Source organism: Polynucleobacter sp. (assembly GCF_030693775.1).
Taxonomy (GTDB): domain Bacteria; phylum Pseudomonadota; class Gammaproteobacteria; order Burkholderiales; family Burkholderiaceae; genus Polynucleobacter.
The window spans coordinates 452,144-562,769 of sequence record NZ_JAUXZY010000004.1; the positions used below are offsets into that span (position 1 = coordinate 452,144).

Annotated in this window: 126 protein-coding genes, 1 other RNA gene and 1 pseudogene (2 of these 128 cut by a window edge); 75 read left to right on the plus strand and 53 right to left on the minus strand. The window is 49.5% G+C overall.

Annotated features, from left to right (window positions below):
- Window positions 1-732, minus strand: the 5' portion of a protein-coding gene (locus Q8M75_RS05020; RefSeq protein WP_305486921.1) for a MalY/PatB family protein. 417 nt of this gene lie to the left of the window's left edge; the window shows 732 of its 1,149 coding nt (coding positions 1-732); the start codon lies at window positions 730-732; the stop codon falls past the left edge of the window.
- Between the two features lie 288 nt (window positions 733-1,020).
- Here Q8M75_RS05020 and Q8M75_RS05025 point away from each other — a divergent pair, with 288 nt between their 5' ends.
- Window positions 1,021-1,152 (plus strand): hypothetical protein, encoded by a 132-nt coding sequence (locus Q8M75_RS05025; protein WP_305486924.1) that lies wholly within the window; start codon window positions 1,021-1,023, stop codon window positions 1,150-1,152.
- A gap of 34 nt (window positions 1,153-1,186) precedes the next feature.
- Here Q8M75_RS05025 and Q8M75_RS05030 read toward each other — a convergent pair whose 3' ends face one another.
- Entirely contained in the window at window positions 1,187-1,336 is a 150-nt protein-coding gene (locus Q8M75_RS05030; RefSeq protein WP_305486926.1) for a hypothetical protein, read from the minus strand.
- Between the two features lie 54 nt (window positions 1,337-1,390).
- Between Q8M75_RS05030 and Q8M75_RS05035 the strand changes: the two genes are divergently transcribed.
- The 3 genes from Q8M75_RS05035 (at window position 1,391) to Q8M75_RS05045 (ending at window position 4,229) form a co-directional block, all read left to right on the plus strand.
- Complete coding sequence (locus Q8M75_RS05035) at window positions 1,391-2,389, plus strand: NAD(P)-dependent oxidoreductase (RefSeq protein WP_305486928.1); 999 nt, start codon at window positions 1,391-1,393, stop codon at window positions 2,387-2,389.
- A 76-nt stretch (window positions 2,390-2,465) separates the two neighbouring features.
- The gene (locus tag Q8M75_RS05040; protein ID WP_108469544.1) at window positions 2,466-2,894 is read left to right on the plus strand and encodes a DUF2452 domain-containing protein; all 429 of its coding nucleotides are present in this window, start codon (window positions 2,466-2,468) and stop codon (window positions 2,892-2,894) included.
- A gap of 30 nt (window positions 2,895-2,924) precedes the next feature.
- A complete protein-coding gene (locus tag Q8M75_RS05045; protein ID WP_305486932.1) occupies window positions 2,925-4,229 on the plus strand; it encodes a DASH family cryptochrome in 1,305 nt (434 codons plus the stop codon).
- On the opposite strand, the gene Q8M75_RS05050 is transcribed toward Q8M75_RS05045, so the two are convergent.
- Together Q8M75_RS05050 and Q8M75_RS05055 are read right to left on the minus strand one after the other, a co-directional pair.
- A complete protein-coding gene (locus tag Q8M75_RS05050) occupies window positions 4,202-5,056 on the minus strand; it encodes a histone deacetylase (protein WP_305488183.1) in 855 nt (284 codons plus the stop codon). The two genes, Q8M75_RS05045 and Q8M75_RS05050, sit on opposite strands and share 28 nt — an antisense overlap.
- 72 nt (window positions 5,057-5,128) lie before the next feature.
- Complete coding sequence (locus tag Q8M75_RS05055; protein ID WP_305486935.1) at window positions 5,129-6,133, minus strand: NAD(P)/FAD-dependent oxidoreductase; 1,005 nt, start codon at window positions 6,131-6,133, stop codon at window positions 5,129-5,131.
- Window positions 6,134-6,160: 27 nt separating this feature from the next.
- Between Q8M75_RS05055 and Q8M75_RS05060 the strand changes: the two genes are divergently transcribed.
- Window positions 6,161-6,361 carry a hypothetical protein gene (locus tag Q8M75_RS05060; RefSeq protein ID WP_305486937.1) on the plus strand — a complete coding sequence of 67 codons (201 nt, stop codon included), beginning with the start codon at window positions 6,161-6,163 and terminating at the stop codon, window positions 6,359-6,361.
- On the opposite strand, the gene Q8M75_RS05065 is transcribed toward Q8M75_RS05060, so the two are convergent.
- The 8 genes from Q8M75_RS05065 to Q8M75_RS05100 form a co-directional block, all read right to left on the minus strand.
- A complete protein-coding gene (locus Q8M75_RS05065) occupies window positions 6,358-6,702 on the minus strand; it encodes a hypothetical protein (RefSeq protein WP_305486939.1) in 345 nt (114 codons plus the stop codon). The genes Q8M75_RS05060 and Q8M75_RS05065 overlap by 4 nt on opposite strands.
- Before the next feature lie 282 nt (window positions 6,703-6,984).
- The gene (locus Q8M75_RS05070) at window positions 6,985-7,470 is read right to left on the minus strand and encodes a glutathione peroxidase (protein WP_305486941.1); all 486 of its coding nucleotides are present in this window, start codon (window positions 7,468-7,470) and stop codon (window positions 6,985-6,987) included.
- Window positions 7,454-8,353: an oxygenase MpaB family protein gene (locus Q8M75_RS05075; RefSeq protein ID WP_305486942.1), complete on the minus strand. Its 900-nt coding sequence runs from the start codon at window positions 8,351-8,353 to the stop codon at window positions 7,454-7,456. The genes Q8M75_RS05070 and Q8M75_RS05075 overlap by 17 nt, the downstream gene beginning before the upstream one ends.
- A 32-nt stretch (window positions 8,354-8,385) precedes the next feature.
- Window positions 8,386-9,033, minus strand: a complete 648-nt coding sequence (locus Q8M75_RS05080) for an LON peptidase substrate-binding domain-containing protein (RefSeq protein ID WP_305486944.1) — start codon at window positions 9,031-9,033, stop codon at window positions 8,386-8,388.
- 53 nt (window positions 9,034-9,086) lie between these two features.
- The gene (locus tag Q8M75_RS05085) at window positions 9,087-10,064 is read right to left on the minus strand and encodes a twin-arginine translocation signal domain-containing protein (protein WP_305486947.1); all 978 of its coding nucleotides are present in this window, start codon (window positions 10,062-10,064) and stop codon (window positions 9,087-9,089) included.
- A 66-nt stretch (window positions 10,065-10,130) separates the two neighbouring features.
- Entirely contained in the window at window positions 10,131-10,394 is a 264-nt protein-coding gene (locus Q8M75_RS05090) for a hypothetical protein (protein WP_305486949.1), read from the minus strand.
- A gap of 44 nt (window positions 10,395-10,438) precedes the next feature.
- Complete coding sequence (locus Q8M75_RS05095; RefSeq protein ID WP_305486950.1) at window positions 10,439-10,777, minus strand: c-type cytochrome; 339 nt, start codon at window positions 10,775-10,777, stop codon at window positions 10,439-10,441.
- 65 nt (window positions 10,778-10,842) lie between these two features.
- Window positions 10,843-11,913, minus strand: coding sequence for an ABC transporter ATP-binding protein (locus Q8M75_RS05100; protein ID WP_371131749.1), 1,071 nt, complete (start codon window positions 11,911-11,913; stop codon window positions 10,843-10,845).
- 71 nt (window positions 11,914-11,984) lie between these two features.
- Here Q8M75_RS05100 and Q8M75_RS05105 point away from each other — a divergent pair, with 71 nt between their 5' ends.
- The 4 genes from Q8M75_RS05105 to cobA all read left to right on the plus strand — a co-directional run bounded on the left by Q8M75_RS05105 (window position 11,985) and on the right by cobA (window position 16,747).
- Window positions 11,985-13,577, plus strand: a complete 1,593-nt coding sequence (locus Q8M75_RS05105; RefSeq protein WP_305486952.1) for an iron ABC transporter permease — start codon at window positions 11,985-11,987, stop codon at window positions 13,575-13,577.
- Window positions 13,578-13,707: 130 nt separating this feature from the next.
- Window positions 13,708-15,396: a nitrite/sulfite reductase gene (locus Q8M75_RS05110; protein WP_305488188.1), complete on the plus strand. Its 1,689-nt coding sequence runs from the start codon at window positions 13,708-13,710 to the stop codon at window positions 15,394-15,396.
- Window positions 15,393-15,935: a DUF934 domain-containing protein gene (locus tag Q8M75_RS05115; protein ID WP_305486953.1), complete on the plus strand. Its 543-nt coding sequence runs from the start codon at window positions 15,393-15,395 to the stop codon at window positions 15,933-15,935. The genes Q8M75_RS05110 and Q8M75_RS05115 overlap by 4 nt, the downstream gene beginning before the upstream one ends.
- A gap of 8 nt (window positions 15,936-15,943) precedes the next feature.
- On the plus strand, window positions 15,944-16,747 hold the full coding sequence (gene cobA, locus Q8M75_RS05120; protein ID WP_305488190.1) for a uroporphyrinogen-III C-methyltransferase: 804 nt from the start codon (window positions 15,944-15,946) through the stop codon (window positions 16,745-16,747).
- Here cobA and Q8M75_RS05125 read toward each other — a convergent pair.
- The gene (locus tag Q8M75_RS05125; RefSeq protein ID WP_305486955.1) at window positions 16,646-17,032 is read right to left on the minus strand and encodes a sirohydrochlorin chelatase; all 387 of its coding nucleotides are present in this window, start codon (window positions 17,030-17,032) and stop codon (window positions 16,646-16,648) included. The two genes, cobA and Q8M75_RS05125, sit on opposite strands and share 102 nt — an antisense overlap.
- Window positions 17,033-17,320: 288 nt before the next feature.
- Between Q8M75_RS05125 and Q8M75_RS05130 the strand changes: the two genes are divergently transcribed.
- On the plus strand, window positions 17,321-18,097 hold the full coding sequence (locus Q8M75_RS05130; protein WP_305486957.1) for a ferredoxin--NADP reductase: 777 nt from the start codon (window positions 17,321-17,323) through the stop codon (window positions 18,095-18,097).
- A 102-nt stretch (window positions 18,098-18,199) separates the two neighbouring features.
- Here Q8M75_RS05130 and Q8M75_RS05135 read toward each other — a convergent pair whose 3' ends face one another.
- The gene (locus tag Q8M75_RS05135; RefSeq protein WP_305486959.1) at window positions 18,200-18,961 is read right to left on the minus strand and encodes an SDR family oxidoreductase; all 762 of its coding nucleotides are present in this window, start codon (window positions 18,959-18,961) and stop codon (window positions 18,200-18,202) included.
- Between the two features lie 100 nt (window positions 18,962-19,061).
- On the opposite strand from Q8M75_RS05135, the gene Q8M75_RS05140 reads away from it, so the two are divergent.
- From Q8M75_RS05140 to Q8M75_RS05195, 12 genes are all read left to right on the plus strand, one after another.
- Entirely contained in the window at window positions 19,062-20,363 is a 1,302-nt protein-coding gene (locus tag Q8M75_RS05140) for a TAXI family TRAP transporter solute-binding subunit (protein WP_305486960.1), read from the plus strand.
- Between the two features lie 32 nt (window positions 20,364-20,395).
- Window positions 20,396-21,142, plus strand: a complete 747-nt coding sequence (locus Q8M75_RS05145) for a 2OG-Fe dioxygenase family protein (RefSeq protein ID WP_305486962.1) — start codon at window positions 20,396-20,398, stop codon at window positions 21,140-21,142.
- Between the two features lie 59 nt (window positions 21,143-21,201).
- Window positions 21,202-22,416: an MFS transporter gene (locus Q8M75_RS05150; protein ID WP_305486964.1), complete on the plus strand. Its 1,215-nt coding sequence runs from the start codon at window positions 21,202-21,204 to the stop codon at window positions 22,414-22,416.
- Window positions 22,376-24,859, plus strand: a complete 2,484-nt coding sequence (locus Q8M75_RS05155) for a heavy metal translocating P-type ATPase (protein ID WP_305486966.1) — start codon at window positions 22,376-22,378, stop codon at window positions 24,857-24,859. Before Q8M75_RS05150 ends, Q8M75_RS05155 begins: the two co-directional genes overlap by 41 nt.
- A 49-nt stretch (window positions 24,860-24,908) precedes the next feature.
- On the plus strand, window positions 24,909-25,109 hold the full coding sequence (ccoS, locus tag Q8M75_RS05160) for a cbb3-type cytochrome oxidase assembly protein CcoS (protein WP_305486967.1): 201 nt from the start codon (window positions 24,909-24,911) through the stop codon (window positions 25,107-25,109).
- Window positions 25,110-25,270: 161 nt separating this feature from the next.
- On the plus strand, window positions 25,271-26,713 hold the full coding sequence (gene ccoN / locus Q8M75_RS05165; RefSeq protein ID WP_305486969.1) for a cytochrome-c oxidase, cbb3-type subunit I: 1,443 nt from the start codon (window positions 25,271-25,273) through the stop codon (window positions 26,711-26,713).
- 14 nt (window positions 26,714-26,727) lie between these two features.
- Entirely contained in the window at window positions 26,728-27,396 is a 669-nt protein-coding gene (gene ccoO, locus Q8M75_RS05170; protein WP_305486971.1) for a cytochrome-c oxidase, cbb3-type subunit II, read from the plus strand.
- Window positions 27,397-27,408: 12 nt separating this feature from the next.
- On the plus strand, window positions 27,409-27,579 hold the full coding sequence (locus Q8M75_RS05175) for a cbb3-type cytochrome oxidase subunit 3 (protein WP_371131750.1): 171 nt from the start codon (window positions 27,409-27,411) through the stop codon (window positions 27,577-27,579).
- Entirely contained in the window at window positions 27,576-28,502 is a 927-nt protein-coding gene (gene ccoP, locus Q8M75_RS05180) for a cytochrome-c oxidase, cbb3-type subunit III (protein WP_305486972.1), read from the plus strand. The genes Q8M75_RS05175 and ccoP overlap by 4 nt, the downstream gene beginning before the upstream one ends.
- Before the next feature lie 26 nt (window positions 28,503-28,528).
- Entirely contained in the window at window positions 28,529-29,962 is a 1,434-nt protein-coding gene (gene ccoG, locus Q8M75_RS05185) for a cytochrome c oxidase accessory protein CcoG (RefSeq protein WP_305486974.1), read from the plus strand.
- Between the two features lie 23 nt (window positions 29,963-29,985).
- Entirely contained in the window at window positions 29,986-30,174 is a 189-nt protein-coding gene (locus Q8M75_RS05190; protein ID WP_305486977.1) for a hypothetical protein, read from the plus strand.
- On the plus strand, window positions 30,171-30,434 hold the full coding sequence (locus Q8M75_RS05195; protein ID WP_305486978.1) for a hypothetical protein: 264 nt from the start codon (window positions 30,171-30,173) through the stop codon (window positions 30,432-30,434). Before Q8M75_RS05190 ends, Q8M75_RS05195 begins: the two co-directional genes overlap by 4 nt.
- Here the strand turns inward: Q8M75_RS05195 and Q8M75_RS05200 are convergent.
- Window positions 30,431-31,186 carry a helix-turn-helix domain-containing protein gene (locus Q8M75_RS05200; protein ID WP_305486980.1) on the minus strand — a complete coding sequence of 252 codons (756 nt, stop codon included), beginning with the start codon at window positions 31,184-31,186 and terminating at the stop codon, window positions 30,431-30,433. The two genes, Q8M75_RS05195 and Q8M75_RS05200, sit on opposite strands and share 4 nt — an antisense overlap.
- A 103-nt stretch (window positions 31,187-31,289) precedes the next feature.
- Between Q8M75_RS05200 and Q8M75_RS05205 the strand changes: the two genes are divergently transcribed.
- Window positions 31,290-31,970 carry a sulfite exporter TauE/SafE family protein gene (locus Q8M75_RS05205; protein WP_305486982.1) on the plus strand — a complete coding sequence of 227 codons (681 nt, stop codon included), beginning with the start codon at window positions 31,290-31,292 and terminating at the stop codon, window positions 31,968-31,970.
- Here Q8M75_RS05205 and Q8M75_RS05210 read toward each other — a convergent pair.
- Together Q8M75_RS05210 and Q8M75_RS05215 are read right to left on the minus strand one after the other, a co-directional pair.
- Window positions 31,944-33,605: a SulP family inorganic anion transporter gene (locus tag Q8M75_RS05210; protein ID WP_305486984.1), complete on the minus strand. Its 1,662-nt coding sequence runs from the start codon at window positions 33,603-33,605 to the stop codon at window positions 31,944-31,946. The two genes, Q8M75_RS05205 and Q8M75_RS05210, sit on opposite strands and share 27 nt — an antisense overlap.
- Window positions 33,606-33,627: 22 nt before the next feature.
- A complete protein-coding gene (locus tag Q8M75_RS05215) occupies window positions 33,628-34,152 on the minus strand; it encodes a DUF2177 family protein (protein WP_371131751.1) in 525 nt (174 codons plus the stop codon).
- Between Q8M75_RS05215 and Q8M75_RS05220 the strand changes: the two genes are divergently transcribed.
- A complete protein-coding gene (locus tag Q8M75_RS05220) occupies window positions 34,141-34,581 on the plus strand; it encodes a universal stress protein (RefSeq protein WP_305486990.1) in 441 nt (146 codons plus the stop codon). The two genes, Q8M75_RS05215 and Q8M75_RS05220, sit on opposite strands and share 12 nt — an antisense overlap.
- Window positions 34,582-34,584: 3 nt before the next feature.
- Here Q8M75_RS05220 and ccmI read toward each other — a convergent pair whose 3' ends face one another.
- The 10 genes from ccmI to Q8M75_RS05270 form a co-directional block, all read right to left on the minus strand.
- Window positions 34,585-35,433: a c-type cytochrome biogenesis protein CcmI gene (gene ccmI / locus Q8M75_RS05225; RefSeq protein WP_305486992.1), complete on the minus strand. Its 849-nt coding sequence runs from the start codon at window positions 35,431-35,433 to the stop codon at window positions 34,585-34,587.
- Window positions 35,430-35,879 carry a cytochrome c-type biogenesis protein gene (locus Q8M75_RS05230; protein WP_305486994.1) on the minus strand — a complete coding sequence of 150 codons (450 nt, stop codon included), beginning with the start codon at window positions 35,877-35,879 and terminating at the stop codon, window positions 35,430-35,432. The genes ccmI and Q8M75_RS05230 overlap by 4 nt, the downstream gene beginning before the upstream one ends.
- An 81-nt stretch (window positions 35,880-35,960) precedes the next feature.
- On the minus strand, window positions 35,961-36,485 hold the full coding sequence (locus Q8M75_RS05235) for a DsbE family thiol:disulfide interchange protein (RefSeq protein ID WP_305486996.1): 525 nt from the start codon (window positions 36,483-36,485) through the stop codon (window positions 35,961-35,963).
- Entirely contained in the window at window positions 36,482-38,416 is a 1,935-nt protein-coding gene (locus tag Q8M75_RS05240; protein ID WP_305486998.1) for a heme lyase CcmF/NrfE family subunit, read from the minus strand. The genes Q8M75_RS05235 and Q8M75_RS05240 overlap by 4 nt, the downstream gene beginning before the upstream one ends.
- Window positions 38,413-38,841: a cytochrome c maturation protein CcmE gene (gene ccmE / locus Q8M75_RS05245; RefSeq protein ID WP_305487000.1), complete on the minus strand. Its 429-nt coding sequence runs from the start codon at window positions 38,839-38,841 to the stop codon at window positions 38,413-38,415. Before ccmE ends, Q8M75_RS05240 begins: the two co-directional genes overlap by 4 nt.
- 15 nt (window positions 38,842-38,856) lie before the next feature.
- The gene (gene ccmD / locus Q8M75_RS05250; RefSeq protein ID WP_305487002.1) at window positions 38,857-39,036 is read right to left on the minus strand and encodes a heme exporter protein CcmD; all 180 of its coding nucleotides are present in this window, start codon (window positions 39,034-39,036) and stop codon (window positions 38,857-38,859) included.
- Entirely contained in the window at window positions 39,033-39,773 is a 741-nt protein-coding gene (gene ccmC / locus Q8M75_RS05255; RefSeq protein ID WP_305487005.1) for a heme ABC transporter permease CcmC, read from the minus strand. Before ccmC ends, ccmD begins: the two co-directional genes overlap by 4 nt.
- A 67-nt stretch (window positions 39,774-39,840) precedes the next feature.
- Complete coding sequence (gene ccmB, locus Q8M75_RS05260; protein WP_305487007.1) at window positions 39,841-40,527, minus strand: heme exporter protein CcmB; 687 nt, start codon at window positions 40,525-40,527, stop codon at window positions 39,841-39,843.
- Window positions 40,524-41,153, minus strand: a complete 630-nt coding sequence (gene ccmA / locus Q8M75_RS05265) for a cytochrome c biogenesis heme-transporting ATPase CcmA (protein ID WP_305487010.1) — start codon at window positions 41,151-41,153, stop codon at window positions 40,524-40,526. The genes ccmB and ccmA overlap by 4 nt, the downstream gene beginning before the upstream one ends.
- 10 nt (window positions 41,154-41,163) lie before the next feature.
- A complete protein-coding gene (locus tag Q8M75_RS05270; RefSeq protein ID WP_305487013.1) occupies window positions 41,164-42,591 on the minus strand; it encodes a M23 family metallopeptidase in 1,428 nt (475 codons plus the stop codon).
- A 134-nt stretch (window positions 42,592-42,725) separates the two neighbouring features.
- Here Q8M75_RS05270 and Q8M75_RS05275 point away from each other — a divergent pair, with 134 nt between their 5' ends.
- Window positions 42,726-43,862 (plus strand): mandelate racemase/muconate lactonizing enzyme family protein, encoded by a 1,137-nt coding sequence (locus tag Q8M75_RS05275; RefSeq protein ID WP_305487015.1) that lies wholly within the window; start codon window positions 42,726-42,728, stop codon window positions 43,860-43,862.
- Between the two features lie 151 nt (window positions 43,863-44,013).
- On the opposite strand, the gene Q8M75_RS05280 is transcribed toward Q8M75_RS05275, so the two are convergent.
- The 6 genes from Q8M75_RS05280 to Q8M75_RS05305 form a co-directional block, all read right to left on the minus strand.
- Window positions 44,014-44,223, minus strand: coding sequence for a BrnA antitoxin family protein (locus Q8M75_RS05280; RefSeq protein ID WP_305487017.1), 210 nt, complete (start codon window positions 44,221-44,223; stop codon window positions 44,014-44,016).
- An 11-nt stretch (window positions 44,224-44,234) separates the two neighbouring features.
- Entirely contained in the window at window positions 44,235-44,513 is a 279-nt protein-coding gene (locus Q8M75_RS05285) for a BrnT family toxin (RefSeq protein WP_305487020.1), read from the minus strand.
- Window positions 44,514-44,628: 115 nt separating this feature from the next.
- Window positions 44,629-46,644 (minus strand): TRAP transporter fused permease subunit, encoded by a 2,016-nt coding sequence (locus Q8M75_RS05290; protein ID WP_305487022.1) that lies wholly within the window; start codon window positions 46,642-46,644, stop codon window positions 44,629-44,631.
- Between the two features lie 52 nt (window positions 46,645-46,696).
- Entirely contained in the window at window positions 46,697-47,647 is a 951-nt protein-coding gene (locus Q8M75_RS05295) for a TAXI family TRAP transporter solute-binding subunit (protein ID WP_305487024.1), read from the minus strand.
- Window positions 47,648-47,726: 79 nt separating this feature from the next.
- Window positions 47,727-48,650: a dihydrodipicolinate synthase family protein gene (locus Q8M75_RS05300; RefSeq protein ID WP_305487026.1), complete on the minus strand. Its 924-nt coding sequence runs from the start codon at window positions 48,648-48,650 to the stop codon at window positions 47,727-47,729.
- A 14-nt stretch (window positions 48,651-48,664) separates the two neighbouring features.
- Window positions 48,665-49,591, minus strand: a complete 927-nt coding sequence (locus Q8M75_RS05305; RefSeq protein WP_305487028.1) for a 2-hydroxyacid dehydrogenase — start codon at window positions 49,589-49,591, stop codon at window positions 48,665-48,667.
- A gap of 88 nt (window positions 49,592-49,679) precedes the next feature.
- On the opposite strand from Q8M75_RS05305, the gene Q8M75_RS05310 reads away from it, so the two are divergent.
- The 3 genes from Q8M75_RS05310 (at window position 49,680) to Q8M75_RS05320 (ending at window position 53,150) form a co-directional block, all read left to right on the plus strand.
- On the plus strand, window positions 49,680-51,455 hold the full coding sequence (locus tag Q8M75_RS05310) for an IlvD/Edd family dehydratase (protein ID WP_305488195.1): 1,776 nt from the start codon (window positions 49,680-49,682) through the stop codon (window positions 51,453-51,455).
- A gap of 1 nt (window position 51,456) precedes the next feature.
- Window positions 51,457-52,398: a 3-hydroxyacyl-CoA dehydrogenase family protein gene (locus tag Q8M75_RS05315; protein ID WP_305487030.1), complete on the plus strand. Its 942-nt coding sequence runs from the start codon at window positions 51,457-51,459 to the stop codon at window positions 52,396-52,398.
- Between the two features lie 62 nt (window positions 52,399-52,460).
- Window positions 52,461-53,150: a cytochrome b/b6 domain-containing protein gene (locus Q8M75_RS05320; protein ID WP_305487032.1), complete on the plus strand. Its 690-nt coding sequence runs from the start codon at window positions 52,461-52,463 to the stop codon at window positions 53,148-53,150.
- On the opposite strand, the gene Q8M75_RS05325 is transcribed toward Q8M75_RS05320, so the two are convergent.
- Entirely contained in the window at window positions 53,137-53,604 is a 468-nt protein-coding gene (locus Q8M75_RS05325) for a cytochrome c (RefSeq protein WP_305487034.1), read from the minus strand. The two genes, Q8M75_RS05320 and Q8M75_RS05325, sit on opposite strands and share 14 nt — an antisense overlap.
- 83 nt (window positions 53,605-53,687) lie before the next feature.
- Window positions 53,688-54,350 carry a site-2 protease family protein gene (locus Q8M75_RS05330; RefSeq protein WP_305487035.1) on the minus strand — a complete coding sequence of 221 codons (663 nt, stop codon included), beginning with the start codon at window positions 54,348-54,350 and terminating at the stop codon, window positions 53,688-53,690.
- Between the two features lie 28 nt (window positions 54,351-54,378).
- Here Q8M75_RS05330 and Q8M75_RS05335 point away from each other — a divergent pair, with 28 nt between their 5' ends.
- From Q8M75_RS05335 to crcB, 4 genes are all read left to right on the plus strand, one after another.
- Window positions 54,379-54,546, plus strand: coding sequence for a hypothetical protein (locus Q8M75_RS05335; RefSeq protein ID WP_305487037.1), 168 nt, complete (start codon window positions 54,379-54,381; stop codon window positions 54,544-54,546).
- Between the two features lie 92 nt (window positions 54,547-54,638).
- Window positions 54,639-54,776, plus strand: coding sequence for a hypothetical protein (locus tag Q8M75_RS05340; RefSeq protein WP_305487038.1), 138 nt, complete (start codon window positions 54,639-54,641; stop codon window positions 54,774-54,776).
- A gap of 64 nt (window positions 54,777-54,840) precedes the next feature.
- Complete coding sequence (gene ygiD, locus Q8M75_RS05345) at window positions 54,841-55,620, plus strand: 4,5-DOPA dioxygenase extradiol (RefSeq protein WP_305487040.1); 780 nt, start codon at window positions 54,841-54,843, stop codon at window positions 55,618-55,620.
- Window positions 55,621-55,633: 13 nt separating this feature from the next.
- Entirely contained in the window at window positions 55,634-56,011 is a 378-nt protein-coding gene (gene crcB, locus Q8M75_RS05350; RefSeq protein WP_305487042.1) for a fluoride efflux transporter CrcB, read from the plus strand.
- 2 nt (window positions 56,012-56,013) lie between these two features.
- Here crcB and Q8M75_RS05355 read toward each other — a convergent pair whose 3' ends face one another.
- Together Q8M75_RS05355 and Q8M75_RS05360 are read right to left on the minus strand one after the other, a co-directional pair.
- Complete coding sequence (locus tag Q8M75_RS05355) at window positions 56,014-56,532, minus strand: chromate transporter (RefSeq protein WP_305487044.1); 519 nt, start codon at window positions 56,530-56,532, stop codon at window positions 56,014-56,016.
- A complete protein-coding gene (locus tag Q8M75_RS05360; protein ID WP_305487047.1) occupies window positions 56,529-57,101 on the minus strand; it encodes a chromate transporter in 573 nt (190 codons plus the stop codon). The genes Q8M75_RS05355 and Q8M75_RS05360 overlap by 4 nt, the downstream gene beginning before the upstream one ends.
- 77 nt (window positions 57,102-57,178) lie before the next feature.
- On the opposite strand from Q8M75_RS05360, the gene Q8M75_RS05365 reads away from it, so the two are divergent.
- Entirely contained in the window at window positions 57,179-57,481 is a 303-nt protein-coding gene (locus Q8M75_RS05365; RefSeq protein ID WP_305487048.1) for an antibiotic biosynthesis monooxygenase, read from the plus strand.
- 13 nt (window positions 57,482-57,494) lie between these two features.
- Here the strand turns inward: Q8M75_RS05365 and Q8M75_RS05370 are convergent, their stop codons facing one another.
- Window positions 57,495-58,259: a sulfurtransferase gene (locus tag Q8M75_RS05370; RefSeq protein WP_305487051.1), complete on the minus strand. Its 765-nt coding sequence runs from the start codon at window positions 58,257-58,259 to the stop codon at window positions 57,495-57,497.
- A 99-nt stretch (window positions 58,260-58,358) separates the two neighbouring features.
- On the opposite strand from Q8M75_RS05370, the gene Q8M75_RS05375 reads away from it, so the two are divergent.
- The 3 genes from Q8M75_RS05375 to Q8M75_RS05385 are packed head-to-tail and all read left to right on the plus strand — an operon-like array spanning window position 58,359 to window position 60,777.
- The gene (locus Q8M75_RS05375; protein ID WP_305487052.1) at window positions 58,359-58,922 is read left to right on the plus strand and encodes a carboxymuconolactone decarboxylase family protein; all 564 of its coding nucleotides are present in this window, start codon (window positions 58,359-58,361) and stop codon (window positions 58,920-58,922) included.
- Window positions 58,923-58,940: 18 nt separating this feature from the next.
- A complete protein-coding gene (locus tag Q8M75_RS05380; RefSeq protein WP_305487055.1) occupies window positions 58,941-59,591 on the plus strand; it encodes a DsbA family oxidoreductase in 651 nt (216 codons plus the stop codon).
- Window positions 59,584-60,777 carry a class I SAM-dependent methyltransferase gene (locus Q8M75_RS05385; protein WP_305487057.1) on the plus strand — a complete coding sequence of 398 codons (1,194 nt, stop codon included), beginning with the start codon at window positions 59,584-59,586 and terminating at the stop codon, window positions 60,775-60,777. Before Q8M75_RS05380 ends, Q8M75_RS05385 begins: the two co-directional genes overlap by 8 nt.
- Here the strand turns inward: Q8M75_RS05385 and Q8M75_RS05390 are convergent.
- The 3 genes from Q8M75_RS05390 to Q8M75_RS05400 all read right to left on the minus strand — a co-directional run bounded on the left by Q8M75_RS05390 (window position 60,746) and on the right by Q8M75_RS05400 (window position 61,598).
- The gene (locus tag Q8M75_RS05390) at window positions 60,746-61,054 is read right to left on the minus strand and encodes a GNAT family N-acetyltransferase (RefSeq protein ID WP_305487060.1); all 309 of its coding nucleotides are present in this window, start codon (window positions 61,052-61,054) and stop codon (window positions 60,746-60,748) included. The genes Q8M75_RS05385 and Q8M75_RS05390 overlap by 32 nt on opposite strands.
- A complete protein-coding gene (locus Q8M75_RS05395; protein ID WP_305487063.1) occupies window positions 61,054-61,368 on the minus strand; it encodes a hypothetical protein in 315 nt (104 codons plus the stop codon). Before Q8M75_RS05395 ends, Q8M75_RS05390 begins: the two co-directional genes overlap by 1 nt.
- Before the next feature lie 83 nt (window positions 61,369-61,451).
- A complete protein-coding gene (locus Q8M75_RS05400; RefSeq protein WP_305487066.1) occupies window positions 61,452-61,598 on the minus strand; it encodes a hypothetical protein in 147 nt (48 codons plus the stop codon).
- Window positions 61,599-61,686: 88 nt separating this feature from the next.
- On the opposite strand from Q8M75_RS05400, the gene Q8M75_RS05405 reads away from it, so the two are divergent.
- From Q8M75_RS05405 to htpX, 9 genes are all read left to right on the plus strand, one after another.
- Entirely contained in the window at window positions 61,687-62,736 is a 1,050-nt protein-coding gene (locus tag Q8M75_RS05405; RefSeq protein WP_371131752.1) for an extracellular solute-binding protein, read from the plus strand.
- Window positions 62,737-62,988: 252 nt separating this feature from the next.
- A complete protein-coding gene (gene hemP / locus Q8M75_RS05410) occupies window positions 62,989-63,168 on the plus strand; it encodes a hemin uptake protein HemP (protein ID WP_305487069.1) in 180 nt (59 codons plus the stop codon).
- A 10-nt stretch (window positions 63,169-63,178) separates the two neighbouring features.
- Entirely contained in the window at window positions 63,179-63,778 is a 600-nt protein-coding gene (locus Q8M75_RS05415; RefSeq protein WP_305487072.1) for an energy transducer TonB, read from the plus strand.
- A gap of 176 nt (window positions 63,779-63,954) precedes the next feature.
- A complete protein-coding gene (locus tag Q8M75_RS05420) occupies window positions 63,955-66,165 on the plus strand; it encodes a TonB-dependent hemoglobin/transferrin/lactoferrin family receptor (protein WP_305487075.1) in 2,211 nt (736 codons plus the stop codon).
- A 9-nt stretch (window positions 66,166-66,174) separates the two neighbouring features.
- Window positions 66,175-67,257 carry a hemin-degrading factor gene (locus tag Q8M75_RS05425; RefSeq protein WP_305487076.1) on the plus strand — a complete coding sequence of 361 codons (1,083 nt, stop codon included), beginning with the start codon at window positions 66,175-66,177 and terminating at the stop codon, window positions 67,255-67,257.
- 1 nt (window position 67,258) lies between these two features.
- The gene (locus Q8M75_RS05430) at window positions 67,259-68,149 is read left to right on the plus strand and encodes a hemin ABC transporter substrate-binding protein (protein ID WP_305487079.1); all 891 of its coding nucleotides are present in this window, start codon (window positions 67,259-67,261) and stop codon (window positions 68,147-68,149) included.
- Between the two features lie 29 nt (window positions 68,150-68,178).
- The gene (locus Q8M75_RS05435; RefSeq protein WP_305487082.1) at window positions 68,179-69,213 is read left to right on the plus strand and encodes an iron ABC transporter permease; all 1,035 of its coding nucleotides are present in this window, start codon (window positions 68,179-68,181) and stop codon (window positions 69,211-69,213) included.
- Window positions 69,213-70,001, plus strand: coding sequence for an ATP-binding cassette domain-containing protein (locus tag Q8M75_RS05440; protein ID WP_305487085.1), 789 nt, complete (start codon window positions 69,213-69,215; stop codon window positions 69,999-70,001). Before Q8M75_RS05435 ends, Q8M75_RS05440 begins: the two co-directional genes overlap by 1 nt.
- A 95-nt stretch (window positions 70,002-70,096) precedes the next feature.
- The gene (htpX, locus tag Q8M75_RS05445) at window positions 70,097-70,981 is read left to right on the plus strand and encodes a protease HtpX (RefSeq protein ID WP_305487087.1); all 885 of its coding nucleotides are present in this window, start codon (window positions 70,097-70,099) and stop codon (window positions 70,979-70,981) included.
- Between the two features lie 42 nt (window positions 70,982-71,023).
- On the opposite strand, the gene Q8M75_RS05450 is transcribed toward htpX, so the two are convergent.
- Window positions 71,024-71,713 (minus strand): 3'-5' exonuclease, encoded by a 690-nt coding sequence (locus tag Q8M75_RS05450; RefSeq protein ID WP_305487090.1) that lies wholly within the window; start codon window positions 71,711-71,713, stop codon window positions 71,024-71,026.
- A 61-nt stretch (window positions 71,714-71,774) separates the two neighbouring features.
- On the opposite strand from Q8M75_RS05450, the gene Q8M75_RS05455 reads away from it, so the two are divergent.
- Window positions 71,775-72,539, plus strand: coding sequence for a metallophosphoesterase (locus Q8M75_RS05455; RefSeq protein ID WP_305487093.1), 765 nt, complete (start codon window positions 71,775-71,777; stop codon window positions 72,537-72,539).
- A gap of 268 nt (window positions 72,540-72,807) precedes the next feature.
- Here the strand turns inward: Q8M75_RS05455 and Q8M75_RS05460 are convergent, their stop codons facing one another.
- The 5 genes from Q8M75_RS05460 to ompA all read right to left on the minus strand — a co-directional run bounded on the left by Q8M75_RS05460 (window position 72,808) and on the right by ompA (window position 76,467).
- The gene (locus tag Q8M75_RS05460; protein ID WP_305487094.1) at window positions 72,808-73,521 is read right to left on the minus strand and encodes an NYN domain-containing protein; all 714 of its coding nucleotides are present in this window, start codon (window positions 73,519-73,521) and stop codon (window positions 72,808-72,810) included.
- A gap of 489 nt (window positions 73,522-74,010) precedes the next feature.
- Window positions 74,011-74,369: a transfer-messenger RNA gene (gene ssrA / locus Q8M75_RS05465) on the minus strand.
- Window positions 74,370-74,425: 56 nt separating this feature from the next.
- Window positions 74,426-75,097 (minus strand): HAD family hydrolase, encoded by a 672-nt coding sequence (locus Q8M75_RS05470; protein WP_305487096.1) that lies wholly within the window; start codon window positions 75,095-75,097, stop codon window positions 74,426-74,428.
- 5 nt (window positions 75,098-75,102) lie between these two features.
- Complete coding sequence (ubiG, locus tag Q8M75_RS05475) at window positions 75,103-75,813, minus strand: bifunctional 2-polyprenyl-6-hydroxyphenol methylase/3-demethylubiquinol 3-O-methyltransferase UbiG (RefSeq protein ID WP_305487097.1); 711 nt, start codon at window positions 75,811-75,813, stop codon at window positions 75,103-75,105.
- 63 nt (window positions 75,814-75,876) lie between these two features.
- Complete coding sequence (ompA, locus tag Q8M75_RS05480; RefSeq protein ID WP_305487099.1) at window positions 75,877-76,467, minus strand: outer membrane protein OmpA; 591 nt, start codon at window positions 76,465-76,467, stop codon at window positions 75,877-75,879.
- 158 nt (window positions 76,468-76,625) lie between these two features.
- Between ompA and gyrA the strand changes: the two genes are divergently transcribed.
- The 15 genes and pseudogenes from gyrA (at window position 76,626) to cysM (ending at window position 94,141) form a co-directional block, all read left to right on the plus strand.
- Entirely contained in the window at window positions 76,626-79,307 is a 2,682-nt protein-coding gene (gene gyrA / locus Q8M75_RS05485) for a DNA gyrase subunit A (RefSeq protein ID WP_305487101.1), read from the plus strand.
- A 35-nt stretch (window positions 79,308-79,342) separates the two neighbouring features.
- Window positions 79,343-80,440, plus strand: coding sequence for a 3-phosphoserine/phosphohydroxythreonine transaminase (gene serC / locus Q8M75_RS05490; RefSeq protein ID WP_305487103.1), 1,098 nt, complete (start codon window positions 79,343-79,345; stop codon window positions 80,438-80,440).
- Window positions 80,440-81,522, plus strand: a complete 1,083-nt coding sequence (gene pheA / locus Q8M75_RS05495; protein WP_305487105.1) for a prephenate dehydratase — start codon at window positions 80,440-80,442, stop codon at window positions 81,520-81,522. Before serC ends, pheA begins: the two co-directional genes overlap by 1 nt.
- A gap of 2 nt (window positions 81,523-81,524) precedes the next feature.
- A complete protein-coding gene (hisC, locus tag Q8M75_RS05500) occupies window positions 81,525-82,649 on the plus strand; it encodes a histidinol-phosphate transaminase (protein WP_305488199.1) in 1,125 nt (374 codons plus the stop codon).
- A gap of 87 nt (window positions 82,650-82,736) precedes the next feature.
- Entirely contained in the window at window positions 82,737-83,618 is an 882-nt protein-coding gene (locus Q8M75_RS05505; RefSeq protein ID WP_305487106.1) for a prephenate dehydrogenase/arogenate dehydrogenase family protein, read from the plus strand.
- Window positions 83,615-84,961, plus strand: coding sequence for a 3-phosphoshikimate 1-carboxyvinyltransferase (gene aroA / locus Q8M75_RS05510; protein WP_305487109.1), 1,347 nt, complete (start codon window positions 83,615-83,617; stop codon window positions 84,959-84,961). Before Q8M75_RS05505 ends, aroA begins: the two co-directional genes overlap by 4 nt.
- Window positions 84,962-84,967: 6 nt before the next feature.
- Entirely contained in the window at window positions 84,968-85,642 is a 675-nt protein-coding gene (cmk, locus tag Q8M75_RS05515) for a (d)CMP kinase (protein WP_305487112.1), read from the plus strand.
- Window positions 85,643-85,773: 131 nt separating this feature from the next.
- Window positions 85,774-87,447: a 30S ribosomal protein S1 gene (gene rpsA / locus Q8M75_RS05520; protein WP_305487114.1), complete on the plus strand. Its 1,674-nt coding sequence runs from the start codon at window positions 85,774-85,776 to the stop codon at window positions 87,445-87,447.
- A 52-nt stretch (window positions 87,448-87,499) separates the two neighbouring features.
- Window positions 87,500-87,796 (plus strand): annotated as a pseudogene (locus tag Q8M75_RS05525) (integration host factor subunit beta); the annotation flags it as partial.
- A 138-nt stretch (window positions 87,797-87,934) separates the two neighbouring features.
- Entirely contained in the window at window positions 87,935-89,146 is a 1,212-nt protein-coding gene (gene lapB / locus Q8M75_RS05530; RefSeq protein WP_305487118.1) for a lipopolysaccharide assembly protein LapB, read from the plus strand.
- Between the two features lie 29 nt (window positions 89,147-89,175).
- Window positions 89,176-90,540 (plus strand): UDP-glucose/GDP-mannose dehydrogenase family protein, encoded by a 1,365-nt coding sequence (locus Q8M75_RS05535; RefSeq protein ID WP_305487120.1) that lies wholly within the window; start codon window positions 89,176-89,178, stop codon window positions 90,538-90,540.
- Window positions 90,541-90,548: 8 nt separating this feature from the next.
- Window positions 90,549-91,484, plus strand: coding sequence for a D-glycero-beta-D-manno-heptose-7-phosphate kinase (gene rfaE1, locus Q8M75_RS05540; protein ID WP_305487123.1), 936 nt, complete (start codon window positions 90,549-90,551; stop codon window positions 91,482-91,484).
- Window positions 91,481-92,503: an ADP-glyceromanno-heptose 6-epimerase gene (gene rfaD / locus Q8M75_RS05545; RefSeq protein WP_305487126.1), complete on the plus strand. Its 1,023-nt coding sequence runs from the start codon at window positions 91,481-91,483 to the stop codon at window positions 92,501-92,503. Before rfaE1 ends, rfaD begins: the two co-directional genes overlap by 4 nt.
- A 171-nt stretch (window positions 92,504-92,674) precedes the next feature.
- Window positions 92,675-93,139, plus strand: a complete 465-nt coding sequence (locus Q8M75_RS05550) for a helix-hairpin-helix domain-containing protein (RefSeq protein WP_305487127.1) — start codon at window positions 92,675-92,677, stop codon at window positions 93,137-93,139.
- Between the two features lie 75 nt (window positions 93,140-93,214).
- Window positions 93,215-94,141: a cysteine synthase CysM gene (gene cysM, locus Q8M75_RS05555; RefSeq protein WP_305487130.1), complete on the plus strand. Its 927-nt coding sequence runs from the start codon at window positions 93,215-93,217 to the stop codon at window positions 94,139-94,141.
- Here the strand turns inward: cysM and Q8M75_RS05560 are convergent.
- On the minus strand, window positions 94,138-95,457 hold the full coding sequence (locus Q8M75_RS05560; RefSeq protein ID WP_305487133.1) for a lytic murein transglycosylase: 1,320 nt from the start codon (window positions 95,455-95,457) through the stop codon (window positions 94,138-94,140). The two genes, cysM and Q8M75_RS05560, sit on opposite strands and share 4 nt — an antisense overlap.
- A 55-nt stretch (window positions 95,458-95,512) precedes the next feature.
- Between Q8M75_RS05560 and Q8M75_RS05565 the strand changes: the two genes are divergently transcribed.
- The 3 genes from Q8M75_RS05565 to Q8M75_RS05575 all read left to right on the plus strand — a co-directional run bounded on the left by Q8M75_RS05565 (window position 95,513) and on the right by Q8M75_RS05575 (window position 98,196).
- The gene (locus Q8M75_RS05565; RefSeq protein WP_305487136.1) at window positions 95,513-96,433 is read left to right on the plus strand and encodes a histone deacetylase family protein; all 921 of its coding nucleotides are present in this window, start codon (window positions 95,513-95,515) and stop codon (window positions 96,431-96,433) included.
- 74 nt (window positions 96,434-96,507) lie between these two features.
- Complete coding sequence (locus Q8M75_RS05570) at window positions 96,508-97,257, plus strand: electron transfer flavoprotein subunit beta/FixA family protein (RefSeq protein ID WP_305487138.1); 750 nt, start codon at window positions 96,508-96,510, stop codon at window positions 97,255-97,257.
- Window positions 97,258-98,196 carry an electron transfer flavoprotein subunit alpha/FixB family protein gene (locus Q8M75_RS05575; RefSeq protein WP_305487140.1) on the plus strand — a complete coding sequence of 313 codons (939 nt, stop codon included), beginning with the start codon at window positions 97,258-97,260 and terminating at the stop codon, window positions 98,194-98,196. It begins immediately after the preceding gene.
- A 37-nt stretch (window positions 98,197-98,233) separates the two neighbouring features.
- On the opposite strand, the gene Q8M75_RS05580 is transcribed toward Q8M75_RS05575, so the two are convergent.
- Window positions 98,234-98,680 (minus strand): hypothetical protein, encoded by a 447-nt coding sequence (locus tag Q8M75_RS05580; protein WP_305487143.1) that lies wholly within the window; start codon window positions 98,678-98,680, stop codon window positions 98,234-98,236.
- An 18-nt stretch (window positions 98,681-98,698) separates the two neighbouring features.
- Entirely contained in the window at window positions 98,699-99,205 is a 507-nt protein-coding gene (locus tag Q8M75_RS05585) for an META domain-containing protein (protein WP_305487145.1), read from the minus strand.
- Between the two features lie 213 nt (window positions 99,206-99,418).
- Here Q8M75_RS05585 and rpsP point away from each other — a divergent pair, with 213 nt between their 5' ends.
- From rpsP to Q8M75_RS05615, 6 genes are all read left to right on the plus strand, one after another.
- A complete protein-coding gene (gene rpsP, locus Q8M75_RS05590; RefSeq protein ID WP_108469468.1) occupies window positions 99,419-99,664 on the plus strand; it encodes a 30S ribosomal protein S16 in 246 nt (81 codons plus the stop codon).
- 65 nt (window positions 99,665-99,729) lie between these two features.
- Entirely contained in the window at window positions 99,730-100,278 is a 549-nt protein-coding gene (gene rimM / locus Q8M75_RS05595) for a ribosome maturation factor RimM (protein ID WP_305487147.1), read from the plus strand.
- A 22-nt stretch (window positions 100,279-100,300) separates the two neighbouring features.
- On the plus strand, window positions 100,301-101,050 hold the full coding sequence (gene trmD / locus Q8M75_RS05600) for a tRNA (guanosine(37)-N1)-methyltransferase TrmD (protein WP_305487150.1): 750 nt from the start codon (window positions 100,301-100,303) through the stop codon (window positions 101,048-101,050).
- A gap of 102 nt (window positions 101,051-101,152) precedes the next feature.
- Complete coding sequence (rplS, locus tag Q8M75_RS05605) at window positions 101,153-101,548, plus strand: 50S ribosomal protein L19 (RefSeq protein ID WP_108469465.1); 396 nt, start codon at window positions 101,153-101,155, stop codon at window positions 101,546-101,548.
- An 84-nt stretch (window positions 101,549-101,632) separates the two neighbouring features.
- A complete protein-coding gene (locus tag Q8M75_RS05610; protein WP_305487152.1) occupies window positions 101,633-102,343 on the plus strand; it encodes a CoA pyrophosphatase in 711 nt (236 codons plus the stop codon).
- On the plus strand, window positions 102,340-103,299 hold the full coding sequence (locus Q8M75_RS05615; RefSeq protein ID WP_305487154.1) for a CobD/CbiB family protein: 960 nt from the start codon (window positions 102,340-102,342) through the stop codon (window positions 103,297-103,299). The genes Q8M75_RS05610 and Q8M75_RS05615 overlap by 4 nt, the downstream gene beginning before the upstream one ends.
- Here the strand turns inward: Q8M75_RS05615 and rsgA are convergent.
- Complete coding sequence (rsgA, locus tag Q8M75_RS05620; protein ID WP_305487156.1) at window positions 103,244-104,242, minus strand: ribosome small subunit-dependent GTPase A; 999 nt, start codon at window positions 104,240-104,242, stop codon at window positions 103,244-103,246. The two genes, Q8M75_RS05615 and rsgA, sit on opposite strands and share 56 nt — an antisense overlap.
- Before the next feature lie 9 nt (window positions 104,243-104,251).
- A complete protein-coding gene (locus Q8M75_RS05625; protein ID WP_305487157.1) occupies window positions 104,252-105,508 on the minus strand; it encodes a M48 family metallopeptidase in 1,257 nt (418 codons plus the stop codon).
- A 111-nt stretch (window positions 105,509-105,619) separates the two neighbouring features.
- On the opposite strand from Q8M75_RS05625, the gene Q8M75_RS05630 reads away from it, so the two are divergent.
- The 3 genes from Q8M75_RS05630 to orn all read left to right on the plus strand — a co-directional run bounded on the left by Q8M75_RS05630 (window position 105,620) and on the right by orn (window position 108,094).
- Complete coding sequence (locus Q8M75_RS05630) at window positions 105,620-105,997, plus strand: nuclear transport factor 2 family protein (protein WP_305487160.1); 378 nt, start codon at window positions 105,620-105,622, stop codon at window positions 105,995-105,997.
- A gap of 11 nt (window positions 105,998-106,008) precedes the next feature.
- A complete protein-coding gene (locus Q8M75_RS05635; protein WP_305487162.1) occupies window positions 106,009-107,427 on the plus strand; it encodes an FAD-binding oxidoreductase in 1,419 nt (472 codons plus the stop codon).
- Window positions 107,428-107,491: 64 nt separating this feature from the next.
- Window positions 107,492-108,094, plus strand: coding sequence for an oligoribonuclease (gene orn, locus Q8M75_RS05640; protein WP_305488200.1), 603 nt, complete (start codon window positions 107,492-107,494; stop codon window positions 108,092-108,094).
- Here orn and mog read toward each other — a convergent pair.
- Window positions 108,091-108,720, minus strand: coding sequence for a molybdopterin adenylyltransferase (gene mog / locus Q8M75_RS05645; RefSeq protein ID WP_305487164.1), 630 nt, complete (start codon window positions 108,718-108,720; stop codon window positions 108,091-108,093). The two genes, orn and mog, sit on opposite strands and share 4 nt — an antisense overlap.
- Window positions 108,721-108,746: 26 nt before the next feature.
- Here mog and pmbA point away from each other — a divergent pair, with 26 nt between their 5' ends.
- Window positions 108,747-110,093 carry a metalloprotease PmbA gene (pmbA, locus tag Q8M75_RS05650; RefSeq protein WP_305487167.1) on the plus strand — a complete coding sequence of 449 codons (1,347 nt, stop codon included), beginning with the start codon at window positions 108,747-108,749 and terminating at the stop codon, window positions 110,091-110,093.
- 49 nt (window positions 110,094-110,142) lie between these two features.
- A protein-coding gene (locus Q8M75_RS05655) for a TRAP transporter substrate-binding protein (protein ID WP_305487170.1) crosses the window boundary here: on the plus strand, window positions 110,143-110,626 show its start. It continues 605 nt past the right edge of the window; only the first 484 of its 1,089 coding nucleotides appear in the window; it begins with the start codon at window positions 110,143-110,145; the stop codon falls past the right edge of the window.

Sequence of the window (110,626 nt, forward strand, 5' to 3'; positions counted from 1 at the left end):
AGCCCATGCCAAACCAATGCCGGGAAAATTAAATACTTTATTGAGTGACATCAGGGTGACGGTGCGCATCGAAATGCGCTGATCAAGGCTAGCAATCGGAACATGGCGGTTTTGCTGATCAAGCACTAGCCCTGCATGAATTTCATCGGAGCAAATGAGGATATCGCGTGCCTCACAAAACTCAGCAAACTGCAGCAGCTCAGATTTGGTGTAAACCGTTCCGCCTGGATTTTGCGGATTGCACAGCAAAGCTAACTTCGTATTGGTTTGGTGAAATTGGTCGAGCGCTTGCCATGGCAAAACCCAGCGATCATGTTCGAGCGCCAAGGGTATCTCGGTGTAGGCCCGTGGACCTTCTACGCAGGCGAGGCGTAAATGGTGATAGACCGGCTGCGGAACTAAAATGTGTTCCGTTGGATTGGTCAGTTGACGCACGGCAGTGTAAAGCCCAGAAACGACGCTGGGCAAAATCACAATCCAGTCGGGATCCACTTCCCAGTGGTAGTGTTCTACTAAGTAACTCGCAATTGAACTGCGCAAGTTATCGGGCGCATGGGTGTAGCCAAAAACACCATCTTGAACACGTTTCGCAAGTGCCTCCATCACGCAAGGCGGTGACTGAAAATCCATGTCGGCGACCCACAAGGGTATGACATCATCACCGGCGTACCGATCCCAGCGAATCGAGTCACTGTGGCTTCGATTGACTGGAGTATCAAAGTTAAAGGTCATCAACGGATTGTACTAAGCGGTCGAATCAGTGATTTTGATGTGAAAAATACAACACGGCAGCAAATCAAGCGATTTAAGGCTACTATTGGCAAATTATTTCAATTGAGAAGGTAGTCTGTGATGGTAAAAGCCCTTAGAATTAAGTTAGCCCGATGGATTTTGGGCGAGCATTGTGCCTGCTACAAGATGGGCTATCACCCTCTTGTGGACTTTCGTCAAAAAAGTGCAGACACAGAAGCGAAGGCAAAAGCACGTCAAGCCTAATGCGGTTAACCATGGGGAAATGCAATGAGCAATAGCAAAGCAATCGAAACAAAAAACAAGCTGGTAACAATTTACGGTGGATTAGCCATTGCATTCATTGCAATCTTCTCGACGATCTCCATTCTGTCTTGGTTCGTCTCGGCACTGAACTTTTAAATCTAGTTTATTGCCGTAAGGCAGGACAGCGATTTCATTCGCTCTTGCCTGTTTTCTTATCTTCCAGCCGTATTCGCTTTTCGCGCTCCTTGCGTAGGTCGCGAAATTGCCACCAAGCAAATACCACCACGCCACCAAAGACGAGAAAAAGCTCGATGATGATGACGGGTGCAAACTCACTCATGACTTGGATTGGTATGCCTCATAGCGGAAATAATACAGCGCGGCTAGCACCCTCGTGAAGATCTTTCTTACTGGTGCAACCGGCTTTATTGGCAGCCACTTTCTCAAGCACTGTCTGGCCGCTGGCCATAGCGTGACCTGTTCAGTACGCTTAGCAAAGCAAGCGGATGCCATCCGCGCATTGGGAGCTTCTGCATGGGAGGGTGACTTACAAAACCACGGCAAGCTAAGTTTGGCCCTAGCTGGAATGGACGTGCTGATTCATGCGGCGGGATGTCGTGATTTAACCGCTCCAGCCAATCTCCTTCTGCAGAGTAATGTCAGATTGACGCAGGCACTGGTAGACGCGGCCGCAACAGCAAAGGTGGCGCAGTTTATTTACATCAGCGCGGCATCAGTCGTGATGAGTAAGCCCGTTGCGCTATTGAATGTAACCGAGTCCGCACCGATTACATCGCAAGCGTATTTGCCCTATACCCGCAGTAAAGCCATTGCCGAGGCATCTGTATTGGCTGCGCAACAAACAGGTATGAGGGTAGTGGTACTGCGCCCGAGTTTTGTTTGGGGCAAGGGCGATAGTATCGACACCGAAATTGGCCCCGCATCGAATCGCGGTCAATTTGGCTGGTTTAGTCAGGGGCATTATCCATTTGCAAGCTGCTCCATTGCCAACCTATGCGATGCATTGCAACGCGCAATGCAACACACTCAGTCGGGCTGTGTATTTAATATCAGTGATCGTGAGCCAGTTGATTTTCGAGTATTTATGACCAGGCGTCTGGAAGTCAGTGGCTTTCAGGTACCAACCTTATCGGTTCCACGAAAGCTGGCTTGGTGGCTCGGCGCTTTTACCGAAACGGGCTGGACGTATTTGCCGATGCCGGGAAAACCGCCGATTGTGCGCGAAATGGTGCGTTTGATGGGATTTCCATTTACGGTCTCGATTGAGCGGGCAAAGCGTGACTTGGGTTATCTGGGACACCATTCGACCGAGGCAGGCATGTCTAATATTGCCTCTTTAATCCAGGCTGGGCAGGGTAGTGCTCAGCAATAATTGCCTGAAATTACTATAATCAGTTCATTGTGAAGGGCGGCATCCGTCCTTTGGTTTACCTCAGCTAGGAATGACGATGCGCATTGAAGATAAGGATCCGGCACGGCATGCGGGAATTGAGTACCCGATGGAAGTGGGCGCTCCTGTTTTTGCGCCCATCAAGGTAACCGAAGAAAAAGACAAGGCAGTCAATGTCGCCCGCCAAAATGCCAAGCAAGAGTATGACCGTATCATGGAGCAGGCCACCGTTCTCATGAAGCAGGCAAAAGCCTTGCAGTCTCGCCTTGACGCTACTGAAATGGTCCATGCCGCTAAATTTGGTTTTAACCCCATCCATGGAAAAACCTATTTTCTGTATTACGATCAGCGCAATCAAACCAATTTGCTGCTGCAAAATGGCCCACACGATTGGACCTGCGGTATCCCGGCAAACTGGAACTACCTGATGACGGTCAAAAAACTAGGCGATAGCACCTGGGAACAAATCGAAGAAACAGTGGAATAGTTTTTTATTTCCACAGCGACCGCAGCCGCAGTGAACACAGCCCTTTATTGGTTTCGGTCCGACCTGCGGCTGATAGATAACCCCAACTTTTTATCTGCATGCAAGGCCTCGGACGCTCTGCTCCCGATCTATGTGCATGCCCCACAAGAATCGCTCATCTGGGGCTTTGAGCGAATCAGCGAACACCGCCAGCAGTTTTTGTGCGATGCCCTGCGCGATTTGCAGCAGCAGCTAGAGCAGCTTGGATCAGATCTACTGGAATTGCAAGTGCCCCAGGCTAGCTCCAGCGGCGCCGTCGATCTCGTCGTCAATCTAGCGCATCACCTTGGTATTCAAACGATCTACTGTGAAGTGATTGAGGCACCCGAGGAAATGCAGGCGCTGACTGCATTAAGGCAGGCCGGACTCACCGTACATGCCGATCTCGAATCAACCATGATTGCCATGCGTGATTTACCATTCGCCCCCGATGCAATGCCAGATCAATTTACGCAGTTTCGGAACAAGATTGAAAAAGCAAAATACCTTTTCGCCGAACCAGTTCTAGCCCCAAGCCATATTCCACCACTGCCAAATGATTTCAAGCGATCGGAGTTGATTTCAGGTGTGCAGACTCCAATTCAACCCACGGGTCATCCACACAGCTCCTTCCCGCATTATCTTGACGCCTACCGTGGCGGTACAAGTACTGCAGTAGCCCATCTAAAGCAGTATCTAGGGCGCGCACTACCGCATTCGTATAAGGCAACCCGGAATCAATTGCATGGTCTTGATTATTCGAGCAAGCTGTCCCCATGGCTTGCCTTGGGTTGTATTTCAGCGCGCAGTATCATGCGGGAGCTAAAGCAGTTTGAGTCAGAGCAGGGCGCCAATGAGGGAAGTTATTGGCTTTGGTTTGAGCTGCTCTGGCGTGATTATTTCCGCCTACTCCATCTGAAATATGGAAAACAGCTGTATTGTGCAAGCGGTTTAAATCAATCGGATAAGCCTATCCACAATGCCCGCGGTTTTGAGCATTGGTGCTCTGGCACGACGGGAGAGTCGATTGTCGATGCGGGAATGCGTGAGCTTAAAGCAACGGGCTATCTATCGAATCGATTACGCCAAGTAGTAGCCAGTTATCTTATTTATGATTTGCATTCGGACTGGCGTGCAGGCGCCGCTTGGTTTGAGGCTCAGTTACTTGATTACGATGTGTATAGCAATCAAGGCAATTGGCTCTACATTGCTGGCAGGGGCACTGATCCGCGGGGTGGGCGACGCTTTAATCCGCAAAAACAAGCCCAAGACCACGATGCCAATGGCAGCTATCGCGCATTGTGGTTAAGCGACTGATCAAGACACAAGGCGGAGAGGATGGTTTGTGCATGGATCTCGACAGTGAGGTTAATGTCTTTACCGTAGCCGCCTGCCATCGCAATGGCCACTGGTAGCGCATTGGCTGCAGCCCAGTTGTAGACCTGTTGATCGCGTTTGCACATTCCTTCCTTGCTCAAGCTAAGCTTACCTAAGCGATCATTTTCATGGGGATCTGCACCGGCAAGGTAGATGATAAATTGGGGGTCAAAATGAACTTTGACCGTATGCAGCGCCTCACTTAAGGCATCTAAGTACACGGCATCGCCGCACCCATCGGGTAGCGCTACATCCAAATTACTTTCCTCTTTTTGAAACGGAAAATTATTTTCACCGTGCAGGGACAAGGTAAAAATACGTTCATCGTTTTTTAGAATAGCGGCAGTGCCATTGCCTTGGTGCACATCCAAATCAACAATGGCAACTCGAAAATCACTGCCTTGGGTCTTTTGCAGCACGCGCGCAGCAATCGCCGCATCATTAAATACGCAAAAGCCAGCACCATGATCGCGGTAGGCGTGGTGGGTGCCGCCAGCCAAATTGACGGCTACCCCATCGATGAGGGCCGCTTGGCAGGCTGCAATGGTAGCGCCCGCTGAGCGCCGAGAGCGCTCGACCATACGCTCGCTCCACGGAAAACCAATGGCACGCTGCTCTTGATCGCTGAGTTCACCGGCAACCACCTTTTGAATGTAGCTTGGTGCATGGGCATAAAGTAATTGGGTATCGTTCGCTGATGGTGCTTCGATCAATTTAATCTGGGAGTGCGTTGCAATGGCTTCTCGCAATAAGCGGTACTTTTGCATGGGAAAGCGATGGCCCTCTGGTAATGGCAGAACAAAGTGGTCGGTGTAAAAAGCCTTCACTGAAGTAGCAGCTTAACGCGCGGCGATAATGGTATTTGCCAATGCGTGGCCACTCAGCCATGCGCCTTCGACTCGGCCGCCATGCAACCAATCGCCGCAATATCCAATGCCGCGTTCTAAATCGCAATGGAAGCGCGGCTGATACGCGGGGTCACTACTGGCATAGCGCCAACGGTGGATCGAATATTCTGCTGGAGCTTTGCCACCAATCGCAATAAACGCTGCAATCATTTGTGGGGCAATGGTCTGCGGGTCGGCGTCAATCTGGTCTTGGCTCCATTGCGATTGACCGTGAATCACCCATACTTCTTCGCCAGTGCGCTGGGGTTTTGCATTATTACGCGCTACCCAACTGAGAATACCCTCATTAATAAAGGCGGCTTCAAACGGCATAATGATCTCTTCATTAAAGCGCAGCATCATGGTCCAGCACCCTTCGGTTTTTGCCTGGCCATGCAAGGCGGCAATAGCAGGATCGATTGCTTGGCTGAGTGCAAGCGCTTGTGGTGCTGGTACCGCCAAAATCACCCAATCGGGTTTGTACTCCAGCAAGCCATGTTCCGCCGTATGCAATAGCCACTGCTGTTGCGCTCGATTGATTTGCGTGATGGTATGACTCTGATGGATGTCAAGGGGCTTTGCCAAATGCTGGGCGGGTGAGGTCATCCACGGTGTACCTACGTAGCGGGGATCGCTGGGTTTACTACTTTGCCAGGCTTGGTTTTCATAAACCCCAATTGGGGTATCCCATTGCGCAGCTATTCCCTGGCGAAGCCAAATTGCCAGTTGATTCTGAAAGGCGGGATCGCGCGCTGTAAAGTAGCGCGCACCATGGTCGCATTGCCAGCCGTCACCCTTGCGCGTACTCATGCGTCCAGCAAGGCCGCGACTCTTTTCAAATACCTTGACCTGCATTCCTGCCTTGGTTAAAGCGCTCGCACAGCTGAGTCCAGCTAGGCCGGCACCGATGATGGCGACCTGACTTTTTTCCTCTATCCTAGGTAGAATCAGTGCCATGGCGTATTTTTATGGGCGGAGTCTGAAATGAGTAATTTAGATAAGCGGTGTTGCGGTTCCGGCGTTTGCATTATCAACGAAGCAGGTGAGTGTTGGTGCGGCCAACGTTGGGATGGAACGAAGATGAGTTTTGTGCCGCTGAATAGCACTTCAGCAACCGAAGCAAACCGTGATGGCCAAGCGGCAACTCCCAATCAATCCAATAATCAGAGTAGCCCGAAGTCCTAGACTTGTAGCTTCGGTTCAGATGGGATGCAGGAGCGGCCGGCTTGCTGCTCCGCCTGCTTTAGCCAAGCTGGCTTTGCCCCTTTTACGTTGGCACCTAGCTCGCGAAATTGCTCTGGGGTTAGGTTCTTTTCTAAAGCGCTCGCAACGCAGCTGCAATACGGAATAAAGTCCGCATCACTCACCTTGTCACTTAGTCGCTGATGAATGGTGCGTTGTTGCTGAACGCACTGTTGCGTATAGCGTTCCTGCGGTTTCAAATTGCCTTGGGCCAGTACTGGGTTAGCGCCGAGTAAGCATGTGATTGCAATGCTGAGGCCCAGGGTTTTCAAGATCGAGTGCATTTAGTATCCAATACGAAAATGGCGGGAATAAACCAAATCGCGGTCGGCAAGCTGGCTACAAGCAATACTAGGGGAACTAGCGAATTCGTGCTGCTTGATAACGCAGGAAGGCTTTTCTACCAGCCAGGAGGGCGCTGAAGATCAATGCGAAGTTGGCAAAAAATGGTTTCATCAGGCTCTTTCTAGTTAAATTAGACGATTTTTAAGGGAAAACCCTTATTTCGACTATACGCCTTTAATTTCCTTTGTGCAGAGCACCATAAGACCATAATCCCAGTAGCCTTATTCTGGGCTTTGCAGCGCCTTTTGAATGTCCTTTGCGATGCTGGCTGGATCTTCTGCCGAGCCATAGCGGCGAACAACTTGGCCCTTCCGATCCACTAAAAACTTGGTGAAATTCCACTTGATTGCTTCTGTTCCCAAAATGCCTGGGGCAGCATGCTTGATAAATTTAAAGAGTGGGTGGGCATTGTCGCCATTGACATCGGTTTTGTTAAACAGCGGGAAAGTAGTCAGATAGCGCGTGCTACAAAATTGCTCGATTTCAGATGCGCTACCCGGTTCCTGCCCACCAAATTGATTGCACGGAAAAGCAAGTACTTCAAATCCGCGATCCTGAAACTGCGTATAGATGTTTTGCAGGCCAGCGTATTGGCTAGTGAAGCCACAGCGACTAGCAACATTGACGATCAGCAGGACTTTGCCGGCGTAGTCGTTCATCTGTTCGGTAGCGCCATTTAATCGTGTAAGGCTAATGTTCGGCAGCATGGGATTTTCCTTTATTGGAATTAAGTCCATAAATACGGCGGTAGGAGTGGGCAGCTACCCCGTTTTGCAGCGCCTTACGAACGGGTTTTGCGATCAGGTTGATAGCGGATTGAACGGCGTTTCGTTCGAAGGCGGAGGGCACTTTACGATCAATCAGAGGATATGCCCAGTCGGGCAAATTGAGGAAACCAGCTTTGCTGACGAGCCGAACAAATGGTCTTGAATGCAGGCTGCTGGGATATTCGTCCAGCAGTGTGACGATTGCACGCGCTCGTTCGCCGTAATGCAGCTCGGGTAGATAGGCGGCAATGGCTTGATCCGTTGCAAGTGCGGTGCTCGGCAAATCAATGGCGCCGAGCCTATTTCCGATACAGCGCATTTCGACAAAGTAGCGATCGATCTCTGCGCTTGCTAAATCGGGATTGCGGTAACGCAGGTATGCGCGCATAAAGCTACTGGTTTCGGTCAGGTGGACCCAGTTTAATAAATGCGGATCACTGGCGCTGTAGGGCTTTCCAAACTCATCGGTGCCTGTGATGTGCCCATGGATGCGATTGACCTTGTCGATCATCTGATTGGCCATGGCGGTCGGACCATAGGTGGTAGCGGCGATAAAAAAAGCAGTGCGACCAAGACGACCCTGCAAGTCGGTACGAAAACTCGAATGATCCCAGACCCCAGCAAGGGCACCGGGATGCAATGCCTGCAAGACTAGCGATGAAATACCGCCGATCATCATGGACATGAAATCAGCATGTACTTCCCATGGCATGGAGTCCGGACCCAGTAAACCAGGATCGCCGGCGGGAGTAAGGAAGGCGGTAGGTGGGCCGCTTCCACCAACGAGTTGACGCACCATTTGCTGAATAAAGAGATCTACCATCACGACCCTTGATCCAAGTTAACTGTAGAAGATCAATGGAGTGTTGAATTTAAATCAACGCCGTCCTCGAGTAGCTCATGAATTAAATCAAGGCGTAATCGCGGATTGTCTTGCATCAACAGGTGATTTTTTTGGGAGACTGAAAGCGGTAGTATCTCCGCCAAGCGATTGGAGACCCAGGCGCAATCTTCGAGGCGATAGGGTTCCTGAAAAGGCAGCTGACTCTCACTCAGGCCTTGCTTTTGGACTGAAGTAATGATTTCTGAAAGGAGGAGGGCGGTGTCACTCAATTCATCCGGAACCGCGATCTCTGGATCGGCGGCAACGCACTGGACTTCACCCATCCATAAGCCGTTTTTTTCGCGCTTAGATTGCAATAGCGAAAATCGCGCATGCCCTACAGAGCGGGTCATATAAAGAGCTGGCTGGATTGGATCAAACTCAATGATTTTGGCGAGGGTACCAAACTCAGACAAGAGGATGTCCGGCTTTGCTGGATCTTGTGTTTCTGCACCTTCTTCGATGCCAACAATCCCAAAGAATTCCTGATTTTTAAAGCATGACTTCATCATATCGAGGTAGCGCACCTCAAATATCTTGAGCGCAATCAGCCCCTCTGGAAATAAAACCGTTTGCAGCGGAAACAAGGGAATCCAAAAAGGTTTTGTGAGATCGGTCATAAGTGCAATGTACAGGATCTAATGCAAATCTGCAGTGGGCCAGCAGACCCCACTTAGGAAACGACCTTCGATAGAATCGCCTCGTGGCGCATGGCCCATGACGGAATGCCGGACTCTTGGTTGTTTAAAACCTGCGCTATAAAGTCAAGACTGAGCTCCTGGGTCGCTTCTTTCACTTGGTGATTTAAAACCGCGCCCCCGGTACGGGTGCGGTCCGTAAACATGCTGTGTGAGCCGCCCTCAAAAACAGCCAAGGCTTTGCGTTCACTCCCAATGGCTTCAAAAATAGCCAAGCGATCGGGATAGCCGCTAAAGTAGCCTGGAATTTGGATATTGTCTTCGGTGGCCGTAATGTGCAGGGTAGGCAAGCGGACCGGCTGCAAGATCGAGTCCACTGCATTTTGGCCATAAAACCGCGGCGCTGAAATCAGGATGGCAGCTTTAATGCGGGGATCGTTCAGATCAATTGGAACGGCATTGCGACTAACGCGCGCGCCAGACGCAAGCAGGGTGGTGTTCGCCCCATAGGAGTGCCCGGCAGCAATAATTTGATTTGGATTGATTGCCTGACCCAGAGAATCACTCAATATTTGTGTCAATGCAAAGCGTAAATCAAATACCCTAGCAAGCGCTTCTTGTTCTTGCGCTGCTTCTTGTAGTCGGGACACTAAATTAAACGGATTGCCAAACCAGATCGAGCGATCACTGCCAACGTGCTGCACATGTAAGCTGGCTAGACCATGGCTTGCCCAGTAACTTCCTAGGTAGCTATAGCCCAAGCGCGATCCACCAATGCCGTGGGAAAAAATAATAAGCGGTACAGGAGCTGCAGAGGATGATGCAATGGGCTGGTAAAGCCGAATGGGCACAGGGCGCTGACGGGCATCATCAAACCAATCGAGATCGTGAGTCTGAAATGTAGACGCCGAGGCCAATCCCTGCAGTGGAAAAAGAGCAAGCGAGGGCGCGGCTACTGCCAGTCCGGCAGCAGGAAGCCGTTTTAGAAATTGCCTTCTAGAAAAATGAACCATGGTGCATTCTATTTTGCTTTTGCAAATCAAGCAGCAGGGCTTCTAACTCAGGAAACTTCGGCCCTATTACTTATTACGTCGACGCTGTGCCAAGAATTGCACCAAACGAAAATGACCATAACCCAAAACGAGTGCAAATACGGCGATTGAGTATTTAATCTCAATTCCAGTCAGGGAGTGCGTAATGGTAGAAAACAGAGCAGACCACAGCATGATGCTGAGGTAAGAAACCACAATCAGGGGCTCTTTAATGCGCGTGCCATCAAATGCTTTGGTGTACGCAACTGCGATGGGTGCGAGAGAGAGGAGTAGGTAGAGGAATATCTTCATGAATAAGGGTAATGGTATTGCATTTGATCGCTTGAATTCGCTGATTACTTATTGCTATCCAAAATCCATTCAGCAAGCTTTTTGGCATCTACCTCGCTTATCTTGGTATTGGCGGGCATCACCACTACACCCCATGCACCGCCACCGCCAAGCCGGATTTTAGTTGCCAGTGTATCGACCATTTGCGCCCGTGGCTGGCTTTGATAGCGCGCAGCAATTGCCTTATAAGATGGACCGACTACTTTGCGATCCATGGCATGGCAACCCATACAGGTATTCTGTTTGGCTAAATCAGGCGATGCATGCGCAGGGATAAACGGGATAGCAAGTAAACCAAATGCTAAACCAGTACTAATGACAGTATTCAATTTGAATGGAATCATAATCAGCACTTTACAGGGTTTTGGCAAGGCAATAACCCCATGTATCAACCCATTATTGGTTGAACTTAGTCTGAAAATGTGACAACGTGATCCGCACCCAAGCGAATCCCAATTTTCTCGCCAATGTGGTGGTCGTGGTGGCTTGGGACGTACGCAAATACCTCTTGGCCTGATGCGAGCTTTAAGGTGTATAAAAAATCAGCACCCCGAAAGGTTTTACGAATTACTTCCGCTAGTAATGGACTTGCATCATCGTGCTGAATATCATCGGCACGCAAGAGCACATCCACTATTCTGCCAATCGGATCGTGGTGATCATTGTCTAATTTGAGTTTGCCGAGTTCAATTTCAACCATGGCATTGTCTTGAATTGCGCCCTTTACAAATACCCCGCGGCCAATAAAGTCGGCTACATAGCGATTGATCGGTTGGTGATACAAATCATAGGGTGTATCCCATTGCACAATATTGCCGTCATTCATGACGCCGATGTGATCAGCAATCGCGAATGCCTCGAATTGATCATGCGTTACTAAAAGTGCCGTTACTCCATTGCTTTTTAAGATCTCACGCATTTCGGAAGCAAGGCGCTCGCGCAAATCGACATCAAGACTGGAGAAGGGTTCGTCCAGCAGAATTAAATCGGGCTCGGGTGCCATTGCCCTTGCCAATGCAACCCGTTGCTGTTGGCCGCCGCTAAGTTCATGTGGATAGGCTTGGCTCTTATTGGCTAGCGAAACCTTCCCGAGCCAATCCATGGCAACCGCGTGACGCTGATTTGCGGGAAGGGCGCCAAGACCAAACATCACATTCTCAATTACCGACAAATGGGGAAACAGGGCGAAATCCTGAAATACCATCCCCACTCGGCGCTGGCTGGGGGCTAGATTCACTGTGGGGGAGCTAACCACCTTGTCGTGCAACTTAATTTGACCGTGTTGTAAGGGCTCAAAGCCACAAATAGCCCTTAAAACGGTTGACTTACCGCAGCCCGATGGCCCTAGCAGGCAGGCAATGCCGCCTGGCTCAAGCTGAAGATTAAGATCATGCACGATGCGCATCAAGCCCTTGCCATCCGGTTTGGGATAGGCAATTTCAACTTCCTCAAGCGAAAGTAGGGGTTGAACTGGATTCATCCCTATAATTTTCGCATTAACCGGTTAAATTCACCGGATTCACTGTTTTAGCCCTTACGATCGCCCCCGAAATGAGCCGAATTGTTGTTCTGATCGCACTATTGCTCTCCTTGCCATTGCTTGGCTTGGGCGTTCCTTTTTTGTTTCCAGAGAGTATTCCGGGCGCTGCCAGCATCGGGGGTCAAGGAACCTTGGCGCACCTATGGGAATTTGTGCTCGGCGACTATTTGATATCCACGGTTATTTTGCTAGTGGGTGTAGCGCTTGGCGTCTTTGTTTTAGGGGTAGGTAATGCATGGTTAGTAGCCAATTACCAGTTCCCGGGTAAGCGTATTTTTGAGTGGGCATTAATTTTGCCCCTCGCAGTGCCCACCTATGTCATGGCCTACTTATTTGTCGATATGCTGGATTTTTCTGGCCCAGTACAAACTGGACTGCGGCAAGTATTTGGGCTGGAGCGTTTGTGGTTTTTCCCGGACCCCAGATCCTTAGGTGGTGCCATTTGGACTTTTTCATTTTGCCTTTTCCCTTATGTCTACTTGATCGCACGCACTGCGTTTTTGGATCGCAGTGGACGCCTTTCTGAGGTCGCTGAAACCCTGGGCTACAGCGGCTTTCAGGCCTTTTACAAACTGGTTCTCCCGATGGCTCGCCCCGCTATTTTTGCGGGCATGGCGCTGGCTTTAATGGAGGTCTTGGCTGATTACGGCGCCGTATCGTATTTCGGCATACAAACATTCGCTACCGGAATTTTTCGTGCTTGGCTATCTTTTGGTGATCGATTGGCTGCGGTGCAGCTCTCACTGGGCTTATTGGCTTTCGTATTCCTTATTTTTTACATTGAACAGCATAATCGGGCGCGGCTTCGTTACGCCACATCAGGCAGTGTGCCGCGTGCAACGATGGCAAAAAAACTAAGCGGCAAAAACGCCTTATTTGCTTTTACGGTTTGTGGTCTTACCGTTTTATGTTCTTTTGTATTGCCCGTATTGGGCTTGCTGCAGTTGCAGTGGGAGCAGGGCATTACGATCGATGCGCGTTACACCACCTGGCTTGGCAACTCCATCTGGTTAGCGAGCGTGACCGCGCTTATTTCAGTTGTTTGCGCACTTTTTCTAGCTTACTTTGCTAGAGCTTCTAAGAGCGCCATGATGCGCACCGTCAATCGCCTGTTAGGCCTGGGCTACGCCTTACCTGGTGCAGTATTGGCCGTCGGTATTCTTTCTTTGCTTGGTCTAATTGACTCGGCATGGATTATGTCGGCAACAGTATGGGTATTAATTTATGCCTACCTGATTCGCTTTTTATCTTCTAGCTTACAAAGTGTCGAGACGGGGCTATCGCGTATTACACCCGCGATGGATGGAACAGCTGCTTTATTAGGGGCGTCGCAATGGCAAACCATGACGCAAATTCATTTGCCTTTGCTTAAGCGCAGTTTGTTGACCGCCGGTCTATTTGTTTTTGTCGACGTGATGAAAGAATTGCCGGCGACCTTACTATTGCGACCATTTAACTTTGATACTTTAGCGGTGGCCACCTACCAATTGGCGGCAGATGAGCGTTTATCAGAGCTCGCTTTGCCGTCCCTTACGATTGTGTTAGCAGGCCTGATTCCAGTGATTGTGTTGTCGCAGGCTATGTCGAAGACTAGGGCTTATTAGTTACAAAATGGCTTTATTTCATCCATACCAAGGTTGAAACAATGATGAAGTGGCTTTATATTCAAATTGATATATTGATATAGCTTTTTATTCGTTTTAGCTATGAAAAAACTCCATAACAATGGAGCTCATGTATAGATATGACCAAAACGATCAAGCACTTATCCAAGAGCGGGTAGCGCAATTTAGAAATCAGGTCGCCCGCCGTGTGCAGGGCACACTGCTTGAGGACGAGTTTAAGCCCCTGCGTTTACAAAACGGCTTATATCTTCAGCGCCACGCCTATATGCTGCGTGTTGCCATTCCCTACGGGATGTTGAGTTCCGATCAATTGCGCACCTTAGCTGACATTGCACTTCGTTATGACCGTGGTTACGGGCACTTTACTACTCGCCAGAATATTCAATTTAACTGGGTTGAGTTAGAGCAGGTACCAGATATTTTGGCTGAGCTGGCGAAAGTAGAGATGCATGCAATACAAACCTCAGGTAATTGCATACGTAATATCACAAGCGATCCTTTTGCTGGAGTGGCAAGTGATGAGGTAGTGGATACAAGGCCAATTTGCGAATTACTGCGGCAGTGGTCAACACTGCATCCTGAATTCGCGTATCTACCCCGTAAATTTAAGATTGCTGTCAATGGAGCAAAGCAGGATAGAACAGTATTGTTGTGTCATGACGTCGGAATCGAGCTTAAGAAAAATATAGACAATCAGTTGGTTGCCAATCTGTATGTGGGCGGCGGTATGGGTAGAACGCCAATTCTTGCGGAATTAATAAGAACCGAATTAGATTGGAAAAATCTTCCATCCTATTTAACGGCCTTAGTGCGGGTATATAACCTTCACGGTCGACGTGACAATATCTATAAAGCGCGCATTAAGATATTGGTTAAATCGTTGGGTATAAATGAATTTGCTCGGCAGGTCGAGGAAGAGTGGAATGAGATTAAGGATACACAACCTGACTTTACTCAAGCAGATTGGGATAATGTCGCGAGGCATTTCTCTAAGCCGGCATATATAAATGCTCCAGTAGTCACCCATCAAGACTTAATTTCCTCCGTAACACCACAGGAGCAGCTAGCTATTGGGCGCTGGTTACAGCGGAATGTGCGCGCTCATCAAGTGCCGGGCTACTCTAGCGTCACTTTGTCGCTGAAACCCCACGGAGTAAATGCACCTGGAGACGTGACGGTTGCTCAAATGCAGGCAATCGCAGATGTGGCAGATCATTTTAGTTTTGGCGAACTCAGAGTTACCCATGAACAAAACCTGGTTCTGGCTGACATAGAAACTGTGCGACTAGTCGATCTTTGGAGGCGTTTAAAAAAATTGGGGTTGGCCTTAAGTAATATTGGACTACTCACGGATATTATCGCTTGCCCCGGAGGAGATTTTTGTTCGCTGGCAAATGCCAAGTCCTTACCGATTACCAAGGCTATTCAAGAGCGCTTTGATGATATTGATTATTTGCATGACCTTGGGGATATCTCTATCAATATCTCGGGATGCATCAATTCCTGCGGGCATCACCATGTTGGCAATATTGGAATATTGGGCGTCGATAAAGATGGAGAGGAATGGTTTCAGGTGAGTTTGGGCGGCACTCAAGGAAATGAGACTGCCATTGGAAAAATAATCGGCCGTGCCTTTTTGGCAGAAGAGATTCCGGAAGTAATAGAGCGACTGCTCAGGGTTTATGTGGAAAAACGCCATGAGGGAGAGCTTTTTTCTCAAACTTATTTACGCCTAGGTCTTGAGCCTTTTAAAGAGGCTGCCTATGCACACAATGCATTTTCGGCGAGGGTTACATGAGTAAGTTAATTCATTACCCCCTTGGCGAGGCTCCACAGATTCTTGAATCTGATTGGCTGCTATGGCAACCAAAAGACACCGCTGCACCAGTTCCATCTGGCAGACAGATCATCCCTTTTAAGTATTGGGTTCACCACAGTCAGGATTCTGAGCTATTAAATCGGGCGCTTGCGGGGGAAATTGGTGTATGGTTTTCTGAAGATGATGATGTTCTGCAGTCTAGCCAACTAATTCATGCAGGAAAAAAATTTTGGCCTTTAGTGGCTATCAATTTTTCGATATTCCGAGATGGACGCGGTTATAGCACCGCTGCTCTATTGCGAGATCGCTTAGCCTGGAATGGACCAATTTGGGCAACTGGAGATGTATTAATCGATCAGCTCAACCAGCTCGCTCGAGTCGGCTTCGACCATTTTGTATTGCGAGCGGACCAAGACAGTAATTTAGCTCTAACTCAATTTAGCCAATATAGCGTTTTTATGCAGAATAGTTGGCGAAGCCCGCGTACGAAAAGTGAGCTCGAGAAGGTTTTAAGCTGATGAGCTCATTGGGGAAGGTATTTCTGGTGGGTGCGGGCCCAGGTGCGGCTGATCTTATTACAGTGCGCGGAGCGGCGCTATTAGCAGCAGCCGATATTGTGCTGCACGATGCGTTGATTGAGCCAGAGATGTTGGCTTTGTGCACAAAAGCCAAGTTAATCCCGGTGGGTAAGCGCTGTGGGAAGCTATCTACGGCACAACGCTTCATTAATAAGATGCTCGTGGATGCGGCACAAAAGTACGCTACGGTAGTGCGCCTTAAAGGTGGCGATCCAATGCTGTTCGGAAGGGCAGATGAGGAATTATCAGCATTGGATGAGGCGGGGATTGCATACGAAATAGTACCAGGCATTACTTCTGCACTTGCGGGCGCTGCTAGTTTAGGGAGATCCTTAACCTTAAGAGGTGTGTCTCGTAGCATTGCGTTTATTACTCATGCCAAGGCTGTAAGCGAGGCCAATCAACCAAAAAAGCTATTTGAAAATCCATCGGCAGATACTTTGATTTATTACATGGGTAGATGCCATGCCAGTGCTATTGCAAAGCAATTACTGGAGCAAGGCAGGGCAGCATCAACGCCAGTGCATATACTCGAAGCCATCAGCACTAAACGTGAACGTAAATGGTCGATGTCTTTATTCGACTTGGCAAGTCTTAATATTGATCATGAACCAGATGAGTCAACCTGGCAGCAAAGCGACGAGCCATTGCTAATACTGATCGGCGAGGCCTTGGCTGAGCGTGCTAGCGCTAAATTGAATAACGGCTTGCAAGACAGCTTTACTCTCACCAACAGCAGGAGAAGAGCTTAAATGCAGATCGGGGAATTGCGCTTTAGCATCCTGCAAAAGCCGAGGAAAATCTTCGCGCAAATGCCCACCTTGACCAAAAAATACAGGAACAATTTGAATGTTCTTGGCTCCTTGATCGCGTAATAAACCAACTGCCATGACTAAGCTAGGCTGCATCAATTCCAAAAACGCTAATTCAACTGGAATATCTGGGAATTGCTCTTGCCACATGCGCTTCAGGCAATCAAACGGTTCGCGCCAGCGTATATCACGTGCTCCATGTCCAAAAAGAATGAGTGCTTTCATTATTTCAATTGTATAGAAAGAGTCGGCAATGCATTTTTATCCTCAAGCTTTATACATTCATTATCCACAAGAAAAAGTGGAGGGTAAGTTATATGAATATCGTTGCCAGTTTTGCAAAAAGTCGACTACAGAAGTGAATGGCAAGCTAGAAAATCATGATGTCAACTGCCAGTATCGTAAGCAGCACACGTATCTTGAGATTGAGGATTAGGTGATGTCTAAAATAGTAACAAAAGAGAGATTATTGGGAATCAATTCCTCGAGCAAATTGCTACGACTCTAAAAATAATGGCTACCTACAATACCGAAACCGTTCTCTCGATTCACCACTGGAACGATACCCTGTTTAGCTTCACGACTACCCGCCATCAAGGCCTGCGCTTTCGCAATGGTCACTTCTTAATGATTGGCCTAGAAGTCGATGGTAGGCCGTTGGCTAGAGCCTATAGCGTGGCTAGCCCCAACTATGCTGAGCACCTCGAGTTTTTAAGCATTAAGGTGCCCGATGGCCCCTTAACCTCGCGTTTGCAGCACATCAAAGTGGGCGATCCCATTTTGGTCAGCGAAAAGTCAGTCGGCACCCTGGTGATTGATGACCTCAATCCCGGCAAACACCTCTACCTCTTTAGTACCGGTACTGGCTTAGCTCCCTTTATGAGCATTATTCGGGATCCCGATACCTATGAGCGCTTTGAGAAGGTGATCCTCATCCATGGGGTACGCCTCGTTAGCGAGCTCGCCTATGGTGAATACATCAAAAACGAATTGACCCAAGATGAATACATTGGCGAGCTCGTACAGAAGCAGTTGATTTATTACCCCACGGTGACCCGGGAGGCATTTAAGCAAACGGGACGTCTGACCACGGCAATTGAGTCGGGTCAACTCTTCAAAGACATTGGATTACCGCCTTTAGACCCCAAAACGGATCGCGGCATGATTTGCGGTAGCCCCGCCATGCTTAAAGAAACCTGCGCCATGTTAGATGCCAGAGGCTTTGTGGTCTCTCCTAGCCTCGGGCAACTCGGGGATTATGTCTTTGAGCGGGCGTTTGTTGAGAAGTAGGTCGGGAGCGGGTGAGTTACGGAAGTTGAGCAGTAAAGCCCAGCTGATTTTGTTGAAATGCAAACGAATGCTTCTATTCATGCTGGCAAGGGAAGGGTGGAATTAGCCCCGACCAACATACGGCATATTAGTGGCCATAATCGTCATGAATTGAATATTGCTTTCCAGTGGAAGCTGAGCCATGTGTAATACGGCCTGCCCAACATGATCAACATCCATGCGTGGCTCGACTTTAATTGAGCCGTCGGCTTGCATAATTCCAGCAGCCATTCGTTCAGTCATCTCAGTAGCAGCGTTGCCAATATCGATCTGGCCGCAGGCGATATTAAATGGGCGACCGTCTAATGAGATTGACTTTGTTAAGCCGGTAATGGCATGCTTTGTTGCAGTGTAAGGCGCCGTCATCGGGCGCGGTGCATGCGCCGAAATCGATCCATTATTGATGATGCGACCACCTTGAGGAGTCTGCGCTTTCATCATACGGATCGCCTCTTGTGAGCATAAAAAAGTGCCGCATAAATTACTGTTGACGGCATTCATCCATTGCTCGTAGCTGAGCTCTTCCATCGGAATAGCTGGGGCACCTGTGCCAGCATTATTAAAGAGAACATCAATTCGTCCCCATTTGGCTTTCAGGGTGCTAAAGAGATTTTTAACATCCTCTGGTTTGCCTACGTCACATGCAACAGCAAGGCAATTACTATCATTGCCACCGATTAACTGGATGGCATTCTGCAGAGCATCAAGCCTGCGTCCGGTGAGGACAACACAGTAGCCACCGCCGAGCAGGGCCTTAGCAGCGGCTCGGCCAATACCGCTACCGGCACCGGTTACGAGGGCTACGCGCAAGGAGGATATATTCATGGACTACTTTCTGATTGGATGGGTTCTTATATTGCTATCTTAGCGTGAAAATAGCAGATGCCCTCAGAGGCAGGGCATAATCCAAAAAACGCCCACGATCATGAACCGCATTCAAGGACTCCGCTACAACCCATATGCCTTATTGGCAATATTGGTGCTACTCATCGTATTTGTATTTGGCCTATTGTGGACGCTCATTCCGGCCCCGCCCAAGTCGATTGTGATTGCTACTGGATTTCAGGATGGCCTGTATTACCGCTTCGGCGAACGGATGCAATCCTCTTTGAAAAAAGAAGGGGTTGAACTTCAGGTTTTGAAGACGGGGGGCACGCAAGACAATCTGGCTTTATTGGCAGATCCCAAATCGGGCGTAGATCTAGCAATGATTCAGGGCGGCGTTGCGGATGTGTCGCAATATCCGCATTTCGTATCGATCGCCGGGATGTTTTATGAGCCGGTATGGGTTTTTTATCGCGAGTCTAGTTTTAAGGGGGTTCCAGATGGACTGACCCTCCTTACCCAGCTAAAGGGGAAGCGAGTCTCGATTGGCAATGCAGGAAGCGGTACTAATTCGATAGCAAAACTCCTGCTCGATACCAGCGGAATCAAGCCAACGGATCTTGAAATACAGACCCTGACTCCGCAGGAAGGAGCTGCAAAATTAGCCGCTGGAAATCTGGATGCCGTTTTTGTGGTGGCTGCAGCCGAAGCGCCGCTGCTCAAAAGCTTTATCAACTTGCCCGGTGTGCAGCTGATGAATTTTGTGCAGGCGGACGCCTATACTCGCGCTCTCCCATTTTTAACCAAAGTGGATTTAGCTCGCGGTCTACTGAGTATCGAAAATGATTTTCCTAGGCTCAACCGGCAGATGATTGCAGCAACTGCAACCTTGGTCAGTCGTGAGACGATCAGTCCAGCCATCGTCAGTCTACTCCTAGAAAATGCGCAAGCTATTTTGAAATCCTATTCGCGCTTACAAAAGCAGGGTGAATTTCCATCGATCAATGGCCTTGATTTTCCATTGCAAATGGATTCGGAGATTTATTTAAAAGACGGCCCCTCTTTTTTGCATCGCCATTTGCCATTTTGGACTGCCGTTTGGGTTGGTCGCTTTGCGCGGGTTGTCATTCCTATTTTGGCTATTTTGATTCCTTTAATAGCCTACATTCCGGCATTGCGTGATTTAAGTCTGCGCATTCGTTTATCCCGTATTTACGCTGAGCTCAAAGTATTAGAGCGCACTGCTGCAGACCCCGCTGCGCGCGAAGCGAGTCGTCAGGCCTTGGCGGACATACAAATGCGCGTGAATGCCATGAAGGTATCTTCCCTTGAGTCTAAAGAGCTCTATGACTTAAAGGGGCACGTCAATATGGTGCGAGAACGTCTAAAACTCGATTCGTGACAGTAAGTGCGTCGATGTCCTAAAATAAGACGGTGAATCTCTCTCCGCCGTTAACGCCTACCCCACAAATTGCGCCTGCAATCCAAGGCAGTGGATTTGCAATTGCCGCCGCCGCCTCGGTTGCGGAGTTGGCCCATGTTAGCGTCAGCGATTTACTTGGTTTGGGGGTGCATTGGCAGGATCTGCCGCGTGATCCTTACTTAAAAGACGGCGGGCGTTATCGCTATCGGCGGCACGCTAGTTATACGGTAAGCGGATCAGAACTAAAGATGGTTCCGCATCGCGCCCACTGGCAGTCAGTCGACTATAACGCCTTGCATGGCGGTATTGAGCGTTGGTTTGAGCCGATTACACCAGCCTTGGCAAATGACGTCTACTGGCAAGCGCTAATCAAAAATACCGCAGGACTCTTAAATTCCCTTAAGCCAGTCACAACCTGGTTTATTGAAGCGCATCAATTTCGCATCGATACGAGCGATGGCATTGGCCGACCAACCCCGGAAGGTGCTCACCGGGATGGTGTGGATTTCGTTGCCGTATTTTTAATTGACCGCCATAACATCAAAGGCGGCGAGACCCGCATCTTCGAGGTCAATACCTCCTCTGGCTTACGCTTTACCTTAACTGAGCCATGGTCCGTCTTGTTGATGAATGATGAGCGAATGATTCATGAAACAACACCGATTCAGCCAACCATGCCACACGGCTATCGAGACACCTTGGTGCTGACCTTTCGGTCCAATGGGTTTCAGAATTCACCTCATGCCAACTCACAGTAACTGCTAAGCGAACCCATTCTGTGCCTACGATTGCCGGAAAAATAAACTGCACCCCCTTGATGTTGGCTGCACAAGTTTGTGCACTTTTAGGGTTTGCATGCTATGCCGTCACTCTGACTACCTTGCAGAACCAATGGGGCCTGAGTAATTTTGAAGCCGGTTTAATAGCAAGTGCCTATTTTGTTGGTTACATCATAGTTGTGCCTCTGGCAACGGTATTAACCGACCGAGTTGATGCGCGGAAGATTTATTTAATTGGCGGCTTATCGGGCATAACAGGTCTATTGGGCATGGGCCTTTTTGCAAGCGGCTTTTATTCTGCCTTTTTCTTTATGGCTTTGAATGGTGCCGGTTTGGCAGGTACCTATATGCCCGGTTTGAAGGTACTGTCTGACCGCGTGCAGCACGGTGAGGTTACCCGGCATATTTCCTTCTACACGGCTTTTTTTGGCATTGGCGCGGGCTTGTCTTATCTCATCTCAGGCTGGATATTGGAGGCTTTGGGGTGGGAGGCAGTTTACGAGTGGATTGCTCTCGGACCATTGCTCGCATTCTTGATTGTTTGGCTTCTAATTCCGGCTTTAGATAAGCCTGAATGGCATGGCCCCATTCAGATTCAGCTAAGTGATATTTTTCCCTTAAAAAAATGGCAGATGGTGTTGCAGAATAAAGAGGCATCAGGCTATATTTTTGGATACACCGCGCATTCCCTTGAGTTGTTTGCATCACGTAGTTGGTTGGTGGCTTTCTTTGCGTTCTGTACAGCCTACACCGGCGAAACTTTTTTCTTAGCAGCGACTACCTTGGCTGGTGTGATTAATTTCTTTGGCGTGCCTGCATCCATTCTGGGTAATGAAATGGCGCTCAAAATCGGCAGGCAGAATTGGATTTGTTTTGTCATGCTGACTAGCGCCATCTTGGGTATTGGATTAGCCTCTGCTACTGGTCAGGGCTGGTGGGTGATTGCCTTACTTGCTACGAGTCATTCGATTTTTATTATGGCGGACTCAGCCACCTTGACTGCGGGGCTAGTAACGAGTGCGCAGCCGCAGATCAAAGGCGCCGCAATGGGCCTGCACTCCCTCATGGGTTTTGGTGGTGGCTTGTTAGGCCCTGCCATCTTTGGCTTTGTTTTGGATCTCTCTGGATCGCAGGAATCCCAGTCAGCCTGGGTGTGGGCCTACTTCTCGATTGTGATTTGGGGAGTGCTATTTGTGCTCTTTGAGCGTCGCAATGGGTGGTCCAAGCGAAAACCCAGCCCACCTTCGCGCTGAGGTGAATATGACTCAGGTGTGCTATCACTGCGGTAATGACGTTGCTGCAAATACACAACTGAAGTTAGAACTGGGCGGCACCTACCATTCCTTTTGTTGTACAGGCTGTATGGCGATTGCTCAAACCATTCATGGTGAGGGGCTGGAAGTATTTTATGCTCGGCGAGTACCGGGCGATAAGCCGGATGCGGATGGTATCGGTGAGGCAATACCAGAGCGATTGCTGCCCTATGATGATCCGCTCTTACTCTCGCGTTTTACTAAAACTATCGGCGATACCCAGCTAGAAGCGACCTTAAAACTAGAAAAGATTCGCTGCGCTGCGTGTGTATGGCTATGCGAACATTTTGTGAGGCGTATGCCAGGTGTTCACGATGTCCAAATTAATTATGCAACGCAAAAGGCCCGCATTCAGTTTGACCCGAGTAAAACTAGTTTGGCTAGCTTATTGCATGCGATAGAGCGTATCGGTTATGGTGCTTGGCCATTTGAGCCTGCGCTTGCGCTTGAAAGGGCTAAGAAAGAGCGGCGGCAACTACTTACCCGTTTGGGGGTCGCCCTGTTGGGCATGATGCAGGTCATGATGTATGCGTGGCCTACTTATCTGGGTGATAGCGACATCAGTGTGGAATCCGAGCTACTCCTTAATTGGGCAAGCTGGTTATTAACCATACCTGTGATGGTCTATTCGGCAGGCCCCATCTTTCAATCCGCATGGCATAGTATTCGGCTATTTAGATCAAGCAAGATGCTAGGGATGGATGTGCCCATTGCCTTGGCTTTAGCGCTCGCCTTTATTGCTGGAACCATCAATTTGCTTAATGGTTCTGGTGAGCATTATTTTGATTCAATCACGATGTTCGTTGCTTTTATTCTTGGAGCACGCTATGTCGAATTGCTAGCGCGCCAGGATGCGCAGGGTGGGGCAGAGGCGCTTGCCAAGCAGTTACCTGCGACCTGCGAGCGTTTTACGCATTACCCCGAATCAGCCGAGCTGAAATCCGTGCCTGTTGTGAAATGCCAAATAGGTGACTATTTGCGAGTACCGGCAGGCGCTGTGATTCCGGCCGACGGCAGTTTAATTGCGGGGGAATGTAGCGTAGACGAGTCACTGCTGACCGGTGAATCAAAACCCATTCGAAAAGAGCTTGGCGACACCTTGTATGCAGGGACGCATAATATTCAAAATCCATTGGTGATGATCATTACTGCGCTTGGGCAATCCACTCGTATTGCTAGCATTGCCTCTTTGCTAGATAATGCCTTGCAGGCTAAGCCTGCAGTCCTTGGCTTGGCTGAAAAATGGGCAGGTCATTTTGTTCTCTTTTTAATTGTGAGCGCCGTTCTATCGACCGCTGTTTGGCTTGCCATTGATCCCACTCGGGCCTGGACAGTTTTAGTTGCGGTATTGGTAGCGAGTTGCCCATGTGCACTCTCCCTCGCAGTGCCCACCGCCATGGCAGCTTCCCAGGGAGCCGTCACGAAACTGGGACTCCTGATCGTGCGGGGCCATGTGATGGAAAGCTTAGTTAAGGTTACGGACATTGTTTTAGATAAGACCGGCACTTTGACTATGGGTGAGCCTGAGTTAAAAGAAGTCGAATTGTTCCGGACTGATTTCGATCAATCAATGGCGCTTGCGATTGCGGCAGGACTAGAGGAGGGGCAATCCCACCCCTTGGCGCTGGCATTTATTCGTGCCGCACACCAAGCAGGACTTACTCCTCACTCTCCTGGAATGCTTGTTAATAATCAGCTGGGCTCTGGAGTGCGTGCCGGCAATTTTGTTTTGGGTAGTCAAGTATGGATGCAGTCGCTCGGTTATATGAAAGGGGCCATACATCCGCATTCTGGTGAATATGGCACTGTTTTTTTAGCGGATGAGCAAGGCTTGATTGCCCGCTTCACTTTTTTAGATACGCCAAGGGCTGGCGTCAGTGAATTGCTTGCTATGGCCAAGCGCCGCAACATTAACGTTCACATGGTCTCTGGCGATGATGTGGTGACGGTAAGCTGGTGGGCAAGCTATTTTGGAATGACACATTTCCATGGCGCCATCTCCCCTGAGGGTAAGTATGCATTTATTGAGGCCCTTCAGGCCGATGGCCGAATCTGCCTAGCAATTGGGGATGGCATCAATGATGCACCCCTATTAGCGAAGGCTAATGTTTCAGTGGCGATTGGCTCGGGCTCGCCCCTGGCCTCTGCTAGTGCGGATGCCATCCTCACTGCCACCTCCTTGGCGCCACTAGCCAAAGCACTCTTAATGGCAGATCGCACAAAAGCTGTCATTCAGCAAAGCCTATTGTGGGCCTTCGTTTATAACGTCGTAGCAATTCCGGTAGCGATGATGGGTTGGGTGAATCCTTGGGTTGCGGGCATCGGCATGGCTTTATCTTCGCTAGCCGTTACCCTCAATGCATGGCGTCTGCGTAAAGCATAGTTTGCTCGTTCGTATTCCATGCAGCAGGTGATTGCGCTAGACTGCGGTAATGGAAAGCTTGCTTCTTTTAATACCGCTGTCATTGCTGCTGATTCCTTTTTTAGCCTATCTCTTTTATTGGGCTGTCAAAACCGGTCAGTTTGATGATTTAAATGGTCCAGGCGAGGCTATTCTGATGGACGATGATGCGCCAAAAGCGGAGAAGTTAAATCCCGCTCCCGATCTCAAGTCAAAATCGAAATCCCGCTAGTAACCACTGGCCGCAGAGAATAAGTTAGCTCACTAGAGCAATTAGGCCGAGCTCGTTTGATATAGATCAAATCAGTAATACACCCTTAAATCGATAATAAATTGCGCTGTTGAGCATTATTTAGGGCGACTGATCGCCACGATTTGCATAAGGGAGAAGCCATGGGCAGCACCGTGGGTAGTTACCAAGATCACTTCAATTACAAGGTGGTTAGTCAATTTGCGATTGCAACCATCGTCTGGGGCATTGTAGGCATGCTCGTGGGGGTGATACTGGCAGCGCAATTGGTTTGGCCAGAAATTACCTTTAACATCGCCTGGTTGAGTTATGGGCGTTTGCGCCCCCTGCACACAAACGCAGTGATTTTTGCATTCGGTGGTAGTGCGCTGTTTGCGACCTCTTATTACATCGTCCAGCGCACCTGCCAGGTACGTTTGTTTTCGGACAAGTTAGCTGCATTTACATTCTGGGGCTGGCAAGCCGTCATCGTTGCTGCAGCAATTACCTTACCTTTAGGGATTAGTACCTCGAAAGAGTATGCGGAGCTTGAATGGCCGATTGATATCTTAATAACGGTAGTGTGGGTTGCCTACGCGGTAGTTTTCTTTGGCACCATCATGCAACGTAAAACAAAACACATTTATGTGTCGAACTGGTTTTTTGGTGCTTATATTTTGACGATCGCGCTGTTGCACATTGTCAATAATATTGAAATGCCAGCAAGTCTTTTTAAGTCTTACTCGGCATATTCGGGTACGCAAGATGCGATGATTCAGTGGTGGTATGGGCATAATGCGGTCGGTTTTTTCTTGACCACTAGCTTTTTGGGGATGATGTATTACTTCATCCCAAAGCAGGCTGAGCGCCCAATCTATTCCTATCGTTTATCCATTGTGCACTTTTGGGCCCTGAACTTTACCTACATGTGGGCTGGTCCGCACCATTTACAGCATACCGCTTTGCCAGACTGGACACAGTCTTTGGGTATGGTTTTTTCTATCATCCTGCTTGCGCCATCGTGGGGCGGCATGATCAACGGCATTATGACGCTTTCGGGAGCCTGGCATAAATTACGCAGTGATCCGATATTGAAGTTCTTGGTTGTTGCGCTGTCCTTTTATGGCATGTCGACTTTTGAGGGTTCGATGATGTCAATTAAAACGGTCAATAGCTTATCCCATTACACCGACTGGACCATTGGTCATGTCCATTCCGGCGCACTCGGTTGGGTGGCAATGATTACGATTGGCTCGCTGTATTACCTAATACCGCGCCTTGTTGGAAAAAAAGACATGTACAGCACGCGCTTGATTGAGCTTCATTTCTGGATCGCAACCTTGGGTGTGGTTATCTACATTGCAGCGATGTGGATTGCTGGCGTGATGCAAGGTTTAATGTGGCGCGCATTTGAGCCAGACGGTACTTTGACTTATAGCTTTGTGGAGTCAGTCAAGGCAACTTACCCCTTCTATGTCATTCGGTTAATTGGCGGGATCTGCTATTTAGGCGGCATGCTCCTGATGGCATACAACGTCTACAAGACACTTCACAACAAGAGATTCATTGACGCGCCTATACCTGCGCCGTTGGTGATGGCCCATTAAGGAGAAGAAAAGCCATGTCCAAGCCATACAAATTCTTTTCCCATGAAACCTTTGAGCGCAATATTGGTTGGTTGATTATTGCCACGATTGTGGTGGTGTCGATAGCCGGTTTGGTGCAAATTGTGCCGCTCTTTTTTCAGCACTCGACGACTCAGCCATCGCCAGGTGTAGTCCCTTTTCCGGCGCTAAGTCTTGCGGGCCGAGATATCTACCAACGTGAGGGCTGTGTGGGCTGTCACTCGCAGCAAATTCGTACGCTACGCTCAGAAACAGAGCGCTACGGCCCTTACTCATTAGCCGGTGAATCGGTTTACGACCATCCATTTTTATGGGGCAGTAAGCGGACGGGCCCAGATCTTGCACGCGTAGGCGGGCGTTACTCCGATGAGTGGCATCGCATTCATTTTCGTAATCCGCGGGATGTGGTTCCAGAGTCGAATATGCCGGCCTACCCCTATCTTCAGCATACCGCTGCAAATGCCGGCAGCATCCAGGCGCATATGAAGGCCTTGCGCCGACTCGGTGTTCCGTATACCGAGGAAGAAATTGCCAATGCGCCTAAAGAGCTGGAAGGTAAAACGGAGGAGGATGCCTTAATTGCCTATATGCAAGGTTTAGGTATTCACCGCAGATCAACTAATCCAGCGGCCACCACTAGCTCTGCTACTGGCATCGGCAAATAAAGGAGAAATGACATGATCGAAATCATCGCCCCTTATTTGTCTGCTATTTCAACGATATTGGGTTTAACCGCTTTTCTGCTCATTATTTGGTGGGCATGGTCTGCTAAGCGACAGCCAGCCAATCAGGAGTCAGCAGAATTGCCGTTTGATCTTCCGGATGAATTTACAAAGGAAAAGAAATGAGCGACTTTATCGATTCCTACTGGAGCATATTTATTGCCGCCATTACCTTAATTGGGATTGTGTGGTGCGTGTGGTTACTATCCTCCCAGCGCAAGGTAACGGTAGAGCAAAATGCAGACGGTAGTGTTGCTGATACTGGACATGTCTGGGATGGTGATTTACGCGAACTCAACAATCCATTACCGCGCTGGTGGGCTTGGATGTTCTTGTTATCGTGTGTTTTTGGCCTAATTTACCTCGTGCTATATCCTGGCCTTGGATCCTACCCAGGCCTGCTGGGCTACACCACCGACACTGCCTACACCACTTCGGTTATCAAAGCCAATGAAGAACTCAAACCCATTTACGCAAAGTACATGGAGCTTGATGTGCAGCAAGTAGCTGCTGATCCAAAGGCCCGTGAAATGGGCCAACGCCTGTACTTAAATTACTGCGCACAATGCCACGGATCAGATGCAGGAGGCTCGAAAGGTTTTCCCAATCTGACCGATAACGATTGGTTGTATGGGGGTAGTCCCGAGATGATTAAGACAGCTATTTTGCAAGGTCGCAGCGGTGTGATGCCGGCATTTTCCCATTTAAGTAAAGAGAATATTGTTGACTTAACCAGCTATGTTCGTAGCTTATCCGGATTATCGGTTGATCCTGCAAAAGCAGAACGCGGTAGTACATTGTTTGCCGCAAACTGTGTTGCATGCCATGCGGTAGATGGGAAGGGCAATACCGCCATCGGCGCCCCTAATTTAACGGACAAAACATGGTTATATGGCAGTACCGAAGCGGCGGTTACCGAGTCGATTGCAAAAGGGCGAAATGGGCAGATGCCTGCCCATGAAGCAATCCTAACACCTGAAAAAGTACAGTTGATTTCCGCATACGTGTGGAGCTTAACGAATATTCGCGTCGATCAGGCAAAAAAATAGTGCTCGAAGTTTTACCTAATCCAAAGGTGATTCCGATCCAATCGGTTGAGGAATCACTTTATGAGGTGCGCCGTAAGATTCACCCCAGATCGGTATCTGGAATCTTTGCCCGCTGGCGGATTGTATTTGTATTTCTGACTCAAATCCTTTTTTACGGCTTGCCTTGGCTCAGTTGGAATGATCGTCAGGCTGTGTTGTTTGATTTAGTCCAGCGTAAGTTTTATATCTTTGGTTTGGTTCTGTGGCCTCAGGATGTGATTTATCTTACGCTGCTATTAATACTCTCTGCGCTAAGTTTATTTTTGTTTACTGCCGTTGCGGGACGACTCTTTTGTGGCTATGCCTGTCCGCAAACTGTCTATACCGAAGTATTTATGTGGATCGAGCGTAAGGTGGAGGGTGATCGGTTTGCCCGCATACGTTTGGATGGGCAAGAGTGGCCTTGGAATTTCAATAAGTGGCGGCTTAAAATCACAAAACATGCTCTGTGGATTGCTGTCGCTGCTTGGACTGGCTTTACTTTTGTGGGTTATTTCACGCCGATTCATGTATTAGCCGGCGAAGTCATGAGCGCCACCTTAGGCCCATGGCAGGGCTTTTGGCTCTTCTTTTATAGCTTTGCCACCTGGGGCAATGCCGGCTTTATGCGAGAGCAGGTCTGCAAATACATGTGCCCCTATGCTCGATTTCAAAGCGTGATGGTAGATAAGGATACCTTTCTGGTGACCTATGACACGGTCCGAGGCGATCCTCGTGGAAGCCGTAGTAAATCGGAAAACTATCTCGCAAGCGGCCTAGGCGATTGCGTTGATTGCAGTATTTGTGTCCAAGTTTGTCCAACCGGCATTGATATTCGGGATGGTTTGCAATACATGTGCATTGGTTGTGGCGCCTGCATTGATGCCTGTAATCAAGTGATGGACAAGATGCAGTACCCTAAAGGCCTCATTCGCTACACAAGTGAGCGAGCAATTCTGGAGCGCGCGCCTCAAGAGACGGCAGTCCGCCGAATTTTTCGCCCGCGGATTATCTTTTATACGGCGATTATTGTGATCTTAACGACCGTTTTTTTAGCTTCCTTGGCGACCCGTAATCCATTGCGAGCGGATGTGATGCGCGATCGTGGCGCTTTGGCACGGGAAGTCGACGGCACTCGAATTGAGAATGTGTACCGTATTCAGGTAATGAATTCATCTGAAAACGCATTACAAGTTAACTTTAAGGTGACAGGCTTACCGAATTTAGAAATACTAAGCTCACAAGGCAGGCCTCTAAAGGATATATTGGTTGAGCCTTCCAGTAATCAACTGATACCCATTCGCGTCAGTTCTCCACTTGGCGAGATGGATCCAGGAAATTACCCGATTCATTTTGAGGTAGAGGGCTTAGAGCTCAGCAAGGGTAAAGATACAGTTATTCGGATTCGGGATGAAAAATCCTCATTCATCGTGCCGCGTTAGGTTTGTTGTGAAAGGAAAAAGGGATGTCAAATCAATCTTGCATTAAGCCCTGGTGGAAGCAATTGTGGCCTTGGCTTTTAATCAGTGGCCCTGCGGTGGCAGCGATTGGCTGTGCAATTACTATTTGGCTCGCCTTTACGCACCATGCTGACCAGCCGATTCGCGATGGTGTGAATAAAAAAGGACTCAAGATTGAGGCCGTTACTAAATGAGATTACGCCAGATTATTTGGATCTTGTGGCCCTCATTTTTGGTGGCGGGTATTGCTGAAGGTTTATTGTTTACCGCCATTCACCCAGACGATATTCTGCTCTTCGGTGAGCCTATTGCGCTATCAAATGAGGGGGTCTACACCCTGGGATTTTTGATTATTTGGCTCTTCTGTGCCATTTCGAGTGGGCTTAGCTTTTTTGTTTTGCCAAAAACAGAGGGCAGCACAAGGACTCGCTCAGATGAGCCTGATTTGATTTAGGTGCAAATTCGAATGGCGCTAGTATCTGCGGGCTTGTTTAGTCCAGCCAACTCGTATAGCCCATCGACGTCAATTAGTTTGATATGGCGCTGTTTGATTTGAATTAAACCGGCCTCAACGAAGCGGGAGAGCATACGACTGACGGTTTCAATCTGAATGCCTAAATAGCTTCCCATTTCCTCACGGCTCATTCGCAAGTCAAACTCATGATTGGTGTAGCCTCTAGCGGTAAGTCGTTCGGATAGATTGAGTAAAAAACCAGCCAAGCGCTCCTCTGCTCTCATACTTCCAAGAGAAAGTAGGTGGCGTTGATCTTGGGTTAGCTCGCGGCTCAGAATGCGGTGGAATTGATTTTGTAAGGTGGGTATTTGACTGGCAAGAGACTCAAACTCAGTAAAGCGAATAATGCACGCCTCACTATCCTCAAGGGCGATGGCATCGGATTGATGGTAGCCATCGCCGATGGCATCAAGGCCTAGAATTTCTCCGGGCAGATGAAAGCCAATGATTTGTGCTCGTCCATCCGCGAGAGTATGTTCTGTTTTGAGTGTGCCAAAGCGAACGCTATAGACTGATGACATTGGGTTGCCGTGACGGTAGAGGGCATCTCCCTTCTTTAATGAGATTCTCTCTTTTACTAGGGCGTCGACTTTTTCAAGATCTTGATTGCTGAGTCCCACTGGAATGCAAAATTGACCCAACACACAAGTAGAGCATTTGTTGATCGAGTTTAATTTAGGCGCTTGGTTCATGGTGTACTAGTTTGTCTATAGCGCTATTCTATTCCGTTGTACACTTTTTGAATCACTTTCTTGTGAAATCATGGTAACTACTAGCCTATTCGCCACGCTTTTTTTGAGTACCCTTGTTAGTGGCTGGCATTGCGCCCTAATGTGTGGTGGAATTGCGGCTGCAGTTGAGCGTCCTCGAGCCAGTGAAATTACCCTAGTATCGAAATCGACCCTTTTTTATCATCAGCTGATCATGCATCTTGGTCGATTGACGACCTATGTTTTGTTGGGTGCTGCGGCTGGGCAAATTGGCGCGATCGTATGGCAACAAAATGTAGTGCCAATTCAGAGGCCCTTATTCGCCTTGAGTGCATTGATTTTGATTGCCATGGCCTTTCGCTTGTGGCGCCAGCAACAACCCAAACCGTCTTCGACTTGGCTGGGACTCAAGGCGGCAAAGCTCTGGTCAAAGTACCTCGGCACTTTGGCTAGCGGGCCGTCCCGTTGGTTTAGCGGCATGTTGTGGGGCCTCGTTCCTTGCGGCCTGGTTTATAGCGTGCTGCCCTTGGCATTTTTATCTGGTAGTGCGCTTTCGGGGGCTAGCCTGATGTTTGCATTTGGCCTAGGAACTTTGCCAAACTTGCTGTTGATTTCTCGCTTCTCGGCAAGTCTAGTGCAGTTCAGCCATTACGCCTGGGTCCGTTATTTAGCCATTACCCTACTCATGGGCTCGGGCGTGTATGGTCTATATCGCGCCTGGACTCTACCTCAAGCACTTTTAGAGGGTGGCTTTTGTATTTCCTGAGAATGTTGTTTGCTGTAATGCAGCCAAAATGCCAGCCTGAAGATCTTCGCAAATGCACTCTGTATTAATGCGCGCAAGAAAGCCGCTTCGTTTCAGGGTTTCTAGGGGCTGATGGGAGAGGCCGCACAAAATCATCACGAGGCCAGATGAAATGCATTGCCTATGAAGATCTGCAATAGCATCGATTCCTGAAGAGTCGATGTATATGACGTTTTTCATGTCCAATACAAGGGCTTTATTGGGAAGTTGATTTTCAATGGCATCGAGTATGCGAACTGCCCCAAAAAATAGAGCTCCGTATAAGCGATATGCGCTAATATCACCCGCATGCGAATACAGCTCCGGGTATGCGCCTAGGGAGGCAGGTTCGCAGCGAGAGAGGTTGGATATCCGATAGATAAACGTAATAAAAGCCAGAATTAATCCAACCTGAAACGCCACGGTTAAGTCAACCACAATGGTCAGAATAAAGACGCTCAGTAGAGTCACGCGATACGGTAATTTGAATTGCTTGAGTTCGGCTAATTTACGCCACTCACCCATATTCCATGCGATGTAAATCAAAATAGCAGCAAGCGAGGCTAAGGGGATATTTGCAGCAAGTGGCGCTGCAACTAAAACAAAAAACAATAAAGTCAGAGAATGTACTAAGCCAGAGAGGGGCGTAGTAGCCCCGCTATGCACATTGGTCACTGTTCTGGCGATTGTGCCAGTGGCCGGCATGCCACCAAAAAAGGGCGTAATAAAATTAGCGCATCCTTGGGCCATCAATTCTTGATTTGGTTTATGACGGTCATGAATTAGTCCATCCGCTATTCGAGCGCATACGAGGGACTCAATTGCGCCAAGCACAGCAAGGGTGAGTGCTGGTACCACCATAAATTGAGCGCTAGACCAGGTGATGGGTATCCACTCAAATTGAGGCAGTGAAGCAGGAATACCGCCAAAACGACTGCCAATCGTTTCAATGGGTAAGTTCAAGATTGCTGTAATAAGGGTTGCGCACCCCATTGCAACCACCGTACCGGGAAGATAAGTACAGAATGGACTTCGAGCTTGCAGTCGCTTCCAGGCAATGAGGAGCGCTAAGCTTCCGAGGGAAACGCATAGAGCTGCTGGATTGATGGTATTGGCCGCATGAAATAGCGCAGGCATTAAATCAAAAAAAGATGCAGGAATTTTTTCCATTGAAAGCCCAAAAAAATCCTTTACTTGGGTCATCCCAATTAATACAGCAATACCATTAGTGAAGCCAATAATGACGGCGATTGGAATAAAACGAACCAAGGTTCCCAGCCGAAATAAGCCCATTAAAAAAAGAAATACGCCAGACATGGCGGTGGCAAGTAAGAGATTCGCAACGCCAAAGCGATCAACAATGCCAAACACAATAATGATGAATGCCCCAGCTGGCCCACTAATTTGAACGCGGCTGCCACCCAGCAAAGAAATTAAGCTGCCTGCAATAATGGCAGTAAAAATACCGGCCTCAGGCTTGAGTCCACTAGCAATAGCAAATGCCATCGCCAATGGTAGGGCAACAATTCCTACCGTAATGCCAGCGAAAACATCGCGAATAAAGCGATTTTGGTTATAGCCCTGAAAGCATTCCAGGATCTTGGGCTGAAAAAACATGAGTTAAATAACTTCTATTTGCTTAGCCGATGCGACTTCCAACCGCATACGCCACAGAAGCACTGACTGCAGTCACAAAGACGCCCCAGACAATATCAATCACGGCGAGTCTTGCCGGAAATCCCTCAATCACAGCGAGGTTGGTCAGGTCATAGGTCATATAGCAAAAGAAGCCAAAGAGGGCGCCAAAGCCCAGTGCATACATGAAGGACTGTTTTGCAATTGCCGGACTTATGACAAAGATCGTTGTGCCAAGGGCATAGAGAAGATAAAACGCCAGAGCGACCCAAAGCCGTGGCTCTGTAGCCATCAGTGCGCCCATTTCAGTGCGGTAAAGATTTTTGGCGATACCAAGTAGCCAAATAAAATCTATCACCAGAAAGGTGATTAAAAAACTTGCATAGACGGCCAGATACTTGATCAATTTACTCACCTTTATGGGATAGAACGATTTCCATTCATTATGAGCCATAAGTATCCATTTCCTGAAATCAGGAGTAGGATGAAGTATCAATAGAAATGAAAAGGAAGAGCCATGTTTAAGCATCTATTAGTGCCGATTGATGGGTCCGACGTGACCAAAAAAGCCCTCAAAAAAGTATTGGATCTTGCCAAGAAAGATAAGGCAAGCATTACCTTAGTCTACGTCTCCGATCCAATGCCACCAATGGTCTACTCCGATAGCAGTTTAGGGTATGGCTTTTCGCAGCAGGATCATAAAAAAGCCTGCGATGCCTTTGCTAAAAACCTTTTTAAAAGTGCCCTGGTAGTTCTGGGTACGGGCGTAGCGGTTCGAACCATGCATACCTTTAGTCCTAGTTTGGCTGGCGGTGTATTAGCTGCAGCTAAAAAAGCGAAGGCCGATGCGATCGTGATGGCCTCGCACAAACGTACGGGTATTAAGGGAATGTTATTGGGCAGTCAAACTAATGAAGTGATTGTCCACTCCAGCCTGCCTGTGATCGTGCTCGGATAAGCCTTACTTTTTCTTTGCGCTTGCTGCCTGCCGGGCGTCAGCAATATTATCGGTAAAGGCTTTGGCTACTTCACCATCGGGTGGAACGAGCTTTAAGCCTCTTGCCCAGTATTGCTCGGCTTTAGCAAACTGACCTTCTTCATAATAGGCCGTGCCAGCAAGCGCTAGCGCTTTAATGTTATTGGGGTCTAGCTCGAGCGCTTTCATGATCAGGCGCATCGGCTCACCCTTAGCACTTTGGTTTTGATAAGCTAAAAAGTCAGCGTAATCGATGGTTAACTGGGCATTATTTGGATTGAGCTCCATCGCCTTCTTATATGCTTTGGCGGCCTCAGGAAAGCGCTGCATCGCAGCGTAAGAGCGCGCCAGCATTTGCCAGCCTTCGGGATTGTTGGGATCTTTCTCCAGGCGAGAAGCCAACTGCTCCACCATGTTTTGGATATCTTGCTGCGTTAGGGCGGGCTGCTGGGTCTGAGCTAGGGGGTCGGTCGCTACTGGATTGCCAATCAAAATATAAAGCAGCACGCTGCAGACGGGCACGCCGATGCCGATAAGGAGGGCTGGAAATAAAATGCGCTTGGGTTTAGCGCCTACTGGGGCTTGATCGGCAGCAATCGCGCGCTCTTCTAGTAGTAAGCGTTTTTCAATATCACGCTGCGCCTCTTGCAGTTGATCGGTAGCAATGCGACCTTCTGCAAAGTCGACATCGAGTTGATTGAGCTGGTCACGCAAAATCACAATATTCTCTTCTTGTTCGCCTGTGGCGGTGACCGTTTTTTTACGTAAGGGTAAGACTAAGAGAACAGTCGCGATCGCAATCATGCCGATGGCAATAGCTAAGAAGGTCATCATGACCGGTCTCCCGTTGAAGAGTCAAGTAGTTTGCGAGCTCGGGATAAATCCGTTTGATCGAATTCTTCCGAGGCAAGGCGTTTTTGTCGCACACGAATTTGCTGGACCAAAATAAACATGGCAATCAGTAAGAGTGCAAATGGGCCGGCCCACAGCAAGATAGTTTTGTAGCTCAGTGGCGGGCGATATAAAACAAACTCACCATAGCGCTGCACCATGTAATCCAAAATCTCGCGATCCGATTTACCCTCGCTAAGCTGTTTACGTACTTGATTGCGTAGATCAACCGCTAACTCCGCATTGGAGTCGGCGATGGTTTGATTTTGGCAAACCAAGCAGCGCAATTCATTGGACAGGGTAATCACTTTTTTCTCAAGCACTGGATCCTGGGCAACAGGCCGAGCCTCTTGTGCAGAAAGCATTGCTCCTGGTGCAAATAAACTCATCGCTAAGCAGGTGCTAGTCAAAACAGATCGCAAAAGAGATCGGGTTTGGGACAAACTTAGGTTAAGAGAGTGGGCCATACTTTAGCTATTGAGTTTCTGAATCAGCGGCAAGATCTTTTCTTCGATCACGCTTGGGGTCAATGGGCCGATGTGCTTGAGTCGAATTAACCCCGCCTTATCAATAACGAAGGTTTCTGGCACGCCGTAGACGCCATAATCAATGCCAACCTGCCCCTTTAAATCGGAGATAGATAGAACGTAAGGGTCTCCAAACTCTTTTAGCCAGCGCACAGCATCCTCCGGCTTGTCTTTGTAATCTAAGCCGAGCAGGGGGGTTGATTGGGTTTTTGCAAACTGAATTAAATGGGGATGTTCATCACGGCACGCTGCACACCACGACGCCCAAACATTCAGAACCCATACCTTACCGCGCATGTCCTCAGGAGAAAAAGTGGCATTCTCTTTGCCAAGCACGGGTAATGTAAAGTTGGGTGCACTTTTATTGATGAGTGGCGATGGTACTTCACGCGGATTCAGCTGGAGGCCGGCAGCCAAGAAACCAAAAAAGACGATAAAAATTCCGAAGGGAATCAAATACCGCTTCATTTGCGCTTCCGGTAGCGGCGATCGGTGATGGCTAAAAATCCACCCAAGGCCATGAATAAGCAGCCACCCCAAATCCAATCCACAAATGGCTTGATATGGATCCGCACCGTCCACTCATTGGCATTGATTGGTTCTCCCAGGGAAACATATAGGTCGCGTGTAAAGCCCGGATCAATCGCTGCTTCGGTCATAGGCATTTGGCTGGCGTTATAAACCCGTTTTTCTGGCGCCATGCGCGTGACTAATTTACCGCCCTTAGTCACATCAAACACACCGCGAATGGCCTTGTAATTGGGGCCATCAATGGCTTGAACTCCTAAAAATTGGAAGTCATATCCTCCAGCTTCGATACTGCTGCCAATTGCCATACGAATGTCTTTTTCCGACTCAAAGCCACGCACGCCCGTTACGCCAATAATGAAAACCGCAACGCCGATGTGGGCCAGGAACATGCCGTAATAACTTGCCGGCTGAGCGGCGAGGTTTTTAATTACGCCGCGATCCCGATTACTAAAGGCGCGCTCAATCAATTGGGTGAAGGTCGTTGCAATAATCCAGATCGCTAAAAACAGTCCAAAGCCAACCAGTGGAGTCCAGCTGCGCAGCACCAGCGGGGCAAGGATAGCGCTGATAACGCTTACCGTAGCAGCCCACTTTAATTTATGCGCTAAATCAATTACGGGAGATTGACGCCAGCGTGCGATCGGACCAATACCAATCAAGAAGAGTGCGGGCGTCATCAGCGGAACAAATACTGCCTCAAAGTAAGGAACGCCTACCGAGATCTTGCCCAGATCCAGGGCGTCGAGCAGCATCGGATACAAGGTGCCGAGCAGGACCGCTGCGGTTGCTACCAAAAGTAAGACGTTATTACTCAGCAACATACTCTCGCGTGACACGGTACCAAAATCACCGCCAATATTGGCTTTGGGCGCGCGCCATGCAAACAGCAATAGTGAACCGCCAACTACCAGGGCCAAGAAGCCCAGAATGAAAATGCCGCGCTTCGGATCGGTTGCAAATGCATGCACTGAAGTGATAACCCCTGAGCGAACCAAGAAGGTGCCGAGCAGCGACAGTGAAAAAGCCAAGATTGCCAAGAGTGCAGTCCACATCTTGAAGCCACCGCGTTTTTCAGTGACGGCAAGCGAGTGAATCAGTGCAGTGCCGACCAACCAAGGCATGAAGGAAGCGTTTTCAACCGGATCCCAAAACCACCAACCGCCCCAGCCGAGTTCGTAATAAGCCCAAGCGCTACCGAGTGCAATGCCGATGGTTAAAAAGCACCATGCCGATGTGACCCATGGTCTTGACCACCGTGCCCATGCCGCATCGAGTCGGCCGGAGAGCAGGGCTGCAATCGCAAATGCAAAGGCAACCGCAGAGCCAACATAGCCCATGTACAAAAAGGGCGGATGAATAATCATGCCGGGATCTTGCAGCAGGGGATTGAGGTCTTTGCCCTCCAATGCTGCAGGCAACATCCGATCCAGTGGATTGGATGTAAGCAAGGTAAACAAGAGCACGCCAATATTGAGTAAACCCAATACGCCCAGAATGCGCGAAATCATTTTGATTGGTAGGTGCTTTGAAAAAACAGCAACGGCAATCGTCCAGCCTGCCATCATGAAGCACCACAATAAAATCGAGCCCTCATGACTGCCCCAGGAAGCGCCGATGCGATACATCAATGGCAGGGCAGAGTTGGAGTTTTGTGCCACATTGAGCACGCTAAAGTCATTGTTGATAAATGAGATGACGAGGCAGATATAGGAGACGGTCACCCACAAAAAGAGTGCCATAGCGGATGGTCTCGCTAAATTCATCAAGGCAGGGCGGTTGGTTTGCGCGCCAATGAGGGGAGCAATGCCCAGCACCAGGGCTGTCATCAATGCCAGGATTAAAGCAACTTGGCCAATTTCAGGAATCATGGTTTCTTCGCTTTAGCTAAGGCTTCTGCTGCTTCGGGTGGCATGTAGTTTTCATCGTGCTTGGCAAGCACTTGGCTTGCTGTAAAAGAGCCTGTGGAGTTGAGGCGACCCTCGGCAACGACCCCTTTACCTTCTTTAAATAAATCCGGTAGTAAGCCCTCATAGTTCACTTCAATGCGGTGCGCAAAATCAGTTACGACAAAGCTCACTTTGAGTCCGCCCGCATCGCGCTTGATGGAATTTTCTTCAACCATGCCGCCAACGCGAAATGCACGGTCTTTCGGCGCCTCATTGGCCGCAATTTGACTCGGACTGTAGAAGAACACCAAATTGCTTTGGAAGGTCTGAAAAACCATATACGTGGCAAATGCAATGCAGGTTACGCCACCAAGGATTGCCAGACCGCGTTTTGTGCGGGGTTTCATAAGTCCTTATTTTGCCTAATTTTTTTCAGTGGCGTACGACTCGTCCCGAATGCTGGCTTCGGTCTGGCGACGCTGCCTGCGGATCTGCATGATTTCAATGGCAAAAACAAGGGCAGTCACCGCGAAGGAGCCCCATACAAAGGGGCCGTGGCCGCCCATTTGCAGAAAATCACTAAGGCTATTCCAGTAAATCATTTCACTGCCTCCTGCGCCCACGCAGTATGGCGCTCCCGCTCCAAAATAAGGGTACGGCAGCGGTAGAAACTCAATGCGAAGGAGTAAGCCCAAAACGCCACTGTCATGATGAGCATGCCAGTCAACATTTGAGTTGCCATAGTAGGGGCTTTGGTTAGGCTCACCGAAGCACCTTGGTGCAAGGTATTCCACCATTTCACTGAAAAGTAGATGATCGGAATATTCACCACGCCAACGATGGCCAACACAGCAGCGCTACGATCAGCCTTGCGGGTATCTTCAATTGCTGCGTGCAGTGATAAAAAGCCTAGGTACAAGAAAAGCAAAATGAGTTCTGAGGTCAGGCGTGCGTCCCACACCCAGTAGGTACCCCACGTGGGTTTGCCCCATAAGGATCCGGTCCAGAGGGCAATGAAGGTCATGAGGGCGCCAGTGGGTGCTAAGGCAAGTGCAAACATGCTGGCAAGGCGTGCATTAAAAATAAGCCCCATGGCCGCCCAAAATGCCATTGCCAAATAAATAATCATCGACATCCATGCGGCAGGCACATGAATAAAAATAATACGGTAGGACTCGCCTTGTTGATGATCGCTTGGTGCAATTAAAAGCCCAATCGTCAATCCAATGATGGTGGCAATGACGGCAATCGCAACGCAATACGGAATCCATGTGCCAGATAAGGCATAAAAGCGTTGTGGCGCAGCGAACTTAAACCAATTGATGCCAGAGGAGAACACAGGAAATAGTCTTTATTTAAAAGTAGTTAGAGCATGCGTTAGTGTGCCTGATTTTAGCCTAGCCGGCTTATTCCACGGCGATTCGTAGGCTGGCTGCGGTGGCGATTGGGGCAAAAAACACGGCAATCGCCAGCATCGCACCCAAGAGGTAGAAATGACCATCGATTGGCAGGCCAGCGTGGTGGGCATCGACTGCGCCGGCGCCAAAAATAAGGACCGGAATGACCAGCGGCAAAACGAGTAAGGACAGCAACATGCCCCCGCCACGCGTTGCTAAGGTTAGGGCTGCGCCGATCGAGCCAATTAAGCTCAGCAGGGGCGTGCCAATGAGGAGCGAGAGCACCAAAATACCGGTACTTTGCGCGTCCAGATTAAATTGGATCGCCAGAATAGGAGAAGCGATCGTGAGCACGAGCCCAGAGCTAATCCAATGTGCTGCCGTTTTAGATAGCACTGCCAGCGGCAATGGGATCGCAGTTAAAACCAATTGATCCAGGGTGCCATCTTGGAAGTCATCTGCAAATAAACGCCCTAGTGAAAGCATGGCTGCCAATAAAGCAGCGATCCAAAGCATCCCCGGCGCAATTTTGGCGAGCAGTGTTGGCTCCGGTCCGATACCCAAGGGAAATAAACTTGCGACCACGATAAAGAAAAACAGGGCAGATAAGCTGTCGTTCTTGCGACGCAGAGCCAAACTCAAGTCGCGCCGCACAATGGCGAGCATGACTTTTGGGATAGATAGGTGTGCGCTCATAAGCTCACCCGAACGACGCGGTCGATCTGATCGAGAGCAACCTGTTGATGGCTACTTAAGGCGACCATGCCACCTCTGGATAAATGCCCTTGAATCAATGCTTGTAGGGCCTCATTGGCATCGTGATCCAGTGCATTGAATGGCTCGTCGAGCAGCCACAATGGCCTGTCTTGTGCCAACTGCAGGCGAGCTAATGCAACCCGTTGCTTTTGGCCTTGCGAGAAGGTCCGCGCCAATCTACTGGCCAGATGACCTAAGCCCGAGTTAACTAAGGCGGCGCGAGCCATGCTGCTGGTAATTACATCGCCGCTGAGACTGCCTGCTGCCATGATGTTTTCTTCGGCGCTGAGATCGCCCTTGAGCGCTGGAGTGTGGCCCAAGTAAATCAGTTGCGTATGAAAAAAATCCCGATCGGCATCAATTGAGTTTGCACCCCACTGAATGCTGCCCATGCTAGGTGTTAATAGACCGCAGAGCATGCGCAATAAACTCGACTTTCCGGCACCGTTACTGCCAGTGATCCGCAAGAGATGGCCTGGTTCGAGTACAACCGAGAGATCGGTAAATAGAGTTTTACCGCCACGTATGCAGGCTAGGTTTTGTAAATGCAGGGCAGACGAATTCATGGCGGGAGTATTACTCATTATTCGGTAGGCTGCCGAGAAGCAGGAGTTGGCGTGTGAACTGACCGCTATCGCTATCTCGCATCGACCACAGATCGAGCTGCGCAGATGGACTGTAAGGATCAATGTAGGTGCCATCACGCCGCAATTCGTAATGTAAATGGGGTCCGCTCGAGCGACCGGTGGAGCCAACATAACCAATCTCGAGGCCACGACGCACATCGTTACCAACACTAAGTTCTACGTTGTAATTGCTTAAATGGGCATAGTAGGTGCGGTAGTTGCCTGGGTGTTCGACAATAATGAGATTGCCAAATGCTCCGTTGTAGCCAAGGTAAGCAATTTTGCCGTTGGCAACGCTAAACACCGGAGTGCCGGTCGGAGCGGCGTAATCGATGCCCATATGGGTACGCCAGCGCTGCACCGTGGCTGGGGCTTGGCCTGGCTGCTTGGCGGGGACTTTGGCGCGGCCAGCTCGGACGCTACCTACGCCCCGTGATATGCGGCGATAGCTCAGTGGATTGGTCCAGAAGGAGCGTTCAATTGACTCACCCGAAGCGGTAAAAAATCCACCGGGAATGTCATTGCGATCAACCCAGAATGCACTCGCAAGCACCTCTTGACTCAGGGTATTAATAATTTCAACCGCCCAGATTTGAGCCCAGCGATCACGATCACCAAAGTCCACAATCAATCGAACCTGATTGGCATTAATGGCAGTGGTCGGACTATCTTCAGGATACAACTGCTTCACGATGGAGTTCAGTTCCCAAACTAACTCGACTGGCAACACATCACCTACTTTTTTGGCGTCGTACAAGACATCGGATAAGGAGAGCTCTACTTCAACCAGGTTCGGCGACTGCGATTGCAGGCGGTCCTCCTGGGTTAAGAATCCACCAAAGGCCGATGGGGTAAATGTCAAGATTTGAGTGCGCGCATCGCGAATAGGCCCGTTCATGATGCTAAGGGAATCAAAGCGATTGCGATTACCAAATGCCACCGCGTAGGGAATGCAATTGCCACGCAGCCCAGCAAAGAAGCTGCGGGTTTGACTTTGAAAGAATTCAAAAAAAGCTGGATCGTTGATGCCGAGTCGGGCGGGTAAATTGCCATCGAGCGAATCGGTTTTAATGCAGCCACGTTGCACCCGAAAATCCAAATTGCCACCCGCATCTCGATTTAATTCACTGTCTTTGCTGGCATCAACTAAGCTAGAATTTTTGGGCGCAAGGGATTGGCTAGCTGGGCGGGGAGCCTTAATGCCAGTTTGTTTAGGATTATTTTTAACGACTACCTTGCTGCGAGTTGGAGTCGTTTGTGCATTCGCCTCGGACGAGGCAATTGGCATGCTGAGGTAGCCGCCGAACGCCATGATCGCCAATAAGGGGATGAAGTAGGCTGGTGCACCACGCAAGAGGGAGATCAAAAACAGATTCACCCCCTGATTATCTAATATTGTGACCCTAGTGTCAGATTATGATTTTGCACTGCAACATTATTTGCTAATTGCCCATGGTCAAATTAAGTCAGTCTGATTGTGTCTACAATCTTTTTTTCTGACAAGGATCTGCTATGCCCATTATTGAATCAATCCAAGTAGCCGCGGTAAGCGTCCCATTGGATAAAGTCACCTCATTTTCAACCCGAACGGTTTCAGAGCGCCATTACTGCATCGTCAAAGTACGCAGTAAAGAAGGTGTTGAGGGTATTGGATTTTGTTATGTGGGTAGTGCGGGTGGCGCTATCGCCAAAATAGCGGTTGAGCAATTACTCGCCAAAAAATTGATTGGTCAAAATAGCCACCGCTCCGAAGGTTTATGGATGGAGATGTACGATGAATCGATTCTCCAAGGCCGCGCTGGTTCGGTCATGCGCGCCATCTCAATCTTAGATATAGCCTTATGGGATTTAAATGCCCGTTCCGCCGGCTTGCCGCTGCACCAGTATTTGGGATCGGTGGTGGAGGACCGCGTCCCGGCCTATGCCAGCGGCGGCTATTACCTGGAGGGTAAAACCCCTGCCAAGCTGGGCAAGGAAATGGAGTCCTATGTTAAGCAGGGCTTTAAGGCCGTCAAAATGAAAGTAGGGCGCCTTTCTCCGCGGGAAGAGGAAGAGCGGGTCCGGGCAGCACGCATTGCAGTAGGCGATGATGTTTTGCTGACGCTCGACGCCAATAACGCCTGGCGTGATTTACCCACGGCACTCGAGTACATCCGCCGTTTTGAAGACTACAACCCATACTGGATTGAAGAGCCGTTCTCGCCGGATGCGATTGATTTGCATGCCGCCCTCGCGCAGCGCACCACCATCAATGTCGCTACGGGCGAGATGGAGGCGGGACGTTGGCGGTTTAGGGAGTTGATCGAAGCCGGTGGCGCAGCGATCCTGCAATCGGATGCAGCCGTATGTGGCGGCATTACCGAGTGGCGCCGGATTTCAGCATACGCGGATTGCAAGGGTGTAACAGTTTGTCCGCACTGGATGCATGATTTGCATGCGCCGCTGGTTGCCGCAACACCCAATGCCCGTTTTGTGGAGTTTTTCCTCGACGACCAAGTGCTCAATTTCCGTAACTTAATCAACAAGCAGTTGACCTTTAAAAATGGCGATTTGATTTTGCACAAAACTCCAGGACTGGGTTTTGAGTTCGATGAGAAAGCGATTCAAAAGTACGCAGGTAAATCGGCTTGGAGCAAAATTACCAAGTAATCGCCTTATCTAGCCGTTGGCCTTTTAATTTCCACAATCGACCATAAGCAGACATCCAAAAAATAACCACCCGAAGGTGGTTTTGGTATTTCTTGGTGGCCTGGGGCGGAATCGAACTAGGGCCTCAGGAGATTCTCACTCTCCCCCTAGACTACTTCCAGCTAAGATTTAATTTCTTATGGGTGGCTGCGCAATCTCTTAAATAGAGATTAATAAGGCTTTGATAAGGAATGCCCACCTCTTTTGATACAGATTTAAAGTAGCTCACTGAATCCTCATCCAATCTAATGGTTATAGGCTTCTTGAGCATAGAAGCATATGGGTTTTTACGTGCTTTTGAGAAATCATATTCTTTACGCATCTTCATCACCTTTAATAAGCTTTTGACTCTTTGGCAGTTGCCTTACGAGCCGAAATAATACGAACGACATTGCCCTCGCTTCGATAACAATGGCAAACCAAAATTACGCGAAGAGAGTGACTTACTCCCAGCAAGATAAATCTGTCTTCATCCTCCGAATGATCTGGATCGGAAATTAACTTAGCACTTTCATCATAAAACACAGATTTCGCTTCTTCAAAAGAAATGCCGTGTTTCTTTAGGTTAGCTGAAGCTTTTCTGGGCTCCCATTCAAATCTTAATAAAGTCATATGTACAGTGTACATATGTTAATTGAAAGAAGCAAGTTCGTCCAACCAAAAGAATAATGCCCGCGTGTGCGGGCATTATTTTGATCAAAACACAAACGACTAAAGGGAAGTGACCCTAAGCAATTGCCGGCGGCCGCTGACGGCGGTTGCGAATGATTTGGGAGAGGAGAACCAGGCCAAAACCAATGAATCCGCCAACATCGGCTTCATTCGATGGGTAGGCTAGCGCCACGCCGGATGCGATCATCACAATACGCTCAATGGGATTGGTTTTTTCGATAAACCACCCTTGCAATCCACCCGCAAGGCAAATAATTCCGGCAATGGCAGTAAAGGTAATCCAGGCGATTTCGCTCCAATTGGCTTGTTCAAGCGCTGAGGTTGAGCCCATGAGCAACAAACTAACGCCTGACTTATCCAGTACAAACATGAAAGGCACCAAAATCGCTGGAGCAACGTATTTCCAAGACTGCAGTGTTGTCTTGTACGGATCACCCTTACAGATCGCTGCGGCAGCAAACGGCGATAGGGCAGTCGGCGGCGATACTTCGGAGAGAACAGCGTAATAGAAAATGAACATGTGCGCAGCAAATGCAGGAACGCCTAGGTTAATTAGAGCGGGGGCTGCAATTACAGCACAAATAATGTAGGAGGCAGTAACAGGTACGGCTAGGCCAACCACCCACACCACTAAGGCAGTAAAGATCGCGGTCAGCAGTAAAGAGCCATCCGCATACTGAATCACAATCGAGCTAAATTTGAGACCAAGGCCGGTGAGGGTAACGGTGCCCACAATCAGTCCGGCACCCGCGCAGGTTGCTGCAATCGAAATAACACCGGTAGAGCCCGCAGCCAAGGATTTAGTTAGATTGGAGTTGTAGAGGCCAGACAGAATCGGCATCTTTCCTTTAAACCAAGCATACGGAATGATCGCGGTGTCTTCGCGCAGCATGCTGGTCAGGGCAGAAACCACAGTTGCAGCAAACACGGATAGGACGGGAGAAAAGCCCATCAGCATAAATACAACGATGGAAATCAGCGAAAAGAAGTGGAACCAATATTTCTTGGCAAGCTGCCATGCACTTTCAGCGCTTTCGAAGTGAATGCTCTTCATCTTGTACTTACGTACATCGATCTCAACCATCACAAATAAGCCAAGGTAAAACAAGATGGTTGGAATGCACGCCATTAAGAGCACATCCAAATAGGAAATCTTCAAAAAGTCAGCGATCAAGAAGGCAGCAGCGCCCAGCACGGGTGGAGAAATAATTGCGCCCAAGCCGCCTGCTGCTAGTAGGCCGCCTGCTGCATTTTTTTCGTAACCGACTTTATCCAGCATGGGCGCGGCAACTGAGCCAACAGTCACCGTCGTGGCAACGCCAGAGCCAGAGGGGCCGCCAAGCAAGAAAGACGACAGCACAATGGTGCGCCCTACACCAGAGGATTTGCCTCCCATGGCAGCAAAGGAAAAATCAATAAAGAACTTGCCTGCGCCCGTGAATTGCAAAAAGGCGCCAAAGATCGTAAACAAAATAATGAGGGTTGCAGATACATCAATCGCGGTGCCGTAGATGCCCTCTAGGGTCATGTACATAAAGCCGACGAGGCGATCTAATTCGTACCCTTTATGGGTCCATGGCGCTGGCAAATGGTTACCAAAAAGGGCGTACAGCAAGAAACAAACGGTGACGCCAACGAGGATCATGCCGTTGGTGCGGCGCACACCCTCCAAAATAAGGAGAATTAAAGCAATACCTAAATAAACATCCTTGGGGTCGGGGGCGGTGTTGCGATCGGTAAAGTCATCGCCACCACTGAGGACGTAATACGAAATATAGATTGCAAGGAGACTAAAAATAACGTCCCACCACATCAATCGATTTTTAAAGCGATTGGAAATTGGAAAGCTCAGAAACAGTAAAAAAAGAACTAAAGCAACGTGCACAACCCGTAACTGGTGGGTTGGCACGATGTAATAGGCAGCATATAAATGAAACAAGGACATGCCCACAGCAACCAAGACTATAAATTTAGCCAACAGCCCTTTGTAGTCATTGGAGTCGCCTTCTTCCTGCTTAATGAAAGCGTCTAACTTCTCTTGTGTTGCTGTATCAATTGCTGCTTGCGTCATGTCCCTGCCTAATTTTCTGTCTTGTATTCAAACTGCATTGGCATTGAGGTAATTAATTTACCTTGATGCCTTTTTCTTTAAAGTACTTTAAGGCGCCAGGATGGTATGCAACCGGTGTTGCGTTTGCCTTTTGATTCTCAAGCTTCACATTGCGATACTCTGCGTGCGAACGAACCAGCTCCAATTGGTTGTCAAAAATTGCCTTGACGATTTTGTAGGCTTCAGCATCCGACATGGCTGAACTGACAACCAAAATATTGGCAACAGCAGCAACGTTGTTGTCTTTTGCCATGCCGTTATAGGTTTGCTTTGAGATGGTCGATGGGAAATACAAGTTACCGTATTTCTTGTTCATTGCAGGTACTTCCGCAGAAGTGTCTACCATCACAATTTTCATACCAGGGCTGTTCGCTAAATCGGTGACCGCTGCAGTTGGCAAACCACCAACCCAAAAGAACGCATCAATCTTGCGATCTTTAACAGCGTTGACGGACTCAGCAACGCTCAAACGCTCGCGTTTCACATCTTTGTTTGGATCTAAGCCAGCTGCCTCTAAGAGACGGAAGGCCATCACTTCGGTAGCGCTACCGGGCGAGCCAGTGCTAACGCGCTTGCCTTTGAGGTCTTGCATGGTCTTAATGCCAGTAGATTCCACTGTTGCAACGTGCATCTGGTTTGGATACAGAATCAATAAGGTGCGCAAATCAATTGGTTTGCCCTTAAATTTGTCTTCACCGGAGATGGCGTCTTTTGCAGCATCAGCCATCGAGAAACCAACATAGGGTTTACCAGTGCCGATTAACTTCAAATTATCGACAGAACCGCCGGTGACTTCTGCAGTCGCTGACATGCCAGAGACGTGCTTAGACAATACTGCTGCTAAACCGCCGCCCATGGGGTAATAAACGCCGCCTGTACCGCCGGTAGCAATGGATAAATTTTGCGCTTGAACGCTCATACAGCCTAGGCCGAGCGTCAGTGCAAAGATTTTTAACAGTTTCATTTTTTGGTATCTCCTGGTACGTTTTGTTAAAGGGTGTAGCAAGTAAACATTATATTTGTCAAAAAATCCAACTGATTCCTTAAAGACCTGGCATGGAGAAGTGAATTTCATCCAATTCAGCAATTAATTTCTTTTGCTGATCAGCGCCTAAGGGCATCAAAGGAGGGCGTATACGCAACCAGTCCGCATCTTTGCTGTAATGCGCAACCGCTGTTTTTAGTGCCGCAATCATCTGATACTTTTGGAAAACAGCGCGCACTTGATCCAATTCGGCTTGATGTTGGTCTGCCCCAGCAGCTTGCCAATTTGCGGCTAATGTAGCAATGGCCTTGGGGTTGACGTTTGCCGTTGCGGAGATACAGCCAACGCCACCAGCGCGCATGGTGCGCATTAAAAATACTTCGCTGCCAGCATAGACTCGGAAGCCTTCCGGAGCCAATAACTTAATGACTGACTCGGTGTAGGCCCAATCACCTGAGCTGTCTTTCATGCCAATCACCGTGTTGGGGTAGGCCTTGACCAGCCGCTCTAGCAGTGACAGGCTTAACGAAATCTTGGTGACCGGTGGAATGTTGTAGATGTAAATCTGCAACCTGGGATCGCCCACTTTTTCAATCACCTCTGCAAAATAGGCAAATAAGCCGTCATCGCAAATATCTTTGTAATAGAAGGGTGGCAGCATCAAGACACCGCCACATTTTGCGTCTACTGCCGCCTTGGTCATCTGCACTGCCGCATCAATCGAGCAAGCGCCGGTACCGGGCATCATATGTGCAGGATTGAGGCCGCCTCGAATGAGCTCATCGAGTGCGTGCAGTTTTTGTAAGGTAGAAATCGAATTGGCTTCAGAATTCGTGCCAAAGACGGCATGACCAACGCCGTTGGCTTCAAGCCATTTGCATTGTTTCAGAAGCTTTTGAATATTGGGACTGCCGTCCGCATTAAATGGAGTGATAACAGGTGAGAGGACTGCAGACAGTGGGGAAGGCTTGGGGGTCAACATGGGATCTCCGGTTTCTAGTGGATCGGTGTTAATAAAGGACGGTGGTTAAAAAATGCTTCTAAGTTATCAATTGCCAAACGGGTCATGGCCTGGCGCGTTTCACGCGTAGCACTGCCGATATGGGGGCTCAGCACCACATTATGGAGCTGCATGAAGGCAGAATTCAACTGGGGTTCGTTTTCAAACACATCGAGTGCTGCCCCAGCAATGCGATTTTGCTGCAATGCAGAAATCAGCGCAGATTCGTCCACGACACTGCCGCGGGCGATATTCACTAAATACCCATTCGGTCCTAGGGCATTTAAGACGCTTGCATCGATCATGCGCTCCGTTTCAGGGCCCCCTGGGCAGGTCAATATGAGCACATCGGCCGCCTCAGCCAGCGCAACTGCGCTGCTGTAGAAGGCGTAAGAGCATTTTTTAGCGCTAGGCCCGGTATAGGCAATCGTCACGCCAAATGCCTCAAGACGCTTAGCTAGGTCCTGGCCAATTCGCCCTAAACCCACAATGCCCACTGTTTTGCCGGCCAGGGTGGTTGTAATGGGAAAGGCTTTTTCTTGCCATGCGCCAGAGCGGGCAAATAAATCGGCTGCAGGTAGGCGACGCAGCAACGCAAACAGAAGGCCAATACCCAGTTCACACACGGCATCATTGAGAACGCCTGGGGTGGTACTTGCCTGAATGCCGTGGCTCTTGAGGTAATCTAAAGGAAGATTGTCGTAGCCAACTCCGCAGCAGGCGATTACTTTGAGGTTCGGAATTTGGCGGAGCAGGCTTTCGGGAATCGGGGTGTTGGAGCGCGTCAGGATCGCCTCATATGAACCGGCAGGAACAGGTTCATGGGGATTGATTAAATGCACTGTTTTCAGGCTTCGGTTGATTTCCGCTTGCATCACTTCCGGAAACGAACCGACCTGCAACACCGAATTGACGGGGATCATGTCTCACTACTATTTTTATTGAAATAATGCGCTATTGTAAGTGGAATTAACAAATTCACCACTTTCTCAGACCAATATCTACAGGAAAATCCCCTTGAGCAATTCAGCCAACTCAAATGACAACCCCAGTGGCATAAGGAAGGGCTTAACCCGCTACGGCGATGCTGAATTTTCATTATTTATGCGTAAAGCATTCATTAAGGCTATGGGCTTTAGTGACAGCGCCTTGGATCGGCCAATTATTGGCATTACCAATACCTATAGCGATTTCAATCCATGCCATGGCAACGTGCCGCAAATGATTGAAGCTGCTAAGCGCGGCGTGATGCAAGCCGGCGGGATGCCCATGGTTTTTCCGACCATATCGGTGCATGAGTCCTTTGCATTTCCAACAAGTATGTATCTGCGTAATTTGATGGCGCTCGATACCGAAGAAATGATGCGGGCTCAACCCGTTGATGCAGTGATCTTAATTGGCGGTTGCGATAAGACCATACCAGCGCAACTGATGGGAGCGGCTAGTGTTGATGTGCCTGTCATCTCAATCCCTACCGGACCGATGCTAACCACAACGTATCAAGGTGATCGCTTGGGTGCCTGCACGGATTGCCGCCGCTATTGGGCCAAGTTCCGCGCCAAGGAAATCGATCAAACCGAAATTGATGCGGTCAATGAAAAACTCGCTCCGACAACTGGCACCTGCATGGTGATGGGCACTGCCAGTACTATCGCTTGCATGGTTGAGGCAGCCGGCATGAGCTTGCCTGGAACAGCAGCAGTGCCGGCCGTGATGGCCGAACGCTTTCGCTTGGCTGAGTTAACGGGCCGCAGGGCGGTGGAGTTGGCGAAGATGCCATCCGAGCAAGCGTTAACACCAGGGCGCATTCTGACCTTAGAGTCGCTGACCAATGCCTTGACGGTGCTGCATGCCATAGGCGGATCAACCAATGCTTTAATTCATTTCACGGCGATTGCTGCTCGCTTGGGTGTCAAAATTGACCTTGAGGCCTTTGATCGCTTGGGCCGTAATGTGCCAGTGCTGGTCGATTTAAAACCCAGCGGCATGCATTACATGGAGCACCTCAATGAAGATGGTGGACTCATGGCAGTCTTGCGTGAACTCAGGCCCTTGCTCTATTTAGATTGCATTACAGTCAGCGGCAGGACCTTGGGTGAAGAGATTGATGCCGCCCCTGTGACACGCAACCGCAAAGTCATACGAATTGCACAAGAACCCATTTTCCCGGTTGGCGGTTTAGCTGTATTAAAAGGCAATTTAGCGCCGCGTGGTGCCGTGATTAAACACTCTGCCGCATCGCCGGCCTTGCTCAAGCACCGTGGCCGTGCAGTGGTATTTAGTTCACTAGAAGATTTGGCCCTGCGCATCGATCGAGATGATTTAGATGTCAAGGCGGATGATGTATTGGTATTGCAAAACGCCGGCCCCAAAGGTGCCCCCGGTATGCCAGAGGCAGGGTATTTGCCCATTCCGAAAAAGTTGGCGCAAGCAGGAGTCAAAGACATGGTGCGGATCTCAGATGCGCGCATGAGCGGTACTGCATTTGGCACGATCGTGCTTCACATTACCCCCGAGTCCGCAGAAAACGGCCCGCTAGCGATTGTGCGCAGTGGCGACATTATTGAATTGGATGTAGATGCGCGGCGCATTGAATTGTTAGTAGATGATGCAGAGATCGCGCGCCGCCTTGCTGAATTAGCACCGCCCGCGGTTCGTTTGAATATCCCAGACACAGGCTACCGCCGCCTTTACCAAACAACAGTAACGCAGGCCGACGTAGGTTGCGATTTTGATTTTATGGTGCCAGCAGCAACGCGTTCTGCACCATTACTGAAAGGAAAATGACATGTTATTCACCCCAGCAGAAACGAAGGTCGTGATTATCGGTGGTGGCACGATGGGTGCCGATGTTGCGGCCGTATGCGCGCGTGGTGGCTGCGCTACGCAAGTCGTTGAGTTAACCACCGAGCGCCGTGCGCATTTGCCTAATTACTTTGCTAATGCCATGACTGAATTGGGTTATGAAAACCGCATTCATTTATTGACTGTAGCTGGCTCCTTGGATGAAGTGGATTGGGCCGATGTGGATTTGGTGATTGAGTGCATACCCGAGCGCCTTGACTTAAAGCAATCACTCTTTGCTGAACTGGAAAAGCGGACTAAACCCGAAACAGTATTAGCGAGCAATAGTTCCAGCTTTCCCATTAGTGAAATTGCAGCTGGCCTCAAAACAACGGCCCGCATGATTGGCTTGCATTTCTTTATGCCGGCGCACATTGTGCCGTGTGTCGAAGTTGTGTGTGGCGAGAAGACCTCCAAGATGGTGGCAGAGAGTTTGTCGCGCCTCATGACTGCATGCGGTATGGTGCCAGTGATGGTGAAAAAAGATTTGCATGGATTTTTGGCTAATCGCTTACAGCATGCACTTTCGCGCGAGGCGTTTTATCTGATCGATGAAGGCATCGCTACGCCAGAAGACGTGGATAAAGCCGTCCGCTTTGGTTTTGGTTTTCGCTACCTTGCAGCTGGCCCAGTGATGCAGCGGGATCATGCAGGTATAGATATTCATGCAGCAGCAGGGGCAAGTATTTATCCCTCACTGAATAACTCACCCAACATCGCCAACTGTTTGGGCGATCGCGCTAAAAGCGGCAAGTTGGGGATGAAGACCGGCGAAGGCTTTTTTGAATGGAATCCAGAAACCATTCGTGCTGAGCGTGATCGCTATGACTCCATTCTGCGCGAAGGTTTAAAAATCATTCAAAAAGAGTTGCCTAAGATTGATTAGTCGTTATACCAATTAAGGTGGTAATGGTAGTTTGATGGCGGAGATCCGCCTATACTGACTTGATGAAAAGAACCCTCCGCATCTGGGATTTACCAACCAGGCTGTTCCATTGGCTTCTAGTTGTCTGCATTACGGGCGCGGTGATTTGTGTCAATATCGGCGGTTATTGGATGCAGTGGCACGCTTACTTTGGCTACGCTGTATTGAGTTTGGTTTTGTTTCGGGTGCTGTGGGGCTTTATTGGCGCCATACACTCGCGTTTCATTACCTTTATTCCAAGCCCGCAGCGCCTCATTGCCTTTCTCACTGGCAAGGAAGGCGGTGGCTTTGGCCACAGTCCGCTCGGCAGCCTATCGGTGATTGCTTTATTGCTGGTGCTTGGTATTCAGGCCGGTACTGGTTTATTTACGGACGATGACATTGCCTTTCAAGGGCCGCTTGCTAAGTACGTATCCAACGCTACCGTCAGTTTACTTGGCAGCATTCATGCATTGAATTCCAATATTCTGTTTGGATTAATTGGCTTGCATCTCTTGGCCATTGCCTACTACCAATGGGTTAAGCGCGAATCGATCGTGATGCCGATGATTCAGGGCGATAAAGAGGTGGATGTGGAGCGCGAAGGCAGTGGTCTGCCGGCTGTCGCACTCCTTGCCTCTAAAGACGGAGCAGCGCAGCGACTCACCGCATTGCTATCGCTATGCGTAATTGCTTTACTGCTGCTCTATGCCCTCGGAATTATTTCTTTCTAAAGTCATCGTGACAGGATTTGCAGGTTTGTCCTGCAGCACTAAATGCCTTTTTGATGTTCTCCAGATTGCCTGACTGCGCTGCTTGATTGAGTTCAGCAATCGCGGTCTGCATTTTCTCTGAACCTGTTTTGAATTTAGCTGCATCAGTCCAAATGGCGGGCTGGGCTTTGCCACCTTCAGTGCCCGCACCAAAGGCTTGCCATGGCAGAGTGGAGAGGGTTGCAACCATGGCTGCATTCTTGGCAACATCATCTTTGTTGTATGGCACTTCTCCTTTGACAACCGCACCAATCCGTCCGAAGTGGGTTCCGATCAGGCTAAATGCGCTTTGACGGTATTTGATTGCATCTTCTGCTTTTTGAAACTGCGCAGAAGCGGGGCTTGCTGCCATCACGATGATGGATGCTGCCAACATGCGTAGGCCAGTGGTAGTAGCAAATGAACGAGCAGACATGTCAACTCCTTATAAATGGAAAGGGTAATTACCGGATCAGCATAACCCACTTCGCCGCCTTTTAAGCAAGCCCCGCTACTTTTTTATAGCAAGTACTGCAGGGGCCACATTAAGAAGCGGATGATCGATAAAAAGAAGCTACTTAAGGGCTGCATCCACCAAACACTAATCAGTCCCGTGAGGGCTAGGCCTAAGACGATAAAAAAGCCCCAAGGCTCAATTCGGCTAAAGGACACAGCCTGGCGGTAAGGCAGGAGACCGGTTAAGACTCTCCCGCCGTCCATCGGTGGAATCGGCAGGAGATTAAAGACGAGGAGGCTGATATTCCACATGACTCCCGCCTTCGCTACCGCCCCCAAATAGGGCTCATCGATGCCGAGGAGTTGCGGCATAAACCACAGGATGGCCCACGCAATCGCCTGTATGAAGTTAGATCCAGGCCCTGCTAAGGCAACCCAAATCATGTCGATTTTGGGGTTCTTCAGTCGATCAAAGCGGACCGGCACTGGCTTGGCATAGCCGATTAAAAAGCCTGAATTCAGGAGAATTAAGGCCAATGGAATCACCAAGGTCCCGACTAAATCGATGTGTTTAAAGGGATTTAAGGTGACCCTGCCGAGCAGGAAAGCGGTATTGTCCCCCAGCCGTTTGGCAACATAACCGTGCGCCGCCTCATGAATGGTGATGGCCAAAATCAGCGGAATCGCATTGACGGCTATTGCTTCTATCGAAAAGGCACTTATCATGACAACATGATATCCACAGGAGCCCATCGTGACTGAAGAAAAAAAACCCGCTGCGAAGACCCCAGCCCGCCCAGTAATCGCTAAACCGCCTGTTCGTCCCCCTGCCGGCAAGGGCCCTCAGGGCGCTGGTGGCAAACCCCCCAGTGGCTTTGGTGGCGGTAAAGGCATGATGCGTAAAGCCGGTCGCGGCCGCTAAAGCACCCGGCAACCCGCCTAGTCGCCAGCCATATGGTGGATAATTGGGGTATTGCAATTTGCACATGAATACGCACTGTTGAAGGATGAGTTATGAATGAGTGGCACAAAGAAAGTAAAGACGAGATCAATAAAAAGATCATCACCTTGATCGTGATGTTGGCGGTCGCAACCAGCTTGGCCATTTTGTTTGCCTTGGTGGCTGCCCATACAGGTTATGTATTTGGCTAATTGCCACAACGCAGTACGGCATACATGCCCTTAGTTTTCGGTTGAAGCCCGCCTCCCGCCGGAAATGAGCAAACACCGCCAGCCCGCAGTTTTTATTGGGCATGGCAGCCCGATGTACGCTTTAGAGCCGAACCGCCATACAGATGCATGGGCGGCTTTGGGTAAACGTCTCCATAAACCCGATGCCATTCTCGTGATCTCAGCCCATTGGCTGACGCGGGGTGTTTGGCTAACCGCAATGCCTCAGCCCAAAACCATTCATGATTTTGGCGGTTTTCCCGAGGCGCTATTTCAAATTCAATATCCCGCGCCAGGCAGTCCATCCCTCGCGCAGCGTGTTCAGTCCTTGTTAAACCAGGCGGTAGTTTTAGAAGAGCACGAATGGGGAATCGATCATGGGGCATGGTCGGTATTGCGCTATCTGTATCCCAATGCCGATGTGCCGGTAGTACAGCTTAGCCTAGATGGGTCTCTGAGCGCCGAGGAACACTACAGGCTGGCCAAACAATTAGCACCCCTGCGTGATGACAACATCCTTATTCTGGGCAGCGGAAACATTGTTCATAACTTACGCTTAATCGATTGGGATACGGATGCGGTGCCACTCGGGTGGGCAGATGAGTTCAATCGGTTTTTTACCAGTCAGATTTTGGCTAATCAACATCCTCCCTTACTTGACTGGCAAAGGGCGGGGGATGCGGCTCGGCTATCCATTCCAACCCCAGAGCACTATTGGCCTGCTTTGTACCCCTTAGCACTGCAAGGCAGTGGCGAGCAGGTCGAAGTAATCACCAATGGTATTGAAATGGGTTCAATCAGCATGCTGTCCTTCCTCGTTCATTAACTACAATCCAGGAATGGGTACATCACTAGTTGCGATTTTTTGTGGAGCGGGCTTCGGTGCGCTGTTGCGTGCTGGCTTTAATGTCTTGGGCGCGGGGATGGCATCGAGCTTTCCTCTGGGCACCTTGTTTGCTAATTTGTTTGGCGGCTATTTGGTTGGGATTGCGGTTGCTTTTTTTGGCAACAATACCGCCATCGGCCCTGAGTGGCGTTTATTTATTATTACTGGTTTTTTAGGTGGCCTAACGACCTTCTCGAGCTTCTCAGCAGAAGTGCTTGAGATGATGCAGCGTGGGGAATACACCTGGGCAGTGGGAACTGCTTTATTGCACGTGATTGGCTCGCTTGTACTAACCTCCCTTGGGATCATGACCTACCAAGCCCTTAAGTAAGATTAGATTACTCCCAGCAATCCCAAACCAGCACCAATCAGAATCAGGTACATCGGATGCCAGCGGGTGGCGGTAGCAATGAATGCTGCACCGAGTGTTAAGGCATACGCAACCCAATTGGTATTAATCTGCAGAGCAATCTGCCAGGCCGAGGCAAGAATGAGTCCAACTGCAAGTGCTGCTGCTGCAAATTGGATGGTTTGCCTAGCCCGCTCGTGCCGCATAGCGCTAATTAAGCGCTGTAACCAAAAGATCAGAATAGAAGATGGCCAGCAAATCGCCAGCGTTGCGATCAGCGCGCCTACTACGCCATTCACGTGCCACCCAATCAGCGTTACGGTCATTAAATTCGGTCCAGGCGCTGCTTGGGCAATCGCAAAATAATGGGCAAACGTGTCAGCATCAATCCAACGTTGTTGTTCGACCGCAATCGCAAAGAGCGTTGGCAATAAGGCATTGACTCCGCCAAAGGCAATCAATGAGAAAGCAGATAAGGTGAGAAACAAACTCAGCAGGATCACGTGATCCCCTTTGTTTTATGCCAAGCAATGAATAGGGCGAGCGGCGAAGCAATGAAGACGACCCACCCGAGTGGTAGGCGAAGCCAGGTGGCAATAAAGAGAGTAACAACAATCACCAGCAACATCCGAGGGTAGCGTAATTCTTCACGCAACATCTTAAAACCGGTGGCAGCAATTAAGCCAACACCGACTGCAGATATGCCGCGGAGCATGCCCTGAACCGACTCTAGGTAACTGAAGTGGTCGTAGAGCATGGCTAACAGCAAGACCACACCAATTGGTGCCAGCATGAGGCCCATGACCGCTGCAAGCGCTCCTTTTGCACCGCCAAAGCGGGAGCCAACGCACACGGCAAGATTGACAATATTGGGCCCAGGAACGAGCTGGCAGATTCCTAAAATGGCATTGAATTCGGCGGCAGTGATCCATTGCTTTTGTTCCACAATCGTGCGCCGCGCCCAAGGCAATACGCCGCCAAAGCCCGATAGGCTAATCTTGGTAAACCCAATAAAGAGTTCACTCGTACTGAGCTTGATCGGGCTTGGATCGATTGGATTGGGGGCTGGCAAAGGAGTATTTAAGGATTTGTGGATAGGTGGTGGATTACTATACTGTGCTTAGAGGCATCAACTTAAGGAGTAACAACATGATTTTAGAGCACGTCGATATTCAAATTGATCCAAGTAAGCAGGCGGAATTTAATGAAGCCATTATTCGCGGCTTAGAGACGGTAGTTTCCAAATCAAAAGGCTTTCGTGGATACAAGGTAAATCACTGTGTGGAGTCCCCCTCACGTTACCTACTCATGATTTATTGGGACACGCTTGAAAACCACATGGTTGATTTTAGGGAGTCTTCACTCTTTACCGATTGGCGTGCGATTGTCGGCCCTTACTTTACTAAGCCCCCCTTTATGGAGCATTTTGAGTTGGTTGGTAAATCGACTTAGTTAGTTGATTTAGTTACGCCTGCTTTTTTCGAATCGATTGTTCTATCCCAATCGATTCGAGAGTGGGCTCCAGGGCTTCACGCTCATCAAAGACAAAGCAACTGCCCTGGTAGTGTGCTGAGCCCACATCCTCAAAGTACTTGAGGATGCCGCCTTCCAGTTGGTAGCTGTGTTCTATGCCAATCTCGCGCATGTAAAGCCCCGATTTTTCACAGCGGATCCCGCCCGTACAAAAACTAATCAGGGTTTTATCTGCTAACTCAGCTTGATGTGCCTTAATGGCTTCCGGAAATTCACTGAACTTTTGAATATTAAAATGCACGGCATTTTCAAAGGTACCGTATTCCACCTCAAATTGGTTGCGGGTATCAATCATCACAACCGGTCGTCCTAAGTCGTCGGTGCCGCGATCAAGCCATTCCGCCAGTTTGGTGGGCGTAATGAAGTGGGCTCTGCCCGTTTCAGGTTGAATGGCAGGGTGATTCATGCGAATGATTTCATTCTTGATTTTGACCAGCGCTTTCTTAAAGGGCTGATTGTCTGACCAGCTTTCCTTGACTTCAATGGCAGCAAATCGCTGATCCCTGCGTAGCCAGGCCAGAAAGTCCCGCAACAGGGGTTCAGTGCCTGCTAAAAACAAGTTAATGCCTTCTCCGGCCAGCAAAATAGTACCTTTCAGTTGGCGTGCATTCAGGGCATCAAGCATCTGCTGGCGCAGTTCCTCGAGCTCCTCCAAGCGAACAAATTGGTATGCGGCAATATTGAGAATCGAATTCATTGGCGGTAGGGAATCAATAACATGCTCTATTATCAAACACACTGCCCTTGGGTGATAGTCTTTGCTTTTAATCAATCCTCTTTTTACAAAATTATTACCATGTCTGAAACCCCTCAAAATCGTCCAATTCCCTATATTCCGATTGATTTAGCTGAGCCTGCGGACTTGGTTGCCGCAATCCGGAAACGCCGCGGCGGAGACTTTATTAATTTGGATCGCATGCTCCTGCACAGCATTCCGATTGCAGAGGGCTGGAATCACTTTGTGGGCGAGATTCGGAATAACTTGGCTTTAGATCCCAAGTTGCGGGAGTTGGCGATGTGTGGGGTTGCGGTTTTAAATGGCGCTGAGTATGAATTTTTTCACCATGCGCCGCCCTTCAGAAAAGCGGGCGGGACTGAAGAGCAGGTCGAGGCATTGCGTTTGTTGGGCACGCCGCAATTTCCCAGAGCTTGCTTTAGTTCAGTGGAGTGTGACGCTGCTGAGCTCACCTTGCAGATGACCAGAAACATTCAGGTGGATGATGCGCTCATGGTGCGTTTACGCGACGCCTTGGGTAACACGTGTGCGGTCGAGTTAGTCACTGTGATCGCCGCCTACAACATGGTGTCCCGTTTTTTGATTGCACTCAAGGTAGGCCCAGAAGATCATCCACCCGCTTAATAAAGGCCACATAAAAAAATGAAAACAGTCAAGATTGATTTTGTATCTGATATTGCATGCCCTTGGTGTGCTGTTGCCTTGGGTGCACTCGAGCAAGCTATCGCAGAGTTAGGTGATCAGGCTCAGGTTGAGATTCACTTTCAACCATTTGAGTTGAACCCAGCGATGCCCTTAGGCGGGCAAGATGTGATTGAACATTTGGTTGAAAAGTATGGCGTTGGCCCAAAGCAGGTTCGTGAAAACCAAGAGCAGATTCGCAAGCGTGCGGCTGAAGTGGGTTTCCCTTTTCATCCGGAAGGGCGCAAATGGGTCTACAACACCTTTGATTGCCACCGACTATTGCATTGGGCTGGACTCGAGCTCGGCAGCGCTGCGCAGCATCGCCTGAAACGGGAGCTATTGGGGACGTATTTCACGCTTGCCGTTAATTTAGATGACCATGCAAATGTGCTGGATGCCGTTGACAGGGCGGGTTTGGATCGCCAGCGCGCTGCAGAGGTACTCGCTAGTGATGAATTTAAAGAGGCGGTACGTGAGCAGCAGAAATTCTATTTGGATGCCGGAATTCATTCTGTACCAGCCGTGATTTTGAATGACCGCCTCCTGATTCAGGGCGCGCAGCCGGTAGAGCAGTTCAAGGCCGCTTTACTACAGGCCAGCAATGATTGACAGTGACAATCGCATGCGCTGGACAGAAGAAGATGCCGTTCGTGATGTGCGATGGCAGTCAGAAAAAGGATTGCCACCTCCCAAAAAAGTAGTGATTGCAGATGACACACTAACGGCTGATACGGCATATCGCCTTGCTTCCGAAGGTAGTGCTTTTTTATGGCGTGGTGATTATCAAAATGCTAAACAATTATTGCAGGCACTTGCAAGGCGGGCTGAGCGACCCGTCAAGCGTAATCGAAAAAAAGCAGCGAGCCAAGCCAAGCTGAATCCAGATACAGTCAATGCGATGGAGCCCAAAGCGATATTTAATCAGCACCGGCAAGCCCAGGCGCAGCGCGCCAGAATTCTGGATGCGATTTTGATTTCCATATTGGCTGATCACACTATTCCGCTGCGACGGGCGCCGGAAGTAACTAAGGCGTGCCTTGAGGTATTTGGAAATGTGACGGACGATTACGTAATCTCCTTACGCGAATTACTTGGCGTCATTAGTGCCCATGAGTGGCGCAAAAAAGGGGTGGTGATTCCATCACTTAAGGAGGGCGCACAGCGCCTATTTCCCCATTACGGCGTCTTTTCGCCCATACGCGGCGAATACGTTCAGCTGGCGGCAATGGCGCCACTCCCGCCCGCATTAAAAAATAAATCATTGGCCTTTGATATTGGCACAGGAACAGGCGTTTTGGCTGCAGTACTCGCGCAGCGGGGTATCCAGAGAATTATCGGCACCGATCAAGATCCCAGGGCCCTCAACTGCGCTAGCGCAAACATCCAGCAATTAGGCCTTGTGCAGCAGGTTGCGATTCTGAATGCCGATCTCTTTCCTCCAGAAAAGGCCGCCTTGATTGTCTGTAATCCGCCCTGGCTACCAGCTAGACCCAGCTCCCCAATCGAGCGGGCTATATACGACCCTGACAGTATGATGCTCAAAGGGTTTTTGTCCCAGTTAAAAGAACATCTGCTACCAGAGGGTGAGGGCTGGCTCATTCTGTCTGACTTGGCGGAGCATTTGCAATTGCGCTCACGCGACGAATTATTGTCTTGGATTGCAGCGGCCGGCTTAGCGGTGATTGAAAAAAGAGATGCCAGGCCAAATCATCCCAAAGTGAGCGATGTCAGCGACCCCTTGCATCAAGCTAGAAAGGCTGAAGTCACGTCGCTTTGGCGTCTGGCTGCGGTATAGCTGGGTCGGGCAGGGCAATATCTAAGCTCCTGAAGAATGCTGTTCCCAGGGGTGATATCGGCGTGTGGACCGCACCAATCTGACCGGTAGTGCGGCGAATTTCATCGAGCAAGAGGGTGCCATAGCCTTGACGACGGTACATGGGGTTGACGTAGATGTACTCCACATCGCCGGTACTTGTAAATCGGCTGTAGCCGATCGTGGTATTTTGATTTTTGATCAACACAATCCCATCTGCGATTTCGATCTGGTAGTCAGCAGGATTAGGTATTGGCATTAGATGAAGGTAATACGCTTCGTTAAGTCCTGTAAAGACACCTCGGGGGCTTGAATGCTTTTCGCTTCATCGCGGCTATTGGCAATCACGCCAATCCCAGCCACTGGTGCTAAGTTATCGACCTTGAAGCGACCTACCCCATCTTGTTGACGGATAAAGCACTCCTCATCAAAAAAGAGTCTGTCACCATTGTTATCAATTTCATCGGAGTCAATTGATGCAAAACCAATGAGTCCTCGAACATCATCGATTGAGCCTGAAATCTCCACTGCTGAAACCGTTTTTAAGGTCGGATTAATTACATACACTTGCATAAACACCCTCGGAGTAATTGGGTAAAGAGTTCTATTATCGTCGCAATGACTGGGTTTGAATATTTGGTTTATGCCCAATTGGCCTACTGGCATAGGGTATTGAATTGCCTCCAAAAAAGCGCCATATTCCAGAAACCTTTTCCGGCTTGAGCCCCCCACGCCAGATTGCAGGTAATTTCTTGGTATTTGAGGAGATACGTTAAGGCAATCAATGCATTTTCGGTATTCATGCAGGGCTTTTTTAAATCTTATTGATAATCATTCTTATTATGATATAGTGGAGTCAAGTAAAAAATCGTCTTTCCACAGGAGTGAATCATGATGAGAAGCAAATGGATTGCCTTGAACATAGGCCTGCTGCTTGGATTTTCAGCGCTTGCAAATGCCCAATCCAGCAATGAGAAAGTATTGAATTTGTATTCTGCCCGTCACTATCAAACGGACGAGGCGCTGTATTCAAACTTCACCAAATCGACCGGGATCAAAATTAATCGCATTGAGGCAGATGACAATGCACTGATCGAGCGCTTAAACAGCGAGGGCAGCAAAAGCCCTGCAGACGTCATCCTCTTGGTGGATGCCGCTCGATTATGGCGTGCTCAGGTTAATGGGTTTTTCAAGCCCATCCAATCAAAATATCTGAACGATCGCATTCCAGCAAATCTACGTGCGAAAGCGGATGCAGATGGAACCACATGGTTTGGCTTTTCAACCCGTGCGCGGATTGTGGTCTACAACAAAAATACCGTTAAACCTGCCGATGTGAACACCTATGAAAAACTAGCTGAACCGATGAATAAGGGCAAGGTATGTACGCGTTCAGGTTCCCATCCCTATATGCTCTCCTTGCTGGGCGCCTTGATTGAGCGTAATGGCGAAAAGGCAACTGAGGCTTGGGCAGCTGGGATGGTGGCCAATATGGCGCGTAGCCCTAAGGGTGGCGATACCGATCAGATCAAGGCAGTGGCATCGGGTGAGTGCGGCGTTGCTTTAACGAATTCCTATTACTTAGCGAGATTAATGCGCTCTACAAAGCCGGAAGACATCGCTGTGGTATCTAAGGTTGGGTTTGTTTGGCCTAATCAGAATGCGGGCGGAGTACACATCAATATCTCGGGCGGCGGCGTAGCTAAAAATGCTCCTCACCCCGCAGCTGCAATCCAATTTCTAGAGTATTTAGCCAGCGATTCTGCGCAAACGTATTTTGCGGATGGAAACAATGAATGGCCCGTTGTTGCTGCTGTTCGCGTAGATAATCCAGCGCTCAAAGAGCTTGGTCCTTATCAGGCGGAGAAGGTATCGGTGGCATCGATTGGTTTAAATCAAATAGCAGCTCAGAAAATTCTAGATCGGGTTGGTTACAAGTAAAAAATAAAGGGGGTAGCATGAGTCGCGCATACTTTGCATGGATACTCTTGCTAGCCCATCTAGCCATTCTAATCGGTGGCATGGGTTTTGTAGGCGCTTAATCGACCGAGAGGGCTCTCTCGTTTCATGCCCTCGTTATAAGCATTGTTCTTCTCTCGTTTTGGGTGGCAACCGATCATCGAACCTGATTCGCCTAGATCAGTTCATGGCTAAGCCAAAATCAATCGAAGGTAACTTACTGAGACTTTTTCAATGAATAAAAACTATCCTAAATCAAATATTGAACTCGGTCATTTTTCAGAAAATGGTGTAGCCAAAACCTACTCCAGTTTAGATTTGTTTGGGGCTAGTAATTCGGTCATCATTAACCACTTTGGCGTTTGTTACACCTTGAGGATTACCCAGCTTGGTAAGTTGATACTAACCAAGTAAGGATGTTTCGATGCAACTCATCCCATGGAAACTATTTTTAGTTGTGTTGGTGCTACATGCAGTCTTGTTAACTGCAATGGCTCAGTTTGGATTTCAGTCGCTGGATTACGGCGCTCAGTCAGTGGTATCAATTCAAATGATCGAATCGAAATCGAGCGCCCCTGTAAATAGAGTAGTTAGTCAGTCCATGGCTGAGCACACCCTTCCGAAGTTGCTGCGAGCAGAGGATCATTCATCGGCTCGCAATGATGCGCTATCCACCTCGATGCAAGGTAATACAGGCGAGTTAATGTCGGCGCTAATTATTCCACCGTCAGCCGATCTATTGGAGCTGCGTAATCCGAAACCACCTTATCCCATTGCCAGTCGAGAGAACGGAGAGCAGGGGGCAGTGATGCTGTATGCCTGTATTAGTGACCATGGCAAAGTAGAGCGACTGGATTTAGCTCAAAGCTCTGGCCATCCGGCTTTAGATCGTTCCGCTCTCAACACGGTTCGCAATTGGAGTTTTCGACCTGCGCAAGAAAGTGGTAAATCAATTCCAATGTGCTATCGCCTGCCTATCCGCTTCTTTTTATCTTCATCTACTCTTTTGGCACTGTTTGCTTAACTCAGAGATGTGGGAATAGTTGACTACTTTAATAATAATGATTATCATTACGTTTAACTAACGCAGTAAATCATCCACTGCATCAATGCCACAGCCCGCCGCCGCTAGCTAGTGTTTCAACTAACTGGGGGATATATATGAAAAGCGGGATAAAGAGAGGCGCATTGGCATTGCTAATGCCAATAACGGTTGTATCAATGGCTGCAAAGGCACAAATTGCATCAGACGACCATGCAGAAATAGTCAATCAACAGCAAGGCAGTGCACTCGATAGTAACGATCTAAAAGAAGTCACTGTATCTGCCACGCGTTCCGAACGAAAAACCGACAATGTGCCGCGAATTGTTACTGTTACGACGTCCGAGGAAATTCAGGAGTTAGGTGCTCGAAACGTAGGCGATGTATTTAAAGACTCGCCGGACATTACTGTGCCTCAGCAAACGGGGCGATTTAGTCTAGCCATCGGTTCACAGGGTCGGGGCGGTCAAGAAAGTATTAATATCCGGGGCCTTCAGGGCAACAATGTACTACTGCTGGTCGATGGCATTCGCGTACCCAATCAATTTTCATTTGGCAGTCTATCTGCAGGCCGAGGGAATTTTTTGGATGTGGACGGCTTTCGAAAAATAGAAGTCGTCCGCGGACCATCATCAACCCAATATGGCAGTGATGGCCTTGCCGGCATTGTCCAATTTCAAACCTTTAACCCAAGCGACTTTATTCAAAAGGGTGCAGATAAAGGAGGATTTGCGCGAACCGGCTACTCCAGCGTGGATAACTCATCAAATACGACCTTTGCTTATGCTGGTAAGACGCAGGATATACAGGGCATGGTGCTTGGTAATATTCAATCCGGCCATCAGCTTGAAAATCAAGGATCCAACTACGCGACGGGCATTGCTAGAACTGCACCAAATCCGGCTGATTATCGTAATTGGTATGTACTGTCAAAAGCGCTGCTACGCATTAACTCTGCAAGCAGTGTAGGAATTACCTATGAATCGCAAAACCTTACACAAAATGTCAATAATCTATCGGATCTATCAAGGGCTGTAGCCACATCAACGGCATCCGATACGACATCCCGAGATCGGATATCCGGCGAATATCACTATCGGGATTCTGCAAATGAGGTGATTCAGGCGGCGAAGGTCATGATTTACCTGCAAGATGCATCGGTAGCCCAAAAATCGTATCAAGAATCGGCAGTAGGAGGTGGTAGGCCCTATGCTTGGCGGTCAAGGACGAATACCTATAGTCAAAATACCAAAGGACTCAACACAAGCTTCGAAAGCAACACCACCGCCATCCTGAATCAACGCCTCACGTATGGCCTGGATTGGAGCTCTGCGGACATATCGAGCCAAATTAATGCGGCCGGGAATGGGACATCAATTACACCTGCCCCATCATCAAAATATGACTTAGGCGGCGCATTCCTTCAAAGCGAGATGGCCTTTGGTGATCTGACGCTGATACCGGCCATTCGCTATGACAGTTACTCAATCCAGCCGCAAACAGGATTAACCAGTTCCAATAGTGGTTCTTCGGTTTCACCTGCGCTTGGAGCGGTATGGAATTGGGTGACTGCATTGAGGCCATTTATCAATTGGGGCAGGGCATTTGGCGCGCCCACCCCAGATCAGGCCTTGGCAACCCATGCGAATGCGGGCCCTGGTTCGAACTACCGTGTTATTGCCAATCCGAATTTAAAGCCCCAGACCGGTAATGGCATCGAACTCGGCTCTCGGGGCAGGGTAGGTGCTTGGCGATATCAGGCGTCAGCGTATGCCAATCATTACGATCAATTTATTGCTCAAGTGACAACGCAGGGATCCTTGTTAAGTCCCATTCGCCCTGCCATTTTGCAATATCAAAACTTGAATAGCGTATCGATCCGAGGCTGGGATGTCAGGACTGATTGGGCATTTGCTGAGCGCTGGCAAGCCAATGCAGCCATGACATACAGCAATGGCCAGCAGACGCAAGATGGAGTTACTGCGCCCTTAAATACGATACAGCCGCTGCGCGCCGTTTTGGGAATGCGGTATGACGCAATCCAATGGGGTGCATTTGCCAATCTCATTTGGAATCAAGGCAAGGCAGCAAATAGAGTTAATTTTAATTCCAATACGGGCGGAACGGCGAATCAGTTTTTGACTCCCGCATCGACCATCCTCAATTTGACAGCGTACTGGAAACCCATCAAACAAGTAACCCTGAATTTCAATCTAAACAATGCATTTAATAGTACCTATTGGAACTGGGCAGGGGTACAGGGATCCGTCACCACAGTCAGCTCACCAATGTATAACGCTGCAGCTGCTCAGCAAGCTGCCACTGCAGCTCCACGCAATGCGCAAATTTCACTGCGCTACGACTTCTAAGGAGAAAACATGACTCAATCGATTTACTCTATCCGCCAATCCTTCGGGACTTTTCGTGTAAATGAGCAAATGCGCCATCGGGATATAGCAAAGCGACTGGAGATATCCGAGGGTGAATTGATTGCTGCGTTTCTGGGTATCGATACCCCTCCTTTGGCTATCGGCGAAATGCAAGCGGTTCGGCTGCTTCCAAAATGGAGCGAGATCATGGCATCCATTGAGTCCTTGGGCGAGGTCATGGCGCTGACCCGCAATGATTCTTGTGTGCATGAAAAAGTCGGCATTTACAAAAACGCTTCGCAGGAGGGACCTGTTGGGCTTATGGTGGGCGAGATTGACTTACGTCTTTTCTATCACGCCTGGGAATATGGATTTGTGGTTCGCGAAATGACCAAAGATGGTTTACAGCGAAGCTTGCAATTCTTTGACAGAGCAGGCGTGGCCATTCATAAGATTCATTTGAGAGCGCAAAGTTGTGTAGCGAACTACGATGCACTGCTAGTGCAATTTCAGAGTCATGATCAGGCGCCAGAAATACTGGTAACTGAGCCGGGCAAACCTGCTGCTGAATTACCTGATCAGGAGATTGATGTGAGGGCATGGCATCAGGCTTGGCGTGCGATGCGGGATACCCACGACTTTTTTGTTTTACTAAGGCAGTTTAAAGTTACAAGGACGCAAGGATTGCGTCTTGCCGAACCTGCTTTTGTACAGGCGCTGCCGGTGACTTGCATAAAAGACTTATTGGAGACTGCAGCAAGTACCGCCACTCCGCTGATGGTGTTTGTAGGCAATCACGGCATGCTGCAGATTCACAGTGGGCCAATTCATAAGGTGATGTTGACTGGATCCTGGATTAATGTCATGGATCCTCGCTTTAATCTCCATTTGCAAATGGATTCCGTGGCCCAGGCTTGGCTTGTACGTAAACCAACCATAGACGGCATCGTGACCTCGGTGGAGTTGTTTAATAACGACGGCGAAGCAATTGCCATGTTCTTTGGAGAGCGAAAACCGGGTAAGCCTGAGTTAGGCACCTGGCGCGCTTTAGCGGACGACTTGCTTGCACGTTCAACGGCGGTAGAGGCTTGAGATGAATTATGGTCGCCGGAATATCTTACTTACATCTGCATCGGTAGCGGGATGGATGGGCCTTGGTTTAGATACTTTTGCTCAAGAACGTCCTGTTGTGTCTTCTGGTGCGATGCGCTTGATTAGTATCGGCGGGGCATTAACCGAAATCATTTATTTACTGAAGGCAGATGCTGAATTAGTAGGAGTGGATACAACCTCGATTTACCCTACAGCAGCTACCCGCTTACCCAATGTTGGTTATGCCCGCGGTCTTTCTGCTGAGGGCATTTTGGCGCTGCGTCCTACTCAATTAGTTGCGACTGCAGAAGCGGGACCGCCAATCGTCTTAAAGCAAATGATCGATGCAGGGATTCCCTTGTCTATCTTGCCATCAGGTCATCAATTGATCGATGTCATTGATCGGGTGCGTATCATCGGCAGGCTGGTGCATAAAACGGATGCTGCCCAAGCGCTTGTAAGTCGATTGCTTTTGGAGTGGAAGAATACCCAAGAGCGTATTGCAAATTCAATACTCAACAGCGCACGCGTTTTATTTATTCTGTCGCAAAATCCAAATCAGCTGATGGTAGGCGGTGAAAAAACCAGTGCAGCTGCAATGATTGCGTATGCAGGTGCCCGCAATGCTATTTCGGGATTCGGTGGATTTAAGCCACTCACTCCTGAAGCGGTCATTGCCGCCAATCCCGATGTCTTGTTGCTGACGGATCAGGGCATGAAAGCCATTGGCGGGATTAGTGGAGTGCTGCGCCTACCAGGAATAAAGCAAACACGAGCCGGTAAAGAGCAGAAAGTGGTTTCCCTTGAAGCAATGTATCTATTGGGATTTGGGCCACGTATGCCATTGGCGGTTGCTGAGCTCAATCTGCTTTTGCAGCAGGCCATGGCCTAAATCATAGTCTGCACAGGATGGTTTCCAGTTTGACTGCGCTAAGAGCCAATGCCATTTTTATCAGTGCATTTGCTGGTTTACTTCTTATCGCCTTGCTACTCTTTACTTCGCAGTGGGGCGCAGTCCCGATTAGTTTGGATGATTGGACCTCGCTGATCAATCAGGGTGGGGATATCCAATCGGGAAGCAGCTATGTTTTATGGCAGTTGCGCTTACCTCGCGTGGTGTTTGCACTTTTGATTGGAGCTGCTCTGGGGCTCTCGGGCGCCTTGACTCAGGGGCTATTTCGGAATTCGCTTGCTGATCCTGGATTATTAGGCGTCTCTGCTGGCGCAGCGTGCGCCGTTGCTTTGGGCATTGTTCTCTTAAATGATTTAAATATCCCGCTCGTGCCGCAGTGGCGATTTTGGACGATACCTGCATTGGCATTTTCCGGAGCGATCCTGGTGTGTTTTGCTTTGGATCGCATTGCGCGCTGGATTACACCCGGATCCATTGCGGGCCTGCTTTTAACCGGCATCGCTTTAAATGCGCTTGCTGCCGCCGTTATTGGTTTATGTACCTATCTAGCAACGGATGAGCAGTTACGCAATTTGACCTTCTGGACTATGGGCTCGCTTTCTGGTTCGAATTGGTTCTTGGTGCTTGCGATTACCGTACTCTTTGCGTTCGCTTGGTGGCGTTTGCGCTCACTGATTCCAGTAATGAATGTCTTTTCCCTTGGGGAATCGGTCGCAGCCCATGTCGGTATTGAAATTGGCCTCATTCGGATGGAAATCATTTTTTGGGTGGCTTTACTCTCTGGTTTTGCAGTTGCGTGGTGCGGGATGATTGGCTTTATTGGATTAATTGCGCCCAACTTTGCCCGTGCTTGGCTCGGAGGCGATCAGAGGGTGGTAGTTCCGGCCTCAATGCTGCTGGGCGGTATTTTGTTATTGCTAGCGGATACATGTGCGCGCACAATCGCAATCCCAGCAGAAGTTCCCGTGGGAATTTTTACTGCTTTTTTAGGGGCGCCATTTTTCATCCTACTATTGCGCTCGTCGCGCCGTCAACTGGCCTAATGAGCACCTTATGCCGCCTTCACGCTTTGCAGGTCACGCTTGGTGAAAATGCATTTGGACCCTTTTCAGTCGGTATTGCCCCGGGTGAACGAATAGCCATACTGGGTCCTAGTGGAGCCGGAAAAACGACACTACTGAAATTGATATCCGGTGAACTGCGACCCCAATCTGGATCATATGCGCTCAAAGGCATACCAATAGAAACATGGTCTTTGCGCGCGCTGAGTAGGGCCCGGGCAGTAGTGCCTCAATCGAGTGAGGTCGCATTTGGCTTAATGGCTCACTTAGTCATTGGTTTGGGAAGAATCGCAATTGAGGGTGATTTAAAGCGCGATGCCATTATTCAGTATGCGGCGCGCCTCAGCTCCTGCGAGCATTTACTTCATCGGAGTTTTGATACCCTATCTGGGGGTGAAAAGGCGCGCATTCATCTTGCCAGAGTATTTGCGCAATTATGGGATGAGCAGAATAGCCTGATCTTGGTGGATGAGCCTTTGGCCTCCTTGGATCCCGGACTGCAAATCGAGCTTTTGGAAAGCATGAAGCGGTATGCCGATGCGCGTAATCACGCCATTGTGGCGATCTTGCACGACATCAATCAGGCCATGCACCACTTTGACCGACTGATCTTAGTAAAAGAAGGTTGCCTGGTCGGCGATCACGCCTCGGGCATGGGCGCAATTTCAGTTCTGGCTGATTTGTACCGGATTCAGTTGGATGTAATTGAGCGTGATGGCTCGCCTCCATTGGTTTTTCCGAGGGCAAGTCTAGGGCTCAATACCCTATAAAATACCGATAAATATAAGCCCAGCAAAACGAGGGGTTTCCTGATAGCGTATTGCTTATCGAGCTGGCTTGTGCCTCGCCTTAAGGAGTTATGAATATGAAACGGATCTTTTTATTTTTGCTGACCAACATCGCCATCATGCTGGTGATTTCGATCGTCATCAGTGTATTTGGGCTGGGTCAAATCCTAGATCAGAATGGGGTGCACATTGATCTGATGTCACTCTTGATGCTGTCTGCGGTGGTGGGTATGACGGGCTCATTTATTTCCCTCGCCATGTCCAAATCGATGGCCAAGCACTCCGTGGGCGCCTATGTCATACAAGAACCACGCAATGACCAAGAGCGTTGGCTGCTCAGCACGGTCGAGCGTCAAGCCACTGCGGCTGGTATTGGTATGCCGGAGGTCGCCATTTACGATGCGCCTGATATCAATGCATTTGCAACGGGGATGTTTCGCAATGACTCTCTCGTTGCAGTGAGCACCGGCCTGCTCTACGGCATGACCCGTGATGAAGCAGAGGCAGTCTTGGCGCACGAAGTCAGTCACGTTGCCAACGGCGATATGGTGACCTTGGCATTGATTCAGGGCGTGGTAAATACCTTTGTATTCTTCTTGTCGAGGGTGATTGGCCACATCATTGACCGTACTGTCTTCAAGACGGAGCGGGGCCATGGGCCAGCGTATTGGGTGACGACAATCATTGCCCAACTCGTCCTTGGTATTTTGGCGAGCGCGATTGTGATGTGGTTTAGTCGTCAACGCGAGTACCGCGCTGATGCAGGAGCTGCCTATTTAGAGGGCAAGCACAAGATGATTGCTGCCTTAGAGCGTTTGCAAAAGTCAGTCAATCAACCCCATTTGCCAGAGCAGTTAGAGGCATTTGGTATCTCGGGTGGCATGGCCGATGGATTGAAGCGTTTGTTTATGAGTCATCCTCCATTAGAGGAGCGCATCGCAGCATTGAGAAATAGCGCTTAGATTTGAGAATTTCGATGCATCAATAATCCTTATTTGCAATGCTTAAATTATTTGCTTTGCACTGGTAAGGAGTTGATGCATTTTGTATTGACGGTTTAGCAACTCAAAAAAGAGCCTCAGCGTATTCAGGGCATCATCATCCGCTCTGTGTGGAATGCCTTTAAATTTCAGCCTACAGGCCGTAAGTGCAGAAGATAGTCCAATATTAGGGTTCTTGCCATTTGCTAAGGCATTCAACAAAAACCACGTTTTGACGTCGATCCATCGCCTACCAAAAAAGGGAAATGAAATAGAGCGGTCTTTAAACTCAGACTTAAGTTCAGTGCTGTCACCGCCTCCCCAAACGACTGGATTAACAAAGCATTCCTGACTTTTGATTAATGTACCTATTTCAAATGCAACCTGAGCATGAGGTACAGCATTGCTCACAATATCATCATCCGTGATGCCCGTGAGATTAGTGATGAACTCAAATATTGGCTCCTCTGGGTTGAGGTACCACTTTTGAGATAGAAGATTGTCATTTTGGTAATCATTAAAATTACCAATCGCAATTCCTACTTGAATTATTTTTGGTTTTGAAATCGAGTTATCTTCCGCATTGTTTAGTTCCAAATCCAAGGCCAAGTATTTTTTATTGATGTCCATAAATAGTTTCCGATTATTACTGAGGATTTTACTTTTTTCACCATCTTTTTTTGGAATCTTTTTGTAATCCTTGTAGGACGCCATGGTTAATTTATTACATACAATTCATTTCAATTTTGTTTTGTAGATATTAATTGGAGTGCGTATGAAATTACATGTCTTAAGTGATCTTCACCTTGAGTTTTCAGATTTCCCCGCGCCTAGTGTGGATGCTGATGTCATCATTCTTGCGGGTGATATTGGACTACGTTCAAGTGGTGTTGATTGGGCTAGCCGTAGGTTTGCAAACAAAAAAGTTATTTACGTTGCAGGCAATCATGAATTTTATGGTGCTGATCGTACTGAGGTGATTTATGATTTGAAGGCAAAATGCGATGAATCCGGATTTTATTTTTTAGACAATAGTTCGGTTACTTTTTTAGACGCATCAAGGCAGTTGCCTATACGCTTTTTGGGAACAACTCTATGGACAGATTTCATGTTGTTTGGCGCCAAATTTCAAAACCAGTGCATGGATGCTGGTCGTCGTTGCTTAAATGACTTTCGTCTAATTCGTGATGATGGTATTTTTTCTGTCGAAAAATCCATTGCTTTACATAAAGCATCTTTGGTGTGGCTTAGCAACGAGCTAAATAAATCGTTTGATGGAAAAACGGTTGTGGTGAGCCACCACCTTCCATCAACGAAGTCTGTGGCTTTGCGCTTCAAAGAAGACCTGTTGTCAGCATGCTTTGCCTCTGAGTTGTCGCACCTGTTTGGGCTTATGGATTTATGGGTCCATGGGCATACGCATGACTCGTTTGATTATCAAATGAATGGCACGCGTGTTGTTTGCAATCCACGAGGTTATGTGAGGTCAGGTTATGCTGAAAACGCTGACTTTGATCCATCGTTGGTTGTGGAAGTTTAATCACGCTGTTAGTCCACCCCAATTCAATGCAACTGGCAAAAAAGACCTAGATGAGTGATATTTTTATTTTTTGGCCTGTATGGGGGGGTGTCTACTCTGGCACTGGCTAACGGCAGACAAACAACCTCGGCCAGATTTACTCAATTTTAAAGATATAGATATATACGTCTATGACCACGCTTTGGTTACAGCTAGATATGGCGTGATACTCACAAGAAAAGCTGAGTGAGTAGATGTCATTGGCTTTCAAGTAGATCAAATCAATCCGCTACCAGTGAATCGGTTTTTTGGCTGGTTTCTTTTTTGTGGGCACCTGCTCGGGAAGTTGCGCAGATATGAGTTCTTCATCGTTTATATAAGACCGCGACCAGTGTGCAAGGCTTATCAGACTGCTACTTGCAGGGCGCCCCTTTTTGCCACTAATTTGAGGGCCCCTAGGTATGATCATGTCAATTTTTAAAGAAGGAAAGTCTTCAATGAGTGCGCTAATCGCTGGTTCGGTATCGGTATCATTTGAGATGAGAACGACTTGATCCAAGGCTCGTTTGCTGGCATCGCGGTACATCGATAAGGCAAGATTGACGTCCGTTTTTTTCTCAACTAGACGCCATACCCTGACTGTATTGTCTTTATCAAAAAGGTTTCCTTCTACGTAAACAGGCATTTTGGTCCCGTCTTTTTCGTAAGCATGTGAACCAAGTACTTTCTCAAACTTATCTGGATACTTGGCTTCAAGTGCTCGGTGGTAGTCGTTCTGAGCACGCATCGATTCTTTCCCATGCCGAGAAAATTTCGGGAGTGCAGGCGCCGTAAAAAACTTAACGGAAATAATTTGCGAGTGTGGTTCAATGGATCGAGTAATTTGACTAAAAAGTGCTACTACATCAAGCCATTTGTATTGAGTACCACGTAGACGCACATAGTAGAGGTTGTACCCATCAATGTAGATAGAGGTTTTTAAAGCTTTGGACGTCTCCAGCATGTTTTCCCATAAAAATCGCCTTTAGAAATGAAAAAACCGCCCTAGAGCGGCTTTTTCGTCCCAATCCGGAGTCAATTTAATGACCTGGTTAGGGAGGAGTAGTTATCAATAGTATACATATTTTTGGTCTTGAGGAAAAGTCCATATTGAGCTGAATCTAGTTGTAAAGATATTTTGTTAAGGTGTTAAATGGTTCAGCGTAAAAATGACGATGCGCTACCCTTACAGAGAGATAAGCGCCACCTGCAAGTTTATCGCCAGGGGCTGCGCGGTTCATAAAACTCTTGATGCCTTTATCTGTACGCTTCCCGCTGATACCCCCAACCATGTTTTTTCCTAAGTTCGATTTTGCTCTGATACCCCCAATGATACCCCCAGCTTTTTTGGATTCAGCGAAATCTAGAAAGACCACAATGGACCTAGAGGCCTTTATCTACAAAGAAAAACGCCACCCTGGTGGGTGGCGTTGGAGTGCTGTGTACTACTTAGTGGTGGAGTCGGCGGGAATCGAACCCGCGTCCGCAAATCCTCTACAACAAGTTCTACATACTTAGTCATATCATTTAATTTAGCCGGCTAGTCACGGATTGACACGTTCCACGCTGGCGATTCACTTCATTTTCGAGCCGTTCCTCGTGACACGAAACAGCCTTATCTCTTGTAAATGACCCTGATGTAGCTTTCGCTACCTGACCCAAGAGAGAATCAGTTCAGGGGCAACCGCAATTAAGCGGCTAGTGCGTAACGTTCGTCGTTAGCAGTTATTACATTCCCATTGATTTACGAGATAACGGGTCCTCGGTATGCCCTTGATGCTTTGTAATCCACGTCGAAACCATGTCGACCCCAGATGCATTGCATTAAAGAAGCTTTATTTTACGGCGGATTACCAGATAACGCAGGACTATCGTGGAAAGATGATTTTCAATAGGTCCAGAGGGGAGTGGATGAGGTAGTCAGCGCCCCATTCTTGCGGCGGCTCTGCGCAGCCGCAATAGCCATAGGCTGCAGCGACGGTTTTCATACCGGCTGCTTTGCCAGCAATCACATCCCGAATATCGTCCCCCACATAGAGCGATAGCTCTGGAGGAATGTTCGCAAGCCGAGCTGCATGCAAAATCGGTTCGGGATGGGGTTTGGAGTGAGGTGTTGTATCACCGGAGACGGTAGAGATCGCACGCTGCCGTAATCCCATTTGCTCTGTCAGGGGATGGGTGAAACGCTCGCTCTTGTTCGTCACAATCCCCCAAGGCAGCTTCGCGGAGTCCAATTGATCGAGGAGAGAGTCGACGCCATCAAATAAAGTGCTATGCACTAGTAGTGCGTTTTCATAATAGGTAAAGAATTCATCGCGCAAGGGAGCGAATTCGGGGTGATCGGTACCATAGCCAAATGCCCCCTGAATTAAACCGCGTGCTCCAGCTGAAGCCCTTGGCCTCAGTTCTTCATAGGGTTTTGGGCTGAGATTACGTTTTGTTAGCAGCTGATTTGCAGCTGCCACCAAGTCTGGCGCGGTATCGGCCAGCGTGCCATCGAGATCAAAAAAAACACCACGGAAAGGGCTTTGTGCAGACATCGCTTTTATTCCAAAGGCTTGCGCACAGCAATCATGTAATTGACGTCGGTGTCATCGCTTAAGCGATAGACTTGGGTAATGGGGTTGTAGGTCAATCCCTTCATGCCAATCACCTCTAAATTCGCTTGACGGATGTAGCGCGCAAGCTCAGACGGCTTAATAAATTTGGCGTATTGGTGAGTCCCTTTGGGCAATAAACGCAGGATGTACTCGGCACCAACAATGGCAAATACGTAGGATTTCAGGTTGCGATTGAGCGTGCTAAAAAAGAGCGTAGCGCCTGGTTTGGCGAGGTCAGCGCAGGCCTGAACCACAGACGCCGGATCAGGGACGTGCTCGAGCATCTCCATGCAGGTCACTACATCAAATTGGGCAGCCTCCTCCAGCGCCAAGGACTCGGCAGAGATGGAGCGATAGCGCACACTGGCGCCGGTCTCTAGGGCATGTAATTCAGCGACTTTGAGGGCCTTGTCAGATAAATCAATTCCCAGGGTATTGGCACCAAGATTCGACATCGATTCAGCCAGAATCCCGCCACCACAACCGATGTCCACCGTCTTTTTACCTTTGAGTGGTGTAAAGGTCTGAATCCACCCCAGGCGCAGCGGATTAATCGCGTGCAAGGGCTTGAATTCGCTATTCGGGTCCCACCAGCGGTGCGCTAGGGCGCTAAATTTGCTGATTTCAGAGGGGTCAACGTTGCTGGATGTATTCATACTAAGACTGTAATGGAAATAAAAAAGCCCGGCAGAACCGGGCTTTTTCGAGAATGCTAAGGATTACTTGAGAGCAACTGTACCAACAACTTCGATATCGGTACGGCGGTTCTTGGCGCGGCCTTCAGCAGTAGCGTTGGTAGCTACTGGATTGCTCTTGCCTTTGCTTTCGGTGTAAATACGGCCACCGTCAACACCTTTGCTGATCAAATACGCTTTAACAGACTGGGCACGACGCTGACCCAAGGCCATGTTGTATGCGTCTGAGCCTACGCTGTCGGTGTTACCAACAGCGATAATGACTTCTAAGCGGATCTTGCTGAGGTCAGCAGCAACTTTATCCAAAGTCGCTTTGCCTTCTGGCTTCAAGGTTGCTTTGTCAAAGTCATACAAGGTATCAGCTTGTAATGTGATCTTGGTTTGAGTTACTTTTGGCTGAGCAGGCTTGGCAGCAGCTTTTGGCTCTAAAAAGCCGTCGCAACCCTTGGCAGCGGTAGCTGGGGTCCAAGCGGCATCACGCCAGCACAATGTGCCGTCGCCGTTTCTCCATGGAGTACCGGTTGCGTTGACCCAGTTGTCAACGGATTGAGCGGAAGTAGCGCCGGCAGCAACAGTAACAACACCAGCGAGTACCAGTTTTAGGGTTTTATTCATTTTTAGTCCTCAAATTCACTTTTTTTAATTAAATTCAAACTTGTATGTATGTCGCCCCACATAACTGCAAAAAGCGCAAAGCGATACTTCTCAATTCGTACAAACTGACAGAATCTTAGCACAGGGGTTGTCTGCCATCAAAATGATATTATTTCGAGATGGAACAAGCCGCTAAAGAAACACTACCAATATCCCTCGAAGACGAAATGCGGCGGTCCTATTTGGACTACGCCATGAGTGTTATCGTCGGCAGAGCCCTACCAGACGTGCGTGATGGCCTAAAGCCGGTCCACAGACGGGTCCTTTTCGCGATGTATGAATTAAACAACGATTGGAACCGGCCTTACAAAAAATCTGCCCGTATAGTTGGCGATGTCATCGGTAAATACCATCCCCATGGCGATTCAGCGGTGTATGACACCATTGTCCGGATGGCTCAGGACTTCTCTCTGCGCTATATGTTAGTGGACGGACAGGGTAACTTTGGCTCGGTTGATGGCGATAACGCTGCGGCCATGCGTTACACGGAAATTCGCTTACGCAAAATCGCCCACGACCTTTTGGCCGATTTGGACAAAGAAACGGTAGATTTCGGGCCGAACTACGACGGCAGCGAAAAAGAACCCCTGATTCTGCCGGCCAAAGTGCCGAATTTGCTGATTAATGGCTCTTCCGGCATCGCGGTGGGCATGGCCACTAATATTCCTCCGCACAACCTCGATGAGGTGGTGATGGCCTGTTTGCATGTTCTGCACAATCCAGAATGCACGATTGATGAATTGATCGAGATTATTCCGGCGCCGGATTTCCCCACTGCCGGAATCATTTATGGCGTGCAAGGGGTGCGCGAAGGTTATCGCACCGGTCGTGGTCGCGTGGTCATGCGAGCCAAGACCCATTTTGAGGATTTAGATAAAGGCTCACGCCAGTCCATCATCGTCGATGAGTTGCCATATCAAGTAAACAAGAAAAACTTGCTTGAGCGCATTGCTGAGCTGGTGAATGAGAAAAAGATTGAAGGTATTTCTGATTTGCGGGATGAGTCCGATAAATCTGGAATGCGCGTTGTCATCGAGCTTAAGCGCGGTGAAGTGCCTGAGGTAGTACTGAATAATCTGTACAAGAGCACGCAACTGCAAGACAACTTTGGTATGAATATGGTGGCGCTGGTGGACAATCAGCCGCGTCTCTTGAACCTCAAGCAAATGCTGGAGTATTTCTTGCAGCATCGCCGCGAAGTCGTCACGCGTCGAACTATTTTTGAATTACGCAAAGCCCGTGATCGTGGTCATGTATTAGAAGGTCTAGCCGTTGCGCTGGCGAACATTGATGAGTTCATTGCCATCATCAAGGCGGCTGCCAATCCAGTTGTTGCCAAACAAGAATTAATGGGCAAGTCGTGGGATTCATCCATGGTTCGCGAAATGTTGGCGCGCGCCGAGACCGATACACCGGGTGGGCGTAACGCCTACCGTCCAGAAGGTTTATTGCCCGAATACGGCATGCAAGCTACAGGCCTCTATCGCTTATCCGATAGCCAGGCACAAGAAATTCTGCAGATGCGTTTGCAGCGCTTAACTGGACTTGAGCAAGATAAGATCGTTTCTGAATACAAAGAAGTCATGAGTGAGATTTCAGACTTGCTTGACTTACTAGCTAAGCCTGAGCGCGTGACCCAAGTCATTGAGGCCGAGCTCAAAGAGGTGCAAGCCGATTTCGGCAAAGAGGGTGGTGATACCGGTCGTCGTTCATTTATTGAAATGAATGCGACCGAACTTTTTACGGAAGATCTGATCACGCCGCAAGACATGGTCGTGACCTTATCGCACTCGGGTTATATGAAGAGCCAGCCCCTCAGCGAGTACCGCGCACAAAAACGCGGCGGCCGTGGCAAGCAGGCTGCTGCAACGAAGGACGAAGATTGGATTGACACCCTGTTTGTGGCAAACACCCATGACACGATTTTGTGTTTCTCCGATCGTGGTCGGATGTATTGGCTCAAAGTCTGGGAAGTACCGCAAGGCAGTCGCACATCGCGCGGCAAGCCAATCGTGAATATGTTCCCGCTGATCGATGGCGAAAAAATCACCGTAATCTTGCCCATCAAAGGCTATCAAGACGATCAATATGTCTTTATGGCAACCAGCCTCGGCACGGTCAAAAAGACCCGCCTCTCCGATTTTTCCAATCCACGCAAAGCCGGCATTATTGCAGTTGACTTAAATGAGAATGATTTCTTGGTTGGGGCTGCGATTACCGATGGTAAGCATGATGTGATGCTGTTCTCGGATGCAGGTAAGGCAGTGCGCTTTGATGAGAACGATGTGCGTCCGATGGGTAGAACGGCGCGCGGCGTACGCGGCATGAATTTAGCCGCAGAGCAAAACGTGATTGCCATGTTGGTCGCTCCTGCAGAAGCTGTTGATGGCGCGGTATCGGCAGAAGATGGTGTGGCTGCACCAAGTAGCGTACTTACGGCTACGGAAAATGGGTTTGGCAAGCGCACCCCTATCGCGGAATACACGCGTCATGGTCGCGGCACGAAAGGCATGATTGCAATTCAGACCAGCGAGCGCAATGGAAAAGTAGTGGCTGCATCCTTGGTCTCGCCGGAAGATCAGATTATGTTGATTACGACCGGCGGCGTATTGGTTCGCACACGCGTCTCGGAAATCCGGGAGATGGGACGTGCGACCCAGGGCGTTACATTAATTAGCGTCGACGAAGGCACCCGTTTATCTGGATTGCAGCGGATTGCAGAGAGCGACTCGGATGATGAGGCAGATGAGTCTGGAGATGAAGTCGATACCGCTGCTGGTGAATCTGCGCCCGACGCGTAATGTAGTTATTTGATCCCGCGCTCCTAAACTCCATTATGACTTTCGACCGCCGCATCTTTAATTTCGCAGCGGGCCCTGCCACCTTGCCGGCCGAAGTATTGCAGCAGGCATCGGAAGAGATGCTCAACTGGCGGGGTATGGGTTCCAGCGTGATGGAAATTAGTCATCGCGGCCCGGAGTTCATGGCCCTCTATGAGGAAGTCCTGCAGGATATGCGCGCGCTCATGGGCATACCCGATAGTTATGCGATTTTGATGTTGCAAGGCGGCGGCATTGGTCAAAATGCCGCTGTGCCGATGAACTTGATGCCGCTGGCCAAAAACGGACCCAAAGCAGATTTTTTGGTTACCGGGATTTGGTCAGAAAAATCGTTCTTAGAGGCACAAAAATACGGTCAGGCCCATTTGGTTGCAAGCTCAAAAGACCAGCAATTTACGACCATACCAGCACGCAACACCTGGCATTTATCGGATGATGCCGCCTACTTGCATTACTGCGCCAATGAGACGATCGGCGGCGTGGAGTTTCAAGAGGCGCCTGATGCGGGTGACCGCATTCTAGTGGCCGATATTTCGAGCAACATTTTGTCGCGCAAAATGGATGTGACGCAATGCGGCGTCTGGTTTGCTGGGGCACAGAAAAACATTGGCCCTGCCGGCGTGACCTTTGTGATTGTGCGCAGGGATTTAATGGGCCATCAAATGCCAATTACGCCTACGATTTGGGATTGGGCAAAAGAAGAGGCTATGCAATCGATGTTGAATACGCCTCCCACATTTGCCATCTATTTATCTGGACTGGTATTCAAGTGGCTATTAAAACGAGGCGGCGTTGCGGAGATGGAGCGCATCAACCTTGAAAAATCTACCTTGCTTTATAACTACATCGATCAAAGCAGTCTGTATGAGAATCGGGTCGATCCACGGTATCGTTCGCGCACCAACGTTACCTTCTTCCTTAAAGATGAAAGCTTAAATGCGGCATTTTTAGCGCAATCCAGTAGTGCCGGATTGGCTGCATTGCGCGGCCATAAAGCGGCTGGCGGAATGCGCGCCAGTATTTACAATGCCATGCCACTCGAGGGTGTTCAAGCCTTAGTGGAATTTATGCGTGAATTTGAAAGGCGGGCGTAATGACTACCGAAGATCAGCGTCTTGCTCCATTGCGGGCGCGCATCGATGCCATCGATGCCGAAATACTCGAACTCTTATCCAAACGCGCAAAAGCGGCGCAAGAGGTGGGTCACGTCAAAGGTGATTTTGTATCGCCGGTCTTTCGTCCTGAGCGCGAGCGTCAGGTGGTCGCCAATTTAGTCAAACTCAATCAAGGCCCTTTGCAAAACGACGGCATCGCAGCCATTTGGCGTGAAGTGATGTCAGCCTGCCGCGCTTTAGAGGCTAGGCAAACGATTGCCTACTTGGGGCCAGTGGGAACCTTTTCAGAATTAGCTGCGCAAAGTTATTTTGGTCAATCAATTAGTGGATTGCCGTGCGCGAGTTTGGATGAGGTATTTAAATCGGTTGAAAAAGGCGCCGCGCAATTTGGTATTGTGCCGGTCGAGAATTCCAGTGAGGGCGCGGTTTCGCGCACGCTCGATTTATTACTCGACTCCCCATTGCACATTAGCGGAGAAGTGGTTTTATCGATACGCCACCACCTACTAACAAAATCCGGAAGCTTGGATGGTGTAACGACGGTATGCGCACATGCACAGGCTTTGGCTCAATGCCAACAATGGCTCAGCGTGCATGCTCCGCAGTTACAGCGCCAAGCGGTTAGCAGTAATGCAGAAGCGGCCCGCATGGCAGCAGCCGATCCGACGATTGCTGCAATTGCAGGTGACCCGGCGCAAGTGGCATATGGTTTGCAAGCAGTCGCCAGTCAGATTCAGGATGACCCACACAATCGCACGCGTTTTGTGGTGGTGGGAAATTACCAATGCCAGCCTACTGGTAATGATCAAACTGCGCTGGTCCTATCGGTTGCGAACAAGCCAGGCGCGGTCTATTCTTTATTGGCGCCCTTAGCTAAGCATGGTGTTTCAATGACGCGTTTTGAATCGCGTCCGGCACGCAAAGGGACCTGGGAATATCACTTCTATATTGATGTTGCCGGTCATGCGGATGATGTCAATGTGGCTAAAGCATTGGCAGAGTTGCAAGGCACAGCCGCCTTCTACAAAAAGCTGGGTTCCTACCCACGCGCGTTGGGTTAATGATGAGCACACCACTCGGACTTAAGCACATTCAGGCCATTGCCCCTTATGTTGGCGGCAGACCGATTAGCGAAGTGGCGCGCGAATATGGTCTTGATGAGAGCAAGATTGTGAAACTTGCCTCGAATGAAAACCCGCTTGGCATGCCCAAGTCAGCGCAAGAGGCAATGTTACGTGCAGCAAGTGATCTTGGTCGTTATCCCGATTCAAATGGCTTCGAACTCAAGAAGGTGTTATCGGATCGCCTCGGTGTTCCTGCCGACTGGATCACGCTCGGCAATGGCAGCAATGATATTTTGGAGTTGACTGCGAGAGCCGTTGCACAAGCTGGCGATGAAATCATTTTTTCAAAGCATGCGTTTGCGGTTTATCCACTGGCCACTCAAGCAGTCGGTGCTGTTGCGGTTGAGGTGGCGCCAACACCGCAATACGGCCATGATTTGCTGGCGATGCTCGAAGCAATTAAGCAATCGGGTAATAAGGCCAAGCTGGTGTTTGTAGCTAACCCGAATAATCCCACTGGCAGCTACTTAGAGCCCAAAGAAATCGAAGCGTTTTTATCTCAAGTACCAAGCAATGTGGTTGTGGTGCTAGATGAGGCGTACAACGAATATTTAACGCCAGAGCAGCGCTACGATGCGATTGCCTGGGTCAAGCGCTATCCCAATATGATTCTCTCGCGCAGCTTTTCCAAGGCCTATGGTTTGGCCGGGCTGCGGATTGGTTATGGAGTTGCTCAACCAGGATTAACCGATTTGCTCAATCGCATTCGGCAACCGTTTAACGTCAATAGCCTTGCCCAAGCAGCAGCCATTGCCGCCTTTCAGGACGATGCCTTTTTACAAGCGGGTTTTGCATTAAATCAAGCCGGATATACGCAATTAACCGATGCATTTAAGGAGCTTGGACTACGATTCTTGCCCTCTGCTGGCAACTTTGTGCTGGTCAAGGTGGGTGATGATGCGGGTGCAGGTGCGCGTATCAACTTAGAGCTACTAAAGCGCGGCATTATTGTTCGGCCAGTGGGTAATTACGGTTTGCCGGAGTGGCTGCGCATCTCGATTGGCTTGCCAGAAGAGAATGCTGCCTTCATTCAAGCACTGCGCGCCATTTTGCAGTCGACCTAATTTTTAGTAAGCACCTCGTACACACCAAGCTCACACCAAGCAAATACTAAGCAAAAACCAAGCAAAAACTAAGCACAATATTTATTCATGACTCAATCAAAATCTCCCCACTTTGGTAACGTGACCATTGTGGGCGTTGGCCTCATTGGCGCCTCGCTCGGCCTTGCTCTTAAGCGTGCCGGCGTAGTGGATGCTGTATACGGCGTAGGTCGTAGCAAGGCCAATTTGGATCAAGCGATTGCTATGGGTGCAATCGATGCGGTGATTGGTCTGGAAGATGCCGCTAAGCAATCCCAGGTGATTGTGCTTTGCGTGCCGGTGGCACAAATGCGCGCCACCTTTACTGCCCTCGAGCCTTTTTTAGAGCCTCAAACCTTGATTACGGATGCGGGCAGTACCAAGAGTGATGTGATTCTCGCAGCCAAAGAAGTTTTAGGAAAAAAAGCCTGCCAGTTTGTGCCGGCTCACCCGATTGCGGGCGGTGCACAGCATGGCGCTGCAGCAGCCAAAGCCGATTTGTTTGAAGGCAAGCAAACCATTATTTGCCAGCTGCAAGAGAATGCCAAGGTCGATGTCGAACTCATGACGCAGTTTTGGGAATCAACCGGCGCTCGGGTGCGTAAGATCGGTGCTGTTCAGCACGATGCGATTTTTGCAGCAGTGTCACACCTGCCGCACGTACTCTCATACGCCCTCATGGTGAGTGTGATGAATTCTGAAGATGCGCAAGAAAAACTCCAGCATGCTGGCGCGGGGTTTCGGGACTTCACCCGCATCGCCGCTTCTAGCCCGGAAATGTGGCGTGACATTTGCTTAGCCAATCGGACTGCAATTCTGAAAGAGATGGATCAATACTTATCCGTCGCCGGGCACTTGCGGGAGCTGATTGCCAATGAAGATGCTGCCGGTTTAGAAAAAGCATTTGCAAAAGCCAGTAGGGCACGCCAAGAATGGGATGGCTCTCAATGAGTCTGCAGGGTAAAGAAGTAAAGCAGATCGAAATTGGTCCATTTACTCGGGCTGAGGGTCGGATCATGCTGCCCGGATCTAAAAGTATTTCCAATCGCAGCTTATTGCTTGCCGCGCTGGCTTCTGGTCAAACGACGCTGAGTAATTTATTGGATGCGGATGACACCCAAATCATGCGCGCTGCATTGCGGCAGCTGGGTTTAACGGTTGAAGACCGGGATGAGACCACTTGCTTGGTAACGGGAAGCGGCGGTCATTTCCCAATTCGTGAAGCAGATTTGTTTATGGGTAATGCCGGTACCGCGATTCGTCCTCTGACCGCTGCACTAGTGATGCAGCAAGGCGATTACCGCCTGTCGGGTGTGGCTCGAATGCACGAAAGACCCATTCGGGATTTGGTCGATGGCTTGCGTCAAATCGGCGCTGTGATCACTTACCTTGGTGAAGAGGGGTATCCGCCCATTCAAATCCACGCCTCGACCATATCAATTCCAGAAGTCGTTCGTATTCGGGGTGATGTGTCGAGCCAGTTTTTGACGGCTCTGCTGATGGCTTTGCCTTTGCTTGCAAAAGAAGCGATTCGGATTGAAGTCATTGGGGAATTAATTTCACGACCCTATATTGAAATCACGCTCAAACTGATGCAACGTTTTGGTGTACATGTAGATATCCCGGATGCGCAAACCTTTGTGATTCCAGCGCAACCAGCATTGCAAAAGGGCGAGCCTGTTTATCGCAGTCCTAAAAACCTATTGGTGGAGGGCGATGCCTCATCCGCCTCTTATTTCTTAGCGGCAGGAGCAATTGGCGCAGGCCCTGTTCGCGTCTTGGGTGTTGGGCGCGATAGCATTCAGGGTGATGTTGCTTTTGCTGACGCCTTAGCGCAAATGGGCGCAAGCATTAGCAAAGGCGACGATTGGATTGAGGCGTCCGGACCAGCGAGCGGAACCTTGCGCGGCATCACTATCGATTGCACAGCCATTCCAGATGCGGCGATGACATTAGCAATCGTTGCGTTATTTGCAAGTGGCGAGACCCGTTTAAATGGGATTGCGAGTTGGCGCGTCAAAGAGACCGACCGGATTGCGGCAATGGCAACGGAGCTGCAAAAAGTTGGCGCCAGCGTCGAAGCGGGTTCAGACTATTTGGTAATTCGTCCACCCCTTGCCTGGCAAACCCCAGCTGATGGCATTGATACCTACGATGATCACCGCATGGCTATGTGTTTTTCCTTGGCTGCTTTTGGCCCTAATCCGATCTTGATTAATGACCCCAATTGCGTTGCCAAAACCTTCCCACACTACTTTGCTGAGTTTGCGCAGATTGCTCGGATTTCTGCTTAATAACGCATGAGTGAATCCAGCAAGCCGCCCGTCATTGCGATCGATGGTCCTACCGCCTCAGGCAAGGGCACGGTTGCAGCCTTAGTGGCAAAAGAATTGGGTTTTCACTATCTGGATAGCGGCGCCCTCTATCGCCTAGTGGCTTTGGCCAGTGAGCGGGAGGGAATTTCCACCGAAAATGCCTCTTTTTTAAGCAAAATTGCCGCCTCCATGCAAATTTCCTTTCAAGATGGGCAGATTCTGCTCGGCAATGAGGACGTTTCCGACCTCATTCGGGCCGAAAAAATCGGGCGTAGGGCATCTGAATTGGCCGTACATCCCGAGGTTCGGCAGGCATTAGTGCACTTACAGCACGGTTTTCGCCAAAATCCAGGCCTAGTGGCCGATGGCAGGGACATGGCGAGCGTTATTTTCCCGGATGCAGGGCTGAAGGTGTTCCTCACAGCCAGCGTTGCTGCACGTGCAGAACGGCGATATAAGCAATTGATCGCTAAGGGAATTTCTGCTAATATGTCCGACTTATTGCACGATTTAACGGCGCGTGATGCACGGGACAGTAGTCGTGGAAGCGCACCATTAATAGTAGCTAAAGGGGCAATAGTGCTTGATACGTCGGATTTATCGATTGATCAAGCAGTTAGTCAGGTAATAAGCTGGTATCGGTCTTCGGTATCGGGCTAGTTGTAAGAGTAGTACGCAGTTGCTGTATTGGTGTTCGTGAAACGCTACAACGCAATTTCTAATCATGCGTGTTTCATCGAACGTGTTTAATCTAACCCGTCAGGCCTTCTGGCGGCACAAAGTGAATATACATGTCTGAATCTTTTGCAGAATTATTTGAAGAATCCCTAACCCGATCGAATATGAAGACCGGCCAAGTTATCTCGGCTGAAGTCCTTCGTATTGATCATAATTTCGTAGTAGTGAACGCCGGCTTAAAGTCCGAAGCGTTTATTCCCGTTGAAGAATTCCATAACGACGCCGGTGAGATTGAAGTTAATCCAGGCGATTTCGTTTCGGTTGCCATTGACGCTCTTGAAAACGGCTATGGCGACACCATTCTTTCCCGTGACAAAGCGAAGCGCTTGGCATCGTGGATGAATCTGGAAAAAGCCCTTGAGCAAGCTGAGATCGTGACCGGTACCGTGACCGGCAAAGTCAAAGGTGGCTTAACGGTGATGGTCAATGGCATCCGCGCATTCTTGCCCGGCTCGCTGGTTGATACCCGTCCAATTAAAGACACTAGCCCATACGAAGGCAAGACCATGGAGTTCAAGGTCATCAAGCTCGATCGTAAGCGTAACAACGTGGTTCTTTCTCGCCGTGCTGTGGTTGAAGCCAGCCAAGGTGAAGAGCGTGCGAAGTTAATGGTGAACCTCAAGGAAGGCAGCATTGTCCAGGGTCTGGTTAAGAACATTACCGACTACGGCGCATTCGTTGACCTCGGTGGTATCGATGGCCTCTTGCACATTACCGACTTGGCATGGCGTCGCGTGCGTCACCCCAGCGAGATGCTGACAGTTGGCCAAGAAGTCACCGCGAAGATTCTGAAGTTTGATCAAGAGAAGAATCGCGTATCCCTTGGTGTGAAGCAGCTTGGTGACGACCCATGGGTTGGCATCGCGCGCCGCTATCCACCAAACACCCGTTTATTCGGCAAAGTAACCAACCTCACCGATTACGGCGCATTCGTTGAAATCGAGAGCGGCATTGAAGGCTTGGTACACGTATCCGAGATGGACTGGACCAATAAGAACGTTGCTCCAAGCAAAGCAGTTGCACTGGGCACTGAAGTTGAAGTGATGGTTTTGGACATTGATGAAGACAAGCGCCGCATCAGTCTTGGTATCAAGCAGTGCAAAGCCAATCCATGGGAAGAGTTCTCACGTGGACAACAGAAGGGCGATAAGCTCACTGGCGCAATCAAGTCGATTACTGACTTTGGTGTTTTCATTGGCTTGCCTGGCGGCATTGATGGCCTGGTTCACCTCTCTGACCTCTCATGGAACGAGCCAGGTGAAGAAGCCGTTAAGAAATACAAGAAGGGTGATGAAATCGAAGCCACCGTATTGGCCATTGATGTTGAGAAAGAGCGTATCTCGCTTGGTATCAAGCAATTGTCTGGCGACCCATTCAATAACTACACCTCCACTAGCGACAAGGGTAGCCTTGTCACCGGCACAGTGAAGAGTGTGGATGCGAAGGGTGCAACCATTCATTTGGCTGATGAGGTAGAGGCATACCTGCGCGCTTCTGAAATCTCAACCGATCGCGTTGAAGATGCACGCAATGTCTTGAAAGAAGGCGATACCGTGACAGCCATGATCATTAATATTGATCGCAAGTCACGCAATATCAACCTCTCGATCAAAGCGAAGGACAGTGCTGATCAACATGACGCAATGAGTAAGCTCCAGGGTGATGCGCAGTCGGGCACCACCAATTTAGGCGCTTTACTCAAGGCTAAGTTGGACAATCAGGGCTAAATCAATATCGCCACTCCTGGTTTTCAGGGGTGGCGGTTTGCATTGATAGATCATGACAGAACACGATCAACAAGCGATTACCCGCTCTGAATTAGTAGAGAGCTTGGCGGAGCAGTTTCCGCAGCTATTGCCACGGGATGTTGAGTTGGCAGTGAAAACATTGTTAGACACCATGACGCAAGCACTTGCCGAAGGCAAGCGCATTGAATTGCGCGGTGTTGGTAGTTTTGTATTGCATCATCGACCAGCGCGAACTGGCCGTAACCCAAAATCGGGCGAAAAGGTCATGATTCCAGAAAAGCGTGTACCGCATTTCAAGCCGGGCAAAGAATTGCGCGAGCGGGTTGACTATAAACCCCTCAATCAAGCGCACAACCAGAATCAGTCTGGCAAGAAGGAAGGCTAATTTGCCTCGCTTGCGAGCAAAAGCCTTTGGGTCAATACCGACCTTAGTTTGATACCAAACTGCCTTACGTAAACGAACCCCATGATTCAAATTGAAACCGCATGGCTGCTATTGCTCCCCGTTCTTTTTGGGCTGGGATGGCTTGCCTCGCGTTGGGATCTGCGCCTTGAGAGCCGAATGGATGAGCGCGAGCGCATGCTACAACAGCGTTCCACTTTTAAAGGACTCAGTCTTTTATTAAACGAGCAGCCAGATCAAGCAATTGAAGCGCTTGTTAAGGTTGCCCAGCTAGACCCTGAGACGGTCGACCTTCATTTTTCATTGGGAAATTTATTTCGTCGTCGTGGCGAGACTGAACGTGCGATCCGCATTCATCAGCATTTGGCTGGTAGGGATGATTTAAAGCCCCGCGACCGTGATCATGCAGCCTATGAGTTGGGCCGTGACTTTTTGCGTGCAGGCTTACTGGACCGTGCGGAGGCGTCCTTGAATCAAGTGGGCGAGGGTAAGTACAGCGTTCCAGCCAAAGAAAGTCTTTTGGAGATGTACCAAGTGGAGCGCGATTGGAAAAAAGCCATCGTCGCGGCTACTGAACTAGAGGTATTACAGGATAAGAGTCATCAAACCGAGATTGCCCAGTTTTATTGTGAACTGGCCCAAGAGGCTTTACGGCGCAAAGACATGCTTGACGCGGAACAGTCGATTGATCGCGCTTTACAGGCGGTTCCGGCGCAGGCCAGGGCATTAATTTTGCAGGGCGACTATTTGGTGGCGATGGATCGCCCAGGTCAAGCAATTGAGGTGTGGAGTCAGGTGGCCGAAAAACACCCTGCTTACATGCACTTGGTGGCCGATCGCTGGATGGCGGCTCATGCTTCTGTTGATAAAACCGATGCTGGCTTGGATCACCTCATCACCTTGCTGCGTACTCAGTCGGCTGGTGAGCTATTGGATATCGTACACAAGCACATGATGTTGATTCGTGGACCTGCGGCAACGGAGGTCATGTTGGTTGGAGTGATGCAACATACCCCTAGCTTGACGGCGCTTTCGAAGTTGGCAGAAACGCGTTTGGCTTTAGCTGAAGCAAATGGTAGCCCAGAGCGCGTTGCTGATTTACAAGCAACTTTGGGTCTCCTAAAGCAACGCACCACTACATTGGCACGCTATACCTGCGGTAACTGCGGCTTTAGAGCAAGGCGCTTCTACTGGCAATGTCCAGGATGCAATCATTGGGAGGCATACTCCCCAAGACGCAGTGAAGGGGTCGCAGTAAGTGGCCCATCCATGTAACTTATTTGTTTAAGAACGGTTAATACTTTATGAAAGTCACCATCATTGGCAGTGGATACGTCGGATTAGTGACCGGTGCTTGCTTGGCCGAGCAAGGCAATAATGTTTTCTGTCTGGACTTGGATCCCAAGAAAATCGCCATTCTAAATTCTGGTGGCGTGCCTATTTATGAGCCTGGCCTCAAAGAAATGATTGAGCGCAACCGCGCAGCAGGGCGTTTGCAATTCTCAACCGATATTGCCGCATCGGTAGCGCATGGCGATATCCAATTTATTGCGGTAGGCACACCGCCGGATGAAGATGGCTCTGCTGACTTGCAGTATGTGGTTGCTGCAGCTCGCAATATTGGTCGCCATATGACTACGGCCAAAGTTGTAGTCGATAAATCAACGGTTCCAGTCGGCACAGCTGAAAAGGTGACTGCAGCCATTGCTGAAGAATTAAATAAGCGCGGCCTGTCACCAGAGCTTTGTTCGGTTGTGTCCAATCCGGAGTTTTTGAAAGAGGGCGCTGCGGTGGAGGACTTTATGCGGCCTGACCGCATTGTGATTGGGACAGATAGCAATCCACCTGGATTACGAGCGAGAGAGCAGATGCGCAAGCTCTATGCGCCGTTTAATCGCCACCATGAGCGTACCTATTACATGGACGTAAAGAGTGCAGAGCTGACAAAGTACGCAGCAAACGCGATGTTGGCAACGCGCATTTCATTTATGAATGAGTTAGCTAATCTTGCGGACGTCGTGGGCGCCGATATTGAAGCTGTACGGCAAGGTATTGGTTCGGATTCTCGCATTGGGTACGGCTTTTTGTACTCCGGTACAGGTTATGGCGGATCCTGCTTTCCTAAAGACGTTTCGGCACTGAGTAAAACAGCGCTTGAGCATGGGCGCGACTTAAAGATATTGCAAGCGGTTGAGGCGGTAAACGAGGCGCAGAAAACCATCTTGGTTGAAAAGATCGAGAAGCGTTTTGGTTCAGATCTAAAGAATATGAAGTTTGCCATCTGGGGTTTAGCATTCAAGCCCAATACCGACGATATGCGTGAAGCCCCCAGTAGAGTCATCATTGCTGAACTAGTCAAGCGCGGCGCGTCTGTGGTGGCCTATGACCCTGTTGCTATGCCTGAGGCAGCCCATTGTTTAGAGGTCGATTTTGCGAACAATGCGGAGGGGCGTAAGCGCGTTTCCATGGTTGATCAGCCGATGGATGCCTTGGACGGCTGCGATGCCTTGGTTATCGTTACCGAGTGGAAGGCCTTTCGTAGCCCTGATTTTGATTTACTCAAGCAAAAACTCAAATCCCCCGTCATTTTTGATGGCCGAAACCTCTATGAGCCCCAAGCTATGCAAGAATTGGGTTTTGAATACCAAGGTATTGGCCGCCACAACTGAGCACGATCATGACTGTAGAAAAAGCGAACCGCGCGCAATTTGCTAAAACCAATTTACTAGTGGTTGGCGATGTGATGCTTGATCGCTATTGGTTCGGCGATTCGGATCGGATTTCACCAGAGGCACCAGTTCCAGTAGTGCAGGTCTCCAAAGTGGATGAACGTTTGGGCGGCGCTGCCAACGTGGCACGCAACGTTGCTGCACTCGGAGCCAATACAACGATCCTTGGTGTTGTGGGTGAGGATGAAGCAGGCCATCGCATTGGTGAGCTACTAAAGCAGAGCGGTGTTAATAGTCAATTGGAGGTGGATCCCAAAGTTCCAACCACTGTGAAATTACGAGTGATTGCACGCCAGCAACAATTGATCCGTTTGGATTTTGAAGAGACCCCCAGCGAAACCGCCCTAGAGCAAAAGCGGGCGCGGTTTGAAAAGGCCCTGGGTGCAGCCGATGTGCTCGTACTGTCGGATTACGGCAAGGGAGCTTTGAGTCAGGTTGCTGCAATGATTGAATACGCGCGGGCACAAAACAAAGTCATTTTGGTTGACCCGAAGGGCGAAGACTACGAAAAATACCGTGGTGCTACCGTTATCACTCCGAATCGCAGTGAGTTACGTCAGGTTGTAGGGCGATGGGCAGATGAAACTGACCTGACGCAGCGCGCGCAAGAGCTCAGACGTTCGCTTGGGATTCAGGCGCTGCTCCTTACCCGCTCCGAAGAGGGGATGAGTTTGTTTACCGATCAGGGTGTTTCGCATGTGCGCGCACAGGCGCGTGAGGTATTTGATGTATCTGGTGCCGGCGATACCGTGATTGCAACCTTAGCGGTGGCCCTTGCGGCGCAGTGGCCGCTTGACCGGGCCATGGCATTAGCCAATCGCGCCGGCGGTATAGTGGTGGGTAAGCTAGGCACCGCAACCGTAACTTCGGAGGAATTGCAGTGACCATTATTGTGACGGGCGCCGCTGGATTTATCGGCGCAAATCTAGTGCAGGCCCTCAATGCGAGAGGCGAAAAAAACATCATTGCCGTGGATGATTTACGCCCAGCAGATAAATACCGTAATTTGGCTGACCTCGACATTATTGATTACTTGGACAAGGATGAGTTCCTTGAGGCATTCGCTAGTGGGCGCTTGGGTAAAATCAAAGCGGTTTTTCATGAAGGGGCTTGCTCCGACACCATGGAAACCGACGGTATTTTTATGATGGCGAATAACTACCGCTACTCCATGGATTTGCTGGATATTTGTACCGAAGAAAGTGTGCCATTGTTGTATGCATCCTCTGCAGCCACCTACGGTGGATCCGATACCTTTGTTGAAAGCCGGGAGCACGAGAAGCCGCTGAATATCTATGGCTACTCCAAGTTTTTATTTGACCAAGTGATGCGCAAGCGCTTTGCTGAGAAAGTAAATACAGCCCAGGTAGTTGGATTCCGTTACTTTAATGTGTATGGGCCGCGTGAGTCGCATAAGGGCCGCATGGCATCCGTTGCATTTCACCAATACCATCAGTTTAAAAACCACGGCGTGGTGAAGCTCTTTGGCGAATACGGCGGCTATGCTGCAGGTGAGCAGAGCCGCGATTTTGTTTCAGTGGAAGACGTAGTCAAAGTCAATTTGTTTTTTTATGACCACCCTGAAAAGAGTGGCATTTTTAATTTGGGTAGCGGCAAAGCTCAGCCCTTTAATGATGTTGCCCATGCTGTCGTCAACTCGATGCGGCGTATTGCAGGCCAAGCGCCAGCTAGCTTATCGGAATTGGTCAAGCAAGGCTTGATTGAATACATTCCCTTTCCGGATGCTTTGCGTGGCAAATACCAATGCTTTACGCAAGCAGACCAAACTAAACTCAGGCAGGCCGGCTATGCAGATGCCTTCCTCAATGTAGAACAGGGTGTGGGGCGATATATTGATTGGCTTTCTGCCAATGCTGATTTTCTCAGTCAGCCGAGCGCCTAAGCAGACAAAGGCGTAATCCAGATTCATATCTGCTGCAGGTGATTACAGATTTCGGCGTAGTCATCCTGTCAGGGGTCGATTTATAGTCAACTACTCCAGTTTGTGATCGTTATGTACAGTCCTTGTGCGCAATTTAGCCCAAGGATTTTTTAACGATCAAAAGGGGTTGATATGATTCAAAAATTTCGTTCGTATGTGCGTCAATATGCATTTCAAGTAGCGCTGATGTCCTTGTTAGTGCCTGTCATTGGAGTCGGTGTGTCGGATGCAATCGCATCGCCTGTGAATGTCAATAGTGCTAGTCAGTCTGAGCTTGAAAGTATTAAAGGCTTGGGCCCATCAAAGGCGCGCGCTATCATTTCAGAGCGAGAGGATGGCGGCTTTTATCGTGATGCCAACGACTTACAGCAGCGGGTTCGGGGGATCGGGATGAAGTCAGTAGAAAAGATGGTTGATAACGGCTTAACCATTGAGTCTCCCAGCGCCTACCGTGAAACCCGCAATGGCGCTAGAGCAAGTTCACGTGTACAAGGCGAGCCGACGTCGCGCGCAAGCCGATCGCAAGGGCGCTCGCGGGAAGCGCACGATCAGCACCCCACATCCAAGAGGGGGAAAGGCCAAAAAAACTGGGAATAAACGCCGCCCCAATCTGAAATAGCGCATTAGCAGTTCAATTCACCGGATTGGCGGGCTTGTGGCTAAAATAGTTCAATGAACTCGCCCGCCAATAATCACTTTCCCTACATGACCATCTCCCAAACGGTTGGGAATACGCCCTTAGTGCGTTTGCAGCGCATACCGGGGGCGGACATCATTGCCCGCGGCAATGTTGTTTTAGGCAAACTTGAAGGTAATAATCCAGCGGGATCCGTTAAAGATCGACCTGCGCTATCGATGATTGTGCGCGCACAAGAACGCGGCGAGATTCAGCCAGGCGATACCTTAATTGAAGCGACTAGCGGTAATACCGGCATTGCCTTGGCCATGGCCGCTGCGATGTTGGGTTACAAAATGGTGCTGGTGATGCCCGAGAATCAAAGTTTAGAACGCCGACAAAGTATGGCGGCCTACGGGGCTGAGCTGATTCTGACGGCCGCAACTGGAGGTATGGAGCTAGCGCGTGACTATGCCTTGCAGTTACAAAAAGAAGGGCGTGGCCGCTTACTGGATCAGTTTTCAAATTTAGATAATCCCCGCGCGCACCTCGAGACAACTGGCCCTGAGATTTGGCGTGATACCCATGGGCAAGTTACGCATTTTGTTTCTTCTATGGGCACTACCGGGACGATTACTGGGGTCTCTACGTATTTAAAGTCGATGAATCCAGCGATTCAGATTATTGGCGCGCAGCCGTCCGAGGGATCGCAGATTCCGGGTATTCGGAAGTGGGCCCCGGAATACCTACCTAAAATTTATCAAGCAGACCGAGTGGATCGCATTGAGTATGTCAGCCAAGGTGAGGCTGAGGAAATGGCTCGTCGTATGGCGGCAGAAGAGGGTATTTTTTGTGGCATCTCAGCAGCAGGAGCCCTTGTGATTGCCTTGCGTATTGCGCAGGAAGTAGAAAACGCCACGATTGTATTTATTGTGTGTGATCGCGGGGATCGCTACCTTTCGACTGGTGTATTTCCAGCCTAGTTAGCCTTTGGTTTTTTAGGCTTTTGCGTCTTTTTTACAGCAGACTTCTTGGTTTTGGCGGTCGGTGTAGCTGGGCTTTTAGGGACTACGCTTTGGTTTTCGTAACCGAGGGCTTCGGCAAACTCAGCGACACTCTGCGCATAAAAATAGCTTCGGTTGTATTGAACAATACTGAGAAAGTTCTCTAGACCAACAACATAGCGCACCTCATCATTGCCTTGCGCGTTGATGAATGGCAGATCGATAATGAGCGCTTTACTTTGGGATGCTACCCCACCCGTCTGGAGATCGCCATAGCGACTATCCAAGATGCCCAAATCAATGAATTCCTGTACGGTGTGCTTTGCATCTGGCAGACCATCGGCTAAGCGTCGAATAGCGGCCTGGTTCTGTTCCGTTTCTGTAATTGGAAAGTAGATTGGCATCCCGGGCTGCCAGCCGTGCATCCGTAAAAAGCGCGCTACGCTGGCAATGGCATCTGGCCGGCTTTGCCGTAAATCAATCACGCCATCCCCATCCCCATCCTTAGCGAAATTGCGGATGCTACCGGGCATAAACTGCGGCAGGCCAATTGCGCCTGCATAGGAGCTGGTTTGATTGAGGCAGCGATCAAATGCATTGGTTTTAATCGATGGGGTTTTGGCACTCCGCGTTGAATTGCCGCCGGCCTCGGCCCAACAAAGCAGAATCAGTTGCTTGAGCTGGTCTTGAAAAAGAGCTTCACGGCTGGCACGATTCGGCGTATCGGGGTAGTTAAATGCCAGGGTGGATAAAACATCCTTAACCTTAAAGCTACCCATGTTGCGGCCATAAATCGTCTCTACGCCAATGATCGAAGCGATGACCGTTCCAGGGACGCCAGTTTCGCGCTCCACTTGATCTAGGTAGGGACGATTTTGTTCAATAAAAGCCAACCCTGCCTTGATTCGAGCGGGCTCGATAAAGCGCCCGCGATAGGCGGCCCAGTTTTTCTTAAATCCAGGCGGCCCTGGCATGACCAATTTACGTACTTGGGCTAGATTTTTGCTATCCGCAAATGCGGTCTCTAGCGATCCGAGTGGGATGCCCTCAGTCTTGCTAATGTACGCCAACATGGCTTGGAGGTTTTGGCTAAGCTGCTGCTCTGCCGCCTGTCCGCCCACTTGGTTTACGATAGAAGTGTCGGGAACGGTTTTGCTAGGCAGCGTTGCTTCGGAGTTGGGTGGTACTGAGGCGCAAGCGGATAAGAGGGCAATGGCGATACTGGCGAGTAGGAGGCAGATTCCCCTATGACTAAAGTAAGACCCAATGCGGGGAAGAATTAAAAAAAGGTTCACCAACTGATTTTATAGATAAATTTGCTTGGATGGACGATATAAAGAGGTGAGAAGAATGACAACAGCATACATAAGCCACAGTGATTTTTTAAGGCACGAAATGGGCAGTCATCACCCGGAGTGCCCAGAGCGCATTCAGGCGATTGAAGACCAACTCATTTTGAGCCGCGTCGATGGTTATTTAAAGCGGATCGAACCACCGCTGGCCACAACCGAGCAAGTCGAGCTCGTTCATAGTGCTGACCACGTGGAATATGTCACTGGCCACTCGCCAACATCGGGTTACTTTATGCTCGATGGCGACACCATTATGAATCCGGCTACCTTGACGGTGTCATTGCGTGCCGCAGGTGCCGCTATTGCGGGCGTCGATGCGGTCATGAAGGGCGAAGTTGAAAACGCATTTTGTGCTATCCGCCCACCTGGCCACCATGCTGAGCCAACCCGTTCGATGGGTTTCTGTGTTTTTAATAACATCGCGATTGCGGCGCGTTACGCAATCAGTGCATACGGCCTTGAACGGGTGGCCATTATTGATTTTGATGTCCACCATGGTAACGGCACTGAAGCGGCATTTTATGATGATCCTAAAATTCTGATGTGCAGTTTTTTTCAACATCCTTTTTATCCCTATAGCGGCCTAGATCATTCCGACAATATGGTGAACATGCCGATGCCCGCCTCAACCAAAGGGGACGTGGTTCGCAAGATGATTACTGAAACCTGGCTGCCACGCTTAAGGGCTTTTGAGCCTGAATTAATTTTAATTTCTGCAGGCTTTGATGCCCACCGCGAGGATGATTTAGGTCAAATGGGCTTGGTCGAGGATGATTACGTTTGGATGACCCAGCGCCTCAAAGAGATCGCCAAGGAGTCTGCGGGCGGCCGCATTGTGAGCTGCCTTGAGGGGGGTTATAACCTCTCTGCTTTAGGGCGAAGTGTGGTGGCCCATGTGAAGGCCTTAGCAGACATCTAAGTGCTCAAGCCGAATGCCCCGCGGGCGAGTAAAATAAAACGTATAGACCCCATAGAGAAGACAAAGAAAGTGCCATGAAAATTCTGGTTGCGGTGAAGCGTGTTGTTGATTACAACGTCAAGATTCGAGTCAAATCTGACCAGTCCGGTGTTGACACCGCGAATGTGAAGATGAGCATGAATCCATTCGATGAAATTGCAGTGGAAGAGGCCATTCGTTTAAAAGAGGCTGGCATTGCAAGCGAGATTGTGGTTTTCTCCGCAGGGAGTCAGCAATGCCAAGAGACGCTTCGAACCGCACTGGCAATTGGCGCTGATCGCGCCATCCTGGTTGAAACTGATGTTGACTTACAGCCTTTGGCGGTAGCGAAGTTGTTGCAAGCCGTATGCGCTAAAGAGCAGCCTCAATTAATCATTTTGGGCAAGCAAGCCATTGATGATGACAGCAATCAGACCGGTCAAATGTTGGCAGCCCTCATGGATATACCTCAAGCCACCTTCGCATCGAAAGTGACTGTTGTAGATGGCGCGCTCAATGTGACACGCGAAGTCGACGGTGGTCTAGAAACCATTTCCATGAGTCTGCCAGCGGTGATTACTACCGATTTGCGCCTGAATGAGCCCCGCTACGTTACTTTGCCTAACATCATGAAGGCAAAGAAAAAAGAATTGGAAATCATGAGGCCCGACGCATTAGGGGTTGACGTTACTCCGCATTTGAAAACCATCAAAGTCGAAGAGCCGCCAAAACGAACGGCGGGCATTCTCGTCGCAGACGTTGCGGCGCTGGTGGATAAATTAAAAAATGAAGCGAAGGTGATTTAAATGGCCGCACTTGTATTAGCCGAGCACGATAACCAGACCCTCAAGGCGGCTACCTTAAACACCGTAACAGCGGCCCTTGCGTGTAGCCCTGAAGTCGATATTTTGGTGGCTGGTAGCAATGCCGATGCCGTGGCAACTGCAGCTGCAGCGATTCCAGGCGTTCGCAACGTTATTTTGATTGATGATGCTGCATTGCTTGATCAACTGGCTGAGCCGGTAGCGGCACAAATTTTGGCGCTGGCCAGCGGGTACGAGCATCTCTTAGCAGCTGCTACTGCCCATGGCAAGAATGTGATGCCGCGGGTTGCTGCCAAATTGGACGTGGCTCAGGTGTCCGATATTACGAACGTGATTAGCGCTGATACCTTTGCTAGGCCCATCTACGCTGGCAATGCCATCGCCACAGTGCAGTCGCTGGATGCCAATAAAGTACTAACGGTACGAAGCACGGGCTTTGATGCGACCAGTGCTACTGGTGGAAATGCACCAATTGAAAAGCGCAATGCCACTCTGTGTGTGGGCGGCGCTACTTTTGTGGGCCGGGATTTAAGTAAGTCGGATCGCCCGGAGTTAACTGCTGCAAAAATAATCGTATCGGGCGGACGGGGCTTGGGTTCGGGTGAAAAATACCAAGAGTTAATAGCGCCGCTGGCCGATACACTCGGAGCCGCTTTGGGCGCATCGCGCGCTGCAGTGGATGCCGGCTATGTTCCTAACGACTACCAAGTGGGTCAGACCGGCAAGATTGTGGCGCCTGACCTGTATGTCGCAGTCGGAATCTCGGGTGCGATTCAGCACTTGGCTGGCATGAAAGACTCGAAAGTCATCGTGGCGATCAATAAAGATGCTGAGGCACCGATTTTTGGCGTTGCTGATTACGGCTTGGTTGCGGATTTGTTTACAGCGGTACCAGAATTAACGAAGGCCTTAGAAAAGTAGATCCGATTACAGTGGGGCTGATTAGCGGCCCCATTTTTTATTGCGATAACTTGCGCGCTTCAATCAGTTGAGAGATAAAGAATTGCTCAAATGCAATTGCAAAAAAGCTCATCATTAAGGCGGCACCAAACACCAAACAAAAAATCACCAGCAGAATAGTCGACCAGCCAGTTTGCGTTGCCTTTTCCGGCGAAATACCAGGATTGAATTCAGCATCCCAGCGCTCGCCACTGCGAAGACCGTAAGCAATGGTGGTTAAGAAGCTGGCTTCAATCGAGATAAAGCCTAGGGTCAATAAAAACCAGCCGGCAAATGAGCCGAGTTCGGTTGTGCTTAAGATGATCCAGCCACTGATACCGCCGATGATGGCCGCGAATTGCAGCCAACCCCAATACGATTTCAGCCCCTGTAAGTAAAGGCAATTAAAGCCAGCGCCGGGAAAAAAGAAGCCTAATGCGCAAAATAATAATTTAGACCGAATCATGGTGTTGCATCCTTATGCTTATTTCAATTTACCACTTTGCACAAAACGCAGTACATTCTGATCGCGTCCAATCAGAAGCAGGCGATCATCATCGCGTACTAAGCGTTGATAGTCATTGAGCTGATATAAAAACGCACTTTCCAGTTCCATGCGATCGGCTGAACAGGCCATGCGGGTGCTGGCAATTTTGTCAATGCTGATGCCGCGCGGTTCTTCTGTTATCTGCGCTGTAAAACGATTGCACCCAGAAAAACCGCTCACCGAATTTGTGCGGGCATCGAATTGAATCGCAATTGCTGGCATAGCCCCGTCTGAGGGGAGGGGGCGTGGTCGAATTTCACCTTTGCTATTAGGCGCCAAACTCCAGCGCTCCAGAACCCATGCGCCACTCAGTTCGATTGCCGGCGGACTGGTTCTGGCATTGCAGGGCGGCAATACTTGGGCGCAAGCAACCAGGAGGCCGAGGATCCCAAGCGTTGAAAAACGGGCTAAGCGTGAATAATGTAAATTCCGTATTTGTGCCATTATTTTCATTTAACCCATTGTTTTTATTGATATTTTATGCAATTTACTGCTGCGCTTGCTTTACTTCACATGCTAAGGGTGGATCAAGGCCCGCTTTTCGTCTAGAATATATGGTTTCCTGCTGATCATTGTGTCAGTAAGAGTTCACGATTTAGCACTGATTTCATTGGGTTGTATTCAACCTGTTTTAACTACCGATTTTAAGGAATAAGTATGGTCGTCATTCGACTGGCACGCGGCGGTTCAAAAAAACGCCCTTTTTATAGCATTGTTGCAACCGATAAGCGCAACCGTCGCGACTCCAATTTTATTGAGCGCATTGGTTATTTCAACCCATCTGCTGCCGAGTCAGAGCAAGCAATGCGGGTTGCACAAGATCGCTTGACCTATTGGACTGGCGTCGGTGCACAAATTTCACCCACCGTGAAACGCTTGATTAAAGATCATCCTGCTGCCTAAACTGCTGCCTATATTGCGTTAAGGCAGTTTTTTACATCACGTTGTTTTTTAAGGGAGGGTGTTGAATGAATTCAGCTCTCCCGCAAGACTTAGTCGAACTCGGTCTCATCCAAGATGCGCAAGGCCTGCGGGGCCAGATTAAGGTTAGACCCTTTTCATCTGATCCTGTAGCGCTGCTATCTACTAAATTCATCTGGCTTTCCCTCTTAAGTCCGCAGCTTAGCCGTGGCGCTCGCATTCCCGAAGCGCCAAGGCAGTATGCAGTGAATAGCGCCAAGCTCCACAGCGGGTTTGTGGTGATGGGGCTCGAGGGCATTGTTGATCGTGATCAGGCCTTGGCCGTTAAAGGAGCCAGGCTTTTGCTAAGTCGCGCCGCATTTCCGCAAGCAGAATCGAGTTCGTACTATTGGGTTGATTTGGTGGGTTGTGAGGTCATTGGCCACGGGCAATTGCCACTGGGGCTTGTCACTGAAATAACCGAGAATGGCGCGCATGCCATCATGACAGTGCAGGGTAGTGACCGTATTCATTTAATTCCCTTTGTTCCTGAGATTGTTCAGGATGTAAATTTGACTCAAAAACAAATAACTGTTCTCTGGGATGCTGAATGGTGATGTATTTTTTTTTGGACCACCTGTGCGCTTTGACGTTGTAAGCCTTTTTCCGGAAATGTTCTCTGCTCTAACGGAGTGGGGCGTCACTGGCCGAGCTTATCAGCGTAAGCTCACTTCCTTGCGCCTGTGGAATCCTCGGGACTATGCCCATGACCCCCGCAAAACCGTTGATGACCGTGCTTACGGCGGCGGCCCTGGGATGGTCATGCTGGCAAAGCCCCTTGAAGATACGGTAGAGGCCATCAAAGCCGAACACCAATCGAGCGGTGTCCAATCCGGCCCGATTTGCTTGCTCGCACCCCAAGGTGAGCATTTTTCCCAGAAGATAGCGAAAGATATACTCAGTTACGGTAATTTAACCTTAATTTGCGGTAGATACGAGGCAGTTGATCAGCGTTTTGTTGATCGCCAGGTTGATTTGCAGCTCTCGATCGGGGATTTTGTGGTTTCTGGTGGTGAATTGCCAGCGATGACCATGATGGATGCGGTTATTCGGCTGATTCCAGGGGTGCTCGGGGATGAGGACTCTGCAGCCCAGGACAGCTTTATTAATGGCCTTTTGGACCATCCGCACTACACCCGCCCAGAAATTTATGCGGAAATACCAGTGCCGGACGTGCTTTTAGGCGGACATCACGCTAAAATAATGGATTGGCGTCGGCAAGAGTCGTTAAAGCTGACATCAAGATTGCGCCCAGACCTCATTGAGGATGCGCGCAAGAATGGGTTGCTTAGTAAAGAAGATGAACGTTTTTTATTGTTGTTGAAATAAAAAATACTTCTGAACTAAACAAAATGAAATAACTGCATCCTCTGTCTGGTCCGATTGCCTTGGCAACGGGATAAACGCTGACATGATGTTTAAGGATAAAAAATGAATTTGATTGAAAAAATTGAGCAAGAAGAAATTGCTCGTCTCACCGCCAACAAAACGATTCCAAGTTTTGCTCCTGGCGATACCGTGATTGTGGGTGTGAATGTGGTTGAAGGCACACGTAAGCGGACCCAGGCATTCGAAGGCGTCGTGATTGCCAAACGCAATCGCGGATTGAACTCCAGTTTCATCGTGCGTAAGATTTCTTCTGGTGAGGGCGTAGAGCGTACCTTCCAAACTTACTCACCATTAATTGCCAGCATTGAAGTGAAGCGTCGCGGCGATGTGCGTCGCGCCAAACTTTACTACTTGCGTGATCGTTCAGGTAAGTCAGCGCGTATTAAAGAAAAGTTGCAAGCGCGCGTTAAGCCTAGCGCTCAGGCTGCTGCAGAGTAAGCGGTTTTCTGCATTGAAGAAAAGGCGGCCTTGGTCGCCTTTTTTCTTAAGCGTAGCACCCTTCTTAATCGCCTAAAATAAACCATGCCCTCTGCTATTGCATCGCCATCTCGCTTTGATCCTAAAATCGTGCCCATTGAGCGTTGTTGTGATGCGGATCCGCGCATTGCGGAGAGTGCCTTGTTAGTCGATGCCTTGCGTAAGCGTTTTTTGCAAACCCTGGACTGGACTCCTGAAATCACCGATGAAAATCGCTATGCCTTGGCTGCGGACATTATTAGCGCCCGATCGGCCAAAGGCATGACAACCGATGCGGCAGTATTGGTGCCGGTTTTGAAAAAGCCAGAGGGTTTATCCATTTTGCTAACCCAGCGCACCGACCATTTGCATGACCATGCTGGCCAAATTAGCTTTCCGGGTGGCCGCATGGACGCTGGGGATATTGATTTGAGGGCGACTGCGCTGCGCGAAAGCCAAGAAGAAATCGGCCTTGAATCCGAGCGTGTTGAGATCATCGGCAGCTTGCCGGAGTATTTGACAGTCTCGGGATATCGCGTCACGCCGGTGGTTGCTTTGGTCGATCCGCAGCCCCACTATCCGGTCGATGCGTTTGAGGTTGCCGATGTCTTTGACGTCCCCATGGCGTTTTTAATGGACCCTGCCAATCATCAAGTTCGGGTTTGGAACAATGGTGAGGAGCGCCGCCGATTCTATGCCATGCCCTACCAGGATCGATTTATTTGGGGCGCTACAGCTGGCATGCTCAGAAACCTATATCATTTCTTAAAATTATGAGTTTTTTATCTATACTCCTCGCCCTGATTGCCGAACAATATCGGCCAGTGACTGCCAGCCATTGGGTTCGGCGGATGAGTTCCGGCTGGCTCGATTGGGTTGCCAAGGAGTTTGGTGCTAAGCGTGAGCAAGGGGCATCTCCAGTAGGCGCGCGCATGGCTTGCTTGATTGCCTTCATATTGCCCACCTTAATTATTTTTGTATTGCATGTGGCATTCATGCTGACCTACCCCATTTTGGCATTCGTACTGAATGTAATCATCGTCTACCTCTTCTTTGGCTTTCGTCAATTTAGCCATTCGTTTACTGCAGTACACATTGCGATTCAAAACCATGACTTGCCAGCCGCTCGGGAGGCTTTGGCACAGTGGTATGGGCCAGAGCTTGACACTAGCCAGTTGAGCGAGGTTGAGGTGATTTCCTTTGCGTTGGAAAAAGCCATTATTGGCGCCCATCGCCACGTGCTTGGCGTGCTCTTCTGGTTCTTGGTACCGATCGGCCCTGCTGGAGTGGTGCTGTATCGTTTTGCGGATACTGCATCGCAACGCTGGACGCAGATGGGTGACTTTCATTTGAGTCAGGCGGCTCGTCATTTCTTTTATGTCTTGGATTGGGTTCCTGCGCGCATGACGGCGATGACCTTTGCCATTGTGGGTAATTTTGAGGGCGCAGTGTACTCTTGGCGCTACCTCACACAAAAGTGGAGTGATTCGTTAAACGGAGTGATCCTCGCAGCCGGAAGCGGCGCACTGGGCGTGCGCTTAGGTGAGCCATTGAGCGAGCCAGACAGTGATGAAGCCCTGCGCATGGCGGAGGCAGGCGAATCGGCAGTCTATGAGATAGGGCTAGAGCCAAGTGAGCGTTCAATGCGCTCTGCCATTGGCTTAGTATGGCGCACCGTTATTTTTTGCATGATTTTGTTGGCGATGTTGACCATCGCTCTTTGGCTTGGGTAATTCCTTGGAGCTGCGCATCAGCAGTCTTGGAATCCGAGCGCAGCTGACGAAATAAATTGAGCCGTTCGGCGGTAATCTGGTTTTGGTCAACCGCATCCCGAATCGCGCAGTCAGGCTCAGTCAAGTGCGCACAGTTATGAAAGCGGCATTGACCTAATACGCTTTTAAATTCACGAAACGCATGTTGTAGCTCACTCACCGACAGGTGGGCTAAGCCAAACTCCTGAAAGCCGGGTGAGTCAATCAGCGCTCCCAATCGACCTTGCTGATCGCGTCCCCAGTCTGGTAAATCGTAGTAACGGCATGCCGTGGTGGTGTGCTTTCCGGTATCGAGCCGAACCGAATACTCTTGCGTGACTGCGGCTGCATCAGGTACCCAGGCATTCAGTAAAGTAGATTTGCCCATACCGGACTGACCAACCAAAGCCGATACCTTACCGCATAGGGCGGACTGCATCGATGCCATCGATGCGGGATCAAATTTAGCTGAGACCTCGGTTACCGGGTATCCCATGCGCGCATAGGGCGCAACGAGCTTGCGCGCGATGGGTAGACTCTCCTGCAGATCGCATTTATTGAGAATGATGTGTAGCCCAATGTCGTGGGCTTCAGCAGCAACCACTGCACGGCCAAGCAGGTCTGGCGAGAATGCGGGTTGGGTTGCCAGTACCACTAAGATTTGATCGACGTTGGATGCAATTAATTTGCTCTTAAAGGCATCCGAACGGTAGAGCAGATTGCGCCGCTCTTCAATTTGAATGATGCGCGCCTGATCGGGCGAGGTGCTTTCCAAAAGCAAATAGTCGCCGACCGCACCAACGTGCTGCTTCGCTGGAGTACTGACCTGAATGAAAGGTCCGCCATGCGAGCCGTCGGCTGCTATTCGTTCGGCGAGGTAATGCCGGCCATAGGAGGCGATGAGAAGGGCGCGAAACTGCTCCATGCAATCCGTTTAGGTTTGATTTAAGCGCTGCAGGTTCGCAATACGCAGCGGTGCAGGCGGATGCGAACTGTAGAACGCGGTATAAACCGGATCGGGGGTAAGGGTCGATGCGTTATCTTGGTAGAGCTTGACGAGGGCCGAGATTAAATCGCTCGCCGATGCCTTCTCTGCGGCAAAGCCATCAGCTTCGTATTCGTGCTTGCGTGAGGCAAGGCTACTGAGGGGTGTAAAGAAAAAACCAAACACCGGCGAAACCAGCATAAAGAGCGCTAACGCTAAACCGCCGTTGTATCCCTCTAAGCTCGGCGTCACACCTAAATCAATGTAAAACCAGGCTTGGGTGCTGATCCAACCCAGAAGGGCGAGCATCACAAAGCTCATCGCAAACGAAACCAATAAACGCTTGCGAATGTGATTGCGTTTGTAGTGACCCAGTTCGTGTGCCAAAACAGCCTCGACTTCACCTGGACTTAGCTTCTCAATCAGGGTATCAAAAAAGACAATCCGCTTGGCTTTGCCGATGCCAGTGAAGTAGGCGTTACCATGGGCGCTGCGTTTGCTGCCATCCATCACAAATAAGCCTTGGCTAGCAAAATCACAGCGCTTCAGTAGGCCCTCAATTTGGGTTTTCAGCGGACCCTCTTCCAGGGCTTTAAATTTATTAAACAAGGGTGCAATAAACGTAGGAAAGAGCCACAGAAGTAAGGCATTAAATACAGTCCATACCACCCAAGCCCATAGCCACCAGAGGCCGCCCGCACTTGCCATTAGGCTTAGTACAACCCAGAGCAGAGGCAAGCCTAGGGCCGCGCCAAGCGCAACGCCCTTAACCATATCCAATACAAATAGTTTTGGGGTCATGCGATTAAATCCATATGCTGCTTCAATCCCGAACTGCTTATGCCAGGTAAAGGGCAGATCCAAAATCCCGGAAATCAAAAAGATCGAGCAAAGCAAGGCCATTTGTTGGGCAATGCCGTTGCCCATGAGATCGGTTAGTGCTTGATTGAGATACTCTAGGCCACACAGTAAGGTAAAGCCGATGAGCACAACCGCGCTGAAGGCGTTTTCAAGTAAGCCTAGTTTTAGTTTGGCAATGGTGTAGTCGGCAGCCTTTTGGTGCTCGCTCAAAGTGATGCTCTGCGCAAACTCTGCCGGCACCGTCTCACGGTGGGCGGCAACATGGCGGATTTGCCGCTGGGCAAGCCAGTGACGTACGCCAAAACTCAAAATAAAAAACAATACAAAAGTGGTTGTAAATAGCATCGTTCGATTGTAATTTATATAAAACCCGGTCGTGAGTTTGAGCTAAACTCAGACCTTAAAGCCCATAGAGGCATGCATTACAGCCGTATTTTGACTATATGAATGGAGACCATGAAAAATACAATCGACATCAAGTTCTTGGAAAACTTTTCAGCCGCATGGAATGCGCATGACATTGACGCATTGATGTCATTTATGACGGATGACTGTATTTTTGAAACGGCTGCAGGAGGCCACGCTTACGGCAATCGATTTACCGGTCATGAGCAGGTCAGAAAAGCCTTTGAATCAGCCTGGATTCAGTTTCCGGATGCGCAATGGCTTGACGCAAATCATTATGTCTTCGGAGACAATGGCATATCGGAATGGCGTTTTTGCGGCACCGATCTGAAGGGGGTGAAGCTTGAGGCAAATGGTGTTGATGTCTTTACCTTTAAGGATGGCAAAATTTTCAAAAAGAATGTCTTTCGCAAGCAAGTAGTTTCTTAACTGATTTAGCTATGGACAAACACGTCAGTCCCCAAAAAAGAGAATACGATCCGAGGTATGACCCCCTGACGGGCGAGTCGATTGGTAGGAATACGGCATATTCGCCAACATACTGGGTTGCGACAGCCGGTGAGCCGCCCGCAGATGATGGCCCTGTTTTGACTGACATGGAGGCCGATGTCGTCATTGTTGGTTCAGGGGCGACCGGACTATCGACTGCACTTTATTTAGCAAAAGAACATGGCATTAAGGCAGTGATCTTAGAGGCGAATCAAGTGGCCTGGGGCTGCTCCAGTCGAAATGGAGGGCAAGGCCAAAATGCCAGTGGTCGTTTAAGTCGTTCCCAGTGGATTCAGCGATGGGGTATGGATACAGCCAAGCGTTTGGATGCGGAAATACGACTCGGCTTTGAGAATTTCAGAGGGCTAACGCAAGAGCTTGATTGTGAGGCAACCGATACTGGACATCTTTATGTCGCTCATCGTCCGGAAAAAATGGATTACTTGAGGAAAGAAGCTGAGGTTCGCCGCACTATTTTTGGATACGATAACGCAATCCTCTCTCCTGAAGAAATCAAAGAGCGCTATTGCGATGATCATGATGCGCATGGAGCTCTACTCGAAAAAGAGGGTGTGGGCATTCATCCTCTGAAGTTTAATTTTGGTTTAATGCGCCAGGCGCGTGCTTTGGGCGTGCGTATTCATACCTCTTCTCCGGTATTGCGATCCGAGACCCAAAATGGAATGAATATCCTGCATACCCCTGGGGGCATAGTGCGTGCAAAGCGGGTGGCTTTTTGTACGGGGGGATATATTGAGCAAAAAGTAGAGCCCACCCTCAAAAACAAAATTCTTCCCATCTTGTCTAATTCCGTCGTAACAAGGCCGCTTAGCCCAGACGAAATTGAAGCGGCTGGCTTTAAATCCAATATTTTTATTACCGACACGCGCACCTTGCGTTTTTATTACCGCCTGTTAAAGGATAATCGCCTCCAAATCGGAAGTCGAAGTGCTGTAAGCGGTCGCGATGCCGAAGGCCCATCCCATTTGAAGTTATTAACCGACGGCATTGCTCGCAAGTTTCCTGCTATTGCCAGCATTCCGATTGATTACTCCTGGTGGGGATGGGTCGATGTTAGTCACGACATGATGCCGCGGATTGTAAGACCCGATCCTGATCGAGCGGTATGGTACGCCCTCGGATATGGCGGCAATGGGGTGTCTTTTTCAACTTGGGCAGGGAAGCGATTAGCTGAGCGGATTGCCGGCAAAGATGCTGGAAACCCAGTATTTAATTTACCCATTTATTCAACTCCGCTTGAGTATCCCAATTTGTTTGGTGTCATTAAATCTGCTTTGTTGGCGCCGTTTAGGCGCATAGGCCAGCATATTTTGTATAAGTGGTATTGGTTGCGGGATGAAAAAATCTAATTGCGGATGATGGCTGAAAGTGGGCATCATCGCTGTTCAGGTTTATGTAGTATGAGTAGTTTTTATTAATCTAAATAGAGAGAATATTATTTCTGCAGGCGACTATTTAATTTGGTTGGATATGGAAATGTCTGGATTAAAGCCAGACAGTGATCGTATTCTGGAGATTGCGATCATCATCACCGATGGCAATCTCAATACCATTGCCACGGCCCCAGTTTGGGTGGTTCATCAAGATGAAGCGATTCTGGATGGCATGGATGCATGGAATAAAGGCACTCACGGTAAATCAGGTCTGATTGATCGGGTGAAGGCCTCAACTCTGAATGAAGAGGATGTAGAGCAGGCCTGTATTGCTTTTTTAAAGCAGTATGTTAAGGCCGGCATTTCACCGATGTGTGGCAATTCCATTTGCCAAGACCGTCGCTTTATGGCGCGTTACATGCCTAAGTTAGAAGCCTATTTTCATTACCGTAATGTCGATGTATCGACTATTAAGGAGCTGGCTCGCCGCTGGCAACCGGAGATCATGAAGGGCTTTGTCAAAAAGCAGGCTCATACTGCTTTAGCTGATATCGAAGAGTCGATTGAGGAGCTGCGTTATTACCGCAAGACCTTTTTTATTCCTAACAGCACTGCAGCGACACCACCGACTGCTGCCGACTAAGGGCGCGGCTTGATTGCGCTTTTTGGTCTAAAGACCGAGATGATGTCGGGATTGGCCTCGATGTATGGGCCACCAATTAGATCAATGCAGTAGGGAACGGAGGCGAAGATGCCGGCAGCGAGGATTTTCCCGTCCGCATCTTTTAGACCTTCCAGAATTTCCCGGATCGATTTTGGCTGTCCAGGCAGATTGATGATGAGGGCCGCATGCCCCTCAATTTCACGCAATACCGCCACCTGCCTAGATAAAATTGCCGTAGGCACAAAGCGCAGGCTGATTTGACGCATCTGCTCCCCAAAGCCAGGCATTTCTCGTGTTCCTGCCTCTAAGGTTGCTTCTGGAGTAACGTCCCGTCGCCCAGGACCGGTTCCCCCAGTGGTGAGGACCAAGTCACAGCCCAGCTCATCTACGAGCTCAATCAGGGTCTCGGTAATGGTTTCTGCATCATCTGGAATTAAACGCTCATGGGTGCTGAGGGGCGAGGTGATAGCAAGGCCAAGCCAGTTTTTGAGGGCGGGTATGCCTTCATCCTGGTAGGTGCCTGCACTGGCTCGATCGGAGATCGAAACCAGGCCAATCCGCACTTCATTGGGATGGCTGCGTTCGGGATTTTCTTTATGCTTCATGGCTCTATTCTAGCTATCATTGAGGGATGTTTACATATACCCCCAATCAATTCAAAGTCATTGTCGAATTTATGCTCTCCGAGGCCCGTAAGTTAGGCGCCTCTGATGCGGCAGTCGAGGTTTCCGAGGGACAAGGCCTTTCGGTCACCGTCCGAAAAGGGGCGGTAGAAACCATCGAGCAAAGTCTAGATAAGCAAATTGGTTTAAGCGTCTACCTTGGTCAGCGCCGCGGCAATGCCAGTACCAGTGATTTTTCACCGGATTCTTTACGCAAAACCGTCGAGGCTGCATTTCACATTGCACGGCATACCGCGGAAGATGATTGTGCCGGGCTACCCGATTCAGACCTCTTGGAAAAAAAGCCTAAAAACTTAGATCTGTTTCATCCGTGGATGATTGAGTCAGATGAGGCCATTGCCTTGGCTCAGCGTGCAGAGGCCGCTGCATTTGCTGTGAGTCCGCAAATTAAGAATAGCGATGGCGCTTCCGTATCGGCGCACCACGCTCATTTTATGATGGGTACCAGTAACGGCTTTATGGGCGGCTATCCATACTCGCGGCATTTTATTTCGTGCGCGCCGATTGCCAGCGGCGGCAGAAAAAAATCCGCCATGCAGCGTGACGATTGGTATTCCAGTTCACGCATGGCGCATGACCTAGCCAAGCCAGCCGATATTGGCCGTTATGCAGCGCAGCGCGCCTTATCGCGCCTAAATGCCAAATCACTCAGCACGCGCCGCTGCCCTGTCATATTTGAAGCTCCGCTGGCTGCGGGCCTGATAGGCTCCCTAGTTCAAGCGGTTTCAGGGGGCGCCCTGTATCGCCGTTCGAGCTTCTTGTTAGATAGCCTCGGTAAACCAGTATTACCAAGCCACGTTGACTTGCGCGAGGACCCCCATCTTAAAGGCCTAACTGGCAGTTCCCCATTCGATGAGGAAGGCGTCAAGACCCGTGCACGCAGCGTGGTATCGAACGGGATTTTGGAAGGCTACTTTTTATCCAGCTACTCTGCCCGCAAGCTTGGCATGAAAACCACCGGCAATGCAGGGGGCTCGCATCACCTGCGTCTCAGTAGCTCAAGAACGCCTAAAGGGGGTTTGCCTGCCTTGCTGAAGGAAATGGGTACGGGCTTGCTCGTGACCGAGCTCATGGGTCAGGGCGTCAATTACGTCACCGGCGATTACTCTCGCGGTGCTTTTGGTTACTGGGTCGAAGGCGGGGAGATACAGTACCCCGTCGAAGAAATTACCATTGCTGGTAACTTGCGCGACATGCTGATGAACATTGAACTGATTGGCAGCGACACCTTAGTGCGGGGCACCAAGGAGACGGGCTCCATTCTGATTGGGTCGATGACGATTGGCGGAAAGTAAAAGCACAGTTTAGATTACGCAATACATGGAACATAAGAAGGGAGCCTTTGTGGAACGCAGATCATTTTTAAAAAAAGCAACGATTGCAACCGGTGTTGGCGGCGCTACTTTAGCGGCGCCAGCCATTGCGCAGTCACAGCCTAACCTCAATTGGCGTCTGGTTTCGAGCTTTCCGAAGTCGCTGGATAATTTGTATGGCACGTCTGAGATTTTTGCCAATGCGCTGCGCAAAGCAACCGACGGAAAATTCAACGTCAAGGTATTCGCTGCCGGTGAAATCGTTCCGCCACTGCAAGTTCAAGATGCAGTGCAAAACGGTACAGTCGAGGTGGGGCATACCGCAGGCTACTATTCCTTAGGCAAAGACAGTGCCTTTATCTTTGATACTGCAGCGCCGTTTGGTATGACTGCGCGCCAACAAAATGCGTGGATGCTGCATGGCAATGGTATGAAGTTAATGCGCGAGCTCTACGCTTCCTACAATATTGTGAACTTCATGGGCGGTCAAACTGGAACCCAAATGGGCGGTTGGT

Coding starts and splice junctions, on each gene's coding strand:
- Q8M75_RS05025 (WP_305486924.1), top strand. CDS start 1,021: ATGAGCAATAGCAAAGCAATCGAAACAAAAAACAAGCTGGTAACAATT.
- Q8M75_RS05030 (WP_305486926.1), bottom strand. CDS start 1,336: ATGAGTGAGTTTGCACCCGTCATCATCATCGAGCTTTTTCTCGTCTTT.
- Q8M75_RS05040 (WP_108469544.1), top strand. CDS start 2,466: ATGCGCATTGAAGATAAGGATCCGGCACGGCATGCGGGAATTGAGTAC.
- Q8M75_RS05050 (WP_305488183.1), bottom strand. CDS start 5,056: ATGCAAAAGTACCGCTTATTGCGAGAAGCCATTGCAACGCACTCCCAG.
- Q8M75_RS05055 (WP_305486935.1), bottom strand. CDS start 6,133: ATGGCACTGATTCTACCTAGGATAGAGGAAAAAAGTCAGGTCGCCATC.
- Q8M75_RS05060 (WP_305486937.1), top strand. CDS start 6,161: ATGAGTAATTTAGATAAGCGGTGTTGCGGTTCCGGCGTTTGCATTATC.
- Q8M75_RS05065 (WP_305486939.1), bottom strand. CDS start 6,702: ATGCACTCGATCTTGAAAACCCTGGGCCTCAGCATTGCAATCACATGC.
- Q8M75_RS05070 (WP_305486941.1), bottom strand. CDS start 7,470: ATGCTGCCGAACATTAGCCTTACACGATTAAATGGCGCTACCGAACAG.
- Q8M75_RS05075 (WP_305486942.1), bottom strand. CDS start 8,353: ATGGTAGATCTCTTTATTCAGCAAATGGTGCGTCAACTCGTTGGTGGA.
- Q8M75_RS05080 (WP_305486944.1), bottom strand. CDS start 9,033: ATGACCGATCTCACAAAACCTTTTTGGATTCCCTTGTTTCCGCTGCAA.
- Q8M75_RS05085 (WP_305486947.1), bottom strand. CDS start 10,064: ATGGTTCATTTTTCTAGAAGGCAATTTCTAAAACGGCTTCCTGCTGCC.
- Q8M75_RS05090 (WP_305486949.1), bottom strand. CDS start 10,394: ATGAAGATATTCCTCTACCTACTCCTCTCTCTCGCACCCATCGCAGTT.
- Q8M75_RS05095 (WP_305486950.1), bottom strand. CDS start 10,777: ATGATTCCATTCAAATTGAATACTGTCATTAGTACTGGTTTAGCATTT.
- Q8M75_RS05100 (WP_371131749.1), bottom strand. CDS start 11,913: ATGAATCCAGTTCAACCCCTACTTTCGCTTGAGGAAGTTGAAATTGCC.
- Q8M75_RS05105 (WP_305486952.1), top strand. CDS start 11,985: ATGAGCCGAATTGTTGTTCTGATCGCACTATTGCTCTCCTTGCCATTG.
- Q8M75_RS05110 (WP_305488188.1), top strand. CDS start 13,708: ATGTATAGATATGACCAAAACGATCAAGCACTTATCCAAGAGCGGGTA.
- Q8M75_RS05115 (WP_305486953.1), top strand. CDS start 15,393: ATGAGTAAGTTAATTCATTACCCCCTTGGCGAGGCTCCACAGATTCTT.
- Q8M75_RS05125 (WP_305486955.1), bottom strand. CDS start 17,032: ATGAAAGCACTCATTCTTTTTGGACATGGAGCACGTGATATACGCTGG.
- Q8M75_RS05130 (WP_305486957.1), top strand. CDS start 17,321: ATGGCTACCTACAATACCGAAACCGTTCTCTCGATTCACCACTGGAAC.
- Q8M75_RS05135 (WP_305486959.1), bottom strand. CDS start 18,961: ATGAATATATCCTCCTTGCGCGTAGCCCTCGTAACCGGTGCCGGTAGC.
- Q8M75_RS05140 (WP_305486960.1), top strand. CDS start 19,062: ATGAACCGCATTCAAGGACTCCGCTACAACCCATATGCCTTATTGGCA.
- Q8M75_RS05150 (WP_305486964.1), top strand. CDS start 21,202: ATGTTGGCTGCACAAGTTTGTGCACTTTTAGGGTTTGCATGCTATGCC.
- Q8M75_RS05155 (WP_305486966.1), top strand. CDS start 22,376: ATGGGTGGTCCAAGCGAAAACCCAGCCCACCTTCGCGCTGAGGTGAAT.
- ccoS (WP_305486967.1), top strand. CDS start 24,909: ATGGAAAGCTTGCTTCTTTTAATACCGCTGTCATTGCTGCTGATTCCT.
- ccoN (WP_305486969.1), top strand. CDS start 25,271: ATGGGCAGCACCGTGGGTAGTTACCAAGATCACTTCAATTACAAGGTG.
- ccoO (WP_305486971.1), top strand. CDS start 26,728: ATGTCCAAGCCATACAAATTCTTTTCCCATGAAACCTTTGAGCGCAAT.
- Q8M75_RS05175 (WP_371131750.1), top strand. CDS start 27,409: ATGATCGAAATCATCGCCCCTTATTTGTCTGCTATTTCAACGATATTG.
- ccoP (WP_305486972.1), top strand. CDS start 27,576: ATGAGCGACTTTATCGATTCCTACTGGAGCATATTTATTGCCGCCATT.
- Q8M75_RS05190 (WP_305486977.1), top strand. CDS start 29,986: ATGTCAAATCAATCTTGCATTAAGCCCTGGTGGAAGCAATTGTGGCCT.
- Q8M75_RS05195 (WP_305486978.1), top strand. CDS start 30,171: ATGAGATTACGCCAGATTATTTGGATCTTGTGGCCCTCATTTTTGGTG.
- Q8M75_RS05200 (WP_305486980.1), bottom strand. CDS start 31,186: ATGAACCAAGCGCCTAAATTAAACTCGATCAACAAATGCTCTACTTGT.
- Q8M75_RS05210 (WP_305486984.1), bottom strand. CDS start 33,605: ATGTTTTTTCAGCCCAAGATCCTGGAATGCTTTCAGGGCTATAACCAA.
- Q8M75_RS05220 (WP_305486990.1), top strand. CDS start 34,141: ATGTTTAAGCATCTATTAGTGCCGATTGATGGGTCCGACGTGACCAAA.
- Q8M75_RS05215 (WP_371131751.1), bottom strand. CDS start 34,152: ATGCTTAAACATGGCTCTTCCTTTTCATTTCTATTGATACTTCATCCT.
- ccmI (WP_305486992.1), bottom strand. CDS start 35,433: ATGATGACCTTCTTAGCTATTGCCATCGGCATGATTGCGATCGCGACT.
- Q8M75_RS05230 (WP_305486994.1), bottom strand. CDS start 35,879: ATGAGTTTATTTGCACCAGGAGCAATGCTTTCTGCACAAGAGGCTCGG.
- Q8M75_RS05235 (WP_305486996.1), bottom strand. CDS start 36,485: ATGAAGCGGTATTTGATTCCCTTCGGAATTTTTATCGTCTTTTTTGGT.
- Q8M75_RS05240 (WP_305486998.1), bottom strand. CDS start 38,416: ATGATTCCTGAAATTGGCCAAGTTGCTTTAATCCTGGCATTGATGACA.
- ccmE (WP_305487000.1), bottom strand. CDS start 38,841: ATGAAACCCCGCACAAAACGCGGTCTGGCAATCCTTGGTGGCGTAACC.
- ccmD (WP_305487002.1), bottom strand. CDS start 39,036: ATGATTTACTGGAATAGCCTTAGTGATTTTCTGCAAATGGGCGGCCAC.
- ccmB (WP_305487007.1), bottom strand. CDS start 40,527: ATGAGCGCACACCTATCTATCCCAAAAGTCATGCTCGCCATTGTGCGG.
- ccmA (WP_305487010.1), bottom strand. CDS start 41,153: ATGAATTCGTCTGCCCTGCATTTACAAAACCTAGCCTGCATACGTGGC.
- Q8M75_RS05275 (WP_305487015.1), top strand. CDS start 42,726: ATGCCCATTATTGAATCAATCCAAGTAGCCGCGGTAAGCGTCCCATTG.
- Q8M75_RS05280 (WP_305487017.1), bottom strand. CDS start 44,223: ATGCGTAAAGAATATGATTTCTCAAAAGCACGTAAAAACCCATATGCT.
- Q8M75_RS05285 (WP_305487020.1), bottom strand. CDS start 44,513: ATGACTTTATTAAGATTTGAATGGGAGCCCAGAAAAGCTTCAGCTAAC.
- Q8M75_RS05290 (WP_305487022.1), bottom strand. CDS start 46,644: ATGACGCAAGCAGCAATTGATACAGCAACACAAGAGAAGTTAGACGCT.
- Q8M75_RS05295 (WP_305487024.1), bottom strand. CDS start 47,647: ATGAAACTGTTAAAAATCTTTGCACTGACGCTCGGCCTAGGCTGTATG.
- Q8M75_RS05300 (WP_305487026.1), bottom strand. CDS start 48,650: ATGTTGACCCCCAAGCCTTCCCCACTGTCTGCAGTCCTCTCACCTGTT.
- Q8M75_RS05305 (WP_305487028.1), bottom strand. CDS start 49,591: ATGATCCCCGTCAATTCGGTGTTGCAGGTCGGTTCGTTTCCGGAAGTG.
- Q8M75_RS05315 (WP_305487030.1), top strand. CDS start 51,457: ATGTTATTCACCCCAGCAGAAACGAAGGTCGTGATTATCGGTGGTGGC.
- Q8M75_RS05320 (WP_305487032.1), top strand. CDS start 52,461: ATGAAAAGAACCCTCCGCATCTGGGATTTACCAACCAGGCTGTTCCAT.
- Q8M75_RS05325 (WP_305487034.1), bottom strand. CDS start 53,604: ATGTCTGCTCGTTCATTTGCTACTACCACTGGCCTACGCATGTTGGCA.
- Q8M75_RS05330 (WP_305487035.1), bottom strand. CDS start 54,350: ATGATAAGTGCCTTTTCGATAGAAGCAATAGCCGTCAATGCGATTCCG.
- Q8M75_RS05340 (WP_305487038.1), top strand. CDS start 54,639: ATGAATGAGTGGCACAAAGAAAGTAAAGACGAGATCAATAAAAAGATC.
- ygiD (WP_305487040.1), top strand. CDS start 54,841: ATGAGCAAACACCGCCAGCCCGCAGTTTTTATTGGGCATGGCAGCCCG.
- crcB (WP_305487042.1), top strand. CDS start 55,634: ATGGGTACATCACTAGTTGCGATTTTTTGTGGAGCGGGCTTCGGTGCG.
- Q8M75_RS05365 (WP_305487048.1), top strand. CDS start 57,179: ATGATTTTAGAGCACGTCGATATTCAAATTGATCCAAGTAAGCAGGCG.
- Q8M75_RS05370 (WP_305487051.1), bottom strand. CDS start 58,259: ATGAATTCGATTCTCAATATTGCCGCATACCAATTTGTTCGCTTGGAG.
- Q8M75_RS05375 (WP_305487052.1), top strand. CDS start 58,359: ATGTCTGAAACCCCTCAAAATCGTCCAATTCCCTATATTCCGATTGAT.
- Q8M75_RS05380 (WP_305487055.1), top strand. CDS start 58,941: ATGAAAACAGTCAAGATTGATTTTGTATCTGATATTGCATGCCCTTGG.
- Q8M75_RS05385 (WP_305487057.1), top strand. CDS start 59,584: ATGATTGACAGTGACAATCGCATGCGCTGGACAGAAGAAGATGCCGTT.
- Q8M75_RS05390 (WP_305487060.1), bottom strand. CDS start 61,054: ATGCCAATACCTAATCCTGCTGACTACCAGATCGAAATCGCAGATGGG.
- Q8M75_RS05395 (WP_305487063.1), bottom strand. CDS start 61,368: ATGCAAGTGTATGTAATTAATCCGACCTTAAAAACGGTTTCAGCAGTG.
- Q8M75_RS05400 (WP_305487066.1), bottom strand. CDS start 61,598: ATGAATACCGAAAATGCATTGATTGCCTTAACGTATCTCCTCAAATAC.
- Q8M75_RS05405 (WP_371131752.1), top strand. CDS start 61,687: ATGATGAGAAGCAAATGGATTGCCTTGAACATAGGCCTGCTGCTTGGA.
- hemP (WP_305487069.1), top strand. CDS start 62,989: ATGAATAAAAACTATCCTAAATCAAATATTGAACTCGGTCATTTTTCA.
- Q8M75_RS05415 (WP_305487072.1), top strand. CDS start 63,179: ATGCAACTCATCCCATGGAAACTATTTTTAGTTGTGTTGGTGCTACAT.
- Q8M75_RS05420 (WP_305487075.1), top strand. CDS start 63,955: ATGCCAATAACGGTTGTATCAATGGCTGCAAAGGCACAAATTGCATCA.
- Q8M75_RS05425 (WP_305487076.1), top strand. CDS start 66,175: ATGACTCAATCGATTTACTCTATCCGCCAATCCTTCGGGACTTTTCGT.
- Q8M75_RS05430 (WP_305487079.1), top strand. CDS start 67,259: ATGAATTATGGTCGCCGGAATATCTTACTTACATCTGCATCGGTAGCG.
- Q8M75_RS05440 (WP_305487085.1), top strand. CDS start 69,213: ATGAGCACCTTATGCCGCCTTCACGCTTTGCAGGTCACGCTTGGTGAA.
- htpX (WP_305487087.1), top strand. CDS start 70,097: ATGAAACGGATCTTTTTATTTTTGCTGACCAACATCGCCATCATGCTG.
- Q8M75_RS05450 (WP_305487090.1), bottom strand. CDS start 71,713: ATGGCGTCCTACAAGGATTACAAAAAGATTCCAAAAAAAGATGGTGAA.
- Q8M75_RS05455 (WP_305487093.1), top strand. CDS start 71,775: ATGAAATTACATGTCTTAAGTGATCTTCACCTTGAGTTTTCAGATTTC.
- Q8M75_RS05460 (WP_305487094.1), bottom strand. CDS start 73,521: ATGCTGGAGACGTCCAAAGCTTTAAAAACCTCTATCTACATTGATGGG.
- Q8M75_RS05470 (WP_305487096.1), bottom strand. CDS start 75,097: ATGTCTGCACAAAGCCCTTTCCGTGGTGTTTTTTTTGATCTCGATGGC.
- ubiG (WP_305487097.1), bottom strand. CDS start 75,813: ATGAATACATCCAGCAACGTTGACCCCTCTGAAATCAGCAAATTTAGC.
- ompA (WP_305487099.1), bottom strand. CDS start 76,467: ATGAATAAAACCCTAAAACTGGTACTCGCTGGTGTTGTTACTGTTGCT.
- gyrA (WP_305487101.1), top strand. CDS start 76,626: ATGGAACAAGCCGCTAAAGAAACACTACCAATATCCCTCGAAGACGAA.
- serC (WP_305487103.1), top strand. CDS start 79,343: ATGACTTTCGACCGCCGCATCTTTAATTTCGCAGCGGGCCCTGCCACC.
- pheA (WP_305487105.1), top strand. CDS start 80,440: ATGACTACCGAAGATCAGCGTCTTGCTCCATTGCGGGCGCGCATCGAT.
- hisC (WP_305488199.1), top strand. CDS start 81,525: ATGAGCACACCACTCGGACTTAAGCACATTCAGGCCATTGCCCCTTAT.
- Q8M75_RS05505 (WP_305487106.1), top strand. CDS start 82,737: ATGACTCAATCAAAATCTCCCCACTTTGGTAACGTGACCATTGTGGGC.
- aroA (WP_305487109.1), top strand. CDS start 83,615: ATGAGTCTGCAGGGTAAAGAAGTAAAGCAGATCGAAATTGGTCCATTT.
- cmk (WP_305487112.1), top strand. CDS start 84,968: ATGAGTGAATCCAGCAAGCCGCCCGTCATTGCGATCGATGGTCCTACC.
- rpsA (WP_305487114.1), top strand. CDS start 85,774: ATGTCTGAATCTTTTGCAGAATTATTTGAAGAATCCCTAACCCGATCG.
- lapB (WP_305487118.1), top strand. CDS start 87,935: ATGATTCAAATTGAAACCGCATGGCTGCTATTGCTCCCCGTTCTTTTT.
- Q8M75_RS05535 (WP_305487120.1), top strand. CDS start 89,176: ATGAAAGTCACCATCATTGGCAGTGGATACGTCGGATTAGTGACCGGT.
- rfaE1 (WP_305487123.1), top strand. CDS start 90,549: ATGACTGTAGAAAAAGCGAACCGCGCGCAATTTGCTAAAACCAATTTA.
- Q8M75_RS05550 (WP_305487127.1), top strand. CDS start 92,675: ATGATTCAAAAATTTCGTTCGTATGTGCGTCAATATGCATTTCAAGTA.
- cysM (WP_305487130.1), top strand. CDS start 93,215: ATGAACTCGCCCGCCAATAATCACTTTCCCTACATGACCATCTCCCAA.
- Q8M75_RS05565 (WP_305487136.1), top strand. CDS start 95,513: ATGACAACAGCATACATAAGCCACAGTGATTTTTTAAGGCACGAAATG.
- Q8M75_RS05570 (WP_305487138.1), top strand. CDS start 96,508: ATGAAAATTCTGGTTGCGGTGAAGCGTGTTGTTGATTACAACGTCAAG.
- Q8M75_RS05575 (WP_305487140.1), top strand. CDS start 97,258: ATGGCCGCACTTGTATTAGCCGAGCACGATAACCAGACCCTCAAGGCG.
- Q8M75_RS05580 (WP_305487143.1), bottom strand. CDS start 98,680: ATGATTCGGTCTAAATTATTATTTTGCGCATTAGGCTTCTTTTTTCCC.
- Q8M75_RS05585 (WP_305487145.1), bottom strand. CDS start 99,205: ATGGCACAAATACGGAATTTACATTATTCACGCTTAGCCCGTTTTTCA.
- rpsP (WP_108469468.1), top strand. CDS start 99,419: ATGGTCGTCATTCGACTGGCACGCGGCGGTTCAAAAAAACGCCCTTTT.
- rimM (WP_305487147.1), top strand. CDS start 99,730: ATGAATTCAGCTCTCCCGCAAGACTTAGTCGAACTCGGTCTCATCCAA.
- rplS (WP_108469465.1), top strand. CDS start 101,153: ATGAATTTGATTGAAAAAATTGAGCAAGAAGAAATTGCTCGTCTCACC.
- Q8M75_RS05610 (WP_305487152.1), top strand. CDS start 101,633: ATGCCCTCTGCTATTGCATCGCCATCTCGCTTTGATCCTAAAATCGTG.
- Q8M75_RS05615 (WP_305487154.1), top strand. CDS start 102,340: ATGAGTTTTTTATCTATACTCCTCGCCCTGATTGCCGAACAATATCGG.
- rsgA (WP_305487156.1), bottom strand. CDS start 104,242: ATGGAGCAGTTTCGCGCCCTTCTCATCGCCTCCTATGGCCGGCATTAC.
- Q8M75_RS05625 (WP_305487157.1), bottom strand. CDS start 105,508: ATGCTATTTACAACCACTTTTGTATTGTTTTTTATTTTGAGTTTTGGC.
- Q8M75_RS05630 (WP_305487160.1), top strand. CDS start 105,620: ATGAAAAATACAATCGACATCAAGTTCTTGGAAAACTTTTCAGCCGCA.
- Q8M75_RS05635 (WP_305487162.1), top strand. CDS start 106,009: ATGGACAAACACGTCAGTCCCCAAAAAAGAGAATACGATCCGAGGTAT.
- mog (WP_305487164.1), bottom strand. CDS start 108,720: ATGAAGCATAAAGAAAATCCCGAACGCAGCCATCCCAATGAAGTGCGG.
- pmbA (WP_305487167.1), top strand. CDS start 108,747: ATGTTTACATATACCCCCAATCAATTCAAAGTCATTGTCGAATTTATG.